The organism is Streptomyces sp. NPDC048473, from assembly GCF_043200155.1.
Taxonomy (GTDB): Bacteria; Actinomycetota; Actinomycetes; order Streptomycetales; family Streptomycetaceae; genus Streptomyces.
Genome location: NZ_JBICXE010000006.1, coordinates 57,474 through 171,277 on the forward strand (window position 1 = coordinate 57,474; position 113,804 = coordinate 171,277).

98 protein-coding genes, 1 tRNA gene and 4 pseudogenes (1 of these 103 only partly in view) are annotated in these 113,804 nt (G+C 70.6%); 60 read left to right on the forward strand and 43 right to left on the reverse strand.

Going from position 1 to position 113,804, the window contains the following annotated elements; all coding sequences use genetic code 11:
• The 6 genes from ACGFU7_RS12695 to ACGFU7_RS12720 form a co-directional block, all read left to right on the forward strand.
• Positions 1-373 carry the 3' portion of an ABC transporter substrate-binding protein gene (locus ACGFU7_RS12695; RefSeq protein ID WP_393695016.1) on the forward strand. The gene continues 602 nt to the left of window position 1, outside the view, so 373 of the gene's 975 nt are visible here — the last part of the coding sequence; its start codon lies beyond the left edge, outside the window; its stop codon occupies positions 371-373.
• Between the two features lie 19 nt (positions 374-392).
• Positions 393-1,460: an LLM class flavin-dependent oxidoreductase gene (locus ACGFU7_RS12700; RefSeq protein WP_393695018.1), complete on the forward strand. Its 1,068-nt coding sequence runs from the start codon at positions 393-395 to the stop codon at positions 1,458-1,460.
• Complete coding sequence (locus tag ACGFU7_RS12705; protein ID WP_393695020.1) at positions 1,457-2,758, forward strand: NtaA/DmoA family FMN-dependent monooxygenase; 1,302 nt, start codon at positions 1,457-1,459, stop codon at positions 2,756-2,758. The genes ACGFU7_RS12700 and ACGFU7_RS12705 overlap by 4 nt, the downstream gene beginning before the upstream one ends.
• Before the next feature lie 4 nt (positions 2,759-2,762).
• The gene (locus tag ACGFU7_RS12710) at positions 2,763-3,578 is read left to right on the forward strand and encodes a DUF1684 domain-containing protein (RefSeq protein ID WP_393695022.1); all 816 of its coding nucleotides are present in this window, start codon (positions 2,763-2,765) and stop codon (positions 3,576-3,578) included.
• 249 nt (positions 3,579-3,827) lie between these two features.
• The gene (locus ACGFU7_RS12715; protein WP_393695024.1) at positions 3,828-4,727 is read left to right on the forward strand and encodes a S1 family peptidase; all 900 of its coding nucleotides are present in this window, start codon (positions 3,828-3,830) and stop codon (positions 4,725-4,727) included.
• A 212-nt stretch (positions 4,728-4,939) separates the two neighbouring features.
• Positions 4,940-5,419, forward strand: a complete 480-nt coding sequence (locus ACGFU7_RS12720) for a hypothetical protein (protein ID WP_393695026.1) — start codon at positions 4,940-4,942, stop codon at positions 5,417-5,419.
• A 58-nt stretch (positions 5,420-5,477) separates the two neighbouring features.
• Here ACGFU7_RS12720 and ACGFU7_RS12725 read toward each other — a convergent pair whose 3' ends face one another.
• Positions 5,478-6,404, reverse strand: a complete 927-nt coding sequence (locus tag ACGFU7_RS12725) for a DUF4231 domain-containing protein (RefSeq protein ID WP_393695028.1) — start codon at positions 6,402-6,404, stop codon at positions 5,478-5,480.
• 226 nt (positions 6,405-6,630) lie between these two features.
• Between ACGFU7_RS12725 and fxsA the strand changes: the two genes are divergently transcribed.
• The 4 genes from fxsA to fxsT all read left to right on the forward strand — a co-directional run bounded on the left by fxsA (position 6,631) and on the right by fxsT (position 14,582).
• Complete coding sequence (gene fxsA, locus ACGFU7_RS12730) at positions 6,631-6,798, forward strand: FxSxx-COOH cyclophane-containing RiPP peptide (protein ID WP_383958863.1); 168 nt, start codon at positions 6,631-6,633, stop codon at positions 6,796-6,798.
• 64 nt (positions 6,799-6,862) lie between these two features.
• Positions 6,863-9,097, forward strand: a complete 2,235-nt coding sequence (fxsBH, locus tag ACGFU7_RS12735; protein ID WP_393695030.1) for a radical SAM/SPASM protein FxsBH, inactivated beta-hydroxylase extension form — start codon at positions 6,863-6,865, stop codon at positions 9,095-9,097.
• Positions 9,098-9,307: 210 nt separating this feature from the next.
• Entirely contained in the window at positions 9,308-10,663 is a 1,356-nt protein-coding gene (gene fsxC / locus ACGFU7_RS12740; RefSeq protein ID WP_393695599.1) for an FxsC protein, read from the forward strand.
• Positions 10,647-14,582, forward strand: coding sequence for an FxSxx-COOH system tetratricopeptide repeat protein (gene fxsT, locus ACGFU7_RS12745; RefSeq protein WP_393695032.1), 3,936 nt, complete (start codon positions 10,647-10,649; stop codon positions 14,580-14,582). Before fsxC ends, fxsT begins: the two co-directional genes overlap by 17 nt.
• A gap of 76 nt (positions 14,583-14,658) precedes the next feature.
• Here fxsT and ACGFU7_RS12750 read toward each other — a convergent pair whose 3' ends face one another.
• The gene (locus tag ACGFU7_RS12750) at positions 14,659-15,522 is read right to left on the reverse strand and encodes an alpha/beta fold hydrolase (protein ID WP_393695034.1); all 864 of its coding nucleotides are present in this window, start codon (positions 15,520-15,522) and stop codon (positions 14,659-14,661) included.
• Positions 15,523-15,806: 284 nt separating this feature from the next.
• Positions 15,807-16,844 carry a DUF3533 domain-containing protein gene (locus ACGFU7_RS12755; RefSeq protein WP_393695036.1) on the reverse strand — a complete coding sequence of 346 codons (1,038 nt, stop codon included), beginning with the start codon at positions 16,842-16,844 and terminating at the stop codon, positions 15,807-15,809.
• 179 nt (positions 16,845-17,023) lie between these two features.
• Here ACGFU7_RS12755 and ACGFU7_RS12760 point away from each other — a divergent pair, with 179 nt between their 5' ends.
• The 3 genes from ACGFU7_RS12760 (at position 17,024) to ACGFU7_RS12770 (ending at position 22,563) form a co-directional block, all read left to right on the forward strand.
• Positions 17,024-20,479 carry a DNA polymerase III subunit alpha gene (locus tag ACGFU7_RS12760; RefSeq protein WP_393695038.1) on the forward strand — a complete coding sequence of 1,152 codons (3,456 nt, stop codon included), beginning with the start codon at positions 17,024-17,026 and terminating at the stop codon, positions 20,477-20,479.
• Positions 20,476-21,483: a hypothetical protein gene (locus ACGFU7_RS12765; RefSeq protein ID WP_393695039.1), complete on the forward strand. Its 1,008-nt coding sequence runs from the start codon at positions 20,476-20,478 to the stop codon at positions 21,481-21,483. Before ACGFU7_RS12760 ends, ACGFU7_RS12765 begins: the two co-directional genes overlap by 4 nt.
• Before the next feature lie 192 nt (positions 21,484-21,675).
• Complete coding sequence (locus ACGFU7_RS12770; protein ID WP_393695040.1) at positions 21,676-22,563, forward strand: esterase/lipase family protein; 888 nt, start codon at positions 21,676-21,678, stop codon at positions 22,561-22,563.
• 19 nt (positions 22,564-22,582) lie between these two features.
• Here the strand turns inward: ACGFU7_RS12770 and ACGFU7_RS12775 are convergent, their stop codons facing one another.
• Positions 22,583-23,605 (reverse strand): lytic polysaccharide monooxygenase, encoded by a 1,023-nt coding sequence (locus ACGFU7_RS12775; protein WP_393695042.1) that lies wholly within the window; start codon positions 23,603-23,605, stop codon positions 22,583-22,585.
• Positions 23,606-23,763: 158 nt separating this feature from the next.
• Between ACGFU7_RS12775 and ACGFU7_RS12780 the strand changes: the two genes are divergently transcribed.
• Complete coding sequence (locus ACGFU7_RS12780) at positions 23,764-24,228, forward strand: GNAT family N-acetyltransferase (RefSeq protein WP_393695044.1); 465 nt, start codon at positions 23,764-23,766, stop codon at positions 24,226-24,228.
• A 35-nt stretch (positions 24,229-24,263) separates the two neighbouring features.
• A complete protein-coding gene (locus ACGFU7_RS12785; protein WP_393695046.1) occupies positions 24,264-25,811 on the forward strand; it encodes a trifunctional class I SAM-dependent methyltransferase/NUDIX hydrolase/VOC family protein in 1,548 nt (515 codons plus the stop codon).
• Positions 25,812-25,834: 23 nt separating this feature from the next.
• Here ACGFU7_RS12785 and htpG read toward each other — a convergent pair whose 3' ends face one another.
• Together htpG and ACGFU7_RS12795 are read right to left on the reverse strand one after the other, a co-directional pair.
• Positions 25,835-27,772 (reverse strand): molecular chaperone HtpG, encoded by a 1,938-nt coding sequence (htpG, locus tag ACGFU7_RS12790; protein ID WP_393695048.1) that lies wholly within the window; start codon positions 27,770-27,772, stop codon positions 25,835-25,837.
• An 89-nt stretch (positions 27,773-27,861) separates the two neighbouring features.
• On the reverse strand, positions 27,862-28,671 hold the full coding sequence (locus ACGFU7_RS12795) for a GntR family transcriptional regulator (RefSeq protein WP_393695050.1): 810 nt from the start codon (positions 28,669-28,671) through the stop codon (positions 27,862-27,864).
• A 226-nt stretch (positions 28,672-28,897) separates the two neighbouring features.
• Between ACGFU7_RS12795 and ACGFU7_RS12800 the strand changes: the two genes are divergently transcribed.
• The 3 genes from ACGFU7_RS12800 to ACGFU7_RS12810 are packed head-to-tail and all read left to right on the forward strand — an operon-like array spanning position 28,898 to position 32,837.
• Positions 28,898-29,668, forward strand: coding sequence for a tyrosine-protein phosphatase (locus ACGFU7_RS12800; RefSeq protein ID WP_393695052.1), 771 nt, complete (start codon positions 28,898-28,900; stop codon positions 29,666-29,668).
• A 39-nt stretch (positions 29,669-29,707) separates the two neighbouring features.
• Complete coding sequence (locus tag ACGFU7_RS12805) at positions 29,708-31,024, forward strand: MFS transporter (protein WP_393695054.1); 1,317 nt, start codon at positions 29,708-29,710, stop codon at positions 31,022-31,024.
• 28 nt (positions 31,025-31,052) lie between these two features.
• A complete protein-coding gene (locus tag ACGFU7_RS12810; RefSeq protein WP_393695056.1) occupies positions 31,053-32,837 on the forward strand; it encodes a glycoside hydrolase family 3 protein in 1,785 nt (594 codons plus the stop codon).
• Between the two features lie 78 nt (positions 32,838-32,915).
• Here the strand turns inward: ACGFU7_RS12810 and ACGFU7_RS12815 are convergent, their stop codons facing one another.
• Both ACGFU7_RS12815 and ACGFU7_RS12820 read right to left on the reverse strand, forming a co-directional pair.
• The gene (locus ACGFU7_RS12815; RefSeq protein ID WP_393695058.1) at positions 32,916-33,410 is read right to left on the reverse strand and encodes a DUF402 domain-containing protein; all 495 of its coding nucleotides are present in this window, start codon (positions 33,408-33,410) and stop codon (positions 32,916-32,918) included.
• The gene (locus tag ACGFU7_RS12820) at positions 33,391-34,311 is read right to left on the reverse strand and encodes a GNAT family N-acetyltransferase (RefSeq protein ID WP_393695059.1); all 921 of its coding nucleotides are present in this window, start codon (positions 34,309-34,311) and stop codon (positions 33,391-33,393) included. Before ACGFU7_RS12820 ends, ACGFU7_RS12815 begins: the two co-directional genes overlap by 20 nt.
• 69 nt (positions 34,312-34,380) lie before the next feature.
• Here ACGFU7_RS12820 and ACGFU7_RS12825 point away from each other — a divergent pair, with 69 nt between their 5' ends.
• Positions 34,381-34,758, forward strand: coding sequence for a GntR family transcriptional regulator (locus ACGFU7_RS12825; protein WP_266362696.1), 378 nt, complete (start codon positions 34,381-34,383; stop codon positions 34,756-34,758).
• 97 nt (positions 34,759-34,855) lie between these two features.
• Here the strand turns inward: ACGFU7_RS12825 and ACGFU7_RS12830 are convergent, their stop codons facing one another.
• Positions 34,856-35,959, reverse strand: a complete 1,104-nt coding sequence (locus tag ACGFU7_RS12830) for a DUF5925 domain-containing protein (protein WP_393695061.1) — start codon at positions 35,957-35,959, stop codon at positions 34,856-34,858.
• Positions 35,960-36,173: 214 nt separating this feature from the next.
• Between ACGFU7_RS12830 and ACGFU7_RS12835 the strand changes: the two genes are divergently transcribed.
• Together ACGFU7_RS12835 and ACGFU7_RS12840 are read left to right on the forward strand one after the other, a co-directional pair.
• Positions 36,174-36,983, forward strand: a complete 810-nt coding sequence (locus ACGFU7_RS12835; RefSeq protein ID WP_393695063.1) for an SGNH/GDSL hydrolase family protein — start codon at positions 36,174-36,176, stop codon at positions 36,981-36,983.
• 272 nt (positions 36,984-37,255) lie between these two features.
• The gene (locus ACGFU7_RS12840; RefSeq protein WP_393695065.1) at positions 37,256-37,519 is read left to right on the forward strand and encodes a hypothetical protein; all 264 of its coding nucleotides are present in this window, start codon (positions 37,256-37,258) and stop codon (positions 37,517-37,519) included.
• A 191-nt stretch (positions 37,520-37,710) separates the two neighbouring features.
• On the opposite strand, the pseudogene ACGFU7_RS12845 reads toward ACGFU7_RS12840, so the two are convergent.
• A pseudogene (locus ACGFU7_RS12845) lies at positions 37,711-38,154 on the reverse strand (acetoacetate decarboxylase family protein); the annotation flags it as partial.
• Between ACGFU7_RS12845 and ACGFU7_RS12850 the strand changes: the two are divergent.
• Together ACGFU7_RS12850 and ACGFU7_RS12855 are read left to right on the forward strand one after the other, a co-directional pair.
• Positions 38,108-38,398 carry an alpha/beta fold hydrolase gene (locus ACGFU7_RS12850; RefSeq protein ID WP_393695067.1) on the forward strand — a complete coding sequence of 97 codons (291 nt, stop codon included), beginning with the start codon at positions 38,108-38,110 and terminating at the stop codon, positions 38,396-38,398. The pseudogene ACGFU7_RS12845 and the gene ACGFU7_RS12850 sit on opposite strands and share 47 nt — an antisense overlap.
• A gap of 31 nt (positions 38,399-38,429) precedes the next feature.
• Complete coding sequence (locus ACGFU7_RS12855) at positions 38,430-39,038, forward strand: TetR/AcrR family transcriptional regulator (RefSeq protein WP_393695069.1); 609 nt, start codon at positions 38,430-38,432, stop codon at positions 39,036-39,038.
• A gap of 19 nt (positions 39,039-39,057) precedes the next feature.
• Here ACGFU7_RS12855 and ACGFU7_RS12860 read toward each other — a convergent pair whose 3' ends face one another.
• Positions 39,058-39,810: an ABC transporter permease gene (locus ACGFU7_RS12860; RefSeq protein WP_393695601.1), complete on the reverse strand. Its 753-nt coding sequence runs from the start codon at positions 39,808-39,810 to the stop codon at positions 39,058-39,060.
• A gap of 71 nt (positions 39,811-39,881) precedes the next feature.
• A complete protein-coding gene (locus ACGFU7_RS12865; protein WP_393695071.1) occupies positions 39,882-40,859 on the reverse strand; it encodes an ATP-binding cassette domain-containing protein in 978 nt (325 codons plus the stop codon).
• A 64-nt stretch (positions 40,860-40,923) separates the two neighbouring features.
• Here ACGFU7_RS12865 and ACGFU7_RS12870 point away from each other — a divergent pair, with 64 nt between their 5' ends.
• Entirely contained in the window at positions 40,924-41,631 is a 708-nt protein-coding gene (locus tag ACGFU7_RS12870) for a TetR/AcrR family transcriptional regulator (RefSeq protein ID WP_393695073.1), read from the forward strand.
• A 21-nt stretch (positions 41,632-41,652) separates the two neighbouring features.
• On the opposite strand, the gene ACGFU7_RS12875 is transcribed toward ACGFU7_RS12870, so the two are convergent.
• From ACGFU7_RS12875 to hmgA, 3 genes are all read right to left on the reverse strand, one after another.
• A complete protein-coding gene (locus ACGFU7_RS12875) occupies positions 41,653-42,879 on the reverse strand; it encodes a type ISP restriction/modification enzyme (protein ID WP_393695075.1) in 1,227 nt (408 codons plus the stop codon).
• Positions 42,880-42,940: 61 nt separating this feature from the next.
• Entirely contained in the window at positions 42,941-43,708 is a 768-nt protein-coding gene (locus ACGFU7_RS12880; RefSeq protein WP_393695077.1) for a GntR family transcriptional regulator, read from the reverse strand.
• A gap of 83 nt (positions 43,709-43,791) precedes the next feature.
• Positions 43,792-45,120: a homogentisate 1,2-dioxygenase gene (hmgA, locus tag ACGFU7_RS12885; protein WP_393695079.1), complete on the reverse strand. Its 1,329-nt coding sequence runs from the start codon at positions 45,118-45,120 to the stop codon at positions 43,792-43,794.
• Between the two features lie 122 nt (positions 45,121-45,242).
• Here hmgA and ACGFU7_RS12890 point away from each other — a divergent pair, with 122 nt between their 5' ends.
• From ACGFU7_RS12890 to ACGFU7_RS12930, 9 genes and pseudogenes are all read left to right on the forward strand, one after another.
• A complete protein-coding gene (locus tag ACGFU7_RS12890) occupies positions 45,243-47,366 on the forward strand; it encodes a right-handed parallel beta-helix repeat-containing protein (RefSeq protein WP_393695080.1) in 2,124 nt (707 codons plus the stop codon).
• Positions 47,367-47,419: 53 nt separating this feature from the next.
• Positions 47,420-48,223: a hypothetical protein gene (locus tag ACGFU7_RS12895; RefSeq protein ID WP_393695603.1), complete on the forward strand. Its 804-nt coding sequence runs from the start codon at positions 47,420-47,422 to the stop codon at positions 48,221-48,223.
• Positions 48,220-49,503: a hypothetical protein gene (locus tag ACGFU7_RS12900; protein WP_393695081.1), complete on the forward strand. Its 1,284-nt coding sequence runs from the start codon at positions 48,220-48,222 to the stop codon at positions 49,501-49,503. Before ACGFU7_RS12895 ends, ACGFU7_RS12900 begins: the two co-directional genes overlap by 4 nt.
• A gap of 57 nt (positions 49,504-49,560) precedes the next feature.
• Positions 49,561-50,181, forward strand: coding sequence for a TetR/AcrR family transcriptional regulator (locus ACGFU7_RS12905; RefSeq protein ID WP_393695082.1), 621 nt, complete (start codon positions 49,561-49,563; stop codon positions 50,179-50,181).
• 205 nt (positions 50,182-50,386) lie between these two features.
• On the forward strand, positions 50,387-52,684 hold the full coding sequence (locus ACGFU7_RS12910) for a molybdopterin-dependent oxidoreductase (RefSeq protein ID WP_393695083.1): 2,298 nt from the start codon (positions 50,387-50,389) through the stop codon (positions 52,682-52,684).
• A 134-nt stretch (positions 52,685-52,818) separates the two neighbouring features.
• Positions 52,819-54,249, forward strand: coding sequence for a CitMHS family transporter (locus ACGFU7_RS12915; protein ID WP_393695085.1), 1,431 nt, complete (start codon positions 52,819-52,821; stop codon positions 54,247-54,249).
• Between the two features lie 2 nt (positions 54,250-54,251).
• Positions 54,252-55,505 (forward strand): MFS transporter, encoded by a 1,254-nt coding sequence (locus ACGFU7_RS12920; RefSeq protein ID WP_393695087.1) that lies wholly within the window; start codon positions 54,252-54,254, stop codon positions 55,503-55,505.
• Between the two features lie 9 nt (positions 55,506-55,514).
• Positions 55,515-55,844: pseudogene (locus ACGFU7_RS12925) on the forward strand (hypothetical protein); the annotation flags it as partial.
• Positions 55,841-57,727, forward strand: a complete 1,887-nt coding sequence (locus ACGFU7_RS12930; protein WP_393695089.1) for an ABC transporter ATP-binding protein — start codon at positions 55,841-55,843, stop codon at positions 57,725-57,727. The pseudogene ACGFU7_RS12925 and the gene ACGFU7_RS12930, both read left to right, overlap by 4 nt.
• 22 nt (positions 57,728-57,749) lie before the next feature.
• On the opposite strand, the gene ACGFU7_RS12935 is transcribed toward ACGFU7_RS12930, so the two are convergent.
• Complete coding sequence (locus tag ACGFU7_RS12935; protein WP_393695091.1) at positions 57,750-59,480, reverse strand: hypothetical protein; 1,731 nt, start codon at positions 59,478-59,480, stop codon at positions 57,750-57,752.
• A gap of 26 nt (positions 59,481-59,506) precedes the next feature.
• Positions 59,507-59,632, reverse strand: coding sequence for a hypothetical protein (locus tag ACGFU7_RS12940; protein ID WP_393695093.1), 126 nt, complete (start codon positions 59,630-59,632; stop codon positions 59,507-59,509).
• A gap of 262 nt (positions 59,633-59,894) precedes the next feature.
• Here ACGFU7_RS12940 and ACGFU7_RS12945 point away from each other — a divergent pair, with 262 nt between their 5' ends.
• Positions 59,895-61,283 (forward strand): aldehyde dehydrogenase family protein, encoded by a 1,389-nt coding sequence (locus ACGFU7_RS12945; RefSeq protein ID WP_393695095.1) that lies wholly within the window; start codon positions 59,895-59,897, stop codon positions 61,281-61,283.
• A gap of 49 nt (positions 61,284-61,332) precedes the next feature.
• Positions 61,333-62,415, forward strand: a complete 1,083-nt coding sequence (locus ACGFU7_RS12950) for a Zn-dependent alcohol dehydrogenase (RefSeq protein ID WP_393695097.1) — start codon at positions 61,333-61,335, stop codon at positions 62,413-62,415.
• Between the two features lie 4 nt (positions 62,416-62,419).
• Here ACGFU7_RS12950 and ppk2 read toward each other — a convergent pair whose 3' ends face one another.
• From ppk2 to ACGFU7_RS12970, 4 genes are read right to left on the reverse strand one after another with little or no spacing between them, the layout of a single operon-like run.
• A complete protein-coding gene (gene ppk2 / locus ACGFU7_RS12955) occupies positions 62,420-63,463 on the reverse strand; it encodes a polyphosphate kinase 2 (RefSeq protein WP_393695099.1) in 1,044 nt (347 codons plus the stop codon).
• Positions 63,429-64,412 (reverse strand): DMT family transporter, encoded by a 984-nt coding sequence (locus ACGFU7_RS12960; RefSeq protein WP_393695101.1) that lies wholly within the window; start codon positions 64,410-64,412, stop codon positions 63,429-63,431. The genes ppk2 and ACGFU7_RS12960 overlap by 35 nt, the downstream gene beginning before the upstream one ends.
• 33 nt (positions 64,413-64,445) lie before the next feature.
• Positions 64,446-65,168: an ArsR/SmtB family transcription factor gene (locus ACGFU7_RS12965; RefSeq protein ID WP_393695102.1), complete on the reverse strand. Its 723-nt coding sequence runs from the start codon at positions 65,166-65,168 to the stop codon at positions 64,446-64,448.
• 15 nt (positions 65,169-65,183) lie between these two features.
• A complete protein-coding gene (locus ACGFU7_RS12970) occupies positions 65,184-65,858 on the reverse strand; it encodes a TetR/AcrR family transcriptional regulator (protein WP_393695104.1) in 675 nt (224 codons plus the stop codon).
• 66 nt (positions 65,859-65,924) lie between these two features.
• Between ACGFU7_RS12970 and ACGFU7_RS12975 the strand changes: the two genes are divergently transcribed.
• From ACGFU7_RS12975 to ACGFU7_RS12985, 3 genes are all read left to right on the forward strand, one after another.
• On the forward strand, positions 65,925-67,076 hold the full coding sequence (locus ACGFU7_RS12975; protein WP_393695106.1) for an acyl-CoA dehydrogenase family protein: 1,152 nt from the start codon (positions 65,925-65,927) through the stop codon (positions 67,074-67,076).
• 91 nt (positions 67,077-67,167) lie between these two features.
• The gene (locus tag ACGFU7_RS12980) at positions 67,168-67,458 is read left to right on the forward strand and encodes a YiaA/YiaB family inner membrane protein (protein WP_393695108.1); all 291 of its coding nucleotides are present in this window, start codon (positions 67,168-67,170) and stop codon (positions 67,456-67,458) included.
• A gap of 82 nt (positions 67,459-67,540) precedes the next feature.
• Positions 67,541-68,164: a TetR/AcrR family transcriptional regulator gene (locus ACGFU7_RS12985; protein ID WP_393695110.1), complete on the forward strand. Its 624-nt coding sequence runs from the start codon at positions 67,541-67,543 to the stop codon at positions 68,162-68,164.
• A gap of 85 nt (positions 68,165-68,249) precedes the next feature.
• Here the strand turns inward: ACGFU7_RS12985 and ACGFU7_RS12990 are convergent, their stop codons facing one another.
• Positions 68,250-68,711: a MaoC family dehydratase gene (locus tag ACGFU7_RS12990; RefSeq protein WP_393695112.1), complete on the reverse strand. Its 462-nt coding sequence runs from the start codon at positions 68,709-68,711 to the stop codon at positions 68,250-68,252.
• 134 nt (positions 68,712-68,845) lie between these two features.
• Here ACGFU7_RS12990 and soxR point away from each other — a divergent pair, with 134 nt between their 5' ends.
• The gene (soxR, locus tag ACGFU7_RS12995) at positions 68,846-69,319 is read left to right on the forward strand and encodes a redox-sensitive transcriptional activator SoxR (RefSeq protein WP_393695114.1); all 474 of its coding nucleotides are present in this window, start codon (positions 68,846-68,848) and stop codon (positions 69,317-69,319) included.
• 54 nt (positions 69,320-69,373) lie between these two features.
• Here the strand turns inward: soxR and ACGFU7_RS13000 are convergent, their stop codons facing one another.
• Entirely contained in the window at positions 69,374-69,985 is a 612-nt protein-coding gene (locus tag ACGFU7_RS13000; RefSeq protein ID WP_393695116.1) for a hypothetical protein, read from the reverse strand.
• Between the two features lie 226 nt (positions 69,986-70,211).
• On the opposite strand from ACGFU7_RS13000, the gene ACGFU7_RS13005 reads away from it, so the two are divergent.
• A complete protein-coding gene (locus tag ACGFU7_RS13005; protein ID WP_393695117.1) occupies positions 70,212-73,040 on the forward strand; it encodes a penicillin acylase family protein in 2,829 nt (942 codons plus the stop codon).
• Positions 73,041-73,121: 81 nt separating this feature from the next.
• On the opposite strand, the gene ACGFU7_RS13010 is transcribed toward ACGFU7_RS13005, so the two are convergent.
• Positions 73,122-74,399 (reverse strand): exo-beta-N-acetylmuramidase NamZ domain-containing protein, encoded by a 1,278-nt coding sequence (locus ACGFU7_RS13010; RefSeq protein WP_393695119.1) that lies wholly within the window; start codon positions 74,397-74,399, stop codon positions 73,122-73,124.
• A gap of 185 nt (positions 74,400-74,584) precedes the next feature.
• Here ACGFU7_RS13010 and ACGFU7_RS13015 point away from each other — a divergent pair, with 185 nt between their 5' ends.
• From ACGFU7_RS13015 to ACGFU7_RS13025, 3 genes are all read left to right on the forward strand, one after another.
• Positions 74,585-75,349: an SDR family oxidoreductase gene (locus ACGFU7_RS13015; protein WP_393695120.1), complete on the forward strand. Its 765-nt coding sequence runs from the start codon at positions 74,585-74,587 to the stop codon at positions 75,347-75,349.
• Positions 75,346-77,004: a class I adenylate-forming enzyme family protein gene (locus tag ACGFU7_RS13020; protein ID WP_393695122.1), complete on the forward strand. Its 1,659-nt coding sequence runs from the start codon at positions 75,346-75,348 to the stop codon at positions 77,002-77,004. Before ACGFU7_RS13015 ends, ACGFU7_RS13020 begins: the two co-directional genes overlap by 4 nt.
• A 71-nt stretch (positions 77,005-77,075) precedes the next feature.
• Positions 77,076-77,669 carry a TetR/AcrR family transcriptional regulator gene (locus ACGFU7_RS13025; RefSeq protein WP_393695124.1) on the forward strand — a complete coding sequence of 198 codons (594 nt, stop codon included), beginning with the start codon at positions 77,076-77,078 and terminating at the stop codon, positions 77,667-77,669.
• On the opposite strand, the gene ACGFU7_RS13030 is transcribed toward ACGFU7_RS13025, so the two are convergent.
• Positions 77,666-78,166 carry a LysR substrate-binding domain-containing protein gene (locus ACGFU7_RS13030; RefSeq protein WP_393695605.1) on the reverse strand — a complete coding sequence of 167 codons (501 nt, stop codon included), beginning with the start codon at positions 78,164-78,166 and terminating at the stop codon, positions 77,666-77,668. The genes ACGFU7_RS13025 and ACGFU7_RS13030 overlap by 4 nt on opposite strands.
• Positions 78,052-78,558: a LysR family transcriptional regulator gene (locus tag ACGFU7_RS13035; RefSeq protein WP_393695126.1), complete on the reverse strand. Its 507-nt coding sequence runs from the start codon at positions 78,556-78,558 to the stop codon at positions 78,052-78,054. Before ACGFU7_RS13035 ends, ACGFU7_RS13030 begins: the two co-directional genes overlap by 115 nt.
• A 74-nt stretch (positions 78,559-78,632) precedes the next feature.
• Here ACGFU7_RS13035 and ACGFU7_RS13040 point away from each other — a divergent pair, with 74 nt between their 5' ends.
• Positions 78,633-78,797: a hypothetical protein gene (locus ACGFU7_RS13040; protein ID WP_393695128.1), complete on the forward strand. Its 165-nt coding sequence runs from the start codon at positions 78,633-78,635 to the stop codon at positions 78,795-78,797.
• Positions 78,798-78,850: 53 nt separating this feature from the next.
• Positions 78,851-83,461 (forward strand): HEAT repeat domain-containing protein, encoded by a 4,611-nt coding sequence (locus ACGFU7_RS13045; protein ID WP_393695129.1) that lies wholly within the window; start codon positions 78,851-78,853, stop codon positions 83,459-83,461.
• A 109-nt stretch (positions 83,462-83,570) separates the two neighbouring features.
• On the opposite strand, the gene ACGFU7_RS13050 is transcribed toward ACGFU7_RS13045, so the two are convergent.
• Both ACGFU7_RS13050 and ACGFU7_RS13055 read right to left on the reverse strand, forming a co-directional pair.
• Entirely contained in the window at positions 83,571-84,785 is a 1,215-nt protein-coding gene (locus ACGFU7_RS13050; protein WP_393695131.1) for an acyl-CoA dehydrogenase family protein, read from the reverse strand.
• A gap of 8 nt (positions 84,786-84,793) precedes the next feature.
• Complete coding sequence (locus ACGFU7_RS13055; protein WP_393695133.1) at positions 84,794-85,816, reverse strand: phosphotransferase family protein; 1,023 nt, start codon at positions 85,814-85,816, stop codon at positions 84,794-84,796.
• 152 nt (positions 85,817-85,968) lie between these two features.
• Here ACGFU7_RS13055 and ACGFU7_RS13060 point away from each other — a divergent pair, with 152 nt between their 5' ends.
• Positions 85,969-87,258 carry an enolase C-terminal domain-like protein gene (locus ACGFU7_RS13060; RefSeq protein ID WP_393695135.1) on the forward strand — a complete coding sequence of 430 codons (1,290 nt, stop codon included), beginning with the start codon at positions 85,969-85,971 and terminating at the stop codon, positions 87,256-87,258.
• Positions 87,259-87,326: 68 nt separating this feature from the next.
• Positions 87,327-88,271 (forward strand): NADP-dependent oxidoreductase, encoded by a 945-nt coding sequence (locus ACGFU7_RS13065; RefSeq protein ID WP_393695137.1) that lies wholly within the window; start codon positions 87,327-87,329, stop codon positions 88,269-88,271.
• 20 nt (positions 88,272-88,291) lie between these two features.
• Here the strand turns inward: ACGFU7_RS13065 and ACGFU7_RS13070 are convergent, their stop codons facing one another.
• From ACGFU7_RS13070 to ACGFU7_RS13085, 4 genes are all read right to left on the reverse strand, one after another.
• On the reverse strand, positions 88,292-88,603 hold the full coding sequence (locus ACGFU7_RS13070) for a DUF202 domain-containing protein (RefSeq protein ID WP_393695139.1): 312 nt from the start codon (positions 88,601-88,603) through the stop codon (positions 88,292-88,294).
• Positions 88,600-88,995 carry a YidH family protein gene (locus ACGFU7_RS13075; RefSeq protein WP_393695141.1) on the reverse strand — a complete coding sequence of 132 codons (396 nt, stop codon included), beginning with the start codon at positions 88,993-88,995 and terminating at the stop codon, positions 88,600-88,602. Before ACGFU7_RS13075 ends, ACGFU7_RS13070 begins: the two co-directional genes overlap by 4 nt.
• Before the next feature lie 38 nt (positions 88,996-89,033).
• The gene (locus ACGFU7_RS13080; protein WP_393695143.1) at positions 89,034-89,555 is read right to left on the reverse strand and encodes an NUDIX domain-containing protein; all 522 of its coding nucleotides are present in this window, start codon (positions 89,553-89,555) and stop codon (positions 89,034-89,036) included.
• 83 nt (positions 89,556-89,638) lie between these two features.
• Positions 89,639-90,532 carry a DMT family transporter gene (locus ACGFU7_RS13085; protein WP_393695145.1) on the reverse strand — a complete coding sequence of 298 codons (894 nt, stop codon included), beginning with the start codon at positions 90,530-90,532 and terminating at the stop codon, positions 89,639-89,641.
• A gap of 204 nt (positions 90,533-90,736) precedes the next feature.
• Here ACGFU7_RS13085 and ACGFU7_RS13090 point away from each other — a divergent pair, with 204 nt between their 5' ends.
• The 4 genes and pseudogenes from ACGFU7_RS13090 to ACGFU7_RS13105 all read left to right on the forward strand — a co-directional run.
• Positions 90,737-92,395 (forward strand): FAD-binding dehydrogenase, encoded by a 1,659-nt coding sequence (locus ACGFU7_RS13090; RefSeq protein ID WP_393695147.1) that lies wholly within the window; start codon positions 90,737-90,739, stop codon positions 92,393-92,395.
• Between the two features lie 264 nt (positions 92,396-92,659).
• Complete coding sequence (locus ACGFU7_RS13095) at positions 92,660-92,968, forward strand: hypothetical protein (protein WP_393695149.1); 309 nt, start codon at positions 92,660-92,662, stop codon at positions 92,966-92,968.
• Positions 92,969-93,015: 47 nt separating this feature from the next.
• Entirely contained in the window at positions 93,016-93,306 is a 291-nt protein-coding gene (locus tag ACGFU7_RS13100) for a hypothetical protein (protein WP_393695151.1), read from the forward strand.
• Positions 93,307-93,489: 183 nt separating this feature from the next.
• A pseudogene (locus tag ACGFU7_RS13105) lies at positions 93,490-93,735 on the forward strand (ATP-binding protein); the annotation flags it as partial.
• A gap of 198 nt (positions 93,736-93,933) precedes the next feature.
• On the opposite strand, the gene ACGFU7_RS13110 reads toward ACGFU7_RS13105, so the two are convergent.
• A complete protein-coding gene (locus tag ACGFU7_RS13110; protein ID WP_393695153.1) occupies positions 93,934-94,500 on the reverse strand; it encodes a GNAT family N-acetyltransferase in 567 nt (188 codons plus the stop codon).
• 413 nt (positions 94,501-94,913) lie between these two features.
• Entirely contained in the window at positions 94,914-95,363 is a 450-nt protein-coding gene (locus tag ACGFU7_RS13115; protein ID WP_393695155.1) for an ASCH domain-containing protein, read from the reverse strand.
• A gap of 215 nt (positions 95,364-95,578) precedes the next feature.
• On the opposite strand from ACGFU7_RS13115, the gene ACGFU7_RS13120 reads away from it, so the two are divergent.
• A complete protein-coding gene (locus tag ACGFU7_RS13120; protein ID WP_393695607.1) occupies positions 95,579-96,244 on the forward strand; it encodes a molybdopterin-dependent oxidoreductase in 666 nt (221 codons plus the stop codon).
• On the forward strand, positions 96,186-96,872 hold the full coding sequence (locus ACGFU7_RS13125; protein ID WP_393695157.1) for a cytochrome b/b6 domain-containing protein: 687 nt from the start codon (positions 96,186-96,188) through the stop codon (positions 96,870-96,872). Before ACGFU7_RS13120 ends, ACGFU7_RS13125 begins: the two co-directional genes overlap by 59 nt.
• On the opposite strand, the gene ACGFU7_RS13130 is transcribed toward ACGFU7_RS13125, so the two are convergent.
• Together ACGFU7_RS13130 and ACGFU7_RS13135 are read right to left on the reverse strand one after the other, a co-directional pair.
• Complete coding sequence (locus ACGFU7_RS13130; protein ID WP_393695158.1) at positions 96,861-98,258, reverse strand: GntP family permease; 1,398 nt, start codon at positions 98,256-98,258, stop codon at positions 96,861-96,863. The genes ACGFU7_RS13125 and ACGFU7_RS13130 overlap by 12 nt on opposite strands.
• A gap of 11 nt (positions 98,259-98,269) precedes the next feature.
• Positions 98,270-98,779: a gluconokinase gene (locus tag ACGFU7_RS13135; RefSeq protein WP_393695160.1), complete on the reverse strand. Its 510-nt coding sequence runs from the start codon at positions 98,777-98,779 to the stop codon at positions 98,270-98,272.
• Between the two features lie 144 nt (positions 98,780-98,923).
• Here ACGFU7_RS13135 and ACGFU7_RS13140 point away from each other — a divergent pair, with 144 nt between their 5' ends.
• Positions 98,924-99,625: a FadR/GntR family transcriptional regulator gene (locus tag ACGFU7_RS13140; protein ID WP_393695162.1), complete on the forward strand. Its 702-nt coding sequence runs from the start codon at positions 98,924-98,926 to the stop codon at positions 99,623-99,625.
• A 42-nt stretch (positions 99,626-99,667) separates the two neighbouring features.
• On the opposite strand, the gene ACGFU7_RS13145 is transcribed toward ACGFU7_RS13140, so the two are convergent.
• The gene (locus ACGFU7_RS13145; protein ID WP_393695164.1) at positions 99,668-100,390 is read right to left on the reverse strand and encodes a TetR/AcrR family transcriptional regulator; all 723 of its coding nucleotides are present in this window, start codon (positions 100,388-100,390) and stop codon (positions 99,668-99,670) included.
• A gap of 99 nt (positions 100,391-100,489) precedes the next feature.
• On the opposite strand from ACGFU7_RS13145, the gene ACGFU7_RS13150 reads away from it, so the two are divergent.
• Entirely contained in the window at positions 100,490-102,013 is a 1,524-nt protein-coding gene (locus tag ACGFU7_RS13150) for an APC family permease (RefSeq protein WP_393695166.1), read from the forward strand.
• A 55-nt stretch (positions 102,014-102,068) separates the two neighbouring features.
• Positions 102,069-103,706 (forward strand): amidohydrolase, encoded by a 1,638-nt coding sequence (locus tag ACGFU7_RS13155; RefSeq protein WP_393695167.1) that lies wholly within the window; start codon positions 102,069-102,071, stop codon positions 103,704-103,706.
• A gap of 72 nt (positions 103,707-103,778) precedes the next feature.
• On the opposite strand, the gene phsA is transcribed toward ACGFU7_RS13155, so the two are convergent.
• Positions 103,779-105,563, reverse strand: a complete 1,785-nt coding sequence (gene phsA / locus ACGFU7_RS13160) for an O-aminophenol oxidase PhsA (RefSeq protein WP_393695169.1) — start codon at positions 105,561-105,563, stop codon at positions 103,779-103,781.
• 388 nt (positions 105,564-105,951) lie between these two features.
• Between phsA and ACGFU7_RS13165 the strand changes: the two genes are divergently transcribed.
• Both ACGFU7_RS13165 and ACGFU7_RS13170 read left to right on the forward strand, forming a co-directional pair.
• Positions 105,952-107,037: an S-(hydroxymethyl)mycothiol dehydrogenase gene (locus tag ACGFU7_RS13165; protein WP_393695171.1), complete on the forward strand. Its 1,086-nt coding sequence runs from the start codon at positions 105,952-105,954 to the stop codon at positions 107,035-107,037.
• Entirely contained in the window at positions 107,037-107,666 is a 630-nt protein-coding gene (locus tag ACGFU7_RS13170) for an MBL fold metallo-hydrolase (RefSeq protein ID WP_393695173.1), read from the forward strand. The genes ACGFU7_RS13165 and ACGFU7_RS13170 overlap by 1 nt, the downstream gene beginning before the upstream one ends.
• 15 nt (positions 107,667-107,681) lie before the next feature.
• Here ACGFU7_RS13170 and ACGFU7_RS13175 read toward each other — a convergent pair whose 3' ends face one another.
• From ACGFU7_RS13175 to ACGFU7_RS13195, 5 genes and pseudogenes are all read right to left on the reverse strand, one after another.
• Positions 107,682-108,617: a pseudouridine synthase gene (locus ACGFU7_RS13175; protein WP_393695175.1), complete on the reverse strand. Its 936-nt coding sequence runs from the start codon at positions 108,615-108,617 to the stop codon at positions 107,682-107,684.
• 117 nt (positions 108,618-108,734) lie between these two features.
• Positions 108,735-109,979: a hypothetical protein gene (locus tag ACGFU7_RS13180; RefSeq protein WP_393695177.1), complete on the reverse strand. Its 1,245-nt coding sequence runs from the start codon at positions 109,977-109,979 to the stop codon at positions 108,735-108,737.
• A complete protein-coding gene (locus tag ACGFU7_RS13185; protein ID WP_393695179.1) occupies positions 109,976-111,043 on the reverse strand; it encodes a hypothetical protein in 1,068 nt (355 codons plus the stop codon). The genes ACGFU7_RS13180 and ACGFU7_RS13185 overlap by 4 nt, the downstream gene beginning before the upstream one ends.
• 92 nt (positions 111,044-111,135) lie before the next feature.
• A pseudogene (locus ACGFU7_RS13190) lies at positions 111,136-111,456 on the reverse strand (beta-galactosidase); the annotation flags it as partial.
• A gap of 345 nt (positions 111,457-111,801) precedes the next feature.
• Positions 111,802-111,886: transfer RNA gene (locus ACGFU7_RS13195), tRNA-Leu, on the reverse strand.
• A 182-nt stretch (positions 111,887-112,068) separates the two neighbouring features.
• Here ACGFU7_RS13195 and ACGFU7_RS13200 point away from each other — a divergent pair.
• Both ACGFU7_RS13200 and chpH read left to right on the forward strand, forming a co-directional pair.
• Positions 112,069-113,394 (forward strand): M20/M25/M40 family metallo-hydrolase, encoded by a 1,326-nt coding sequence (locus ACGFU7_RS13200; RefSeq protein WP_393695181.1) that lies wholly within the window; start codon positions 112,069-112,071, stop codon positions 113,392-113,394.
• A 164-nt stretch (positions 113,395-113,558) separates the two neighbouring features.
• Positions 113,559-113,792 (forward strand): chaplin ChpH, encoded by a 234-nt coding sequence (chpH, locus tag ACGFU7_RS13205; protein WP_393695183.1) that lies wholly within the window; start codon positions 113,559-113,561, stop codon positions 113,790-113,792.
• Positions 113,793-113,804: the final 12 nt, after the last annotated feature.

The following is a 113,804-nucleotide window of genomic DNA, read 5'->3' on the forward strand; positions in this document are numbered from 1 at the left end:
GCAGAACGTCAAGGCCGGACGCAAGCCGGTGGACATCAAGTACTTCCAGAAGGACACCGACTACTACCTGGCCCTCCAGTCCGGCCGTATCGACGCCTACCTCGGCCCCAGCCCGTCCGCCAACTACCACGTCGCATCGGCCGGCCAGTCCGAGATCGTCGGCACGCTGTCGGGTGCGGGCGACGGGCTCCAGGGCAAGATCGCGGCCACCACGAAGAAGGGCAGCGGTCTGGTCGAGGCGTACGCGGCCGCCATCGACCACATCGTGCAGGACGGTTCGTACGCCAAGGTGCTGAAGCGTTGGGGGCTCTCCAACGAGGCCGTCGCGAAGTCCGAGATCAACCCGCCCGGCCTGCCCAAGCCCAAGAACTGAGCCCCGAGAGGTAACACCCATGGCTTCAACCGCACCTCTTCACCTGGCCGCCGAGATCGGCGGTCCGCCCCGCTACGACCCCGAGCACTACACCGGCCTCGCCCGGCTCGCCGAGCGCGGCGCCCTGGACTTCGTCACGCTCGGCGACTCGTTCGCCAGGCCCGGGCTCGACGCGCTCGCCGTGCTCACCCGGGTCGCGCCCGCCACCGACCGGATCGGTCTGGTGCCGACCGTCACCACCACCCACACCGAGCCGTTCCATGTGTCGTCCGCCGTGGCCACCCTGGACTGGGTGAGCCGCGGCCGGGCGGGCTGGAACATCGATGTGTCGACGACCGAGGCCGAGGCCCGGCTCTTCGGCCGGCGCCCGGCAGCGCCCGCCGACGAGCTGTGGCGCGAGGCCGGTGAGGCCGCCGACGTGAGCGCCCGGCTCTGGGACAGCTGGGAGGACGACGCCGAGATCCGGGACGTCGCCACCGGACGCTTCATCGACCGCGACAAGCTGCACTACGTCGACTTCGAGGGCGCCAACTTCACGGTCCGCGGCCCGGCCATCGTGCCCCGGCCCCCGCAGGGACACCCGGTCACCGTCGTCGACGCAGCGGGCGGCCCGGCCAGGGAGACCGCGGCCCGCCATGCCGATGTCGTCCTCGTACGGGCCACCGCCCCCGAGCGGGCCGCCGCGATCCGCACCGATCTTCGCCGGCGCGCCGCGGCGTACGGGCGCGACCCCGACACCCTTCGGGTCCTGGTCGCGCTCACCGTCGACCTCGGCGACGCCGAGACCGCCCCGGAACCGGGACTGGAGAGCGGACCCCCGCTCGCCGCCGGCGGCTCCTACTACCGGGGCGGCCCGGTCGACCTCGCAGAACTGATCACCCAGTGGCACCGCGGGGGAGCGGCGGACGGTTTCCACCTCACGCCCATCACCCCCGGGCGTGACCTCGAACGAATCGTCAACGGCACCGTGGCCCTGCTCCAGCACCGCAGCCTGTTCCGCACCTTCTACCCCGGCGGCACCCTGCGCGAGCACCTGGGGCTGGCCCGCCCCGCCAACCGGTACGCCCTCGAAGGGGGACGAGCATGAGCACCGCAACGAGGCAGCTGCATCTCGCGGCCCACTTCCCGGGTGTGAACAACACCACCGTCTGGGTGGACCCCCGTTCCAGGAGCCAGATCGACTTCTCCTCCTTCGAGCACCTCGCCCGCACGGCGGAACGCGGCAAGTTCGACTTCTTCTTCCTCGCCGAGGGGCTGAGGCTGCGCGAGCACAACGGCCGGATCCACGACCTGGACGTGGTCGGCCGCCCCGAATCCCTCACCGTGCTGGCCGCGCTGGCGGCCGTCACGGACCGGCTGGGCCTCGCCGCCACCGTCAACGCCACCTTCAACGAGCCGTACGAACTGGCCCGCCGCCTCGCCACCCTCGACCACCTCAGCGACGGCCGGGCCGCCTGGAACGTGGTCACCTCCTCGGACGCTTTCACCGGGGAGAACTTCCGGCGCGGCGGCTATCTCGACCGGGCCGACCGGTACACCCGCGCGGCCGAGTTCGTCGCCACCGCCCGCGAGCTGTGGGACACCTGGACCCCCGACGGCACCCCGCGTCCGTTCGCGCACCGGGGCCAGCACTTCGGCATCGAGGGCGAGTTCACCGTCCCGCGCTCCCCGCAGGGCCATCCGATCGTCATCCAGGCCGGGGACTCACCGGAGGGCCGCGAGTTCGCCGCGTCCGCCGCCGATGTCATCTTCACCCGGCACGGCACCCTGGAGGCCGGCCGTACCTTCTACGCCGATGTAAAGGCGCGGCTGGCGAAGTACGGCCGGGAACCCGACGAGCTGAAGATCATGCCCGGGGTCACCTTCGTGCTCGGCGACAGTGATGCCGAGGCCCAGGAGAGGGCGGCCGAGATCCGCCTCCAGCAGGTCTCCCCGCAGAACGCGCTGCTGGCCCTGGAACAGATCTGGGGCCGTGACCTCTCCTCGTACGACCCCGACGGACCGCTGCCCGAGATCGACCCGGACCCCGAGTCCTCGCTGGTCCAGGGCCGGGTCAGACACGGCGACCCGCTCGCGGTCGCGGCCCGCTGGCGTGCGCTGTCCGAGGAGAAGGGACTGTCCATCCGTCAGACCGTCATCGAGACGACCGGGCGGCAGTCCTTCATCGGCAGCCCGCAGACGGTCGCGGCGCAGCTGGCGGAGTTCGTGGCCGCCGACGCCGCCGACGGATTCATTCTCGTACCGCATCTCACGCCGGGCGGCCTGGACGACTTCGTCGACCGGGTCGTCCCGCTCCTCCAGGAGCGCGGTGTGTTCCGCTCCGAATACACCGGTCCCACACTGCGGTCGCATCTCGGGCTCGCCGAGCCGGTATGGAAAGGTTGATCGCATGAGCACGGACGCACAGCAGCCGCACGATTCCGGGCAGGCGGCACAGGACTGGAAGCACTGGCACGAGGAGCGCACCGCCACGGTCGCCGCACCGTACGGACCACTCTCCCTCACCGGCACCCACTGGCTCTCCGACTACCCGGAAGGTCACATTCCGGGGGTGCCCGGGCAGTGGCGGGAGGACGGCGAGGAGCTGGTGCTCAGCGCCGCCGCCGGCGACGGTCTGACCGTCGACGGCAAGCCCTTCACCGGCCAGGTCCGCCTCACCGCCGACCGCGGCCCGATCGACGAGTCCCGCGTCGCTCACGGCGGGCGGCGGCTGGTCGTGCTGAGCCGCGAAGGGCTCTGGGCGGTACGGGACTTCGACCCGGACTCCCCGGCGCGGCGCGACTTCCGGGCCATCGAGGCCACTTTGTACGACGCCCGCTGGGCGCTGCCGGGCACCTTCCGCCCGTACGACACCGCCCGTACGGTCCGGGTCGAGAACGCCGACGGAGTCGAGCGCGGTCTCGGACTCGCCGGCGAGATCGCCTTCGAGGCCGACGGCACGGAGCACACGCTGCAGGTCGCGGTCGAGCCCGACGGCTCGCTCTGGGCGGTCTTCGCAGATGCCACCAGTGGAAACAGCAGCTACCGCTTCCGGTTCCTGCGGCCCGCGGCTCCGTCCGAGGATGGCAGTGTGACGGTCGACCTCAACCGTGCGCTGCTGCCGCCCTGCGCCTTCGCGGACCACTTCATCTGCCCCTTCCCGCCGCCCGGCAACACCCTTCCCATCGCGGTCGAGGCGGGGGAGCGCAGCCGCGTCGACGGCTGACGTACCGCCATATCGCCCCGGGACCACGGCCCCGGCAGCCCGTGTGCTGCCGGGGCCGCCCGTGCGGCGCGACAAGTTCAGGCCAGAGGGCCCTCTTGCGCCAGAAGTTGACGCCTTGAATACTCCCGAGCAGCGCTTGTCAGGAGCACGGCATGTTCGCGCTGCGGACGTGCCGTGCGAACGACTGCGCCTCACGGGTCCGACCACCCCACAGGCGGGCCCCCGACTTCCCCTCGGGAGGAATGAAAAGTGAGGATCAAGCGCACCACCCCCCTCAGCGGTAACGCGAGACGCAACAGGGCTGTCGCCATCGCCGCAGGCCTTGTCGCCGTCGCCGCACTCGCCGTCCCCACCGCCCAGGCCAACACCAACACCACCTTCAGCGCCAACCAGCTCTCCGCCGCGAGCGACGCCGTGCTCGGCGCCGATGTGGCGGGGACCGCCTGGCGCACCGACCCGGCGACCAACACCCTGGTGGTCACCGCGGACAGCACGGTCTCGAAGGCCGAGATCAAGCAGATCAAGCAGTCCGCCGGAGCCAACGCCGGCGCCCTGCGGATCGAGCGCACCTCCGGAAAGCTCAGCAAACTGCTCTCCGGCGGCGACGCGATCTACGCCCCCGGCTGGCGCTGCTCCCTCGGCTTCAACGTCCGCAGCGGCAGCACCTATTACTTCCTGACCGCCGGTCACTGCACCGACGGCAACCCGCCCTGGTACACCAACTCCTCCAACTCGACCAGCATCGGCCCGACGGTCGGATCCAGCTTCCCGACCAACGACTATGGCCTGGTGCGCTACGACAACACCTCGCTCGCCCACGAGGGCACCGTCGGCAGCGTCGACATCACCAGCGCGGCCAATGCCACGGTCGGTATGTCGGTCACCCGCCGAGGCTCCACCACCGGCATCCACAGCGGCACCGTCACGGGCCTCAACGCCACGGTCAACTACGGCGGCGGGGACATCGTCTACGGCATGATCCAGACCAATGTCTGTGCGGAGCCCGGCGACTCCGGCGGTCCGCTCTACTCCGGCTCCAAGGCAATCGGTCTGACCTCCGGCGGCAGCGGCAACTGCTCCTCCGGCGGTACGACCTTCTTCCAGCCGGTCACCGAGGCACTCAGCGCGTACGGGGTCAGCGTCTACTGACGCCCCGGCACCCCGGTCCGGCCCTCGGGCAAGCAGTCGGCCGAGACGGAGCCCCCGCCCGAATCCTGGGCGGGGGCTCCCGTTCACCCCGCGGCTTTTGAGAGAATGTGGGGCAGGCCGGTCATGCAGGAGTAAACGGGGGCGGATGCTGTGCCTTCCGGAGGGATGCCCTCCGGGAACCCCCGGCAGACACCTCAGGGGGTTCCAGGTCCGTGAAACGCATCGGAGTGACCGGCCATCGCAGCATTCCGCAGGAAGCCCATGCCCATGTGCTGGCCGGGTTACGGGCGGCGCTCTGTGGCTTCGAAGGCTCACTGGAGGCCCTCTCCAGCCTGGCGGTGGGAGCGGACCAGCTCTTCGCCGACCTAGCCCTGGCCCACGGTGCGGATCTGACCGTGGTCATCCCCAGCGGCGACTATGAATCCTGCTTCGCCGACGTGGCCGAACTCGCCCGCTACCGGGCCCTCAAGGACCGGGCGGTCCGGGAGGTCCGGCTGGACTACCCGCACTCCACCGACGAGGCGTACTACGCGGCGGGCGCGTACATCGCCGACCACTGCGACCGGCTGCTCGCCGTGTGGGACGGAAGGCCGGCCCGAGGCTTCGGCGGCACGGGCGACATCGTGACGTACGCCCGCAGCCTGGGCCGCCCGGTCACCGTGATCTGGCGCGAGGGCGTGGAGCGCACCTGACCCGCTCCCGCGGCCGTCTTCGTATACGGCCGCGTGTGATCCCCTGACGGACTGTCCGTCACATCTGGTGCCGGGCAAGCCAGTCGGTGTGCTGCGGAGAAACAATGCGCTCGGTCTCGAAAACGGCCCGCGGCCACTGACGCTCGGTCAGCGTGGTCTCCATCGCCACCTGCATCGCCTCCAGATCCTGCTCCACCAGTGAGTGGGCCGAGATCAGGGGGTGGTGGCGACGCATCTCGCTCCACGCCAGACAGGCCGCCGCGGCGGTCGACAGTATCGCCGTCAGGGCGAAGGACTGGGTGACGGAGAATGTCCGCAACAGCGCGAACACCAGGGCCAGCGCCGTCAGTACGGCGATGGTGGTCGACCAGACGAGCGTGGCCCGCCGGGACACCTCCTGACGCCTGCGGTACCAACTGCGCTGCTCGATCAGCCGGTCCCGTACATACGTCTCCTTGCGCACGGTGAATGCCTTGTTCCGCAACTCGCGCATGGAGTCCGTCATCAGCCCGCCCGATTCCGCCGTCAGTTCGCGGGGGTCGGTCCACCCCACCTTCCGGAGCTCCTGAAGGCCCTCTTCGAGACGGTTCGCGAACACCGCCTCGGGGTGCTGGGTGCTGGTGTCGAAAGGCGAGCCGTGCACCGAGTAACGCCAGCACATCGACTTGATGAACTCTGCCGCCGAGCGGTTGAGTTGCCATTGCGACTTTGCTTTGCGCTGGGCGGTGAGGTACGTCGTGATCAGGACACCCACATAGGCCAACACGCCGATGGCGTCGGTGAGTTGAAACGTGTCAGCCATCTCCAGGCGCCAGGGCACCGCGGCCGGCATCGCGCCCACGACCAGTAGAATCAGCTGGACGCGGGTGGTGTTCACGGCCTCCCGCTGGCTTGCGATGGCGATCGTGTCCGTGTGATGGAAGAGCGCCGGCAGATCGGCGTTCCTGAACACCATGCTCTGCAGCGGTCCGGGGATCGCCGTCATGTTCACTCCCGTCTGCGGTTATGTCGTCACCTCAATGGTGGAATCGGTGGTTCCGTTCGATCCGGGACGGTCCCACGTGGCGCTCTTGTTCCAAGTGGGCGTCCTCAGTTGCCAACCGAGGTCATGAGAGTAAAGTCGTGCCGCCGGACACTGCAATGGTGCAGATACCGTTGCTGCATTCCTGTCTGGAACCATTCCATCGGAACAAATCCCCTCAAGGACGGCCGTGAAGACCTCTGAATCCTCCCTCTCCTTCGCCGTTGCGAAGAAGAACCGTGTGCCGCTCGCCGAGATCGATGTCCGCGGCGCTGCTGCTGCCCGGAAGCTCGGTCGCGTGCATGCCGCGTCAGCCGGTCGCCCCACCCAGGCATCGACCTTCAATTCGGCACTCTGAACCGACGCCTCGGCACTCCGAACCAATGGCCCGAGCACCCCTTCGGGCTGGCTAGACTGGTGGAATGACAGGACCCCTGGTCCCTTTCCGCGAAGTCGTTCTCAAGGTTCACAGCAGGTGTGATCTTGCCTGTGACCATTGCTATGTCTATGAACATGCAGATCAGAGCTGGCGAACCCAGCCGAAAACAATCTCTGATGATGTCATCTTCCGGACTGCTCAGCGCTTGGCCGAGCATGCCAAGACACATGCACTGCCCTCCGTGTCAGTGATCCTGCACGGAGGGGAGCCTCTACTGGCGGGCCCCGCCCGATTGCGGCGCGTCTGCGAAGAGCTCACCTCCGCCTTCGAAGGCATCGCGGAGCTCGACCTCCGTATCCACACCAACGGACTCCAGCTCAGCCCGCGCTATCTCGACCTCTTCGACGAGTTCGACGTCAAGGTCGGCATCTCCCTCGACGGCGACCGGGCCGCCAACGACCGGCACCGCCGCTACGCCGACGGACGCAGCAGCCACCCCCTGGTTCTCAAGGCCGTCGAGCTGCTCCGGCAGGAGCGCTACCGCCATCTCAACCTCGGGCTCCTGTGCACCGTCGACATCGAGAACGACCCGCGCGCGGTCCTCGACGCACTCACCGAGCTCGCCCCGCCGCTCATCGACTTCCTGCTTCCGCACGCCACCTGGGACGAGCCGCCGCCCCGCCCGGACGGATCACCCACCGCCTACGCCGACTGGCTCCTCGCGGTCTTCGACCGCTGGCAGGAGCAGGGGTGTCCGGTGCCGGTGAGGCTCTTCTCCTCGGTGCTGTCCACACTGAGCGGCGGCCCCAGCCTCACCGAGTCCCTGGGGCTCGCCCCCACCGACCTCGTCGTCGTCGAGACCGATGGCCAGCTGGAGCAGGTCGACTCGCTGAAGAGTGCCTACGAAGGCGCGGCGGCCACCGGCTTCGATGTCTTCACCCACACCTTCGACGAGGTCGCGGCCCACCCCGGGGTGCGGGCCCGTCAGCTCGGACTGGCCGGCGTCAGTGAGACCTGCCGCCGATGCCCGGTCGTACGTTCGTGCGGAGGCGGCCTCTACACCCACCGGTACCGCTCCACGGGGCCGTCCGGCGCATTCGACAACCCGTCCGTGTACTGCGCCGATCTGGCCGCCCTGGTGCGCGGCATCGAGGCGCGCACCGCGGCGGCCCTCGTCGCACCCGCGGTGGTCGAGCCCGTCGAGCTGCTCGCCGCCCAGCAGGACCTCACCCGCACCCTGCTCGCCCGGCTGAACGCCGACATCGGACGGCGCGGCGGCGAGTGGTGGGCGGCCGTGTGGGAACTGGCCGCCACCATCGACGGTTCCGAGGAAGGGGCCCGCGGTCTGGACGAGGTGCTGGCCCACCCCTACACCCGCAGCTGGCTGCTCCACGCGATGGAGCTGGTCCACGAGCGGCCCGGGGCCGTGCAGGTGGCGCGTCAAATGCCGGCGTATCTCGCGGCCGCTGTCGTACGGGCCGGCCTCGATCTGTCCGTACGGGTGACCTTCTCGGGCGGCAGGATCTTCCTGCCCGGCCTCGGCGAGTTGCGGATCACGGACGCGGGGGAGCACGGCACGGCACTGGTGCGGGCCACCGAGGACGGCTTCCTGGTCCGGCGGGAAGGGAGCGGCGCGGCCGAGCTGCGCGTCGTACGGCCTCAGGTGGCCGGTCCCGGCTGGCGGCCGTTGCGCCGGCTCGCGACGCCCGGTTCGACGCCCGGCCTGGTGCTCGACGACCTCGACCCGTACCGCGAATGCTTCGGCCTGCCCGCCGCGGACGCCCTCGACGACCGGGCCGCCGCCGGCCTGGAGGCCAGGATCGGCGAGGCGTGGACGCTGATCGAGACGAAGGCGCCCGGGCGCACCGGGGAGATGGCGGGCCGCCTCACCACCCTCACACCGCTGACCCGCCTGGCCCCGACGGAGCCCGCCGTCGGACGGCACGGATACGGCGCACTGGGGATCTCCCCGGACGGCAGTGCCGAGGAGCTGGCGTTCGCGCTGCTGCGGGGCTTCCGGCGGGCCGAATTGCGGGCGCTTTGCGATGTCACGGATCTTTACGCGGCAGACGGCTCCTGGGAACATCGGATGCCCTGGCAGGAAGAACCAGTTCCGTTTTCCCGGTTGCTGGCCGACACCTATGAGCGGATGGCGTTGGGGGCTTTCGAGCCGAGCTGCCTGGAGGGCGTACCGCAGGCCCTCGACACGCTGGAGGGTGCCGCCGAACTGACCGTCGGTGGAAAACGGCTGCTGGATCAGATGCGAAAAGAGATCTGAGGCTCGCATTCCGGTTTAGCCGGGGCCGTCCGTACGCACAGGACAACTGGGAGGAACAGACGCAGACCGAATTCGATCAAGGAACGATCGACTGAACCTGGGAACGTATGACTGAAAACTGGCGTTGAATGACCGAACGCCATGGGGGTGGAGCAACGTCCGCTCCGGAATGATGAATTCGCTCGCATTCACTTCACTCCTCGGGTGCGGGTGCTCACACAGGACGGGGGTCGTGTGCACGCAACAACGCAGCAGCGAGCGGCGGACCATCGGCCGTACTTCTTCTTGAGTTATGCACATACACCGGGGTACGGCGGTGGAACGGACCCCGATATGTGGGTCGAGCGGCTCTTCCAGGATCTCTGCGGCCATGTGATGGCCATGACCGATCTGCCCGCGGGCGCGCCCGCCGGGTTCATCGACCGCGAGATACGCTCCGGCGAGGGCTGGTCGGAACGGCTCGGTGAGGTGCTCGCCACCTGCCGGGTGTTCGTCCCGCTGTTCTCGCCGCGCTACTTCGCCAGCGAGATGTGCGGCAAGGAGTGGTACGCCTTCGCCCAGCGCGCCATTCACTACCGGGCCCGCTCCAACCAGTCGGCCGAGGCGATCGTTCCGGCGCTCTGGGTGCCGGTACCACCGAGCCAACTCCCCGGCCCCGCCGAACGATTACAGTTCAACCACCGCGACTTCGGGGACCGTTACGTCAGCGACGGACTCTACGGACTGATCAAACTCAGGCTCTTCGCCGAGGAATACGAGCGCGCGGTGTACGAACTCGCCAAACGCATCGTCAGCGTCGCGGACACCATCCGGATCGGCACCGGCCGTCCCGTCGACTACCGGCTGGCCCCCAGCGCCTTCGGCCCGCCGAACAGCACAGTCGGCGGCCCCCGCCCCATGCAGGTAACCATCGCCGCCCCCACCCGGCACGACCTGCCCGAGGGACGCAACGCCGAGTACTACGGCGACAACCCGCAGGACTGGAACCCCTACCACCCGGCCGCCGCCCGCCCCCTGGCCTATGTTGCCGAGGACCTGGTGCGCTCCCTCAACTACCAGGCCACCATCTCCTCCTTCGACGAGGAGTCCGGGCACCCGGAGGGCAAACAGCCGCCCAGCAGACCGGAGATCCTGCTCGTCGACCGCTGGGCCCTGCAGGACGAGGACCGGCGCCGGCGGCTCGCCGCCTTCGACGCCGAGAACCGCCCCTGGGTGACGATGGTCGTGCCGTGGAACCGCGAGGACCACGAGAGCAGGGCGGCCGAGGCCGAGCTGACCGAGAAGCTCGAACAGACCATGCCGACCAAGATGCGCCAGGGGCGGGCCTACTGCCGCGCCGCCGCCAAGGGCGTACCCAGCATGGAGGCATTCGGGCAGATCCTGCCGCAGGTGGTCGAGGTGGCGGCCCAGCAGTACCTGAGACATGCGGCGGTCTACCCACCCGCCTCCGGCGGCGGACACACCGAACGGACACGGTTGATGGGGCCGATGGCGCAGACGTACTACACCCCCGAGACACACGACCCTGCGACGGATGCGGAGGACACGGATGACGGCCAGTCGTGACGGGCGCATCGTCACTTTCTACTCGTACAAGGGCGGCACCGGGCGCACCATGGCCCTGGCCAACACCGCCTGGATACTCGCCGCCAACGGGAAACGGGTACTGGCCGTCGACTGGGACCTGGAGGCACCGGGGCTCCACCGGTTCTTCCACCCGTTCCTCGACCCGTCGACGCTCGGTGCCACCACCGGTGTCATCGATCTGATCACCGAGTACGCGTGGGCCGCGACCAGCCCCGTCCAGCGCGCCGACGACTGGCACCGCGACTACGCCCGTATCCAGCCGCACGCCGTATCCCTCACACCCGAGGCGCTCGGCTGGGAGTTCCCGCACGGCGGCACTCTCGACTTCGTCTCCGCCGGACGGCAGAACCGCGAATACTCCGCGACCGTCTCCACCTTCGACTGGGACAACTTCTACGACCGGCTCGGCGGCGGCCATTTCTTCGACGCCCTGCGCGACGACATGAAGGCCAACTACGACTACGTCCTCATCGACAGCCGGACCGGCCTCAGCGATATCGCCGACATCTGCACCGTCCACCTGCCCGACGTCCTCGTCGACTGCTTCACGCTCAGCGACCAGTCCATAGACGGCGCCGCCTCCGTCGCCCGGCAGATCTCCGAGCGCTACACCGGCCGCCCCATCTCCATCTTCCCCGTCCCGATGCGCATCGACGAGGGCGAGAAGGAGAAGGCCGATGCCGGACGGGCGCTGGCCCGGCTGAAGTTCGACAGGCTGCCGCGAGATCTGTCCGGTGATGAACTCACCGCCTACTGGGGCGCGGTGGAGATTCCGTACCGTCCCTACTACGCCTACGAGGAGACCCTCGCCACCTTCGGCGACGAGGCCGGCCTCACCAACTCACTGCTCTCCGCCTTCGAGCGGCTCACCTCTGTCGTCACCGACCAGCAGATCACCTCGATGCCACCGGTCGGCGAAGAGGTACGGCTGCGCATCCGTGACGCGTTCACCCGGCGCAGGCCCGCGCTGCCCGCCGATCTCTTCCTCAGCTATGTGGCGGAGAACCGGATGTGGGCCGACTGGATCGAATCCGTGCTCACCCGGGCCGGGTTCCGCGTCGTACCGCGCGATGTGTCCGCCGAGCGGCAGCCCCCGGAACCGGCGGCCGTCGCCGCGGAGAACGCGGCCCGTACCGTGGTGCTGCTCTCCAGCGCCTACCTCAAGTCGCAGCGTGCGGTGAGCCTCTGGGACCGGGCCGTGGCGGAGGACCCCGGCGGTGGCCGGCGCCATCTGCTGCCGCTCAGGGTCGGTGACGTACGACTGTCCGCGCCCTACATCGACCGCAACCCCGTCGATCTCTTCCGGCTCGACGAGGTGCATGCCACCGCCGCCCTGTTGCGCGCCCTGGACCGCCCCGTACAGCTCACCGACGGTGTGTCGCCCGGACCGCGCTTCCCGGGTACCGTCCCCAGGATCTGGAACGCACCGCCGCGCAACCCCGGCTTCACCGGCCGCTCCCTGGTCCTGGAGCGGATGCGCGACCAGCTCGGCGGCGGTATGGCCGTCGTGCTTCCGCAGCCGCAGACCCTGTACGGACTCGGCGGCGTCGGCAAGACCCAGGTCGCCCTGGAGTACGTACACCGCTTCATGGCCGACTACGACCTGGTCTGGTGGATATCGTCCGAGCAGACCGACGACGTGGTGGCCGGGCTCGCCGAACTCGCCGTCCGGCTCGGCGCCCAGGGCGGCGACGACATGGCGGCCGCCTCCCAGGAGGCCGTGGACCTGCTGCGGCGCGGCGTGCCTTCGGACCGCTGGCTGCTGGTCTTCGACAACGCCGACGACCCCGAACGGCTCAGGCGCTACTTCCCGCAGGGCGGCTCCGGACACATCCTGGTCACCTCCCGGAACCAGGCCTGGTCTCAGCACGGCGACGCACTGCCCGTCGACGTCTTCCTGCGCGAGGAGTCCATCGAACACCTTCAGCGCCGGGCCCCGGGGCTGAGCGACGAGGACGCCGCCCAGGTGGCCACCGCAGTCGGTGACCTGCCGCTCGCCGTCGAACAGGCGGCGGCCTGGATCGCGGAGACCGCCACCCCGATCGACGCCTATCTGGAACAACTGGCCCAGCAGGCCCCCGAGGTCCTGGCGCTCAACCAGCCGGCCGGCTACCCGGAGCCGGTCGCCGCGACGTGGAACATCTCCATCGAACGGCTCAAGGAGCGCTCGCCCGCCGCGGTGCGGCTGCTCCAGCTCTGCGCCTTCTTCGCCCCCGAGCCGATCTCGGGGAACCTCCTGTACAGCAAGGAGATGATCGAGGCGCTGAAGCCGTACGACGCCTCGCTCCAGGAGAAGCTGGTACTGGGCCGGGTCATCCGGGAGATCGGCCGGTTCGCCCTCGCCAAGGTCGACCAGGTCTCCAACTCCATCCAGGTGCACCGTCTCGTCCAGGCCGTCATCCGGGCACAGCTCAGCGAGGAGGAGCAGCAGGACGCCCGGCATGCCGTCCACCGCATTCTGGCGGGCGCCCGGCCCGATGACGACGAGCCGATCGACAACCCCTCGACCTGGCCGCAGTTCGCCACCATCTGGCCGCACCTCGGCCCGTCCGACGCCCGTAACTGCAAGGAGCCCGAGGCCCGCAGGCTGTTGATCGACCGGGTTCGCTATCTCTGGAAGCGAGGCGACTTCAGGACCGCCGCCAGCCTCGGCGAGGAGCTGCGCGCCATCTGGAAGGAGACGCTGGGGGAGCGGGACATCCAGTACCTCTACCTCTGCTTCCATCTCTCCAACATCTACCGCTCGCGCGGCCGTTATGTGGAGGCGAAGGAGCTCGACGAGATCACCCTGGCGACGCAGCGGGAAGTCCTGGGCCCGGAGCATCCGCACACGTACATGAGCACCAGCAGCCTGGCCACGGACCTCGGCACGCTCGGTGAGTACACCAGGGCGATCGAGCTGGCGACCGAAGCCACCGACGGGTTCAACCAGATCTTCCACGATTCGCACCCGAGGACCCTGGCAGCGGCCAACAACCTGGCGTTCACCCTGCGGTCCATCGGGCAGTACGCCAAGGCCAGGGAGATCGACCAGGACGTCCTCGACCGGCGGGTCGAGGTGCTCGGCGCGGAACACCCGTACAGTCTCTCCTCGGCCATGAACCTGGCCCGTGACCTGCGTGACGTCGGGCGGTACGAGGACTCCGTCGGTATCCTCAGCCGTACGTACGACAGTTACAAGGCCACGCTCGGCCGGGCTTTCCCCGGCACGCTGAGTGCGGCGAAGAGCCTGGCGGTGTCGCTGCGCAGGGCGGGCAGACTGGAGGACGCCCGCAGGCTCACGGTGGCCACCCGCGCCCGGTACCGGGCCAAGTACACCTCCGCCAACCCGGAGTGGCTGGCCTGTGACCTCAATCTGGCGGCCGACCTGTTCGCGGCGGGCGAGGCGACGGAGGCCAGGAGCACCGCACAGGAGGTCGTCGACCAGTACATGAAGGTGCCGGGGGAGAAACACCCGTACACCCTGGCCGCCCTGAACAACCTCGGCGTCTACCAGTTGGGGTCCGGCGCGGTGGAGGAGTCGGAGCTGGTCCTGACCCGGGTGGTCGCGTCGATGCGGGAGGTGTACGGGCACGAGCACCCCAACACCCTGTTCTGCGTGATGAATCTGGCCAACGCGACGTCCGAACGGGGCGATCTCGAACTCGTGCTGGAGACCGAGCGGAAGGTGGCGGGGCAGCTCAGGCACGTCCTCGGGGCGCACCATCCGGAGACCCTGGCCATGATGTCGAACATGGCGGTCACGCTCGATGCGATGGGGCGCAAGGACGAGGCGCTGCGGCTGAGGGCGGAGACGGTCGACGAGCTGTCGCGGCAGCTCGGTGACGACCATCCGATGACCCGGATCGCCCGGGACGAGCGCCGGTTCGAGCGCGAACTGGAACCGACGGCGGTATGAGCCGCGGGAGCGTCCGGCCGCCACCGGACGCTCCCTGTCTCTCGCTGCCTCTTCCTGTCCCTCCCGGGTCCGTTCCTCAGCAGGCAGCCGGCTCCAGCAGCCAGTTGAGGATCGGGGGCAAGGCGTGCAGCGCGTCGAAGTGCGCGGCCGCCGGTTCCACCACGACGGTGGAGTTCGGGATGCGCTCGGCCAGCCAGCGGGAGTGGCCCACCGGCGAGAACACATCCTTCTCGCCGTGCCACAGCATCACCGGACCCGTGATGTCCGCAGGGTCGAACCCCCATGGATGGCTGAACGCGATCGCGTCGTCGATCCATCCCCATGCTGAAGTGCGCAGCCCCTCACGGTAGTTGCGCAGCAGCATGGTGCGGACTCCGACGTCGTTGACCACCATCCGGTCGGAGTCGGTCAGCTCCCGGCGCAGGTCGTCGATGAGCCTGACCGGGTTCTTCCTGATCACCGCGGACCGCGAGATGAACGACTCCGCGAGCCCGTCCGGATCGGCCGCGGCGGTGGAGTACGCCAGCACATTGGAGGCGGCCATCCCGTCGAACCAGTCGAGGCCGTCGGCACCCCAGGGGGCCAGCCCGACCAGTGCGGCGGTACGGGTCACCCGCTCGGGCATCAGCGCGGCGCAGGCCAGGGCGTGCGGGGCGCCACCGGATCGGCCCACCACGGCGAACCGCTCAAGCCCGAGGTGGTCCGCGATGGCCCGCACGTCCTGGACGGCATCGGCGACACAGCGGCCCGGCAGCCGGTCGGATTCGCCGTACCCCGGCCGGTCGTAGGTGATCAGCTGTGTCTTGCGCTGGTACAGTACTATGCCGCGCGGAGCCGGACCGAGCCTGCTGCCGGGCATTCCGTGCAGCAGGAAGACCGGTCTGCCGCGTGGATCTCCCAGACGCTCCACCACCAGATCCCGCCCGTCCGTTGCGCGCATCCGACTACGCACTCCGCGCCTCCTCCGTATGGTGCGGGCACCGCGTGCCCGACTTTTCCCGCCCGATTCGATGATGGCCCATCAAAGCCGTTATCGGGACTGTGCGTTGGGAAACTGTGGGGGGCGCTCGGGGGCGCGGTCTCATGCGGCGTATTCGGGGAGCTCTCGATCCGGCCTGCGGGGCTCACCCGCACCATAGCGTCCCTCGCCCGGTTGGCCCCGGTGGTATCCGGCGGCAGCCAGACCGTTTCCTTCGGAGCGTGCTGCCGCCACGATCCGCTGGGTCAGGCGCCCGTCGAACCGGCGGACGCCGTGTCACCAGTGACATCATCCGGTTTGCGGCGCATGGCCATCAGGAGTGTGACGAGCGTGCCCGCCACCGCCCACGCGGACAGCACCAGCAGGGGTCCGGTGACCGCGTTGCCCTTGAAGTAGGCGATCGAGCGTGCCACCCAGGTGCCCGCCCCGGGCGGCAGCGCGGGGCCGATGGCTCGCCAGAAGTCCGGGAGCATCGGCAGCGGGAAGGCGCCGCCGGCGCTCGGGTTGCCCGCGATCACCACGATCAGGACGGCCAGGCCGATGCCGACGATGCCGGTGAGGGCCTGCAGGGCGAGGGTGAGCATGCCGACCGCGAAGACGGTCAGCGCCCCCAGCCCCGACAGGCCCCAGAAGCTTCCGGGCAGGGCGCCGAGGATCGGGCCGATGATGATCGCGCCGCCGATTCCGCCCACGATGGAGTACAGCGCCATGACGCCGGTCCGGATCACGGCGCGCTGCCGGTTGGCGGGCTTGGAGCCGGCGCTGATCGCCAGGATCGAGGCGCAGAGGTAGCCGCCCACGCACCAGCCCACGACCAGATAGAAGGACGAGAGCCCGTCGAAGTCCTGGTCGGAGGCGGGGGCCAGGTCCACGGACCGCACCGTGCGCTGCTGGGTCGGATCGACCTTCGTGATGATCTTTGTCAGGGCGTCGGCCAGCACGGTACCCCCGCCGGAGGCGACCAGCACGGTGTCGGTCGTGCTCCTGGGACTGACGATCAGGGCGCCGTCGATCTCGCGGTTCAGGATCTGCTCGCGGGCCGTGGCCGCGTCGGCGGCCGTACGGGGGTCCAGCGGGCCGCCCGGGAGATTCTTCAGCTCGGTGATCAGCTGTGCGGACATCTGCTGGGGCGCGACGACCCCGAAGGGTACGTCCGTCGGCTTCGGCTTGTGCAGGGCCCCGACGTAGGACGCGATGAACAGCAACTGCAGGCCGAGCACACCGATGACAAGCAGTGCGGCTCGTGGAGTGACGGCGTTCTTCACCTCGTCAGCGAAAGTCATGCCCCCACGGTCCGGGGCGTCGGCCGTTCGTGCAGGTGGGACTGGGCCGAATGGCTGACCGGGGCGGCGGTCCGGGGCCGGGTGCGTGTCCCGCGTCCCGAGTATCGTACGAATGTTCGAAACTTGGTCTATGGTGGAGAGCGAGGGGTGGTGAGTGCGGATCGGTCCAGGAGGTGCAGATGCCAGGGTTCACGCATCTGCATACCGTTTCCGGGTTCTCCCTGCGGTACGGGGCCTCGCACCCGGAGCGGCTGGCGGAGCGCGCCGCGGAGCGGGGGATGGACGCTCTCGCGCTGACCGATCGCGACACGCTCGCGGGTACGGTCCGCTTCGCCAAGGCATGCGAGAGGGCCGGGGTGCGGCCGCTCTTCGGGGTGGAGCTCGCGGTGGATCCTGTGGCGGCGGAGCATACGGGAGAGGACGGGCGTACGCATCGACTGCGCACCCCGGTCCGCGGTGGTGCCTTTGTCGATGAATCCGCACCCCGGGTCACTTTCCTCGCCCGGGACGGTGCGCAGGGCTGGGCGGAGCTGTGCCGTCTCGTCACCGCCGCCCACGCCCCCGCCGGTGCCGGACAGCCCCTGGTCGGCCGGTCCGAGCTGCCCGCCGAAGGGCTCACCGTGCTGCTCGGCCCCGCCTCCGACGTCGGCAGGGCGCTGGCCGCCGGCCGCCCGGACCGGGCCGCCGCGCTGTTCGCCCCCTGGCGGGAGATCTACGGCGACGACCTGCGCCTCGAAGCCGTCCACCACGGACGCGAAGGCACCGGACCCGGATCGCTGCGGCTCGCCGCCCGTACCGTCGGCTTCGCCGCCGAGCAGGGAGTGCGGGCCGTGCTGACCAATGCCGCCCGGTACGCCGACCCCGGGCAGGGCCCGGTCGCCGATGTGCTCGACGCGGCCCGCAGGCTGGTCCCCGTCGATCCCCGCCGCGCCCCGCTCGACAGCGGCGAGCGCTGGCTGAAGGACGCCCGCGCGATGGCGGAGACCGCTGAGCGGATCGCCTCCGCCGCCGGGCTCGGCCGGGACGGCGGAGCCCGGCTGCTCGCGGAGACCCGGCGCACCGCCGACGCCTGCGTCGTCGAGACCGAGGACGACCTCGGTCTCGGCACCGTCCACTTCCCCGAACCGCATCTCGTCGGCGCCGGGCGGCGCACCGCCCAGCGGGTGCTGGCCTCCCGCGCCGCCGCCGGAATGGTGCTGCGCGGCTACGACCGCAGGCGCGACTACTGGGAGCGGATGCACCAGGAGCTGGACATCATCGCCTACCACGGTTTCGCCTCCTATTTTCTGACGGTTGCTCAAGTCGTGCATGACGTAAGGGCGATGAACGTACGGGTCGCCGCCCGGGGCTCCGGCGCGGGCTCCCTGGTCAACCATCTCCTCGGGATCGCGCACGCCGACCCGGTCGAGCACGGGCTGCTGATGGAGCGCTTCCTCTCCAAGCGCCGCGCAGTGCTGCCCGACATCGACATCGACGTCGAGTCCGCCCGCCGGCTCGACGTCTACCGCACGATCATCGGGCGCTTCGGCACCGAGCGGGTCGCGACCGTCGCCATGCCCGAGACCTACCGGGTGCGCCACGCCATCCGGGACGTCGGCGCCGCGCTCTCCATGAACCCGGCCGAGACCGACCGGCTCGCCAAAGCCTTCCCGCACATCCGGGCCCGTGATGCCCGCGCGGCCATGGAGGAGCTGCCCGAACTGCGGGCCGTCGCAGCAGAGAAGGAGAAGTACGGGCGGCTCTGGGAGCTGGTGGAAGCGCTGGACGCCCTGCCGCGCGGCATCGCGATGCACCCGTGCGGGGTGCTTCTCTCGGACGCCTCCCTGCTGCGCCGGGTGCCCGTCATGCCCACCAGCGGGGAGGGCTTCCCGATGGTGCAGTTCGACAAGGAGGACGTGGAGGGTCTGGGGCTGCTCAAACTCGATGTGCTGGGCGTGCGGATGCAGTCGGCGATGGCGCACGCGGTCACGGAGGTCAAGAGGGCCTCGGGGCAGGACGTGGACCTGGACGCCGTACCGCAGGGCGACCCGGAGACGTACCGGCTGATCAGGAGTGCCGAGACGCTGGGCTGCTTCCAGATCGAGTCGCCGGGCCAGCGTGATCTGGTCGGCAGGCTCCAGCCCGCCACCTTCCACGATCTGGTGGTCGACATCTCGCTGTTCCGCCCCGGGCCGGTCGCCGCCGACATGGTGCGGCCGTTCATCGAGGCCCGGCACGGCCGGGCGCCCGTGCGCTATCCGCATCCCGATCTGGAAGGGCCGCTGCGCGAGACGTACGGGGTGGTCGTCTTCCATGAGCAGATCATCGAGATGGTCGACATCATGACCGGCTGCGGCCGGGACGAGGCCGACCGGGTGCGGCGCGGGCTCTCCGACCCCGGGTTGCAGGGCCGGATCAAGGTGTGGTTCGCGCAGCAGGCGGCGGCGAAGAAGTACGGCGCCGAAGTGATCGCCAGGGCCTGGGAGATCATCGAGGCGTTCGGCTCGTACGGCTTCTGCAAGGCGCACGCGGTCGCCTTCGCCGTGCCGACGTACCAGTCGGCGTGGCTCAAGGCGCACCACCCGGCGGCCTTCTACGCCGGGCTGCTCACCCATGACCCGGGGATGTACCCGAAGCGGCTGCTGCTCGCGGACGCGCGGCGGCGCGGGGTGCCGGTGTTGGGGCTGGATGTGAACCGGTCGGCGGCCGCCCATCGAATCGAACTGGTGTCCGATGATGAGAGGGAGAGTGAGGTCTGGGGGGTGCGGCTCGCGCTCTCGGACGTCCATGGCATCAGTGAGGCCGAGGTCGCCCGGATCGAGGCCGGGCAGCCCTACACCTCTCTGCTGGACTTCTGGCAGCGGGCCAGGCCGGGAAAGCCGGTCGCCGAACGGCTGGCCCAGGTCGGCGCGTTGGACGCGTTCGGCGCCAACCGGCGCGATCTGCTGCTGCATCTGTCCGAACTGCACCGCGCCCAGCGGGGCGCGGGCTCCGGCGGCGCCGGTGCGCAGCTCCCGCTCGGCGGCGGACACCGGACCGGCTCCATCGGGCTGCCCGACCTCAACGAGGCCGAACGCCTCAGTGCCGAGCTGGGCGTCCTGAGCATGGACGTCTCCCGCCATCTGATGGGTGATCATCATGCGTTCCTGAAGGAGCTCGGCGCGGTCTCCGCCAAGCGGCTGCGCGAGGCACGGCACGGGGAGACCGTGCTGGTCGCGGGTGCCAAGGCGGCCACCCAGACCCCGCCGGTCCGCTCCGGCCGCCGGGTCATCTTCACCACTCTGGACGACGGTACGGGCCTGGTCGACCTGGCTTTCTTCGACGACAGTCATGCCGCCTGCGCGCACACCGTCTTCCACTCCTGGCTGCTGCTGGTGCGCGGAGTGGTGCAGCGGCGCGGACCGCAGAGCCTGAGTGTGGTCGGTGCCGCGGCCTGGAATCTGGCGGAACTGGCCGAGCTGCGGCGTACCGGCGGACTCGACGCGGTCGCGGCCCGGCTGGCGGAGGCTTCTGTTCCTGAGAGCGCCGACAGCGGCCGTCGCATCCAGATGCCCACCGGGTACGAGATGAACCCCTGGTCCGACCTCCAGCCGCCCGGCGAAGGCAACGCCACCGGAAGGAAGTTGTGGCACCAGAGCCCGGGGAGCGCGGGATGAGCACTGCATACGATGCGCCGGGAATCCTGTATCTGCGGTTCCGCAAGATCGGCGGCGGCCTCCCGGACGGCGCCGGTTACGAGGGGCTGCTCGCCCTTCTCGGTGCGTTCACCCCGGTGGTCGAGGCGGTCCCGCCCGACGGGGCGCTCGCCGATGTGCGCGGCGCGCTGCGCTACTTCGGGCGGGACGTGAAGGGGCTGGCCTCGGTGATCCGGATCCGTGCGCTCGCCCTGCACGGGGTGGACTGCGCGATCGGGGCCGCGGAGAACCCGATGCTGGCCCGGATGGCGGCACGGCAGGCCGCGCCCGGAGCGACCTTCGTGGTGCCCGGGGGCGGGGGAGCGGAGTTCCTCGCGGCCAAGCCGGCCGCCGCGCTGGACGGCGTGGGGGCGGCGACGGCCCGCACCCTGTGCGGGTACGGGCTCGACTCCGCCGGCCGGATCGCGGCGGCCCCGCTCGGCACCCTGCAACGGATCACCGGCGTACGGACCGGGCGTGAACTGTGGGAGCGGGCGCGCGGCATCGACCGTACGACGGTCGTGCCGGGCGCTGCCGCCCGGTCGATCGCCGCCGAACGGTCCTTCCCGCGCGACGAGCTGGACCGGGAGCGGCAGCGCCGCGCGCTCATGTCGCTCACCGAGGAGCTGGGGGCCAGGATGCGCGGGGACGGGCAGGTGTGCCGGGGGCTCGCGGTCTCCGTGCGCTATGCCGACCGGACCGGATACGCGACGCTGACCCGCAGCCGTACGCTCCGGGAGCCCACCGCCCACTCCGCGGCGCTCACCGAACTCGCGTACCGGATCCATGACTCGTTCGCTCTGCAGCGGGCCCGGGTGCGAGGGATCGCGCTGCGCGCGGAGGGGCTGACGGACGGCGAACGAGCCACGCACCAGCTGTCGTTCGACCCGGTGGACGAACGGGCGCGCCGGATCGAGGCGGTGGCGGACCGGCTGCGGGCCAAGTTCGGCCCACGGGCCGTGATGCCGGGGCGGCTCGCGGCCTGACGCACTGTCGTGCAAGGCCGTGGACAAGGTGAGTGATGTGGCGTCAGTTTTTACCGACGCGTAACTTCCCCCGCTACCTTACTCGCGCGTAATTTGGCTTGAGTACACGGAAAGTCAGCACGGAAGACTTGTGGTCCGGGCCGCAGGGCGCATTGACATCGCAACTCCCTTGAGCCGCAAGGAGACCACACGATGCTGCCCTGGACACGTGCGCCGCGCACCCCACGTGCGCGGAGAACACTCGCCGCACTGCTCCTCGCCGTCGCAGCGCTCGCCGCCCCCACGGCGACCGCAACCGCAGCCACCCCCACCGCCGCCACCTCCCGTGGCTGGAACGACTACTCCTGCAAACCCTCCGCAGCCCACCCCCGCCCCGTCGTCCTGGTCCACGGAACCTTCGGGAACTCGGTCGACAACTGGCTCGTCCTCGCGCCCTACCTGGTCAACCGGGGCTACTGCGTCTACTCGCTCGACTACGGGCAACTGCCGGGCGTGCCGTTCTTCAACGGTCTCGGCCCGATCGACAAATCGGCCGGGCAGCTCGCCACCTTCGTCGACCAGGTGCTCGCCGCCACCGGAGCGCCCAAGGCCGACATCGTCGGCCACTCCCAGGGCGGCATGATGCCCAACTACTACCTGAAGTTCCTCGGCGGCGCCGCCAAGGTGAACGCCATGATCGGGCTCGCCCCCGACAACCACGGCACCACCCTCCTCGGCCTGACGAAGCTGCTGCCGTACTTCCCGGGCGCCGAGGACCTGCTGAACGCCAACACCCCCGGTCTCGCCGACCAGATGGCCGGATCCCCGTTCATCACCAAGCTCAATGCGGGCGGCGACACCGTGCCCGGGGTGCGGTACACGGTCATCGCGACCAAGTACGACGAGGTCGTGACCCCGTACCGCACGCAGTACCTGGACGGGCCGAGCGTACGCAATGTGCTCCTCCAGGACCTGTGCCCGGTCGACCTGTCCGAGCATGTGGCGATCGGGACCGTGGACCGGATCGCCTACCACGAGGTGGCGAACGCCCTGGACCCGGCGCACGCCACCCCGACCACCTGCGCCTCCGTCATCGGCTAGGCCAGGCCTGAAGCACCTCTCAACGTCCGCGTCGGGCCGCACCGCCGGCCCGGCGACGGACCGAGGCGAACAGGACGGCCGCGCCCAGGGCGAGCGCGGCCGCACCGCCGATCGTCAGGTACGGGGTACTGCCGTCGCCACCCGTCTCGGCCAGGCTCCCGCCCGCCGGGGCGGGTGCGGTGGCGCTGTCCGGCTCGGGCGCGTTCGCCTCGGACGGACCGGTCCCGGATCCGGCCGCCGGAGCCGCCTGGGTGACCTTCGCGCCCGTACCGGCGTCGTCGTCACCATGGCCGCCGTGCTCCACGGACGACTTGCCGGCGCCCCCGGCGATCTCCTGCTCGGTCGGCGCGGACGCGGAAGGCGCCGGGACCGCGCCGACCGAACCACTGCCGCTCGCACCGCCGAACACCACATCCGAGCAGGCGTAGAACGCCTCGGGGGAGTCCGAACGCTGCCAGACGGTGTAGATCAGCTGCCGCCCCGAACGCTTCGGCACGGTGCCGTCGAAGACGTACGAACCGCTCTCCAGCTTCGGTTCGGTGGCCGTGGCGAAGGGCTCGGCCTCCAGATCCGACCACTTCAGGGGCTGCGTCGGGTCGTAGCCGGCCTTGGTGAGATACAGCTCGAAGGAGCCCTTGTGCGGTGCGGTGGCCCGGAACCGGAAGGTGTGCGTGCCCGCCGCCATTTTCGTCGACGGCCAGTCGGCGCGCGGCAGATCGAGCCCCTTGAACTTGTCGTTGCCCGCGCTGCACAGCTTGCCGTCCGGGATCAACTGCCGGTGCTTTCCTGCCGCGTCGGCGATGTTGACACCGTTCCAGTCGTACAGCGCCTGCGTCCCGCCCGCCGCGACCGCAGCCACGCACGCCGCCGACTTCGGATGCTCGGGCCCTTCGGCGAAACAGGCGGAGACCCGGCTGACCGGCTCCGTCAGCGAGCCGTGGGCTGCGGCCGGAGCCGCGGCGAGACCGGTCAGCGCGAGCGGCGCCGCACTGAGCGCGACGATGGCGGAGGCCTTGCGGTGGGCGGTCCTGATGACGGCCATGGTGGCAGTTCTCCTTCGGCGGTCCACATCTGGGTGGGGGAGAAGCTAGCCGCTCCCGGACCCGAAAACGGCTGCTGAGAGGGGCGTTGGCGATCGTTATGACGGCCTTAAGGACCCGCTCAGCAGCGATTAAGAACAAACGGCCGTACGGTGCGTCCATGACCGCCGACACTTCCGACGAGATCCGCCTCGCCACCCCGGCAGACGTCCCCGCCGTGCGGGCCGTCACCGATGCCGCGTACCAGCACTACATCGCGCGCATCGGCGTCGTCCCCGCGCCCATGCGGGCGGACCATGCGGCGGATGTCGCCGCGAGCCGGGTGTACGTGACGGGGGACCAGGACGTCGTCGGCGTCCTGGTCCTCGTCCCGCACGACGACCACCTCTTCCTGGAGTCCATCGCCGTCCACCCGGACGCGGCCGGCCGGGGAGTCGGCCGGCGGCTGCTCGCCTTCGTGGACGCACACGCCCGCAGCCTCGGCCTCCCCGGGATCCGGCTCTACACCAACGCCCTGATGTGGGAGAACCGGAAGCTCTACCCGCGCTACGGATACGAGCTGGTCGAGCGGCGCGTGGACGGCGCGTACGACCGCTTCCACTACCGCAAGCGGCTGACCGGTTGATCGACTGCGTCAGTGGCGGATGGCACGATCGACTCATGACGACGATCGACTGGGATTCCGCAGCCGGCTCCTTCGACGAGGAGCCCGACCACGGGCTGCTCGACCCGGCGGTCCGGCACGCCTGGGCGCAGCGGCTGGAGAGCTGGCTGCCCGGCGAGCGCTCCGAGGTGCTCGACCTGGGGTGCGGCACCGGAAGCCTTGCGCTGCTCGTCGCCGGGCAGGGGCACCGGGTCACCGCCGTCGACAGGTCGCCGCGCATGGTGGAGCAGGCGCGGGCCAAGCTCGCCGGGACGGGTACCGGGGTGTTTCTCGGGGATGCGGCCCAACCACCGGTCGGCAAGCAGCAGTTCGATGTGATCATGGCCAGGCATGTTGTGTTCCTGCTGCCCGATCCGGCGGAGGTCCTGCGTCACTGGTTCACCCTGCTGCGGCCCGGCGGCCGGCTGATCCTGATCGAAGGCGTCTGGGGCGGCGTCGGCCTCTCCGCCGAGCGGCTGACCGGACTGCTCTCGGAGCTCACCGAACGCATCCACCACGAGCGGCTCTCCGGCGATCCGGCCCTGTGGGGCAAGCAGGTCGACGACGAGCGCTACGCCCTGGTGGCCCGCGCCGAACCGCCGCACCGGCATACCGAGGTCGTCGATGTGCATCTGATCCTCCGCCGCGGCCCGGACGTCCTGCTCGCCCGCCGGGCCAATACGGGGTACGCGGACGGGCTGTTCAACGGCCCGTCCGGACATGTGGAGGACGATGAGGACGTCCGCGAGGCGATGATCCGTGAGGCCGCCGAGGAGATCGGTGTCGAGCTCGGCCCGGACGAGCTGCGGGTCGCCCTGGTCATGCAGCACCGAGGCCCCGGCGGCAGTCCAAGGACCGGCTGGTTCTTCGAGGCGGAGTACGACCCCGGCCGCCCGCCGTACAACCGTGAGCCGGACAAGTGCTCCGAGCTGGCGTGGTTCCCGCTGGACGCCCTTCCGGACGACATCGTCGCCTACTGCCGGGCGGGACTCGACGGCTACCGCGCGGGGGAGCGCTTCCTGATCCACTGGCACGAGGACGGCGACACCGTGGCGTACCAGCCGCACGGCATCCGCCGCGCCGTCCCGCTGCCGGCCGGCGGGGCCCACACCGGCGGGGTGCACCACATCGAACTGTGGGTGCCCGATCTGCCGGCGGCCGAGCAGGGGTGGGGCTGGCTGCTCAGTGAGCTGGGTCATGTCCCGTACCAGCGCTGGGAACACGGGCGGAGCTGGCGGCGCGGCGACAGCTATGTGGTGGTCGAGCAGTCACCCGATCTGGCTGGGGGGACGCACGACCGCCGCCGCCCCGGGCTCAACCACCTGGCGTTCCACGTCCGGGACCGGGCCACCCTCGACGCACTGGTGGCCAGGGCCCCGGAGCATGGCTGGCGGCCGCTCTTCCCGGACCGCTACCCGCACGCGGGCGGGGACGGGCACATCGCCGCCTATCTGGAGGACGCGGCGGGATACGAGGTGGAGCTGGTCGCCGGAATCCAGCAAGCCCGCCCGGCACCGGAGGACCCGGCGCCGCACACCGATGTATGGGTGCGGCGCCGGGACTAGGGCTCAGGCGTTGCGGTTTTCACTCACAGGGTGCGCTCAAGGCGGTCGGCCATCAGTCTGACGAAGCGCGACGGGTCGCCCAGTTCGCCGCCCTCGGCCAGCAGCGCCAGGTCGTGGAGGAGCTCGGCCGTCTCCTCCAGGCCGGTGCCGGCGTCCTCACCGCGTTCGGCGTGTGCCCGGTTGAGGCCGCTGACCAGCGGGTGCTCCGGGTTGAGTTCGAGGATGCGCTTGACATGAGGGACGGGCTGGCCCATGGCGCGGTACATGTTCTCCAGGGCCGGCGTCACATCGTGCGTGTCCGAGACGATGCAGGCGGGCGAGACGGTGAGGCGCGAGGAGAGCCGTACCTCCTTGACGGTCTCGCTCAGCCGGTCCGTCATCCAGGCGAGCAGATCCGCGTACGCCTGCTGCCGGTTCTCGCGCTCGGTCGCGGCCTCCTTCTTCTCCTCCTCGGTGCCGAGGTCGACCTCGCCCTTGGCGACGGAACGCAGCTGCTTGCCGTCGAACCCGGGTTCCGCCTCGACCCACACCTCGTCGACGGGATCGGTCAGGAGCAGCACCTCGACGCCCTTGGCCCGGAACGCCTCCATGTGCGGGGAGTTCTCGATGGCCTGCCGGGACTCACCCGTGAGGAAGTAGATGTGCTCCTGGCCGTCCTTCATCCGCTCCACGTACTGCCGCAGAGTGGTCGGCTCGTCCTTGTCGTGGGTCGTGGCGAAGGAGGCGACACCGAGGATGGCGTCGCGGTTCTCGAAGTCGCTCAGCAGCCCCTCCTTGAGGACGCGGCCGAACTCCCGCCAGAACGTGGCGTAGCGCTCCGGGTCGGCGGACATCATGTCCTTGACCGTCGACAGCACCTTCTTCGCCAGACGCCGGTGCATCAACTGGATCTGGCGGTCCTGCTGGAGGATCTCGCGCGACACGTTGAGCGACAGGTCCTGCGCGTCGACGACGCCCTTGACGAAGCGCAGGTACGGCGGCATCAGCGCTTCGCAGTCGTCCATGATGAAGACGCGCTTCACATAGAGCTGGATGCCGCGCTTGTAGTCCTGCATGAACAGGTCCTGGGGCGCGTGCGACGGGATGAAGAGCAGCGCCTGGTACTCGAAAGTGCCCTCCGCCTGCAGCCGGATGGTTTCGAGCGGGGCGATCCAGTCGTGGCTGATGTGCTTGTACAGCTCGTGGTACTCGTCGTCCGTGACCTCGTCGCGCGAGCGCGCCCAGAGGGCCTTCATCGAGTTGAGGGTCTCGGGCTCGCGCGGGGCGTCGTCGGCCCCTTCCCCGGCGTCCGCGGCGTCTGCGGCCGCGGTCTCCGGGGCCATCCTGACGGGCCAGGTGATGAAGTCCGAGTACCGCTTGACGATCTCCCTGATCTTCCAGGGAGAGGCGTAGTCGTAGAGCCGGTCATCGGCGTCCTCCGGCTTGAGCCGGAGGGTGACCGCGGTGCCCTGGGGAGCGTCGTCGACGGTCTCGATCGTGTACGTGCCCTCGCCGGTCGACATCCAGCGGGTGCCCTGGCTCTCGCCGGCGCGCCGGGTCAGCAGCGTGACCTCGTCGGCCACCATGAAGCTGGAGTAGAACCCGACACCGAACTGGCCGATGAGCCCTTCGGCCGCGGCGCTGTCCTCGGCCTCCTTGAGTTCCCGCAGGAACTTCGCGGTGCCCGAGTTCGCGATGGTCCCGATGAGCTGGACCACTTCGTCGTGCGACATCCCGATGCCGTTGTCCCGCACGGTCAGCGTACGGGCCTGCTTGTCGGTCTCGATGTCGATGTGGAGGTCGGAAACGTCCGCGCCGAGCGAGTCGTCGCGGAGTGCCTCGAGCCGCAACTTGTCGAGCGCGTCGGAGGCGTTGGAGACGAGTTCGCGCAGGAACACGTCCTTGTTCGAGTAGATCGAGTGGATCATCATCTGCAGAAGCTGGCGCGCTTCCACCTGGAACTCGAACGTTTCAGTGGGCATAATCCGTGATTCCTTCTCAGGTCACCAGGTGGGGAACCGACCTGAGCACTGTAGATCAACTGGTCATCACGGGAACTGTGTTCCGACGGTCAGGGGTGTCCGTCGTGCGGCTCCGGTGGCAGGGCCGGACCGGACTCGCGGAAGTTCAGTACAAAGCGGGCGCGCTCTCCCTGGATGCGCCGACGGACATAGAGCACCGGTTCGCCGTCGGGGGTGCAGCTGACGCCTTCACGGACGAGCAGGGGGCTCCCGGCCGGTACGCCCAGGATGTCGGCGTCGCCGATGTCGGCCCCGATCGCGCTGAAGGCGCGCCAGTCGTACTCCAGGGTGATGCCGGCGCTGTCGGCCAGGGCGCGGACCAGGTTCTCCACCGGTCCGGGTGCCGCGAGTTCCCGGGGCAGCAGGGCGGTGGGCATCCAGTAACTGCTGATGCCCCAGGTCTCGGAGCCGATCGAGAACACGGTCTCCACCCGTGAGAGGACGCCGGTGGGCCGGCCCAGATGGCGGGCCGCCTCCTCGTCGACCGTGGCGGTTCCCGCGGGCAGGGCGCCGGTGATCGTCTCCTGGACGTCCATGCCCTGTCCGGCGGTGGACTCGGGCAGTGAGGCGTGCGTACTGCCCATGTCGAACCGCTGGCTGCGGGGGTCGACCGCGATCGACACCCGGGCGACGGGCGGGCGCACGAAGGTCCCGATGCCCCGGCGGATCTCGATGGCGGCGGCCCGCTCCAGCTCCGCGACGGCCTCGCGGACGGTCAGGCGGTTGACGCCGAACTCGGCACACATCTCGGGCTCGCTCGGCAGCCGGGAGCCAGCCGGGAACTCTCCGGCGTCGATGCGTTCCTGGATGAGGCGGGCCAACTGCAGATAGCGCGGACTGGTCCTTCGGTGGTTCGACACCCCTGGATAGTACGAACCTCCGCGAGCCGTCCGGGACGGGGATCCTGCCCCACCGACCTTCGCACCGCGGTGATTTCACCGATGTTCATCTGCCGGTCATTCGCAGGGCCGGACCGTCACACCTGAGACATCTACACATCTAGATGTCTCCTCCTGGTGTCCTCCCACGGGCGACGGCGGCGACAGCCGGACCACCATCCACCCCCGCATCACCTGTGAGGTCCCCGTGCCCCTGCTGAACTTCCGCGACCCCGCCCTGACGGCCGATTCCCACCGTAACCGGATATGTCCCGGGGCCCTCTTCCGCTCCGCCCGGCCGTTTCCCGCCGCAGATCAGGACACCGTCCGGGAACTGCGCGCACGGGACATCCGCACGATCGTGGACCTGCGCGGCGACTCCGAGCGGTCGGACGCGGACTGGGCCGCGGCCGAGGATGCGGGCATCCGGGTCCTGTGGGCTCCGCTGGACGCCACCGCCGAAGTGGCGGCGGTCGATCCCCGCTCGCTGCGGACCGCTGACGACCTCGGCCGCTTCTACCTCACCCTGGCCGAGGGCACGCCCCGGACGATCGCGGACGCGGTCACGGCAGCCGCGGCCCCCGGCGCGACCCTGGTGCACTGCGCCGCGGGCAAGGACCGCACCGGCCTGCTCATTGCCCTGCTGCTCGATCTGGTGGGCGTCCCGGTGGACGAGATCGCCGAGGACTATGCGCGTACGGCCGACGCCCTGCCCCGGATCTTCTCCGCCCTGGCCACCAGCGCGGGCCTGGGCACGCTCAACACGGCCCACGGCGACCGGCCGGTCCCGCCCGCTCTGCTGGAGGCGCCCGCCGAGGCGATCCGCGCCTTCGTGGACGGCATCCGCACCCGCCACGGCGGCACGGAACAGTTCCTGCACGGCTGCGGTGTCGACGCCGAGGTGATCGCCTCGTTCCGGGCCAAGGCCGCCCCCGCCCGGGAGTCCGCGCCCGTCCCCTCCGCCCCTTCCGGGCTCTGACACCCCGCCATCGAGCAACAGCCCCCAGGGACACACACCATGACCGAAACCCTGCCCAAGGCTCCCGCGACGGGCACGCCCGCGGCGGACACCCGGCCCACCGCGCCCCGCCGTCTTCTCGTGGCTCTGATCATCAGCGAACTGCTGATCACCTTCGCGCTCGCGACGCCCCTCGTGGCCACACTCGGCCTCAAGGTCCAGGAGATCGCACCCGACCGCAAGGAACAGGTACTCGCCACCGTCATGGCGGTGGGCTCCATCGCCGCCCTGCTGCTCAACCCGGTCTTCGGGCACCTCTCGGACCGCACCACGGGCCGCTTCGGCCGGCGCAGGCCATGGATCGCCGGAGGTCTCGTGGTGGGACTGCCCGCCGCCGCCGTGATGGCCACCGCCCACTCGACCACCCAGCTCGTCCTCGGCTGGCTCCTCGCCCAGGCCGCCTACAACGCCGCGCTCGCCGCGCTGTCCGCCGTGATCGCGGACCGGGTGCCGCCCCGGCAACAGGCCACCATGTCCGGGCTCTTCGGCGCCGCCGGATTCGCCGGGGTCGTGCCCGGACTCGTCCTCGTCGGACTGATTCCCGGCAGCACCACCGCCCTGTTCGTGATCCCGTCGACGGTCGGCGCCCTCGGTGCCGTACTCGCCTGGTACCTGCTGCGCGAGCCCGCGATCCCCGGCGGCGCGGGCCGCGCCGTGAAGGCGGTGAACCTGCGCAGCGTTCTCGGCAGCCTGCTGTTCGACCCGCGTACCTCTCCCGCCTTCACCGTGGTGTGGTGCCAGCGCTTCCTCCTCCAGTTCGCCAACGCGCTGATCGGCGCCTACGGGCTGTACTTCCTGATGGCCCGGCTGGACATGTCCGTCTCCCAGGCCGCCGCCCTGGTGTCGGCCACCGGACTGGTCTCGCTGGCCGGAAACGTGCTCGCCGCCACCTTCTTCGGCAAGGTCGCCTCGCGTACGGGCGCCTATCGGGTGCTGGTCGTCGCCTCCGGGACGCTGATGACCGCGGCCATGGTGATCAAGATGTTCTCCGCGTCCGTGTGGCCCGTCTATCTCGCCACCGCCGTGGCCGCGGTCGGACTGGGCGCCTTCTACGCCGTCGACCTCGCCCTGGTCCTGCGGGTGATGCCGGACGGCGGCGACTCCGCCCGCTACCTCGGGGTGTTCAACATCGCCAAGACGGTGCCCCAGGTCCTGGCCCCGGTGCTCGCCCCCGTGCTCCTCGCCCTCGGCAGCGACCCGGTCGGCGCCTCGCCGGACAAGAACTACTTCGCGCTCTTCCTCGGCGGTGCCGTCGCCGCACTGCTCGCCACCGCCCTGACCCCGCTGATCCGGCACCCGAGGCTCGTCCGTGACTGACCGCCCCTGCCCGACAGGAGATCCCTTCATGCCCGAACTCGCGCGCCACCACGACGGAACACTGTTCCGCGACCTCAACCACAACGGCACCATGGAACCGTACGAGGACCCGAGGCTTCCGGTGGAGGACCGGGTCGGCGATCTGCTGGCCCGGATGACCCTGGAGGAGAAGGCCGGTCTCCTGTGCCACAGCCGCATGCTCGCCGGCGACCACGGACCGTACCGCTCCGGCGCGGAGCTGATCGGCGAACGCCACATCAGCCACTTCGCCATGATGCGGGTGCCCTCACCCGGGGAGATGGCCCGCTGGAACAACCACGTCCAGGATCTCGCCGCGGCCACCCGGCTCGGGATACCGGTCACCCTCTCCTCCGACCCCCGGCACGGCGTCGTGTCCAACCCCGCCACCGCCCACACCGGCGGCGGGTTCAGTCCGGGCCCTGAACCGATCGGTCTCGCCGCGACCGACGACCCCGTCCTGGTCGAGGAGTTCGCCCGAGCCGTCGCCCGCGAACTGCGGGCCGTCGGGATCCGGCTGGCCCTGCACCCGATGGCCGATCTGGCCACCGAACCGCGCTGGGCCCGGATCAGCGGCACCTTCGGCGAGGACGCGGCCCGCACCGGACGGATGCTGACTGCCTACGTCCGCGGCATGCAGGGCGATTCCCTCGAATCCGGCGTCGCCTGTATGACCAAGCACTTCCCCGGGCACGGCCCCCAGGTGGGCGGGGAGGACTCGCACTTCGCCCACGGCAAGTGGCAGGCGTTCCCGGGCGGCAACCTCGACTACCACCTGCAGCCCTTCGAGGCGGCCCTCGACGCCGGCACCGCACAGATGATGACCTGCTACTCCATCCCCGGTGGCAGCGGACTGCCGGAGGTCGGCGCGAGCTTCAGCCGGGAGGCGATCACCGGCCTGCTGCGCGAACGCCTCGGCTTCGACGGTGTGGTGTGCAGCGACTTCAATGTCCTCACCGGCGTGGAGCTCCCGGGGCTGGGGGAACTGCCCCCGCGCAACTGGGGAGTGGAACACCTCTCCCTCACCGAACAACTGCTGACACTGCTGGACGCCGGAGTCGACCAGCTCGGCGGCGAGACCCGGCCCGGTCTGCTGGTCGAGGCGGTCCTGGGCGGATCGGTGACCGAGGACCGTATCGACGCTTCCGCCCGCCGCATCCTGCGGGACAAGTTCCGTCTCGGTCTCTTCGAGGACCCCTATGTGGACCCCGAGGCCGCCGAGGCACTCGTCGGCAGTCCCGCCACACGCGAGCTGGGCCGACGGGTGCAGCGCCGCTCGCTGGTCCGGCTCACCCCCCGCCGGGACACGCTGAACCGGATTCCGGCGTCGCCCGCCGTGTACGTGGAGAACGTGGACCCGGCCGTGGCGGCCCGCTACGGCAGGGTCGTCGACCGCCCGGAGGAGGCCGATCTCGCCGTCGTACGGCTCCAGGCCCCCTTTGAGCAGCGGGAGTCACCGCTGGAGCGGCACTTCCACTCCGGCTCGCTGGAGTTCCCACCGGAGGAACTCCAGCGGCTGGAGATGCTGTGCGCGGCGGTTCCCACCGCCATCGACGTCTTCCTCGACCGCCCCGCCGTCCTCACCGGACTCTCCGCCGGCGCCGCCCTGCTGACCGGCAGCTTCGGGGCGTACGACGATCTGGTGCTGGACGTCGTGTTCGGGCGCTCCGAGGCGGAGGGGGTGCTGCCCTTCGACCTGCCCTCCTCGATGAAGGAGGTCGAGGCTTCCTTCGGGGATGTCCCGTTCAGCATGCCGAACCCCCTGTTCCGCTGCGGCCATCGCGCCGGCGGCTGACGGGAGCGGTGGGTGGGGTTCCGGGCGGATGTCACGTACAGCGGTCCGCCCGGGGCCGGGAACGAATGCCTCCGCCAGTCAGGCCAGCAGCGTCGCGAGGCCCTCCGTGCGGGCCAGGTGTTCCAGCTCGTCCAGTGCCCGGCGGGCCGCCTGGGCCGCCGCCGGATCGCGGTCGGCGAGACCGCTCTCCTCGAACTCGTCCTCGTCCAGCCGGAGTACGGACGAGCCGTCCGCCGACACCCACAGATCGAGATCCAGATCCTCGACCAGAAGCTCCGTGTCCCGCAGCACGGCGGGACGGGTGATGTCGCAGTACCAGCCCTTGAGTTCGCCCGCGCCGGTACGGACCTCCTTCACGGCGAACCAGCGGTCGCGCCAGTAGTGCTCGGTGAACACATCGCCCGGCTCGAATCGTACGAAGCCGAAGTCCCGGACTCCCGGCGCCGCCCAGGGCGCACGCACCGTCACCCGGGTGCCGTCGTCGCGGACCACATCCGCCGGGTAGCGGATCTTGGTCCGCCCGGCCTTCACCAGGGCGACCACCAGCGCGGTCTCAGCCGAGCTTGCGGACATACCGAACCTCCGTTGCACAGATCTCGTAACCGAACCATCGATTGACCGCCAGCATCGGACCGTTGTCCGCGTCATTGCCGGTGTACGCGTCCGTGTACCCGGCGGCGCGCGCCCGGTGCAGCGAGTCGTTCTTCGCGAGCTTGGCCAGGCCCCGGTTGCGGTACGCCCGGCGGGTGCCGGTCATCCCCGACATGTAGCGGGTCCGGCCATCGGTCTGCGCCACGCTGAACGCCGCCACCTCCCCGTCGACCACCACGACGGAAGTCAGCTCATGGTCGAGTCCAGGACGGCGCCAGGTCTGATCGAGCCAGTCCTCGTAGTCGGACAGCTCGGCCGGGGTGTCGCTCGGCTCGTCGGCCGTGGTCTCGGCGTCCGCCTCGAAGAGCGGGCGCGGGTCGTCCGCGAAGTCCGCGGCGGTACGCAGCTCGGCGTCAGCCGGGAGCTGCTGACGGGGCGGCAGCGAGCCGCCCGCCAGATCGAGGTGGAGGAAGTGCGCCGAGCGGCTCGGCGCATAGCCGCGCTTCTCGGCGAAGGCGCGGTTCGACGGGGTGTCGAGCACCCAGGTGTAGAGCGCGAGCGCGCCCTCCCGCGCCAGATACTCCTCGGCCGTGCTCAGCAGCAATCCACCTGCCCCGTGCCCGGTGCGGTCCGGATGCGTGTACGGATTGCAGAACGCCTGGCCGGGTTCGGGGCTGTCGTGGACGAGACCGACCTGCGCAGTCCCGATGAGCTCCCCGTCCTCCTCGGCGACCAGCAGCCGGTAGCGCTTGCCGGGATGGGCGGAGGCCAGATCGAAGGCGACCTGCTCGGGAGTCGTCACCATGTAGGGCAGTGCGGCACGCCGGACCTGCACCCAGGCCGCCGCGTCGGCGGGCAGGAAGTCGCGAATGAGGACAGTCATGGGCCGGACGTTACGCGTGGGTCCGCACAGGCCGCCCCTGATTTTCCGGCGGTGGGGGACAATCAGCGCGTGACCCTGAAGATCGCCCTTGATCCGGACTCCGGTACCGCCCCGTACGAGCAACTGCGCACACAGATCTCCGAACTGGCCCGCTCCGGCGCGCTGCCCGTCGGTTTCAGACTTCCGACCGTACGCGGCTTCGCCGAGGAGCTCGGTCTCGCCGCAAACACCGTCGCCAAGGCGTACCGGGCGCTGGAGGCCGACGGGGTGATCGAGACCCGCGGCCGCAATGGCACGTTCATCGCCGCTGCCGGTGATGCGGCGGACCGTCATGCGGCGGCCGCGGCGCAGGAGTATGCGGAGCAGGCCCGGCGGCTGGGTCTGTCCCGGGCCGAGGCGCTGTCCCTGGCGGAGGACGCGGTGCGGGCGGCGTACGCGGCGCGGTGAGTTGGGGCCGGGCCCGTCCGGCGGCCGGTTTGTCCTCACACGCCGGACGGGCTCGAAAGATGTCCTCAATCGCCGGACGGGCCTGGTATTGCCGGGCTCAGAGATACAGGCCCGCGTCCGCACCGGAATCCTGCTTCGGCACCGACGCGGGACCGCTGCCGCGCCGCAGCGCGTACAGCTCGGCGAGCGTGGCGCCCTCGCGGCCCAGCCCCTTCTCCGTACCCAGCCAGGCCACCGCCTCCTTGCGGGTCAGTGAGCCCACTTCGATCCTGGCGAGGCAGCGGCCGGGCCTGACCACGGCCGGGTGGAGCCGCTCCAGGTCCTCGTTCGTGGTGACGCCCACCAGCACATTGCGGCCCTGGCCCAGCAGTCCGTCGGTGAGGTTCAGCAACCGGGACAGTGCCTGGCCCGCCGTGTGCTTGGCCTCGCCGCGGATCAACTCGTCGCAGTCCTCCAGGAGCAGCAGCCGCCAACGGCCCTTCGCCGTACCGTCGTCCTCACCGATCGCGATGTCCATCAGATAGCCGACGTCGTTGAAGAGCCGCTCCGGATCGAGCACGCAGTCGACCTGGCACCAGTCCCGCCACGAGCGCGCGAGCGTGCGCAGTGCGGACGTCTTGCCGGTGCCGGGAGGGCCGTGCAGCAGGAGCAGCCGGCCGGAGATGTCGTCGGGCGTGACCTTCATCAGCCGGTCCATGGCATCGGCCACCGGTGCCGTGTAGTTGTTGCGGACCTCGTCCCACGTGCCGGCGGCGATCTGTCGGGTGGTGCGGTACGGGCCGCGGCGCGGGGACACGTACCAGAAGCCCATCGTCACATTCTCGGGCTGCGGTTCCGGTTCGTCCTGGGCGCCGTCCGTCGCCTGGCCGAGGATCTTCTGCGCCAGCTCCGGGCTGGTCGCGGTGACCGTGACATCGGCGCCGCGGTTCCACCGCGAGATGAGCAGCGTCCAGCCGTCGCCCTCGGCGAGTGTGGCGCTGCGGTCGTCGTCGCGGGCGGCGCGCAGCACCTTGGCGGCCGGGGGCAGCAAGGTGGCCCCGGCCTTGACACGGTCGAGGGAGGAGCTGTGCGAGTACGGCTGCTCGCCCGTCGCGAAGCGGCCGAGGAACAGTGCGTCGACGACGTCGGACGGGGAATCGCTGTCGTCGACGGTGAGCCGGATCGGCAGAGCGGACTCAGGGTTGGCGGACATGGTGCCCATGATCCGGCAAGGGGGCACCCGGCGCACCCAGGTTTCGCCACCTTCCTCCCTGCTTCCGGCGGGTGAACCGCGGATATGACGCGACCTCAGGGGGGCGCGCAGGAGAACTCATTGGACCAACTTGGCATGGACACTTCCGGTGGGGGTGCGGGTACTGCTACCACGGACACGGCGGACCAGCGGAGATCCTGCCGGTCGGTCCAAGGGAGGTTCCATGAAAATGTCCAGACTCGTGGCGTTCTCGTCCTCGCTCCTGCTCGGTGCCGTACTCGCTCTGACCGGAGCGGCCACCGCCGGCGCCGCACAGTCTGTCCAGGCCGTCGACTACGTCGCCCTCGGCGACTCGTACTCCTCGGGTGTCGGATCCGGCAGTTACGACAGCTCCAGCGGTGACTGCAAGCGCAGCACCAAGGCCTACCCCGCACTCTGGGCCGCCGCCAACTCGCCCTCGTCCTTCGCCTTCACCGCTTGCTCGGGTGCCCGTACAGGTGATGTCAAGGCCGGTCAGCTCGGTCCCCTGAGCGCCTCGACCGACCTCGTCTCGATCTCCATCGGCGGCAATGACGCGGGCTTCTCCGATGTCATGACCACCTGTGTCCTCCAGTCGGAATCGACCTGCCTCAGCCGGATCGCCACGGCTCGCAGCTATGTCGACACCACCCTGCCGGGCAACCTCGACTCGGTGTACTCGGCGATCAGTGCCAAGGCGCCGTCCGCTCACGTCGTCGTCCTCGGCTACCCGCGCTTCTACAAGATCGGCGGCAGCTGTGTCGTCGGCCTGAGCGACAAGGTGCGCACCGCGATCAACGGAGCCGCCGACTACCTCAACGCGGCGACCGCCAAACGCGCCGCCGACCACGGCTTCACCTTCGCCGACGTCACGGGGAACTTCACCGGGCACGAGATCTGCTCCGGAAGTGTCTGGCTGCACAGCCTCAACTGGCTCGACATCGGTGAGTCGTACCACCCCACCGCGGCCGGACAGTCGGGCGGCTACCTGCCCGTCTTCAACTCGGCTGCCTGACCCCCCACCCAGTACGTGCGCCGGGCCCGTTCGGTCGTCTGACGGGTAGGAGGCCCCGTCCGCAGGGGTCTCCGTCCGGCACTCGGCCGGTCTGCTGCGGGCCAAACGCTTCCGTTCTGTCCAACTCGCCCTGGAATCGGGTGCATTCGGAGTCTATTCGTCAACCTCCGTATGTGTGTGCTCAATCCTGCGACCGGGATACACGAGTGTCGTCGCGGGGGGTTAGGGTTAACCTGCCCGGGCCGGGTGCCCTCGTACGGGTGGGGAGTGACATGGAACAGATAACGGTGCGCAGCAGGCCGCGTGTGCCTGCCATCACATGCGGGAGCAGTGCGACGAGTTCGCGCCTCGACCGCCATCTCGCGGTGCTCGGCGGCCCTGCCGTCCCGCAGCGGGAGTCCGCGGAGGCGACGCTGCTGATGCGCGAGCTCACCTCGCGCGATGCCGCCCACAGCCGTCGGAGCAAGAGTGCGCGGGTCTCGCTCTTCGCGCCGCTGCGGCGACTGCGACGCTCGCTCTTCGGCAGCCGCCACTGATTGATCCGACGGCCCGTCACGACCGCCCATCGGTCCACCACCCGGGCTCCCCGGCCAGGATCCGTCGCCCAGGCCCCCCGCTCGGGGCCGATCGGGCGATCACACCGTCCCGGCGCTGCGCTGCTGTCTGCTCTCCCGTCATCCCCGGGGCCCGCAGCAGCGCTTCGGTGTGTTCGTCGGATCCAGTTAGCCCTGCGGCCCGCCAGGGTCACCTCGATCTGCTGGATCGCTTCGCGGTACGGGCCGACGCTGCTGACTCCGTAGTTGTAGAAGACCGGAGCGGCCCGCGGGTGGTCGTCGAGCTCCAGGTGTTCGGGCAGCACTGCGGCGGCCCGCTGTCCGTCGGTTACGTACCGGAAGGCGAGCATGTCGGTCTGCGTCCAGGCGGGGCGTCCGTAGCCGTACGCCGGGCGACCCGGCGCAGCACGGCCGACTGGACTGTGTGCGCTTCTTCCGGCAGCCTCGGCGGCGCCGCCGAGGCGGGGCTGCTCGCCGACGGCGCGGCCAGGCTCCGGGCCGCGTACGCGGGCCGGATCGAGCCTTCGCTGATCGAGGAGAACGGTTCGCAGGCTGAGCGTTCCGGGTGCGTTGACGGCCACCCTCAACTGGTACCGCGCCCCCGAGGGCGTTCTCACCGCCCCGGCCGGCCGGATCCAGGTACCGACGCTCTGTCTCTGGGGGAGCGAGGACGGGGCGCTCGGGCGCGAAGCGGCCGAGTCGACCGGGGAGTGGGTGGACGGCCCGTACCGCTTCGAGGTGATCGAGGTGGCCGGCCACTGGCTGCCGGAGGAGGTGCCCGACGCGGTGATCCCGCCGATGCTGGACCATCTGGCCCGGTACGCGGACCGGAACGGGGGTGCGGAACGGGTGCCGGAATAGTTCGGCACCGAAGTACTCCTAGACTGTTCACATGCCCGAAAAGCGAGCCGCGCGCCTCAGCCCCGATGAACGAAGGGCCCAGCTGGTTGCCATCGGCCTGGACATGCTCACCGACCGGTCACTGGATGAGCTCTCCACGGACGAGGTGGCGCGCCGCGCCGGTATCTCGCGGGGGCTGCTCTTCCACTATTTCGACTCCAAGCGCGACTTCTACCGCGCCGTGGTGCGGCAGGAGTGCGACGACTTCGCCGCAGCCACGGAACCGGACTCCTCGCTGGAGCCCGTCCCCTGGCTGCGGTCGTTCATCACCGGTTTCGTGGCGTACGTACTGGAGCACCGCAGGGTGTATCTCGCCCTGGTCCGCGGTGCCGCCGGCAGTCACCCCGCGGTGGAGGACATCGTCGAGGGGACCAGGGGCACCCTCGCCCGGCGGGTGGAGGAGGGGCAGCGGCGGCTCGGGATGCCCGACTCGCCCCGGCTCTCGATCGCCACGCGGGCTTGGATGGCGTTCGCCGAGGAGGCCGTGACCAATTGGCCGCTGGACGAGCCGGACGCGCTGACGGAGCTCGGTGCCTTCCTGGAGGCCAGCTTCATCAGCCTGCTCGGCACCCTGGACCGGCCCGCCACGCTGCCCCGGTGAGCGCGGCGCGCGGTGGCGGTCACTCGCCGCCGCGCGCGTAACGCCGCACGGACAGTGGCACGAACACCGCGAGGAGCACCACCGACCAGGCGAGCGTCCCGGCCACCGGGTGGGCGACCGGCCAGGCCGCGTCGGCGGCCGGGGACGCGTTGCCGAACAGGTCGCGGGCGGCCGAGGCCATGGCGCTGATCGGGTTCCACTCCGCGACCGTCCGCAGCCAGCCCGGCAGATTGTCGGTCGGGATGTACGCACTCGACAGCAGCGGCAGGATGAAGGTGGCGCTGCCCAGCTGACCGGCGACCTCCTCGTTGCGGATCAGCAGGCCCAGCCAGCAGCCCATCCACGACGTGGCGAACCGGAGGAGCAACAGCAGCCCGAAGGCGCCCAGGGCGGCGAGCGGGCCACCCTCGATCCGCCAGCCGACCGCGAGTCCGGCCAGAATCAGCGGAATCATGCCGATGGCCGTGGTCAGCAGATCGGCGGCGGTCTGGCCGAACGGAACGGCGGGCCGGCTCATCGGCAGCGTAAGGAGCCGGTCCATCACCCCGCGCTGGCAGTCCTGCGAGGCCTGGAACATCCCGATCATGATGCCGTTGGCCGCCGTCGACGCCAGCAGACCCGGCACCAGGAACGCGCGGTACTCCTGGCCGGGCATGGCCAGGGCGCTGCCGAACACGTACCCGAAGAACAGCAGCATCGTGATCGGCATGGTCTGGGTCAGGATCATTACGCCCGGCGCTGCTTTGATCCGCTGCAGATGGCGGCCCAGCATGGCCAGGGCGTCGGCGATCGGGGTGCTTGTGCCGGGCGCGACGGTCTGCTCGTGGGCCAGTACGGTGCTGCTCATGCTGCCGTCTCCTTCAGGGGCGGGGAGGTGCGGCCGTCGCCGCGGCCGGTCAGGCGGAGGAAGACCTCGTCGAGCGTCGGCGGGCGCAGGCTCGCATCGATCAGCGGTACGCCGGCCGCGTCGAGTTCGCGGACGATACGGGGGAGGGTGAGCGTGGTGTCGGTCGCGACGGCGCCCACGGTGCGGCGCTCGTGGTCGAGTACCGGTTCGGTGCCGGTGAGCTGGTCGAGGACGCCTGCTGCCAGGACCAGCGCCGATTCATGGGAGACGACCACTTCGGCGTAGCTGCCGATGCGGGCCTTCAGCTCGGTGGGGGTGCCGCGGTGGGCGGCCCGGCCCTGGTCGATCAGCACGATGTCGTCGGCCAGCTGATCGGCCTCCTCCAGATACTGCGTGGTGAGCAGGACGGTGGTGCCCCGGCCGGCCAGATCCCGTACCGCCGCCCAGATCTGGTTGCGGCTGTGCGGGTCGAGTCCGGTGGTCGGCTCGTCCAGGAAGAGCACCCGCGGGCGGGTCAGCAGACTGGCGGCGAGGTCGAGGCGGCGGCGCATGCCGCCCGAGTAGGTGCGGGCCGGGCGGTCGGCGGCCTCCATCAGCTCGAAGCGTTCCAGGAGCTCGTCGGCGCGGGTGCGCGCGGCCTCGCCGCGGAACCGGAGCAGCTTGGCGAAGAGCCGCAGGTTCTGCCGGCCGGACAGCTCGCCGTCGACCGAGGCGTTCTGCCCGGTGACGCCGATCGCCGCGCGCACCGTCCCCGCCTCGCGCACCACATCGTGGCCCGCGACCCGGGCGCTTCCGCCGTCCGGGGCCGTCAACGTGGTGAGCACCCGGACGGCGGTGGTCTTGCCCGCGCCGTTCGGCCCCAGCACTCCGCAGACGGTGCCCTCCGCGACCGCGAGATCGAGTCCCCGCAGCGCGTGGACGTCGCCGTAGCGCTTCTCCAGTCCTTCACTAAGTACAGCGTACGTAGTTGTCATGCGGCCTACCGTACCGCACTACGTACGGTGTACGTAACTACGATGGTGGGAGAGGTGATGATCAATGGTGGGGCGACCCGCTGTACCCGAAGTGATCTGGGCGCGCCCCGAGCGTGCGGGCCGCGGCCCCAAGCCCGCGTTCAGCCGCGCCGACATCGCGGCAGCCGCCGTCCGTGTCGCCGATGCGGAGGGCTTCGACGCGGTGTCCATGCGGAAGGTGGCGGCGGAGCTCGGCTGCGGCACGATGTCGCTCTACAACTACGTGCCGCGCAAGGAGGACCTGTACGAGCTGATGCTCGACGCGGTCAGTGCCGAGTACGAGTTCCCGGAGCCGTCCGGCGACTGGCGTGCCGACCTCGTCGGGCTCGCCCGCCAGGCCCGCGCGATGATGCACCGCCACACCTGGGTGCCCCGGCTGATGTCACCCGTGTACGGCTTCAGCCCGAACTCCCTGCGGTATCTGGAGTACTCGCTCAGCTGCCTGGACGGGGTCGACGCGCGGTTCGGCGAGAAGATTGAGCTCATCGCCATGGTCAACGGTGTGGTCACCACCTTTACGGCCAACGAGATCGCCACGGCGGAGCGCAGCCGGTCGCTGCCCTGGTCCGAGGAGCAGGAGCACGCCGTGCGCACCGGCTATCTGATCAGCCAGATCGCGACCGGGAAGTATCCGCGGATGGCGGCGGGATTCGCCGAGGACCCCGGGCCGATCGATCTGGACGGGGTCTTCGACCGGGCGCTCGCCCGGGTGCTGGACTCCTTCGACCGGTAGCGCGTAGCCCCGGGCGCACCGTCACAGCAGCGCGAACTGCCCGTCGGGGCCCTCTTCCTGATGGTCGAGCACCGATGCGGGCCGCCGGGCCGTGGCCGGGACCGGCAGGACGCCTGCCGCGCGGAGGTCGTCGGCCGTGATCTGCGGGCCGTCGGCCAGGCCCTCCTGACGGGGCCGGAGTGCGTCGAGCAGGGCGAGCACGGTGATCAGTTCCAGCAGCTCCGAGGTCCACTCCTGGGGCCAGGCCCGGGGCCTGACCGCTTCCAGGCCGTCCATGTCCTGCGCTCCGGCCGCCGCCGTACGGCGCTCGAACCACAGCTCCAGCATCCGGACCCCGCCCACCCGGAACTCCCATGCCCCGGCCGGCACGGGCGAGATACGGCCCGTGCCCAGTGTCAGCGTCTCGTCGTCAGGGTCGTACTCCAAGGCGGTCGGTACGGGCGGAACCGCGGCCCGCACATAGGGGCGCCGCCCACCGGGCAGCCGCGGGCGCTCCCCACCCCGGGCGCCGCGCAGCTGCAGCCGCAGCAACTCCTGCCCCAGCTCCACCCCCGCCGACCAGCGCGCCGTGTCGGCGGGCAGCGGTACCACGCACCCGGCGGGGGAGTGGCGGGCCGCCGCGAGTGCCCACGCCAGCACGGACCGGTCGGTGACCGCATCCCCGTGGCGGGACCGCAGCAGCGCGAGCAGTCCGGGGGTCAGATTGGGTTCGAGACCGCCGGGGCGCCGGTACAGCGGCCGGATCCGGCCCGGCCGGCCGGCGGGGGAGTGACCGTCCGGCAGCAGCGCCGTCACGGAGAGGGCGGGGCCGGTGTCCTGGGGCACGTAACCGTGCTCGACGGCGAAGAGCTGGTGCCCGTCGGCGACCCGCCACAGCTCGGGGCGGGCGGCATCGATCAACCGGTGGTCGGGGAGCAGCCACTGCTCGTCGAACGGGCCGTGCAGGATCCGTACCGGCTCGGGGCACGGGCCGCTCTCCCGGGCGAACCGGCCGGTGCCGGTGGCCTGTCCGGGAAGTGCTGCCACCGGGGTCTGTGGAGTACGGAGGCGGGTGGGCCGGAACAGCCGCTCGCACTCGGCGGCCTCCGCCCGAACCAGCCGCTCCCAACGGGCCTTGAGCGAACCGGCATCCGGGGCGGTCACCCAGGAGCGCCCGGTCCGCAGAGGCCGTACGGACCATGGCATGAGGTCGTCGAGCAGCGGGATGTCGTCGTCCCCGCCGGCTCCGGCCGCCGCCCGTGCTGCCACCGTGTCGTCCTCCCCGTCGCCACGCCGCCTCCGGCATCGTAACGGCGCCGGAGGCGGGCCGTCAGTGCGCTTCCACGGTGACCGAGAAGGAGAACCGGTCGCCCCGGTAGCGAATCTGCGCCACATCCACCACCCGGCCGCTCTCGTCGTACGTCACGCCCGTGTAGAACAGGATCGGGCTCAGCAGCGGCACCTGGAGGAGTTCGGCGGTGGCCGGGTCGGCGAGGCGCGCCTCGACCGTGTCGGTGATGCGCGCGATCCGGACGCCGACCCGGTCGCGCAGCACCTTGGTCATCGGCCAGCGTTCGAGATCGGCCACATCGAGCCGGGCCGCGACCTCGGGATGCACTGCGTTCTCCGCCCAGTTGGTGGGCTCGTCGCTCTCCCCGTCGCGACGCAGCCGGCGGTAGCTGACGACTTCCGCGCAGTCGGGGAAGTACTCGGTGAGGTCTCCCGGCACGGCGACCGGACCATGGCCGAGGACCACGGCCCGCTCGCCCGACTGCTGGGCCACGATCGCATCGATCGAGCCCAGCAGCCGGACCGGTGACACCCGGCGGGCGCGCGGCTCGATGAAGGTGCCGCGCCGCCGGTGCCTGCTGATCAGCCCTTCCGTCTCCAGCTCCTTGAGCGCCTGGCGCATCGTCAGGACGCTGACGCCGTAGTGCGCGGCGAGCTGTTCCTCGGTCGGCAGCCGCGCCGATGCGTCCTTGGCGCGGCCCAGTATCGAGGCGCGCAACGACTGCGAGACCTGGTACCACAGCGGCAGTTTGCGGTTCAGGACCAGCGAATCGGGGGCGAAGGCATGCCCCTGGGACATCTTGGGCATCTGAGGCACCTGGGTCACCTGGTCTCTCCGTACTGCGACACAGCGGACGCGACGACGCGGGGGCCGAGGAGTGGCGTCGTTGCCTACGGCCTGAAGTTGCGGCTCAGACCCTGCCACACGTCGTCGTAGCCACGCTGCAGATGGCCGGCGCCCGCCGCCTGCCCGGTCGTCGTCACCGGCCAGCGGGTCTCGAACATGAAGGCGAGACCGTCGTCGATCTTCTGCGGCTTCAGCTCAGCCTCGCTCGCCCGGTCGAAGGTCTCCCGGTCCGGGCCGTGCGCCGACATCATGTTGTGGAGCGAGCCGCCGCCCGGGACGAAGCCGCCCTTGCCGGCCGTCTTCGCGTCGTAGGCGCCCTCGATCAGGCCCATGTACTCGCTCATCACATTGCGGTGGAAGTACGGCGGCCGGAAGGTGTCCTCGCCGACCAGCCAGCGCGGTGCGAAGACGACGAAGTCGACGCCGGCCAGACCGGGGGTGTCGGACGGCGACGTCAGCACCGTGAAGATCGACGGGTCGGGATGGTCGTAGCTGATCGAGCCGATGACATTGAAACGGTGCAGGTCGTAGACGTACGGAGTGTGGTTGCCGTGCCAGGCGACCACATCGAGCGGCGAGTGGTCATAGGTCGCGGACCAGAGGTTCCCGCAGAACTTGTTGACCACCTCCACCGGGCGGTCGTCGTCCTCGTACGCAGCGACGGGGGCGAGGAAGTCCCGGGCGTTCGCCAGGCCGTTGGCGCCGATCGGGCCGAGGTCGGGGAGGGCGAACGGCTGGCCGTAGTTCTCGCAGACATAGCCGCGGGCGGTGGCATCCAGCAGCTCCACGCGGAAACGGACGCCGCGCGGGATCAGTGCGATGTGCCCCGGTTCGGCGCGCAGCAGCCCCAGTTCGGTACGGAGCAGCAGGCCGCCCCGCTCCGGGACGATCAGCAGCTCGCCGTCCGAGTCGCTGAACACCCGGTCGGTCATGGAGGAGTCGGCGTGGTAGAGGTGCACGGCCATGCCGGTGCGCTGTGTCGCGTCGCCGTTGCCGCCGAGGGTCCACAGACCGGCCAGGAAGTCCGTCCCGGCCGCGGGCTCGGGGAGCGGATCCCAGCGCAGCCGGTTGGGGTCGGGCACGGATTCGGTGAACGGGGCGGTGCGGATCGCGCCGTTGTCGATGCGGGCGAACGGGGGATGAGCGGCCGACGGGCGGATCCGGTAGAGCCAGGAACGGCGGTTGTGCACCCGCGGTTCGGTGAAGGCCGAGCCGCTCAGCTGCTCCGCGTAGAGCCCGAGGGGCGCGCGCTGAGGCGAGTTGCGGCCGTGCGGCAGCGCCCCCGGCACCGCCTCCGAGCTGTGTTGATTACCGAAACCGGCGGAATGCTCAAGCCCTTCCGCCGTCTTCCTCGCCTGCTCGATGCCGCTCATGTGCGCTCCCGGTGCCGAAGGAATCCTATGGACAACCGTAGGAATCGGATCGAGGCGCGTCAACGGCATTCGTGGTGCACAGGGGGGTTCCAAAAGTTGAACAATGCTCTACTCTCCCGCACATGTCGTGGACACGAAGACTTCTGGTGATCCTGGCGGCGCTCGCCGTCGCCCTCCTCGCGGCTCCGGCCGCCCAGGCGCACGAGGAACGACCGGTCACCCTGCCCGACGGAACCGGCAGTGTCCCCGTGTACCGCACCGGCGAACCGGATCTGCTGGTCTGCAAGAGCGACCGGGCGGATTTCGAGCGCCGCATATCCGGCTTCCCGGACGGGCTGCGGGCCCGGAACTTGAAGCTGTTCGACCGGTGCCTGAAGTCCGGCTACCGCCATCTGCAACAGGCCGTCGACGCGGCCGGCAGGCCCGGCATGAACATCGCGATCCTGCCCGGCCTGTACGAGGAGGAGCCCTCACTGCCCAAGCCGGCGGGTCGGTGCGCCCGGCTGAAGGCGCCCAACTCCAAGCTCGGCTACCAGATCCTGTCCTACGCGCAGCAGACGCAATGCCCGCACAACCAGAACCTGGTGGCGATCCTCGGCAAGAAGAACCTCCAGATCGAGGGGACGGGCGCCGAGCGCACGGATGTCGTCATCGACGCCAAGTACCAGAAGCTCAACGCGATCCGCGCGGACGGCTCCGACGGCATCTACTTCAAGAACTTCACCGCCCAGCGCACCACCTTCAACTCGCTCTACGTCCTTGCCCAGGACGGCTTCGTCATCGACGACGTCCTCACCCGGTGGAACGACGAGTACGGCTTTTTGACCTTCGCCGGCGACCACGGGCTGTACAAGAACTGCGAGTCGTACGGAAACGGCGACTCCGGCATCTACCCCGGCAGCGCGTCGGACATCAACGACGCGTACGGCTACAAGGTCCCGCGCTACTCGATCGAGATCACCGGCTGCCGCAGCCACCACAACATGGTCGGTTACTCCGGCACCGCCGGCGACTCCGTCTATGTCCACGACAACGAGTTCGACCACAACATGGGCGGCGCCTCGATGGACAGCGCCTTCCCCGGCCACCCCGGGCTGCCGCAGAACCACGCCCGCTTCGAACGCAATCTGATCCACGACAACAACGCCGACTACTACCCGTACGTCGCCGACGGCACCTGCGCCAAGCCGCCCGTGGACCGGGGTTATGAGGACGGGGTCGTCTGCCCGCAGATCTCCATGCCGCCGGGCACCGGCATCATCACCGCGGGCGGCAACTGGAACCTGTACGAGAACAACTGGATCTACGGGCAGAAGCGCGCCGCCTTCTTCCTCACGGCGGTCCCCGCCTTCATCCGCGGCGAGAACGCGCTGTCCAAGCAGACCGACACCTCCCACCACAACCGGTACGCGGGCAACCACCTCGGTACGGACAAGGCGGGCAACTCCCGGCCCAACCGCACCGACGTGTGGTGGGACGGCCAGGGCGACGGCAACTGCTGGCAGTCGGACGCCGGTCCTTCCTCCCCGCGCGCCCTGCCCACCTGCGGATCCGAGCGCGGCGCCGTGTCCGGACGCACCGACCGGCTCGTCGGCGAACCGGTCAAACTCGCCCAACTGCTGGTCTGCGCCGACTACAACGTGCAGGCGCGACGGCTGCCGGCCGGCTGCGACTGGTACGGAGCACGCGGCATCGAGCGCATCGAGGTACAGGTGGCGCTGGCGGTCGCGGTGGTGCTCGCGCTGGTCGGCGGGGTGCTGTGGTGGCGCAGACTGCGTGGCAGCAGGGTGGCCACGGCGGTCACGGCGCTCGGCGCGATCGGCCTGGGGCTGGATGTGGCCGGATCGACCATGGGGCTGGCCTCCTCCTATGTGCCCGCGCTGGCACTGCTGCTGACCGGGGTGTGGTGGACCGGGACCGGGCTGGTGCTGCGGGGCGAACGGCCCTGGCTGGGCTGGACCACGGTGGTCCTGGGCGCGCTCACCCTGCTCGACGCGGTCGACAAGGCCGTGTTCATGATCCCGTGGATTCCGCTCAGCCCGGCCTGGGTGCGTGGACTGCTCGGCGTGATCTGGGTGGTGTGGGCCGTGGTGGCCGCGGCCCGGCACGGCGAACGGGGTGCGCAGGGCGAACGGGGTGCGCCGGAGGAGGGCCCTGCCTCGGGTACGGGCGTGGACGCGGTTGCCACCCCGGCACCAGCCCCGGCCCCGGCACCCGCCCCTGCCCCGGAAGGAGACGCATCGTGAAGCGTTCCCGTACGCAACTGCGGCCCGCCCGGCCGGGCGTCGCAGCCGTCACCATGCTCACCGCAGGCGCCCTCGTGTTCGGTGCGAGCGCCTGTGGCGGGCGGGCCACCACCCACCACAAACCCGGCACCAGCCATGAACAGGCCAGCGGCAGCGTCGGCCGGCTCCTCGCCGACGACGACGGCTCCGGCCACCGGCTGCGCCAGGTCGACGCCGAGGGCGCCCCCGCGGTGACGGTCGCCGTCCGGCCGGACTCCGAGGACGGCTGGAACGTCCATCTCTCCGTAAGGAACTTCCGGTTCACCCCGGACAGCGTGGGCGGCGCCGCTCTCCTCGGGCGCGGCCACGCCCGGCTGTTCCTCGACGGCCACCCCCTCGCCCGCGTCTACGGCTCCTGGTACCACCTCCCCGCCTCCCTCGTCCGCAGCGCCGGCGGCGGCACCGGCCTCACCGCCCGGCTCTACGCCGACGACCACACCGCCTGGGCGGTGAACTCCGCCCCGATCCAGGCCACCACCTCCCTCGCCACGGCCTCCGCCTCCGCCTCTGCACAGCCCACCGCCCCCGCGGCGCACCAACCAGAAACACCCCGGCCCGACACGACCCTGGAGATCGTCGTCTCCCACGGCAGGGTCCGCCCCACCCCCGGCCGCACCGAGATCAAGAAGGGCCGGATCATCGAACTACGGGTCCGCAGCGACCGCGCCGACACCCTCCACGTCCACGGCTACGACAAGGAGGCCCGGCTGCCCGCAGGAAAGACCGTCACCCTCTCCTTCACCGCCGACCGCACCGGGCTCTTCGAGGTCGAGACACATGAGTCCGACCTGCTCCTGACCCAGCTCGTCGTACGGTGAGCGTCCTCGCCCATGGCATCGGCGCCCAGCACGACCTTCCGCTGTCCCCCTTCTACGCCTTCGCCGGAGCCTTCGCCGCGCTCTTCGTCTCCTTTCTCGCGCTCGGCCTGCTCTGGTCCACCTCCCGATTCCGCGGCGACCGGGCAGGCCGCCCGCTCCCGGCCGCCGTCCAGCGCCTCGCCGACGCCCGCCCCACCCGTATCGCCGTGCGCATAATCGGGCTGGCCGCCGCCCTGTTCGTCACGCTCCACCTCCTCCTCGGTCCGCAGGACCCGGACCGCAACCCGGCCCCCGGCGCCGTCTACGTACTCCTCTGGGTCGGGCTCGTCCCCGCCTCACTCCTTCTCGGCCCCGTCTGGCGACTCCTCAACCCGCTGCGCACCGTCCACCTCCTTGTCTGCCGCGCACTCGGCCGTGACCCCTCCGCGGGCCACCCCCTTCCCGTACGCCTCGGGCTCTGGCCCGCCGCGGCCGGGCTGCTCGCCTTCACCTGGCTCGAACTCGTCGCCCCCGACCCCGCATCGACCACCGCCCTCCTCCTCTTCCTCTCCCTCTACGCCGCCGTCCACCTCGCAGGCGCCGCCCGCCACGGCGCCGGATGGTTCGACCGGGCAGATGCCTTCGAGGTCTACTCGGGGCTGCTCGCCAGGCTCTCCCCGCTCGGCCGCCGCCCCGCCGACCGCCGCCTCGTACTCCGCTCCCCGTTCAACGGACTCGACGCCACCCCGCAGACCCCCGGACTCGTCGCCACCGTCTGCGTCATGCTCGGCTCCACCGCCTACGACGGCTTCTCCGACGCCCCCTCCTGGATCACCACCGTCCAGACCTCATCCCTGGGCCGCACCACCACGGCCACGCTCGGACTCCTGGGCGCCGTCGTCCTCGTCGCCACCCTCTATGCCCTCTGCGCCGGCGCCGCCCGGTTGATCTCCGGTCAACTCCGCCACCCCCTCACCGCCTTCGCGCACTCACTCGTCCCGATCGCCCTCGGCTATCTCATCGCCCACTACTTCACGCTCTTTGTCACCGAAGGGCCACGCACAGTCATGGTGGCATCCGGCACTGACAATCCCGTCCCGCCCGAGCCGCCCCTGGGGCCGGGCGGCGTCGCCACGCTCCAGGTCGCCACGATCGTCCTCGGCCACGTACTCGGCGTCATCGCCGCCCACGACAGGTCCGTACGCCTCTTCCCGCCCGGCCGCGCCGTCGCGGGGCAACTCCCGCTGCTGGTCCTGATGATCACGTACACCATCGGCGGACTGTCCCTGCTCATTGCATGACGATCGCGCCGGTGCCGACCGGTCAACCGTCCGCCCGCAGAGGAGACCCACGGCATCATGGAGCCCGTGCCCCATGCGAACACGAACCTCCGCCGCGCCCCCGTGCAGCAGCGCAGCGCCGAACGCCTCGCCCGGATACTCGACGCCTGCGCCGAACTCCTCGACGAGACCGGCTACGAGCAGCTCTCCACCCGGGCCGTCGCCGTCCGGGCCGAGGTCCCCATCGGCTCCGTCTACCGGTTCTTCTCCAACAAGCGCGCGCTGACCGATGCGCTCGCCCGGCGCAACCTGGACAGCTACGCCGAACGCATCACCGCCCGCCTCGCCGCCATCCCGGCCGCCGACTGGCGCAGCGCCATCGATGCCGTCCTGGACGAATACCTGGCGATGAAGCGCTCCGTGGCCGGCTTCGCCCTCGTCGACTTCGGCGCTCCGGCCCCCGAGGACGACCCGGCCGGCGACGCCAACCACCGGGTCGCCGGCCGGCTCACCGAACTGCTCTCCGGGCACCTCGGCCGCGCCCCCGACGAGGATCTGCTCCGGACGATCCTGGTCTGTGTCGAGGCCGCCGACGCCCTCCTCCAACTCGCCTTCCGTGCCGACCCGTCGGGTGACCGGGCCATCGTCACCGAGACCCGCGTCCTGCTCCGGGCCTACCTCGCACAAGTCCTGGACTGACCGCGCGGGCCCCGTCCCACGGTCCGTCCCCCGAACCGCCCCGGGCCCCGTCCCACGGTCCGTCCCCCGAACCGCCCCGAGCCCCGTCCCACGGCCCCGGCAATATCGTCACGACAACACCTCCCCACCATGCGTACCGGTCGGTATGCTCGGCGTGCTTGCCCACGTACGCGCGCCACCGCTGTCGCCGCCCCGGGGAGGGCCCATGTCGCACGACCCCAGCAGCTCCCGCACCGCCCTGCGCATCTGCCCCCTCTGTGAGGCCACCTGCGGACTCACCCTCACCATCGAGGGAACCTCGATCACCGGCGCCCGGGGTGACCGGGACGATGTCTTCAGCCGCGGCTTCATCTGCCCCAAAGGCGCGTCCATAGGCGGGCTCGACGCCGACCCGGACCGGCTGCGCACCCCGCTCGTCCGCCGGGACGGCGTCCTGACGGAGGCGAGCTGGAGCGAGGCGTTCGACGCGATCGCCCGCGCCCTGCCCGCACTGGCCGACGAGCACGGGCAGCAGGCCGTCGGTGTCGTCCTCGGCAACCCGAACGTGCACACCATGGCCGGCGCGCTCTACCCGTCCGCCCTGCTCTCCGCCCTCCGTACGCGCGCCCTGTTCACCGCGAGCACCCTCGACCAGATGCCCAAGCACGTCTCCAGCGGACTGCTCTTCGGCGACCCGAACGCCATCCCGGTGCCCGACCTCGACCGCACCGACCATCTGCTCCTCCTCGGCGCCAACCCCCTCGAATCCAACGGCAGTCTCTGCACCGCCCCCGACTTCCCCGGCAAGCTCAAGGCGCTGCGCCGACGCGGCGGCACCCTCACCGTCGTCGACCCCCGCCGCACCCGCACCGCCCGCCTCGCCGACCGGCATGTCGCCATCCGCCCCGGCACCGACGCCCTCCTCCTCGCCGCACTCACCCACGTACTTTTCGAGGAGAAGCTCACCGACCCCGGCGCGCTCGCCGGCCATCTCGAAGGGATCGACGAAGCAGCGGAAGCGGTAAGGGAGTTCACGCCCGAGGCGGTCGCCGAAGCGTGCGACGTGGATGCCGCGACCATCCGTGCGATCGCCCGCGAACTCGCCGCAGCCCCCACCGCCGCCGTCTATGGGCGCATCGGCAGCTGCACCGTCGAACACGGCACCCTGGCCAGCTGGCTGGTCGACGTCCTCAACATTCTCACCGGCAACCTCGACCGCCCCGGCGGTGCGCTCTTCCCGCTCTCCGCCACCGCCCGCGCTCCCCGCCCCGCCGCCCCCGGCAAGGGCTTTGCCCTCGGGCGCTGGGCGAGCCGGGTCTCCGGACACCCCGAGGCCAAGGGTGAACTGCCCGTCTCCGCGCTGGCCGAGGAGATCGAGACGCCGGGGGAGGGCCGGATCCGCGCGCTGATCGTCCTCGCCGCCAACCCCGTACTGTCCGCACCCGACGGCGACCGACTCGACCGGGCCCTCGGCGGGCTCGACTTCATGGTCAGCGTGGACCCGTACCTCAACGAGACCTCATGCCACGCACACGTGGTGCTGCCCCCGCCGCCGCCCTCGCAGAGCGCCCACTTCGACTTCGCGTTCAACGCCTTCGCCGTGCACAACCAGGTCCGTTACACCCGCCCCGCCGTCCCCCTCGACGACGGTCTGCTCGACGAGAGCGAGATCCTCGCCCGGCTCGTCCTCGCCGTCTCCGGGATGCACGGCACAGACCCGTCCGCCGTCGATGCCCTGGTCATCGACCGGATGCTGACCAGGGCCGTCGCCGACCCGCACTCGCCCGTGCACGGCCGCACCCCCGACGGGCTCGCCGCCGCCCTCACCGGCCGCACCGGACCCGAACGCCGCCTCGACCTGATGCTCCGCCTCGGCCCGTACGGCGAAGGCTTCGGCACCGACCCCGACGGTCTCACCCTGGAGCGGCTGCTCGCCCACCCGCACGGTATCGATCTCGGCCCGCTCCGGCCCCGGATCCCCGAGGTCCTCACCACCCGCAGCGGACGCATCGAACTCCTCCCCGCACCGATAGCCGCCGATCTGCCGAGGCTCCGCCACGCCCTGGCCGACCGGCTCGGTCCCAACGCGCTTCTCCTCATCGGACGCCGCCATCTGCGCTCCAACAACAGCTGGATGCACAACATCGCCGAGCTGAGCGGCGGCTCGAACGTCTGCACCCTGCAGATCCACCCCGCCGACGCGGCCCGGCTCGGACTGACGGACGGCGGCCTGGCCACGGTCGCATCGGACGGCGGCTCACTCACCGCCCCGGTCGAGCTCACGGAGGGCGTACGCACCGGAGTGGTGAGCCTCCCGCACGGGTGGGGACACAACCGCCCCGGCACCCGGCTGTCCGTCGCCGCCGCCCGCCCCGGCGTCAACGTCAACCAGCTCCTGGACGGCACCCGGCTCGACCCGCTCTCCGGCACGGCCGTGCTCAACGGCATCCCGGTGACGGTGACACCCGCCGCGACGCCCGACACCGTGGCTCCGGGGGTGCCGTCGGTTGTGCCCCTCGCATGATCCACGCGTTGACCTGGGGTTTTGCTCGTATTGCTCGCATGTCAACATCTTGTTAACGCTGGGAGGCGCGCCCTAACGTCATCCGCACCGCCGACTCCGGTGGGAGTTCAAGGGTGAGCGAATAGGTATCCCATATGCTGACAATCCTCGGCTTTGCCATGATTGCGACCTTCCTGGTCCTGATCATGATGAAGAAGATGTCGCCGATCGCGGCGCTGGTCCTGATCCCCGCACTGTTCTGCGTCGCCGTCGGGAAGGGCGCGAAGCTCGGCGACTACGTCATCGAGGGCGTCGGCAATCTGGCCCCGACCGCCGCGATGCTGATGTTCGCCATCGTCTACTTCGGTGTGATGATCGACGTCGGCCTCTTCGACCCGATCGTGCGGGGCATCCTGCGCTTCTGCAAGGCCGACCCGATGCGGATCGTCATCGGTACGGCGGTGCTCGCGGCGATCGTCTCGCTCGACGGCGACGGCTCCACCACCTTCATGATCACCGTCTCGGCGATGTACCCGCTCTACAAGCGCCTCAAGATGAGCCTGGTCGTGATGACCGGTGTCGCCGCCACGGCGAACGGCGTCATGAACACCCTCCCCTGGGGCGGCCCCACCGCCCGCGCCGCCACCGCGCTCAAGCTGGACGCGGGCGACATCTTCGTCCCGATGATCCCGGCGCTCGGCGTCGGACTGGTCGCCGTCCTGCTCCTGGCCGTCGTGCTGGGCCGGCGCGAGCGCAAGCGGCTCGGCACGCTCACCCTCGACGAGGTGCTGGCCACCGAGACGGTCACGGAGTCGGAGACGGTTCTCGTCGGGGCGGGCGGCGGCAGCGACCGTACCCGCAAGAGCTCCGGCGGAACCGGAAGCGAAACCGGTACGGGCACAGGCGCGGACGGCGACGAAGCCGAAGCGGACGCGGACGAGGGCTTCAAGGGACTGGACCCGGACCGCGCCACCCTGCGCCCCAAGCTCTACTGGTTCAACGCGGGCATCACCGTCGCCCTGCTCACCGCGATGATCATGGAACTGATGCCGATCCCGGTGCTCTTCCTGCTCGGCGCGGCCCTCGTCCTCACCGTCAACTTCCCCCACATGCCCGACCAGCGGGCCCGTATCGCCGCCCACGCCGACAACGTCCTCAATGTCTCCGGCATGGTCTTCGCAGCCGCCGTCTTCACCGGCGTCCTCTCCGGCACCGGCATGGTCGACCACATGGCCGACTGGCTCGTCGGCGCGATCCCCGACGGCATGGGCCCGCACATGGCCATCGTCACCGGCATCCTGAGCATCCCGCTGACGTACTTCATGTCCAACGACGGCTTCTACTTCGGCGTCGTCCCCGTGCTCGCCGAAGCCGGTGCCGCCCACGGTGTCTCCCCGCTGGAGATCGCCCGCGCCTCCCTGGTCGGCCAGCCCCTGCACATGTCGTCCCCGCTGGTCCCGGCCGTCTACGTCCTCGTCGGCATGGCAAAGGTCGAGTTCGGCGACCACACCAGGTTCACCGTCAAGTGGGCCGCGCTCACCTCACTGGTGGTGCTCTGCGCCGGACTCCTCTTCGGCATCATCTGACCGTGACCCGTACACAAGAGCCCGGCAGGAGCTGGCTGCTGCGCCTCGTCATCGCCTTCGCCTTCGCGCAGGGGGCGGTGTCGATGGCGCGGCCCGCCGTCTCCTACCGGGCTCTCTCGCTCGGTGCGGACGAGCGCGCCATCGGTGTGATCACGGGGGTGTACGCGCTCCTGCCGCTCTTCGCCGCCGTCCCGCTCGGGCGCAGGACCGACCACGGCCGGTGCGCGCCCCTGCTGCCCATCGGCGTCGTTCTGATCGCGGGCGGCTGCGCCCTCAGCGGCAGGGCGGAATCGCTGACGGCGATGGCGGCCTGGAGCGGTGTGATGGGGCTCGGCCATCTCTGCTTCGTCATCGGCGCCCAGTCGATCGTCGCCCGGCAGTCCGCCCCGGCCGAACAGGACCGCAACTTCGGGCACTTCACCATCGGCGCCTCCCTCGGCCAGCTCATCGGCCCGGTCGCCGCCGGGTATGTGATCTCCGAGCGGGACGGTGCCATGGCCCGTACGAGCGCACTCGCCCTGATCGTCTCGGCGGCCGTCGCCACCGTCTCCTTCGTCTCGCTCTGGCGCATCGAGCACCGGTCCGCGCCCACGACCCGCCGCGCGGACCCGGCCACCAAGGTCCCCGTCGGCCGCATCCTGGGTGCCCGCGGGGTCCCGGCCGGGATCTTCATCAGCCTCGCCGTGCTCTCCGCGACCGACATCCTCACCGCGTATCTGCCCGTCGTCGGCGAGCACCGGGGGATCGCCCCCGCCACCATCGGGCTGCTGCTCAGCCTCCGCGCCGCCGCCACCATCGCCTGCCGCCTGGTGATGACCCCGATGCTCCGCGTCCTCGGCCGCACAGCGCTGCTCGCCACGACCTGTCTGCTGGCCGGAATGCTCTGCGCGGGCATCGCCCTGCCCGTACCCGTAGCGGCGCTGGCCGTGATGCTTGCCGTGCTCGGCTTCTGTCTCGGGGTCGGCCAGCCGCTGTCGATGACCACCGTCGTCCAGGCCGCCCCGCCCGAAGCCCGCTCCACCGCACTCGCCCTCCGGCTGACCGGAAACCGCCTGGGTCAGGTCGCGGCCCCCGCGTCCGCCGGTCTCATCGCCGGAGTGGCGGGCACCGCGGCGCCGTTCGTCATGCTCGGCGCGCTCCTGCTCGCGGCGGCAGGGCTGGGGGTACGCGGCGGGTGCGCCCGAAACGCCGAAGCGGCCCCGGCCGTGCCGGCGCCCCGGCCCCGACAGCGCCCCGTCGACCGCAACCGCACCTGACAATTCCTGCTCAAGGAGCGTGCCACCGGGCACATCAGCGGCCCCGTCGTCGCCCTCGACGAGCCCGGCCCGGACAGCGGCCCGAACGCCATGCACAGCCCGGACCGCCCCGCGATCACGGCCGCCGACCTCGTCGTCCGTACCGGCCCCGACATGCGGCTGCGTACCGGCGGACAGGTCCCGCTCCTGGTCGACCTCGCGCATCTGTATGTCTTCGACCACTACGGCCGCCGGATCTGCCCACTGCCGAAGGACATCCCGGGTCTCGACGTTCAGGAGCACCGATCGGACCCTGGCGTTGACCTCAAGTCCACTGGAGGTCGTACGTTCCTTCCATGAGCATGGAAGCCACCGCGTGGACGCAGCTCCACAACGTCATGAACGCACAAGCGGACCGACGCCCCTTCGACCGAGCCATCCTGCGGCGCATCGCCGCGTTCGCCCGTCCGCACCGGCGCCGGGTCGCCCTGTTCCTGATCCTGAGCGTGGCGACGGCGCTGCTCGCGGTCGCCACCCCCGTCCTCGCCGGCCGCGTCGTGAACGCGATCGTGGCCGGCGAGGACGGGGGCACCGTCACACGGCTGTCCCTGCTCATCGCCGTGATCGCCGTCGTGGAGGCGGCACTCGGTCTGGTCGGCCGCTGGCTCTCGGCGAACCTCGGCGAAGGGCTGATCCTCGATCTGCGCACCGCCGTCTTCGACCATGTGCAGCGCATGCCGATCGCGTTCTTCACCCGCACCCGCACCGGCGCGCTCGTCAGCCGCCTCAACAACGACGTCATCGGAGCCCAGCGCGCGTTCAGCAACACACTCTCCGGTGTCGTCAGCAACATCGTGACGCTGCTCCTCACCCTCGCCGTCATGCTCTCCATCTCCTGGCAGATCACCGCACTCGCGCTCGTGCTGCTGCCGGTGTTCGTGCTGCCCGCACGCCGCATGGGCACGCGGATGGCGAGGCTCCAGCGGGAAGCGGCGGCCCACAACGCCGCGATGGGGACCCGGATGACCGAGCGTTTCTCCGCGCCCGGTGCCACGCTGATCAAGCTCTTCGGCCGGCCCGCCGACGAGTCCGCCGAATTCGCCGCCAGAGCGGGCAGGGTGCGCGACATCGGGGTACGCACGGCCATGGCCCAGTCCGCGTTCATCACCGCCCTCACCCTCGTGTCCGCGCTGGCGCTCGCCCTGGTCTACGGGCTCGGCGGGTTCTACGCGCTGCGCGGGCAGCTGGACGCGGGCGCGGTCGTCGCCCTGGCCCTGCTGCTGACCCGGCTGTACGCGCCGCTCACCGCCCTCGCCGGGGCCCGCGTCGAGGTGATGAGCGCCCTCGTCAGCTTCGAGCGGGTCTTCGAGGTCCTCGACCTCAAGCCGCTCATCGACCAGAAGCCGGACGCACGGGCGGTCCCGGAAGGGCCGGTGTCCGTGGAATTCGACGACGTACGCTTCGCCTACCCGTCCGCCGACAAGGTCTCCCTCGCCTCGCTCGAAGACGTCGCGACCCTCGACACCCGCGGCGGCAGCGAAGTACTGCGCGGGGTCTCCTTCCGCGCCGAACCCGGCCGGACGGTGGCACTCGTCGGCTCGTCCGGCGCGGGCAAGTCGACCATCGCGCAACTGCTGCCGCGCCTGTACGACACGGACGAGGGTTCCGTACGCATCGGCGGCATCGACGTACGCGATCTGTCCGCCGACACCCTGCGCGACACCCTCGGCATGGTCACCCAGGACGGCCACCTCTTCCACGAGTCGGTCCGCGCCAACCTCCTGCTCGCCCGGCCGGAAGCCACCGAGGAGGACCTCTGGGACGCGCTGCGCCGCTCACGCCTGGACGGCCTGGTCGCCTCGCTGCCCGACGGGCTCGACACCGTCGTCGGCGAACGCGGCTACCGCCTCTCCGGCGGCGAACGCCAGCGGCTGACCATCGCCCGGCTGCTCCTGGCCCGCCAGCGCGTCGTCATCCTCGACGAGGCCACCGCCCACCTGGACAACACCTCCGAGGCGGCCGTCCAGGAGGCGCTCACCGAAGCGCTCGCCGGACGTACGGCAGTCGTGATCGCCCACCGGCTCTCCACCGTACGGGCGGCCGACCTCATCCTCGTCGTGGAGAACGGGCAGATCGTGGAGCGGGGCACCCACGAAGAACTCCTCGCGGCCGGCGGCCGGTACGAGGAGCTGTACCGCACCCAGTTCGAGCACCCCGGCACGGAGCCCGCGGAGCTCGGCTGACAACGGCCGCCCGGACCGACGGTCAGCCGGGGAATCGGGAACGGGCGGCGGCCCAGTCCGCCCCGGCGGCCTCGTCCACCGCGAACGCCCCTGCGGGATAAGGGAGTTCCCTCGCCAGGGCCGCCGCCCGCCCGAACTCCTCCTGTGCCGCCGCCTCCCGGCCCAGCGCCGCGAGCGCGGCCGCATGCACCGTACGGGAATCGGTCTCCGACAGCCGCTCGCCGACCCGCTCCGCGCGCACCGCCTCGGCCGCCGCCCGCCGCTTTGCCCGGTCCGGGTGCCCCGACAGCAGTTCCGCCCAGGCGAGCAGCGGGGTGGCTGACGGGTCGCTGTCGTCGGCCAGCAGGGTGAGGGCCTCCTGCGGGCGCCCCTCGCGCACCAGGCGCTCGGCCTCCGCCGTGCGCACCTCGTGCACGGCCTGCCGGTCGCGCTGCGCCTCGGCGGTCCGCCCGGCCCGCGCCAGCAGTTCGGCCGCGCCGGGCTCACCCGTTCTGATCCGGGCCCTGGCCAGCGCGGCCAGGGCGTACGGCGTGCACCAGGCAGGGCTCGGTTCTGCGTCCCGGACAGCCGCCTCGGCATGTTCCCGCGCCTCGGCGAACTCGCGCAGCAGCAGATGCAGTTCGGCCAGATTGACGCGCTCGAAGGCCACCGTCGTCGGATCGCCGGTGTGCTCGGCCAGGCTCAGTGCCTGCCGGCCGATGGAGACCGCTTCGCCGAGCAGGCCGGACCGGCGCGCATGCTCCCGCAGCACGGAGAGGATGGTGACCAGCAGCTCCTGATCCCCGTACGCCTCGGCATGCGGCAGTGCCAGATCGGCTGCCACGCGGGCCTGCGCGAACCGGCCCGCGAGGCCGAGCGCGGTCGCCTGGCTCCCCAGGGACCTGGCCGGCAGCCCCCGGCGTTCGCTGCCCCGCACGGCCTCGGCGGCCTCCTGCGCCCTGCGGGCCGAGGCGTGCGCGGACTCGTACCGGCCGCCCACGAACCGCACGACCGCTGCCGCCAGATGGTGCGTCGCGGTGGTGGGCGGCGGGGTGTGCGGGCCCGGCGGATAGGTACGCAGCAGTTCCTCGCCCTCGTCGGTGCCGCGATGCTTCGCCAGCACCTCGGTCAGCCGGGCCGCGGCCAGCACCTGGCCGTCCTCGTCGCCGCGCCGGACCATGTCCGCCAGCGCCTCGCGCAGTACGGTGGCCGCCTCCTGGTACCGGGCCATCCGGCGCAGGACGGCTCCCCGGTCGATCCGGGCCTGTGCCGCATCGGCGGCCAGCGCGTCGAGCCGGGCGGTCAGTTCGGCGTAGTAGCGGTCGGCGGTGTCATTGGCGCAGAGAGCCGCGGCGCGTTCGGCGGCCTGCCGCAGGTACCGGGTGGCCCGCGGGTCGTCGGCCCGGGTCAGATGCGAGGCCAGTGTGTCGACGGCATCCGGGCGCCGCCTCAGCACCGCCTCCGCGTACGCCGAGTGCAACTGCCGGCGGCGGGCGGCGGACAGCCCGTCGTAACAGGTCAGCCGCACCAGCGGGTGGCGGAACGCGAGGCCGGGCAGCGGCCGGCCGCCGACCACCACCGGCCGTTCCGCCACCACCGAGGCGGCGACCGCCGCGTCCACGGCATCCGTCGCCTCGGCGGACGAGAGCGGCGGATGCAGGCCGTGCTCCGCCACATCCAGGATCTCGCTCAGCGCGGCCCCGCCGCCCGCCACGGAGACAGCCTCGACGACCCGGCGTGCCGCAGGCCCGAGCCGCGCCAGGCGAGCGGTCACCAGCTGACGGACACCCTCCGGGGCGCTCAGCCCGGCGGTGTCCGCGCCATCCTGAGCGGAGCGGGGGCCGGGCCGATGAGCACGGCCGCCGCCGTGATCGCGGCCGCCGCCCACGCGGCGGATCTGCGCCGGGGGGATCGGGGCAGGTGCATGGAGTGCTCCTCCTGGACGGGTACGGGGGAGCCCGCTCCGTACCCGTAACTACGAGGGGAAGTACGGGGTGGGCGGGCTGGTCCCGGACGCTAGGAGGAGGCCGTTACTGGCGTATTACCGGCCAGGGCGGGCGGACTTCCGGCGCCTGGCGTGACACCGTGACGGGAGCCATGGGGAAGGCCCCTGGCGCCCAAAAACTAACAGCGCTAGTTTGGGGCGCGGACGACTACGCCGTAGCCACGGCACCCCGGGAGGAATGCGATGAAGGCCCACGACGGGATGTACATCGGCGGCGAGTGGCGGGCCGCCGCGGGCACGGACACGATCGCGGTGGTCGATCCGGCGGACGAACAGGTCATCGCCCATGTCCCGGCAGGCACCGCCGACGACGTCGACGCCGCCGTGTCCGCCGCGCGCGAGGCATTCCCCGCCTGGGCGGCGACCCCGCCCGCCGAGCGCGCCGCGAGGATCACCGCCCTGCGCGACGTCCTCGTCGCCCGCAAGGACGAGATCGCCGCGACGGTCACCGCCGAACTCGGCGCCCCGCTGCCGTTCTCGCGGATGGTGCACGCGGGCGTGCCGATCCTGGTGGCCGGCTCGTACGCCGGACTCGCCGCGTCGTACGCCTTCGAGGAGAAGGTCGGCAACTCCACCGTCTACGCCGAACCGGTCGGTGTCGTCGGCGCGATCACGCCGTGGAACTACCCGCTGCACCAGATCGTCGCCAAGGTCGCCCCCGCGCTCGCGGCCGGCTGCACGGTCGTCCTCAAGCCAGCCGAGGACACCCCGCTGACCGCCCAGCTCTTCGCGGAGGCCGTCCACGAAGCGGGCATCCCCGCGGGCGTGTTCAACCTGGTCACCGGCCTCGGCCCGGTCGCGGGACAGGCGCTGGCCGAGCACGAGGGCGTCGACCTGGTCTCCTTCACCGGCTCCACCGCTGTCGGCAAGCAGATCGGTGCCACGGCCGGCGCGGCCGTCAAGCGCGTCGCCCTCGAACTGGGCGGCAAGTCCGCCAATGTCATCCTGCCGAGCGCGGACCTCGCCAAGGCCGTCGGCGTCGGCATCGCAAACGTCATGGGCAACTCCGGCCAGACGTGCAGCGCCTGGACCCGCATGCTCGTGCACACCTCCCAGTACGACGAGGCGGTCGCGCTCGCCGCGGAGGCCGCCGCCAAGTACGGCGACCGCATCGGCCCCCTCGTCAACGCCAAGCAGCACACGCGGGTGCGCGGCTACATCGAGAAGGGCGTGGCGGAGGGCGCGCGCCTGGTCGCGGGTGGCCCCGAAGCCCCGCGCGAGCAGGGCTACTTCGTCAGCCCCACTGTGTTCGCCGACGTCACCCCGGAGATGACCATCGCCCAGGAGGAGATCTTCGGCCCCGTCGTCTCGATCATCCGCTACGAGGACGAGGACGACGCCCTGCGCATCGCCAACGGCACCGTGTACGGGCTCGCGGGAGCGGTCTGGGCGGGCGACGACGCCGAGGCGGTGGCGTTCGCGCGCCGGATGGACACCGGACAGGTCGACATCAACGGCGGCCGGTTCAACCCGCTCGCCCCGTTCGGCGGATACAAGCAGTCCGGCGTCGGCCGCGAGCTCGGTTCGCACGGGCTGGCCGAGTACCTCCAGACCAAGTCCCTGCAGTTCTGACCTTCCGCCCCTGCCCGATCCCTGCTGCCGACCGTCAAGGAGCCTGTTCGTGGTCCGCGCCGCCGTACTGCCCGCCGTCGGAGCTCCCCTGGAGATCACCGACATCGAACTCCCGGAGCCCGGCCCCGGCCGGATACGAGTCCGTCTCGCCGCCGCCGGCGTCTGCCACTCCGACCTCTCCCTGTCCAACGGCACCATGCGGGTGCCCGTCCCCGCCGTCCTCGGACATGAGGGCGCGGGCACCGTTGTCGCGGTCGGCGAGGGCGTCACCCATGTCGCGCCCGGCGACGGCGTCGTACTCAACTGGGCGCCGTCCTGCGGCAGTTGTCACCACTGCGGGATCGGCGAGGTCTGGCTCTGCGCCGACGCCCTGGCCGGTGCGGCCGGCATCCATGCCCGTGCCGCCGACGGCACCGAACTCCACCCCGGCCTGAACGTGGCGGCGTTCGCGCAGGAGACCGTCGTCGCCGCGAACTGTGTCCTGCCCGCCCCGGACGGCATCCCGCTCACCGACGCCGCCCTGCTCGGCTGTGCGGTCCTCACCGGATACGGCGCGGTCCACCACAGCGCCCAGGTCCGCCCCGGCGAGTCCGTCGTCGTGTTCGGCATCGGCGGTGTCGGCCTCGCCGTGCTCCAGTCCGCCCGGATCGCGGGCGCCTCGAAAATCATCGCCGTCGATGTGTCCCCCGAGAAGGAGGAACTGGCCCGGCAGGCGGGCGCCACCGACTACGTGATCGCCTCCGACACCACCCCGCGCGCGATCCGGGGGCTCACGGGCGGCCAGGGCGCCGACGTCGCGATCGAGTGCGTCGGACGGCCCGCCACCATCCGCGGCGCCTGGGACTCCACCCGCCGCGGCGGCCGCACCACGGTGGTCGGCATCGGCGGCAAGGACCAGCTGGTCTCCTTCAACGCCCTGGAGATCTTCCACTGGGGCCGCTCGCTGACGGGCTGTGTGTACGGGAACAGCGACCCGGCCCGCGACCTGCCGGTCCTCGCCGAGCACATCCTGGCGGGCAGGTTCGACCTCTCCATGATGGTCACTGAACGGATCGCGCTGGACGGCATCCCGGCGGCCTTCGACAACATGATCGCGGGCAAGGGCGGCCGCGCACTCGTCGTGTTCCAGTAGTCCGTCACGCCGTCAGTCCGTTACGTCGTCGGCCGCCCTCCGCCCGCCCCGTGGCGAGCAGCCGGGCTTCCATCTCGCCCCGCTCGAAGAGCCGGGAGGCCGGGCCGACGATCAGCGGGTCCGGATCGCCGACCACGTCCGTGTTCTTGTCCGGGTAGTCGAAGCGGTGCAGCACATGCCGGATCGCCTCCAGCCGGGCCCGCTTCTTGTCGTTGCTCTTCACCACGGTCCAGGGCGCGTCCGCCGTGTCCGTGTGGAAGAGCATCAGCTCCTTGGCCTCCGTGTACGCGTCCCACTTGTCGATCGAGGCGAGGTCGACCGGGCTCAGCTTCCACTGCCGTACCGGATCGATCTGCCGGATCATGAACCGGTTGCGCTGCTCGTTGCGCGAGACCGAGAACCAGAACTTCACCAGGTGGATGCCGTCCCGGGCGAGCATCCGCTCGAATCCCGGTGCCTGGTGCATGAATTCAAGGTATTCGCGGCTGGTGCAGAACCCCATCACCCGCTCCACACCCGCACGGTTGTACCAGGACCGGTCGAACAGCACGATCTCCCCGGCGGCCGGCAGATGAGCCGAGTACCGCTGGAAGTACCACTGGGTGCGCTCGCGTTCGGTGGGCTTCTCCAGCGCCACCACCCGCGCACCACGGGGATTGAGGTGCTCGGTGAAGCGTTTGATCGTGCCGCCCTTGCCCGCGGCGTCGCGCCCCTCGAAGAGGATGACGAGGCGTTCGTCGCGTTCCTTCACCCAGTGCTGGAGCTTGAGCAGCTCGATCTGCAGGGCGCGCTTGGACTTCTCGTACGCCTTCCGGCCGAGCTTGTTGTCGTACGGATAGTCCTCGCGCCAGGCGTCCCGGGCCCGGCCCTCGGGCGTCACCAGGACAGGATCGTCGTCACCGCTGTCGGTTACGCCGAAGCCGTCGAGCCCGGAGCCGCCGTAGCGGGCCGCCTCGGTGAGGGCGTCCAGCACGGCTTCCCGGGCCCCGGCCGACTTCTTCTCCGTCTTCTTCTTACGGCCGCTCGGTTCCTTGGCGCTCCGCGTCATGTCGGCGTCCCTCCACCGGCTGTGCCGGATTCTTCCGCGTCAGGCCAGTCTGCGGAGGCATCCGGGAGACCGCCACCCCGGCCAGACAGAGCAGACCTCCGCCGACGGTGAGCAGCGCGGGCACCTCGTCCAGCAGCAGCCAGGACATCAGCACCACCAGCGCGGGCACCGCGTAGGTGGTGGCACCCATCCGCCCCGCGGTGGTCCTGGCGAGTGCGTAGGCCCAGGTGGTGAAGGCCAGCGCGGTCGGGAAGAGGCCCAGATAGACCACGTTCAGGGTGGCGGACAGGGGTGCGTCGGCGGCGTCGGAGATCAGCGCACCGGAGAACGGCAGACAGGCGACGGTGCCGACCAGGCAGCCGAACGTGGTGATCTGCAGTGCGGAGCCGTGCCGCAGCGCAGGCTTCTGGCCGACCACCCCTGCCGCGTACGCCACCGCGGCCAGCAGACAGAGCGCCACGCCGAGCACCGACGCGTCCCCGTGCCCCGACATCGAGAGTCCGACCACGGCGGCGCCCGCGAACGACACGGCCATGCCCGCGATCAGCCTGCCGGGCAGCCCCTCGCCGAGCATCCGGGCACCGAGCAGTGCGATCAGGAGGGGACCGATGTTCACCACCATCGCGGCCGTGCCCGCGTCGACCTGCTGCTCGCCCCAGTTGAGCACCACCATGTAGAGGCCGAACCAGAGCAGACCCGACCATATGATCCCGGGCCAGGCGGCCCGCGGCGGCAGCCCCTCGCGCCGCAGCACCAGCAGCGTGCCCAGCGCCAGGGAGCCCGCGAGCAGCCGGCCGAGAGCGAGCGCACCGGGTGAGTAGGCATCCCCGGCGCTGCGGATGGAGACAAAGGCGGAGGCCCACAGCAGCACGGTGGTGCAGGCCGCGGCAGGGGACCGCCAGTCACGATGTGCCGCGGGTGTCGCCGCAGGGGCGGGTGTCGTCGTCATGGACCCGACCGTAGGGCCGCGACTGTTCGGCACCTACCGAATTGTTTCCGGCTCGATGCCGAGGTGTTCGTGGAGCGCCACTTCTCCGTCCGGGGTCGCTCTCACCGCACGCCCGGACCCGATCCGTACGCACCACCCGGCATCCAGCGCATGCCGGCACAGTGCTGCTCCCGCGACCCCTGCCAGGTGCGGCCTGCGCTCCGTCCAGTCCAGACAGCTCCGTACGAGCGGACGCCGCGATTTCGACTCCAGACCGATGCCCAGTGCGCCGAACCAGCCGAGCCCGTCGTCGGTGAGCGCGAAGCCGGTGTCCTGTTTCAGCAGTCCCCGTACGGTCATGGCATCGGTGATCGCGATGCCGATCCGGCCAGCGAGATGGTCGTAACAGGTGCGGCCGCGAGCGAGTGCGCTGCCGGCGCTCGCCGCGCTCAGGGTGCGCGGCCGCTCGGGCGCGGTGTCGGGGACGGCCTGGGCCGCCAGGTCCTCGACGAGGTGCGCGGTCCGTTCGTCGGCGAGCCGCAGATAGCGGTGGCGGCCCTGCCGCTCCTCGGCCAGCAGCCCGCCCGCGACGAGCTTGCCGAGGTGTTCGCTGGCGGTGGACGGAGCCACCGAGGCGTATCGGGCCAGCTCGCCCGCGGTCCAGGCGCGGCCGTCGAGCAGGGCCAGACAGAAGGCCGCGCGGGTCTCGTCGGCGAGGAGCGTGGCCAGGGCGGCGAGCCGCGGTGCGGCCGGGTCGGGGTGTGCCGTGCGTGCCATGTTTTCCAGGATGCGTCAGGAACGTTTCGGTGCCGGCCGAACAGTCCCGGCGGGCGCCAGTTGCTCGTACTGGAGCCAGAGGCCGTCGACCAGGGCCCGCAGCCCGGTTTCGAACGCGCCCTCGTCGACCTTCTGTCGGCGGTCGGCCAGCAGATGGGCCTGGCCGAGGTGCGGATAGTCCGCGGGGTCGTACGCCGTCTCGTCGTCGACGAAACCGCGGGCGAACGAACCGAGGGCCGAGCCGGTGATGAAGTAGCGCATCAGGGCCCCGATGTACGTCGCCTGGGCGGGCGGCCAGCCGGCCCTGACCATCGCACCGAAGACCGCGTCGGCGACCCGCAGACCGGCCGGGCGGCGGCCCGGGCCCTGGGCGAGCACCGGGACGATGTGCGGGTGCTCGGTGAGCGCCGCCCGGTAGGAGACGGCCCAGTCGTGCAGGGCGGCGCGCCAGTCGCGGGCGTCCGACTCGTCGAACATCGACAGATCCACCTGGGCGGACACGGCGTCCGCGACCGCGTCCAGGATCTCGTCCTTGTTGCGGAAGTGGTTGTAGAGCGAGGGTCCGCTGACCCCGAGTTCGGCGGCGAGCCGGCGGGTGGAGACGGCGTCGAGCCCCTCGGAGTCCACGAGTGCGCTCGCCGTCTCGACGATGCGGTCTCTGCTGAGGAGGGGCTTGCGCGGTCGGGCCATGCGGCACATAGTAGGGCCTGCAAGCGAAAAACTAGCAGTGCTAATTAAAAGTGGGAGAACCGAAGGATGAACCTGGAGCTCAGCGAGGAGCAGGAAGCCGTCCGGCGGCTCGCCAAGGACTTCGTCGCCCGCGAGATCGCCCCGCATGTCGTGGAGTGGGACCGGGCCGAGAGTGTCGACAAGTCGATCGTGAAGAAGCTGGGCTCCCTCGGCTTCCTCGGACTCACCGTCCCGGAGGAGTACGGCGGCTCGGGTGGCGACCACCTCGCGTACTGCCTGGTCACCGAGGAGCTCGGCCGCGGCGACTCCTCGGTCCGCGGCATCGTCTCCGTATCCCTCGGTCTGGTCACCAAGACGATCGCGGCCTGGGGCGACGAGGCGCAGAAGCGGCACTGGCTGCCGAAGCTCACCGCCGGCGAGGCGATCGGCTGCTTCGGCCTGACCGAGCCCGGCACCGGCTCGGACGCCGGGAACCTGACGACGAAGGCCGTCCGGGACGGCGACTCGTATGTCATCAACGGCAGCAAGATGTTCATCACCAATGGCACCTGGGCCGATGTGGTGCTGCTCTTCGCCCGCACCAACGACACCCCGGGCCACAAGGGCATATCCGCCTTCCTGGTCCCCACTGACACCCCTGGCCTCAGCCGTCGCACCATCCACGGCAAGCTCGGCCTGCGCGGCCAGGCCACCGCCGAGGTGGTCCTGGAGGACGTTCGCGTGCCCGCCTCGACGCTCATGGGCCCGGAGGGCAAGGGCTTCTCCATCGCGATGTCCGCCCTGGCCAAGGGACGGATGTCGGTCGCGGCCGGCTGCGTCGGCATCGCGCAGGCCGCCCTCGACGCCGCCGTGGGTTACGCGGGCGAGCGTGAGCAGTTCGGCAAGTCCATCGCGAGCTATCAGCTCGTCCAGGAACTCATCAGCGACATCTCCGTGGACGTCGACGCCGCCCGGCTGCTGACCTGGCGGGTGGCCGACCTCATCGACCGCGGCGAGGACTTCGCCACCGCCGCCTCCAAGGCGAAGCTCTTCGCCTCCGAGGCCGCCGTCCGCGCCGCCAACAACGCCCTCCAGGTCTTCGGCGGCTACGGCTACATCGACGAGTACCCGGTCGGCAAGCTGCTGCGCGACGCCCGGGTGATGACGTTGTACGAGGGCACCAGTCAGATCCAGAAGCTCATCATCGGCCGCGCGCTGACGGGGGTCTCCGCCTTCTGACCGCTTCGTCGTCGCTCGAACGGGAGTCTGAGTACCGGACTGAGTACGGGGACGGATGTGGCGCACACCACCTCGGCCGATGCTGGGCGCCATGAGTGAGACAGCATCGGTCAAGCAGCAGAGCACCGCGGCCTTCTACGGCCAGGCCGTCGCGTCCTTCGGGGTGGCGATGGCCGCGATGACTCTCGGTATCTATTTTCTGGACGCCGACGCCTGGGTCCGCGGATTCCTCGCGATCGGCGTCCTCTACCTCGTCACCTCCTGCTTCACCCTGGCCAAGGTCATCCGTGACCGTCAGGAAGCGGGACAGATCGTCAGCCGGGTCGACCAGGCCCGGCTGGAGAAGATCCTCGCCGAGCACGACCCCTTCCAGAAGCACTGACGATCTCGCCCGGACGGACACTAAGCGCTTGCTCAGGTTCGGGGTATGGTGTTCGTCCTGCTGACGAGAGGGGCGAGTGACGATGAGCACGGCGGAGGAGACCGACGGCGACAGTGCGCCGTGGGCCGAGGTGACGCCCGAGGCGGCCAGGCGGCTCCTCGTCGCTGCCGTCGAAGCCTTCGCCGAGCGCGGGTACCACGCCACCACCACCCGCGACATCGCCGGCCGGGCGGGGATGAGCCCCGCCGCGCTCTACATCCACTACAAGACGAAGGAAGAGCTGCTCCACCGGATCAGCAGGATCGGTCACGACCGCGCCCTGTTCGTCCTGGAGGCCGCCGCCGACGGCGGGGGCACGGCCGCCGAGCGGCTGGCCGAGGCCGTACGGTCCTTCGTCCGCTGGCACGCCGAACGGCACACCACGGCCCGCGTGGTCCAGTACGAACTCGACGCCCTCGGTGAGGAGCACCGCACCGAGATCATCGAGCTGCGCCGCAAGAGCGACGCGGTGGTGCGCCGGATCATCAGTGACGGCGTGCAGGCCGGGGAGTTCGACGTCCCCGACATCCCGGGCACCACGCTCGCGGTGCTCTCGCTCTGCATCGATGTGGCGCGCTGGTTCAACGCGCAGGGCAGCCGGACGCCGGACGAGGTCGGCGAGCTGTACGCCGACCTCGTGCTGCGCATGGTCGCTGCCAAGCGGTAGCGGTAGCGGTGGCGGTGGCGGGCCGTGCCCGCCAGAAGCAGCCGCGCCGTAAGAAGTGACGGCGCCGTAGGAAGTAGTGGCGCCGTCAGAAGTAGTAGCGCGACACCGACTCGGCCACGCACACCGGCTTGTCGCCGCCCTCGCGCTCGACCGTGACGAGGGCGGTGACCTGCACGCCGCCCCCGGCCTCCTCGACGCTCTTCAGGGCGGCCGTCGCGCGCAGTCGCGAGCCCACGGGCACGGTCGACGGGAAGCGGACCTTGTTCGTCCCGTAGTTGATGCCCATCTTCATGCCCTCGACCCGCATGATCTGCGGTACGAGCGCGGGCAGCAGCGAGAGCGTGAGGTAGCCGTGCGCGATCGTCGTGCCGAACGGCCCGGCCGCGGCCCGCTCCGGGTCCACATGGATCCACTGGTGGTCACCGGTGGCCTCGGCGAAGAGGTCGATCCTCTTCTGCCCGATCTCCAGCCACTCGCTGTGACCCAGCTGCTCGCCCACCCCGTCGCGCAGCTCCTGCGCGGACGTGAAGATCCTCGGCTCTGCCATGTCCCTGGTCCCTGCCCTTCCAGCTCTCGGCCATCCGGCGTCGCGCTCCTGTCTAAGCGCTTGCTCAGCATGGTTGGCGGGTGCGTTCCTGTCAACGACGGACCGGCCGGGCGCGGACACGTAGGGTTGGAGGGGTGCCCCAGATCCCACAGACGCTCCATGAACTCACGGTCGGCCAGCTCTCCGCACGCAGCGGCGCCGCTGTTTCGGCCCTGCACTTCTACGAGGCCAAGGGCCTGATCAGCAGCCGCCGCACCAGCGGCAACCAACGTCGCTACACCAGGGACGCGCTGCGCAGGGTCGCGTTCGTCCGTGCGGCGCAGCGGGTCGGAATCCCGCTCGCCACCATCCGGGACGCCCTCGCCGAACTCCCGGAGGAGCGCACCCCGAACCGTGACGACTGGGCGCGGCTCTCCGCGGCATGGCGTTTTGAACTGGACGAGCGCATCGAGCAGTTGGGGCGGCTGCGGGACCATCTCACCGACTGCATCGGCTGCGGCTGTCTGTCGCTGGAGAACTGTGTGCTCTCCAATCCGAACGACATCTCCGGTCAGCGGATCAGCGGCTCGCGCCTGATGCCGGAGCGCCCGTCGGCCGACTGCCCGTAGGGGCGGGGCCCGCCCGCTCGGGCTGCCGGGCGGGCCGGACGCTCTCGCCGTCTGTCACGCCGCCGACGCCAGATCCCGGCGCCGTACACTCCGGGCCTTGGCCAGCGCCCCCGGTGTGAGCACCGGCTGCGGCACCACGATCCCGCACCCCGTGCAGACCGGCCCCGACCACGGCTCGCACTCCAGGTCGTGCCGCCAGGCGATTTCCGCGCCCTCGCACACCGGGCAGGACGCGCCCGGTTCCGACTCCAGCGCGGCGATCAGCCGGCCGAGAACCTCGGCGAGCGGCGCCGAGGGGTGAACCGCCGGGTCCTCGCAGCGGGCGACCCCGTGGCCGCCCCAGGTGCGCCGGTGCCAGTCGTCGAACGCGCCCGGCCTGCGCAGTCCGTCGTGCTTCTCCCGCCTGCGGCGCTCGGCGAACCCCGCCTCGTACCCGAGCCAGACGGCCCGCGCCGCCTCCAGCTCGTCCAGTGCGCGCATCAGCCGCACCGGATCGGGGGACCGGTCCTCGGGCTCGATCCCGTGCCGGGCGCACAGATGATCCCAGGTCGCCCGGTGCCCGTAAGGGGCGAACCTCTCCAGGCACTTGCGCAGCGAATACCGCCGCAGCGCCAGGTCGCTCCGCGGGTCGCGGACCTGTCTCGCAAGACTCCGGAATCCGGCCACTGCACTGCCACCTCCGTCGCTCGTACTTCGGCGTCAGGGAATGGACGTACGGCTGCCCGTTTCGGATCCATCGAATCAAGGTGACGTCCACCATGCGAGATGACTCATCGTCATGGGGGCGCGTGTGGCGGCATGTGACGATTCGGAAAAGGTGACAGTTGTTCACCTTACCGGCGAGTCATACCGCCGGTAACCTCCGGCGCATCGGCCTCTCGGAGGAGCACGCATGCCCCCACGCACCGTCAAGTTCAGAGCCGCCACCGTCGCGGCGGTTCTCGCACTCGGCACCACCCTGCTGGCGGCCTCGCCGCAGTCCGGCGCCGCGGCAGCGGAACCCGCACCCGTCACCGACTACTGCCAGGGGCAGTGCGACGACATCCTGCCGCCCGGCGAGAACGGCAACGCCACCCTCGTCGACATCCTCGGCAACAAGGCGTTCGGTACGCACCCCGCCCACAGCGACGACCAGCTCGACCGCTACAACGGCCTGGTGGCCGGGCACACCGGTCTCACCGACCAGAAGCTGACCGACTTCTTCAACGACGCCTCGTTCGGCGTCCCCGGGGACCAGGTCGAGTCCGTCACCGCGCCGCGCGACGACGTCACCATCACCCGTGACAAGACGTCCGGTGTCCCGCACATCAAGGGCACCACCCGTTACGGCACCGAGTTCGGCGCCGGATTCGCGGCCGGGCAGGACCGGCTCTGGCTGATGGACCTCTTCCGGCACATCGGACGCGGCGAACTGACCTCGTTCGCCGGTGGCGCGCTCGCCAACCAGGGCCTGGAGCAGCAGTTCTGGCCGCAGGCCCCGTACGCGGAGGCCGATCTCGAAGCGCAGGTCGAGTACATCAGGACCCATGAGGGCGCCCGCGGCGAACAGGCCATGACGGATGCCCAGGCGTATGTCGACGGCATCAACGCGTACCGCGAGAAGTCCAAGAACGGCCGCTACTTCCCCGGTGAGTACGTTCTCACCGGCAAGATCGACGCCATCACCAACATCGGGGAGATCCAGCCGTTCAAGCTGACCGACCTGATCTCGATCGCCTCCGTGGTGGGCGGTCAGTTCGGTGGCGGTGGCGGCGGGGAAGTGCAGGCGGCGCTCTCGCTGCTGTCCGCCCAGCAGAAGTACGGCGTCGCCGAAGGCACCAAGGTCTGGGAGTCGTTCCGGCAGCGCAACGACCCCGAGGCCGTGCTGACGATCCATGACGGCACGTCGTTCCCGTACGCCGGAAAGCCCGCCACCGCCCGCGGCACCGCACTGCCCGATGCCGGGTCCGTCACGGCCGAGCCCTTGATCTACGACCGCACCGGATCCGCGGGCACGGACAGGAAGGCCCCGGTCAAGGCCCCGGCCACGCTCAAGAAGGCCCAGGGCATCTATGACGACGGCGTCATCCCTGAGGGCTCGCTGCCCGGTTCCGGCTCCGGCGCCCAGAAGCGCGGCATGTCCAACGCCCTGCTGGTCTCCGGCAAGAACACCGAGAGCGGCAACCCGATCGCCGTCTTCGGACCCCAGACCGGCTACTTCGCCCCGCAGCTGATGATGCTCCAGGAGCTCCAGGGCCCCGGCATCAGCGCCCGAGGCGTCTCCTTCGCCGGTGTCGGCATGTACATCCAGATGGGCCGCGGCCAGGACTACGCCTGGAGCGCCACCTCGGCCGGCCAGGACATCACCGACACCTACGCCATCGACCTGTGCGAGCCCGACGGCTCCACGCCCACCAAGGACTCCACGCACTACCTCTACCGCGGCACCTGCACCGCCATGGAGACCCTGGAGCGCACCAACTCCTGGAAGCCGACCGTCGCCGACTCCACGGCGGAGGGCTCCTACCGGATGCAGGTCCGACGTACCGATTACGGCATCGTCACCCACCGCGCCACCGTGGGCGGCAAACCCGTCGCGTACACCTCGCTGCGCACCACCTACCGCCACGAGGCCGACTCGATCATCGGCTTCCAGATGCTCAACGACCCGGCGTACGTCAAGGACGCCGCCTCGTTCCAGCGGGCGGCGAGCAATATCGACTACGCGTTCAACTGGTTCTACGCCGACTCCCGCACCGCCGCGTACTACAACAGCGGAATGAACCCGGTGCGCGCGGCGGGCGTCGACCCGGCGCTGCCCGTGAAGGCCGCGCAGGCCTACGAGTGGAAGGGGTACGACCCGGCCGCCAACACCGCCGCGTACACCCCGTTCGCCGAGCACCCGCACTCCAGCGGCCAGGACTACTACGTCTCCTGGAACAACAAGCAGGCCGAGGGGTACGCCTCCGCGGGCTTCGGCCTCAGCGCCGTGCACCGGGCCGATCTGCTGGACGACCGGGTGGCGAAGCTGGTCGAGGAGGGCGGCGTGACCCGTGCGTCCCTCACCCGGGCCATGGCTCAGGCCGCGGTCACCGATCTGCGCGGCGAGCAGCTGCTGCCCGAACTGCTGAAGGTGATCCGCTCCCAGCCGGTCACCGATCCGGAACTGAACAGCGCCGTCCAGCAGTTGGAGTCCTGGCGGGCGGCCGGTTCGCAGCGCAAGGAGAGCAGCCCCGGATCGCACGCGTACACCTATGCCGATGCGGTACGGATCATGGACGCGTGGTGGCCGAAGCTGGTCGAGGCCGAGTTCAAGCCGGGTCTCGGCGACGGTCTGTACGGGGCGCTGACCGCGAACCTCGCCACGGACGAGTCCCCGGCGGCCAGCCACGGACCGAGCGGGGCGCACAGCGGTTCGGCGTTCCAGTACGGCTGGTGGGGCTTCGTGGACAAGGACCTGCGCCGGGTCCTGGGGCAGCCGGTCAAGGGGCCGCTGGCCAAGGCGTACTGCGGGAACGGCGATCTGGGCAGCTGCCGTGACGCGCTGCTGGCGTCCCTGAAGCGGGCTGCGGCGGAGCCGGCCGCGGAGGTCTACCCGGGGGACGACAGCTGCAAGGCCGGCGAGCAGTGGTGCACGGACTCGATCATCCACCGGCCGCTCGGTGGGATCGCCCAGAAGTCCATCCACTGGCAGAACCGCCCGACGTACCAGCAGGTGGTGGAGTTCCCCGCCCACCGGTAGGGCATTTCCAGCCCGTCCGGCGTTTGAGGACGGAACCGGTTCGCCGGGCGGGCCCGAGCCCTCGGACCCGCCCGGCCCGTCTCACCGGTACTGGAGGTACTTCTTCCGGACGGCCCGGAACGCGGCGAGATCCGCCGCCCACGCCCCCACCACCTCATCCGCGTCCGCCCCCGCATCGATCATCGTGCGGACCCGCGTGTTGCCGGTGAGCTTGTCGATCCAGTTGTCCGAGCGCCACGCGAACCCGCTCCACGTCCGCTTCGCCGTCACCAGCAGCGCGATCCCCGTGCGTACCGGATCGAACACCTCACGGTCCTGGACGTGCAGCTGCACCCCGCCGGCCGTCTTCCCCTGGAACTTGGAGAACGTCGGCGCGAAGTACGCCTCGCGGAACGCGACCCCCGGCAGATCGAGCGCGTTCGCGGCCGCCGCCCACCGGTGGTCGATGCCCTCCGCGCCCAGCAGTTCGAACGGACGGGTCGTGCCGCGCCCCTCGGAGAGGTTCGTGCCCTCGAACAGGCACGTCCCCGAGTAGACCAGCGCCGTGTCCGGAGTCGGCATATTGGGGCTCGGCGGCACCCACGGCAGCCCGGTCGCGTCGAAGAAGTCCGAGCGCTTCCACCCCGACATCTTCACGATGTCCAGCTCGACCGGCCGCTCAGCCAGGAACTCCGCGTTGAAGAGCAGCGCGAGCTCGGTGACCGTCATGCCGTGCGCCTGCGAGATCTCCCGGCGGCCGACGAAGGTCGAGAACGCAGGGTCGAGCACCGGCCCGAGCGCCGCCCGCCCGGTCACCGGGTTCGGCCGGTCCAGGACGACGAACCGCTTGCCTGCGAGCGCCGCCGCCTCCATGCAGTCGTACAGCGTCCAGATGTATGTGTAGAAACGGGCGCCCGCATCCTGGATGTCGAAGACGATCGTGTCCACGCCGGACGCGGTGAAGACATCGGCGAGCGGCTGCCCGCTCTTCAAGTACGTGTCGTAGACCGGGAGTCCGGTCGCCGGGTCGTCGTACCGTCCCTCCGAACCGCCCGCCTGCGCGGTGCCGCGAAAACCGTGCTCGGGTCCGAAGACGGCGATCAGGTTCACCCGCTCGTCCGGGTGCATCACATCGACGATGTGGCGTACGTCGGAGGTGATCCCGGTCGGATTGGTGACGACCCCGACCTTCTGGCCCTTCAGCAGTGCGTAGCCGTCCGCCGCCAGCCGGTCGAAGCCGGTACGGACCCGGCCGTGACCGTTGCCCCGCCCCTGGCCGGGCGCGGGGGCGGCGGTCGCGACCCCGGTACCGGCGGCCGTCGCCGCGAGGGCTCCCACCGCACCGCCGGCTGCCAGCAAACCACGTCTGGACAGGCTCATTCAGCTACCTCCATGATCGCGACGTCTGTCATGGTCACGCACGCTAGCGCGCGTTCAGGCCATACGGAATGAGCCGGACGCGACGGTTGTGACAGGAGTGTCGCCCGAGTGGTGTCAACCCCTTCCACTACGACATACCGACTGGTTAGTCTGCTGGGGCAGTCGGCTGAGAGAGGCGGGACCCGATGAGTACGGTGCAGGGCGCGGGCGTAGTGATCACAGGGGCCGGAGGCGGCATCGGAGCCGCTCTGGCCCGCCGGTTCGCCGCGGAAGGCGCGCGGGTCGTGGTCAACGACCTCGACGAGGCCAGGATCAAGCCGCTGGCCGAGGAGATCGGCGGCACCGCCGTAGCCGGTGACGCCTCGCAGATCGTGGACGCCGCCCGCGACGCGCTGGACGGCACCGTCGACGTCTACTGCGCCAACGCGGGCCTCGCCTCGCCCGGCGACGTCTTCGCCGACGAGGACGTCTGGGCCGCCGCCTGGGACGTCAATGTGATGGCCCACGTCCGCGCGGCCAGGGCGCTGCTGCCGGACTGGCTGGAGCGCGGCAGCGGCCGCTTCGTCTCGACCGCCTCCGCCGCCGGACTGCTGACGATGATCGGCGCCGCGCCGTACAGCGTCACCAAGCACGGCGTCGTCGCCTTCGCCGAATGGCTCTCGCTGACCTACCGGCACCGCGGCATCAAGGTCCACGCGATCTGCCCGCAGGGCGTGCGTACGGACATGCTCACCGCCGCCGGATCGGCGGGTGAGCTCGTCCTCGCCCCCAGCGCCATCGAGCCCGAGGCGGTCGCCGACGCGCTCTTCGACGCCATGGCCGAGGACCGTTTCCTCGTACTGCCGCACCCCGAGGTCGCCGGTTACTACCGGGCCCGCACCAAGGACACCGACCACTGGCTCGGCAATATGAACCACCTCCAGCAGAAGTGGGAGGAGACCGGCGCATGACCGAGTCCATCTACGCAGCCAAGCCGTGGATCTCCCTGCTCAGCGAGGCCCAGCGGGCCCCCATCAGCCCGGCCGAGACCCTGGTCCACGCCTTCCGTGCCTCCGTCGCCCGCAGCCCCGGGCATCCCGCGCTCGCCTACTTCGACGGACGCCTGAGCTACCGCGAGACCGACGCGCTCTCCGACTCGGTGGCCGGCCACCTCGCCGCCAAGGGCCTCGGGCGCGGCGACCGCGTCGCGATCATGCTGCAGAACACCCCGCAGTTCGTGCTCGCACTGCTCGGCGCCTGGAAGGCCGGTGCCACCGTCGTCCCGCTCAACCCGATGTACAAGTCCGGGGAGGTCGGCCACGTACTGAAGGACGCCGAGGTCACCGCGCTGATCTGCGCGGACCGGGCCTGGGAGGCGTATCTGCGGGACACCGCGGCCGACGCCCCGACCGTACGGATCGCGCTCACCACCTGTGAGCTCGACCTCCAGACGCAGAACGACGCGCGCGTACTCGGCTTCGAGCGGCTGCCCGTGCCCGAGGATGCCGACGACCTGGTCGCCGTGGCCCGGCAGGGCCTGGGGGCCCCCGAGGGGCGCGAACTCACCTCCGCCGACGTGGCGTTGATCAGCTACACCTCCGGGACCAGCGGCACCCCCAAGGGTGCCATGAACTCCCACGGCAACATCATGGTCAACGCCGAGCGCCAGCGCTCCGGGCACCCCATTGCCGAGGGCTCCTCCTACTTCGCGCTCGCCCCGCTCTTCCACATCACCGGCATGGTGTGCCAGCTGGCCGCCTGTCTCACCAACGCGGGCACCCTCGTCCTTGCGTACCGCTTCCACCCGGGCGTCGTCCTCGAAGCCTTCGCCGAACACCGCCCCGCCTACACCGTGGGCCCGTCGACCGCCTTCATGGCACTGGCCGCCGACCCCGGCGTCACCCCCGAGCACTTCTCCTCCTTCCAGGTGATCTCCTCCGGCGGCGCACCGCTGCCGCCCGCGCTCGTCGAGAAGTTCCGGGCGGGCTTCGGCCCGTACATCCGCAACGGCTACGGCCTCACCGAGTGCACGGCCCCCTGCGCCTCCGTACCGCCGGAGCGCGAGGCCCCCGTCGACCCGGTCTCCGGAACCCTCTCCGTCGGCGTCCCCGGCCCCGACACGGTGGTCAGGATCCTCGACGAGAACGGCGACGAGGTGCCCTTCGGTGAGCAGGGCGAGATCGCGGTCCGCGGGCCGCAGGTCGTCTCCGGCTACTGGCGGCTGCCCGAGGCCACCGCCACCGCCTTCCCCGACGGCGAGCTGCGCACCGGCGACATCGGCTTCATGGACAGCGAAGGCTGGCTCTACGTCGTCGACCGCAAGAAGGACATGATCAACGCCTCCGGCTTCAAGGTCTGGCCGCGCGAGGTGGAGGACGTCCTCTACACCCACCCGGCGGTCCGGGAGGCGGCCGTCGTCGGTGTCCCCGACGCCTACCGCGGCGAGACCGTCCGTGCCTACGTCAGCCTGCGGCCGGGTACCACGGTCGAACCCGAGGAACTGGGTGCGTACTGCAAGGAACGGCTTGCCGCGTACAAGTACCCGCGCGAGGTCGAGATCCTGACGGAACTCCCGAAGACGGCGAGTGGGAAGATCCTCAGGCGGGAACTGCGTTCCCCCCGATAGACCGTTTCACGCACGGCGCGGATTCACGCACGGCGCGGATTCACGCACAGCTCGGAAGAAAGGTGGCGGCAATGGCCAAGGCGACGGACGGGGACACGGTCCCCGTCCCTCAGCGGCTGCTGGCCGCCGCCACCCGGCTCTTCGCAGAGCAGGGGTACGACCGCACCTCGGTCCAGGAGATCGTCGAGGCGGCGGGCGTCACCAAGGGCGCGCTCTACCACTACTTCGGCTCCAAGGAGGACCTCCTCCAGGAGGTCTACGCCCGGGTGCTCCGGCTCCAGCAGGAGCGCCTCGACGCCTTCGCCGGTGCCGATGCCCCGGTCGAAAAGCGGCTGCGCGACGCCGCCGCGGACGTGGTCGTCACGACCATCGAGAACCTCGACGACGCCTCGATCTTCTTCCGGTCCATGCACCACCTCAGCCCGGAGAAGAACAAGCAGGTACGGGTGGAGCGGCGCCGCTACCACGAGCGCTTCCGGGCCCTGGTGGAAGAGGGCCAGCAGAGCGGAGTGTTCTCCACGGCCACCCCGGCGGACCTGATCGTCGACTACCACTTCGGCTCGGTCCACCATCTGTCCACCTGGTACCGGCCCGACGGCCCGCTCAGCCAGCAGGAGGTCGCCGACCACCTGGCCGACCTGCTGCTGCGCGCCCTGCGTCCCTAGTCCCCGGCCGCCTGGGGAGCGCCGCCGGTCAGCCGGTCGAGGAGCGCCACCGCCGCCGGGTTGCGGGGGCGGGGCGCCCGCCCCGCGAGGACCACCGTCCGGCCGGGCTCCGGCCGGCGGATGCTCACACATGGCAGCCCCGCCTCCTCACCGATCCGCCGCGGCACGACAGCCACGCCGATCCCGGGCCGTACGAGATCGACGAGCAGCCGGATCCGGGTGACGTCGCAGGTGATCCGGCGCGCCGGCCCGCAGTGCGCGGCCGGCCTGCGCACCGCGGTCTCCGGACCGGTGCCCGCGTGGAAGTCCACGAACGGCTCGTCGGCGAGATCCCTGATAAGGGTGCGCCCGGCCGTCGCCGGCCGATGGCCCGGCGCGGTGATCAGCACCAGGTCCTCGTGCCAGGTCGCGAACCCGGCCATGCCGTCGTGGAGTTCGGCGGCGTCCGGCGCGAGAAAGGCGAGATCCAGCTCACCGGCCCGTACTCCCGCGACCAGTTCCGGCGTCGTCGCTTCGCGGAGCGAGATCTGCACCCCGGCCGGAGCCGGTGGTACGAGGCCGGCTCGGCCGCCAGATCCACGCAGGTCAGCGTCTGGATGGTGCCGATACGGACCCGGCCGGTCACCAGCCCCGACACGGCAGCCACCGCGTCCCGCGCGGCCTGGGTCCCGGCGAGCACCGATCTGGCCGACGGCAGCAGCGCGCGGCCCGCCTCGGTGAGGATCACACGTCGGCCGGTCCGGTCGAACAGCTCGGCACCCAGCTCCCGTTCGAGGTTGCGTACGGAGGTGCTCAGCGCGGACTGCACGATCAGCCCGGCACGGGCGGCGGCGGTGAAACTGCCGTGTGTGATCACCGCCATGAAGTGGCGGAGTCGGCGTATCTCCATCCATCAACGGTATCGATCGCAGCGGGCTGAACCATCTGTTGGGCCGGCGGCCGGTACGGGTCGAAGCTGGATGTATGACTCACATCCAGCCATCCACGCACATCCCCGTACTCTGGGCCGCGGCATACGGCCCGCGCCACACACCGGCCGTCCGCCTCGTCGCCCGGTGCCTGCTGCGTATGAGGGCCTTCGCCCGCGACCTGGCGCTGGCGGACCATGTGCCGTTCGGCGGCTATTGACGGGGGCGAATTTCCGTTGGTGGAGCCGGGAGAGCCCCGGTTAGCATCCGACGGTGAACACGCCGGCCGATGAACAGTTCCACGATGCCGTACGCCGGGCCGACGCCGGACGGCTGTCCGGGCTCCTGGACGCGCAGGACTGCCCACCGGCAGTCCTCGGACGTCTGATCCGGCACGAGGACCCCGCCCTGCGTCATCTGGGGCTGGTCCTGCTCACCGAGCGAGTGACAGCGGGCCGCACGTCCGACGACACGGAGACGGCCGAACTCGCCGGGCTGCTGCCCGTATCACTGATGGGGCCGCCGGAGGCGGATCTGCTCCTTGCGGGACTCTACGAGCGACTCGGCCCGCATCTGCGGGGCCGCCCCCGCCCGTCATGGCGCACGGCCGGGCTGCCGGTAAGGGTGAGGATCGCGTGGCTGCGCACCGAACTCCTCGACGAGCCGGCGGTGATCCGTGACGAAGCCCCGGGTGAACTCCTCTACCAGGCCGTACGGGAGACGAGCATCACCGGTGCGCACCGGCCGGCGCGACTTGTGGACGAACTGGCGGACAGCGGCGACCCCGTGCTGCAGGCCGAGGCGCTGCGGCTCGCCCGGCAGGGGCTGCACGCCGGACTGCTCGCTCCCGCGCTGGTCCGCGAGGACCTGACCGGCCTGCTCGGCGCCGACAGCGACCGGGTCGTCGCCGACGCGCTGGCTGAACTCACCGAGCCGTGGGCGGCGATGGAGCCGCTGCCGCCCGGGCGGCTCTCTGCGTTTCTCGCCGCCGATTCGGTGCGGACGAGGCCCGCGGTGGCGGATGCGGCACTCGGGGCCGCCGCCCGTCACGGCCACAAGGACCTGCTGCGGCAGGTCATCGACGATCCGCATCTTCCGCCGGGCCTTCGCCGACAGGGGATGGAACTGCTCGGCGATCTGGCGGACCGCGACGACATCGGTGAACTCACGGCCGTCGCCGCGCGCGATCCGCTGCTGTTCGGCGGGCCGGCGGTGACCTGCCTGCGCGGTCTGCACCGACGCGGGCACTTCGCGGACGGTCCGGACGTCCCGGCCGTCATCGGCCTGGCCCTGGCCGATCACTCGATTCCGCCCCGCGAGGTCGCGACGATCCTGTTCACCTGCCGGAAGGAGATGTTCCGGGTGCTGGTGGATGCGGCCGCCGACGATCCGGGCCGGCCGCGACGGCTCGCCCTGCTGGTGGCCCTGGCCGGGCAGGGAGCGGGCGAGCTGCCGATCGGGGACGCGATCACGCGCGTACTTCCTTCGGCTCCCGCCCCCGGTCCGTTCCTCGACGCGATCCGTGAGCTGCGCCATGCGGATGCCGAGGACGCCGTGATCGCTCTGCTGCCCTCGGCGCCCGCCGCGGCCCTGGACGCTCTGGAGGCCATCGGCGGGCAGCGGACGGTACTGGCCCTGCGAGAAGGGCTGGGCCTGACCGGGGATGCGATCGCGCCTCACCTGTACGCGGTACGGAACCGCGCCCTCGAACTGCTGTGGCAGTTGACCCGCGATCCTGCGCACCGGCGCGCCCTCCTCGCACGGCTCGATCCCGTCGACCTGCCGCAGCGCATCGCAGCGGATCTCGGTGGCCCGGACGAGCGGGAACTCGCCCTGCTGAGTTCCCATCTGGACCCGGACGAGCCGGTGGCTGCGCTGTGCCGTCTCGCGGCCCACGGCAATGCCGGCACACTGCCGGTCATCGCCGACCTGCTGCTGCGCATCGTGGCCGAGCAGGCGGCGTTGCAGGAGTGGGAACACGGACAGCCGGGCGGTGAGCCCGTGGTGCCCCGCGAGGTCCTGGACGCCGTGCACGCCCTGGGCCGTCGGCTCCACGAGCGGGGCGCGATCCGGCCGGTCTGCCTGCTCGACACAGCAGATGCGCAAGAGGCAGGCCACGCACTCGTCGCGACCATGGCACTGGATCTGCTGGACCGGCCCGGGCTGTCCGACCGTGAGCAGGCGATCCTGCTCGAACTGCTGCTCCGGGCCCCCTGGGCGGGCACCCGCGCCCGGGTGCACCGGCTGCTGCGCCACCGCGACCGGCACGTACGCAAACACGTCATCGCCCTGCTCGCCCGCGACGCCACGGGCGAGGACGCGCAGGCGCTGTCGGCGACCCTGATCGCGCTGACCACCGCCCGGGACATCCAGACCGTCCGGCAGGCCCTGCTCGCCCTGGGCCACGCACAGGCTCACTGGGCGTGCACCGCGATCGCCGCATGTCTCGACCATCCGAATATGAACATCAAGAAGACCGCCGCCGAGGCGCTGGTCCGCGCGGGCACACCGGCGGCGCTGCCGAAGCTGCTCTTTTGGCTCGGGCACCACGGCAACCCCGGACTGCGCGGCACGCTCGTCGAGGCCCTGCGCGCCGTCCTCGGCGACGCCTACGCGGCGACACTTCTCACCGCCGCCGAGCACAGCCGGGACGGCCGTACCCGCGAACTGCTGCTGGAGGGCCTCGACGGCGCCCTGACGGCGCGCTCGGTCCTGGCCCTGGACGACCAGGCGTCACCCGTAGCGGCCACCCTGCTCGCCCTGGTGGCGGACGGCCGGGTCGGCCTGGCCTCCGGGGACGTGAAGGATCTGGCCATACCGTCGGCCAGGCATGGCATCACCACATCGGCTGTCGCACAGCGGTCATCGGTGGACGGTGCGGCGGACCGTGACGTCAGGTCGTTGGCCGCCGGGGGCTGGAATCCCGCTGTCGCGCTGCGCGTCGCCGAGAGCGATGAGCAGCTTCACCCCGACCGGCTGACCGAGCTGCGACCGATGCTCGCCGACTGGCTCCGCCTGGCCGGCTCCCGGCCCGCGGTCCGGGACAGGGTGTTGCGGGTTGCGCTGCGCATCTGCCCCGCGCCCTGGGCGGCCGGTGAGCTGACGGCGTTCGCCCGGTCCACCCGGGTCCTGCTCGACGCGCTCGTCGATGCCCGGAACGAGGACCGGCACGACCTGATCGCGGTGCTCGAAGCGGTCGCGCCGATGCTGACGGCTGCCGCTGAACCGTCCGTCGCCGCCGCGGTACGGGCGCTGCGTCCCGCACCCGCGACGCCGAGCCGGTCCACGCTGACGCTGCTGCGCCGCCTCGGCGCGGTGCTGGTCCGCGCCGACCTCGACCAGGCACTCGCGGTCGCCCGGCTCGGCGCCGACCCCTGGAAGGCCGGGACCGCCGTGCTGAGGGAGGCGTTCGCAGCCCCGGAGCCCGCCGCGGCACCCCTACCCGCCGAGACCCGGGCATGGCGGGCCGCGCTGGACGACGCGGTGCGCGCACCGGGCACGCTGGAGGAGTTCCGCCGCCAGGACGACGGCACGGTCGGCTCGCGGGAGCGGCTGACCGCACTGATCGAGATCCACCACGGCGCGGACCCCGAGGTCCGGGCCGCCCTGCTGGACTGGATGACGCTTCTTCAGCCCCTTGACGTGTCGCCCTGGACCATCACCGAGACCGCCCAGGCCCCGATGCCGCTGCCCCGGCACGTACACATCGACGACCTCGACCAGCCCCGTTCGACGGCCCTGCGGGAGCGCCTGCTCGACATGCTGGGGTCAACTCATGCAGAGCGCAGGGAGACCGCCGCCCTGGCCCTGGCCAAGTGGCCCGAGCCCGAGGCCCGGCTGCCGGTGCTTCGCGCGTACCTCCGCGGGCACATCGACATACCCATCGGCGTGGACCTGGCCCGCGCACTGGGCACCCTCGACGAGAGGGAACTGCGGGGCGGCGACATCCTGCACGACAGGGCGGCTCGCGCGGCCTCGAAGCTCTCCCCGCGGTCACTGGAACCGCTGGTGCCGCTGCTTCTGGAGTGGTGGGAGCACGCCCCGCCCGCCGCCGGACCGGCAGTCGGCAACGCGTTGCGCAACTACCCCGCCGACGCGCTCGCCAGGGTCCTGGGCGACCGCCTCGCCGCCGGGGCCTGGGGCTTCCTCGACCTGCTCCTCGACCGCCGACTCCTGCGCACCCCCGCGCTGACGCACACGTGCCGGCGGCTGCGCGCCGAGGGACGCGACGATCTCGCGGACCGGCTCCTTCTCGTCGAGGGTCCGCTGCGCGGCCCGGACGCGGCACAGCAGGACGCGGCAGCGCTGGCGGCGCTCCGTGACCGCAGCCCGGCCGCGCCCGGCGGAGCTTCGCACCGCCCGTCCCGGCAGGAACTGCTGGACCTGGCCCGGACCGGCACCCCGGAACAGATATGCCGGGCGCTCACAGAACTGGCCGAGGCCCACTCCGGCCCGGACACGGATCAGGACCCCGGGCTGCGCGGCCTGATCGGTGAGTTGCTGAACCATGCCCGGGCCAAGGTCCGCCTGCGCGCCCACCGGACCTCACGGACGATGCTGGACCGGCGCACCTATCTGAGCCACACCATGCTCCTGCTGGACGACCCCCGGCCGGACGTGACGCGTGCGGCGATCCGCACGCTCTGCCACGCCGGCTGGGAGCCCGCGATCCCCGCCATGACGGGACTGCTCGCGCACCCGCATCCCGTCGTGCGCAGGACGGCGGCCGTGGGGCTCATCGAGATGGGCGAGGCGGCGATCCCCACCCTCCGCCAAGCCGCCGCCCACGCCCGCCCCGACAAGCGCTCCCTCTACACGTCCGTACTCGACCGAATCAGAAAATCAAGCCCGTCCGGCAACAATCCAGGCCCGTCCGGCGCTTGAGGTCAAGCGGTCACGAAGAGCCCGGCGCCGAAATCAAGCCCGTCCGGCGATTGAGGGCAAAACGGCAACCGGGCGGGCCCCGCACCCAACAACCCCGCCCGGCCACCGCCTACACGTACCGCTTGATCTCCCGCCGGGCCAGCGACCGCTGATGCACCTCGTCCGGCCCGTCCGCCAGCCGCAACGTCCGTGCCGCCGCCCACAGTTCCGCCAGCGGGAAGTCCTGGCTGACGCCACCCGCACCGTGCAGCTGCACCGCCCGGTCGAGGATGTCGACCACCGCACGCGGGGTGGCGATCTTGATGGACTGGATCTCCGTGTGCGCGCCCCGGTTGCCCACCGTGTCCATCAGCCACGCCGTCTTCAGCACCAGCAGCCGCAGCTGCTCCACCGTGACCCGCGCGTCCGCGATCCAGTTCTGTACGACGCCCTGCTGGGCGAGCGGCTTGCCGAAGGCAGTACGGGACACCGCCCGCTTGCACATCAGCTCGATCGCCCGCTCGGCCATGCCGATCAGCCGCATGCAGTGGTGGATGCGGCCCGGTCCCAGACGCGCCTGGGCGATGGCGAAGCCGCCGCCCTCCTCGCCGATCAGGTTCGCGGCGGGCACCCGCACATCGGTGAACACGATCTCGGCGTGACCGCCGTGGTAGTGGTCCTCGTAGCCGTACACCTGCATGGCGCGCTTCACTTCGAGACCGGGGGTGTCGCGCGGGACCAGGATCATCGACTGCTGGCGGCGGATGTCGGCGCCGTCAGGGTCGGTCTTGCCCATCACGATGAAGATCTGGCAGTCCGGGTTCATCGCTCCGGAGATGTACCACTTGCGGCCGTTGATGACGTAGTCATCGCCGTCCCGCACGATGCGCGTCTCGATGTTGGTCGCGTCCGACGAGGCCACCTCGGGCTCCGTCATCGCGAACGCCGAGCGGATCTCCCCGGCGAGCAGCGGCTCCAGCCACTGCTTCTTCTGCTCGTCCGTGGCGAACTGGAAGAGCACCTCCATGTTTCCGGTGTCCGGGGCCGCGCAGTTGAGTGCCGTCGGCGCCAAATGCGGTGAACGGCCGGTGATTTCGGCGAGCGGGGCGTACTGGAGATTGGTCAGCCCGGCACCGTACTCGGCATCGGGAAGGAAGAGGTTCCACAGCCCCTGCCGCCGCGCCTCGGCCTTCAGGTCCTCGACGATCTGCGGGGTGTCCCACGGGGAGGCCAGGAGCGCGCGCTGTTCGTCCGCGGTCTTCTCGGCCGGGTAGACGTGCTCGTCCATGAAGGTGAGCAGCTTGCTGCGCAGCTCTTCGGTACGGGCGTCGAATGCGAAGTCCATGGGGGTGATCAGCCTTCCTGGAGGGTGGTGAGGCCGTGCTCGATGAAGACGGGGACGAGATCGCCGATGCGGTCGAAGCCGGCGCCGACGGTCTGGCCCAGGGTGTAGCGGTAGTGGATGCCCTCCAGGATCACGGCGAGTTTGAACCAGGCGAACGCCGTGTACCAGGAGATGGCGGAGGTGTCCCGGCCCGAGCGTGCGGCGTAGCGCTCGATCAGTTCGGCGGGGGTGGGGTGGCCGGCCGCGCCGCTGGTGGTGGAGACCGGGGACTTCGTCAGGCCGAGGTCGGAGCTGTACATCACCAGCAGACCGAGGTCGGTCAGCGGGTCGCCGAGCGTCGACATCTCCCAGTCGAGGACGGCCTTGATCCCGTCGTCGGAGCCGATCAGGACGTTGTCCAGTCGGTAGTCGCCGTGCACGACGGTGGGCGCGGGGGAGACGGGCAGCTCACGGCCGAGCGCGGCATGCAGTTCGTCGATGCCGGGCAGCTCGCGGTTGCGGGAGGCGTCCAGCTGTTTGCCCCAGCGGCGCAGCTGCCGGTCGAGGAAGCCCTCGGGGCGCCCGAAGTCGCCGAGCCCGACGGACTCGGGATCCACGGCGTGCAGTTCCACGAGGGTGTCGACGAGACCGAGGACGGCCTCCCGGGTGCGCTCGGCGCCCAGTGGGGCGAGCTGCTCGGCCGTGCGGTACGGGGTGCCCTCGACGTACTCCATGACATAGAAGGGCGACCCGATCACCGAGTCGTCCTCGCAGAGCAGCACCGGTTCGGGCACCGGAACGGCTGTCGGGTGCAGGGCGCTGATCACCCGGTGCTCGCGCTTCATGTCGTGTGCGGTGGCCAGCACATGGCCCAGCGGGGGCCTGCGCACGACCCAGCGGCCGGTGCCGTCCGTGACGATGTACGTCAGATTCGACCGACCGCCCTCGATGAGCCGGGCTTCGAGCGGTCCGTTCACCAGACCTGGCCGCTCGCGGTCGAGATATCCGCGCAGCCGGTCGAGGTCGAGACCTGGCGGGTGGACTGGGCTCATCGTGCGCACCTCCGGGGTGAGAGACGGTCGGTGTTCATGATGCCGACCAGTCGGTATGTCGTCCAGTGAACTCCCGGAATCCGGTGGGTGGACTCTGCTCCTGCTTGGGCCGGAGCCTGGCATTCAGTCGCACCTCTGAATAGAGTTCATGTATGAAACCTGAGCTGCTGATCGACGAAATCCGGCTGACCCCGATCCTGATAGCCGACCCGCCCCTGCTCAACACCCAGGGCGTCCACCAGCCGTACACCCCACGGCTCATCGTGGAAGTCGTCACGGGCGGGGGAGTGACCGGTATCGGGGAGACATACGGGGACGGCAAGTACCTCGAACTCGCCCAGCCGCTCGCCACCGCTCTGATCGGGCGCCCGGTCAGCGATCTGAACGGCCTGTTCGCGCTGGCCGAGGAGGTGTGCGGCGATTCACGCGCGGCCGACGAGCGTGTCGACGCGGGCGGGCTGCGCGGTGTCCAGACCGCCGACAAGCTCCGGCTCTCCGTCGTCTCCGGCTTCGAGGTCGCCTGCCTGGACGCCCTGGGCAAGTCCCTCGGCCTCCCCGTGCACGCCCTGCTCGGCGGCAAGGTCCGCGACAGCGTCGAGTACAGCGCGTACCTCTTCTACCGCTGGGCCGCCCACCCCGAGGGCGGCGAACAGGACGACTGGGCCGCCGCCGTCGACCCGGCCGGAGTCGTCGCCCAGGCCCGGCGCTTCGCCCGCGAGCACGGGTTCTCCTCCTTCAAGCTCAAGGGCGGCGTCTTCGAACCCGACCAGGAGATCGCCGCGATCCGCGCACTGGCCGAGGAGTTCCCCGGGCAGCCGCTGCGTCTCGACCCCAACGGCGCATGGTCGGTCGGGACCTCGCTTTACGTCGCCGAGCAGCTGAAGGGCGTACTCGAATATCTGGAGGACCCGGCGAGCGGCACGGACCTGATGGCCGAGGTCGCCGCCGCCACCGACGTACCGCTCGCCACCAACATGTGCGTGACGACCCTCGCCGAGGTCCCGGAGGCCTTCGCCCGTGGCGCCGTCCAGGTGGTCCTCTCCGACCACCACTACTGGGGCGGACTGCACCGCACCCGTGAACTGGCCGGGATCTGCCGCACCTTCGGCGTCGGACTCTCCATGCACTCCAACACCCACCTCGGCATCAGCCTCGCCGCGATGACCCACGTCGCGGCCACGGTCCCCAACCTCGACTACGCCTGCGACAGCCACTACCCCTGGCAGACCGAGGACGTCATCACCACCCGCCATGTCTTCCGAGGTGGCCGGCTCACCGTCTCCGACGCACCCGGGCTCGGCGTCGAACTCGACCGCGAACGCCTGGCCGTACTGCACCGGCGCTGGCTCGACGACGACGGCACGATGCGCGAGCGCGACGACGCGGCCGCGATGCGCAAGGCCGAGCCGGGATGGCAGACACCCTCGATCCCGCGCTGGTGACGGACCCGTTCCCCGGAGCGGCCACGGCCTGAGTTGCGGGGGCTCCGGCCCGCACCGAGGGTCGGTACATGAAGGCGATCAGCTACAGCAGCTACGGCGGGGCCGACGCCCTGGAGTACGGGGAACGCCCCGACCCCAAGGTCGGCCCCGACACCGTCCTGGTGAAGGTGCGGGCCGCGGCGGTCAACCCGGTCGACTGGAAGGCCCGCGAGGGCTACCTCGACGCCGGTCTGGAGGCCGTGTTCCCGGTGATCCCCGGCTGGGACGTGTCCGGCGTCGTGGTGCAGCCCGGTGTCGCCGTCGACGAATTCACGGTCGGCGACGAGGTCATCGGCTATGTGCGGGAGGACTTTCTCTGCCGCGGTACGTTCGCCGAATATGTCGCCGCACCCGTGCGCACCCTCGCCCGCAAGCCGCTGAGCCTGAGCTTCGAGGAGGCCGCGGGCCTGCCGCTGGCCGGCCTCACCGCGTACCAGGTACTCCACCGCACTCTGAGGATCCAGGACGGCGAGACGGTCCTCGTCCACGCGGCGGCGGGCGGCGTGGGCTCGCTCGCCGTCCAGCTCGCCCGGCACGCGGGCGCCCGCGTCATCGGCACCGCGAGCGAACCCAACCACGACCATGTGCGGCAGCTCGGCGGGGAGCCGGTGGCCTACGGGGACGGCCTCGCCGACCGGCTGCGGGCACTGGCCCCGGACGGGATCGACGCCGCGTTCGACACCGTCGGCGGGGAGGCGCTCCGGGTCTCCGCCGATGTGCTGAAGCCCGGGGGCCGGCTGGCCTCCATCGCGGACGGCGAGGTCTTCTCGTACGGCGGCCACTACGCCTTCGTACGCCCGGACGCCAAGGATCTCGCCCACCTGGCCGAACTGGCCGAGCAGGGCATCGTCACCGTCCACGTTGACCGGGTCTTCCCCCTGGAACAGGCGGCGGACGCCTACCGGCTCAACGAGCAGGGACGCACCCGCGGAAAGATCGTCGTCACCGTCCCCTGGGACACCCCGGAGGTCTGAGGGCTGCCCCGTGCCGGGCCTCAGAACAGCATGGCCGCGGCGAACACCGCGAGCGCGACCGTGCACGCCCCCGCGGTCAGCGCGCCGCGCGCCGAGAGCGGCTGCGGCCGCGCGGTCCCCATCCCGAGCACCCGCCGGTGCGCCACAAGCAGGAAACCCAGCCAGGCCAGCGCGCTCAGTGCCACGGCGACGATCGCGGCCGGGCCCGCCCCGCTGTGCAGCGCCTGCTTGACCGCCAGCAGCGCCACCACCGTGCAGGACAGGGTCGTACGCCGCCACGCCAGCCTCGTCCGCTCGGGCTGCAGCCCGGGGTCGCGCCCGTCGGCCGTCACCGGCCCTCCCAGCCGAAGAGGACCACCACCACCATCGCCACGGCGACGACGGCGACCGCGAGACCGAGCAGCGTCGGGAACCGGGAGACCGGCAGGTCCTCCCCGCGCCGCATCGCCCGCTCGCACCGCACCCAGTGATTGATCGCCCGCAGCGCACACAGCACACCGGCCGCGAGCAGTGCCAGCGCCAGACCCGCACGGATGCCCCACGCCAGCTCCGGGAGGAACTGATCGACCGCGAAACCACCGCCGATCAGTGCGAGAGCCGTCCGGATCCAGGCGAGGAAGGTCCGCTCATTGGCGAGCGAGAACCGGTAGTCGGGGGTGTCGCCCTCTTCGCGGATTCGCCGCGGCGCGAACCACAGCCGCAGACTCTGTACGAATTCGTTCACGCGTGAACCCTAGACCGACAGGTAATCGGAGCCCCGGCTCAGGAGGCTGCCCCGCCCGCCCGGAAGGCGCGCAGCCGGTGATACGTCTCCAGGCCGTCCGGCACCCACGTCCAGTCGCCGAGCCGCTGCTCCAGCTCCGCATCGGTGAGAAAGGTGTGCCAGGCGACCTCCTCCACCTGCGGGTTCACCGGCAGCTCGCACCGTACTTGGTAGATGTAGCTCCACCAGGAGTGCTCCGCGCTCTCGTAGAGGAATTTGAACAGCGGCTCGGGGCGGGGGAGCCCGGAGACCCCCAGCTCCTCCTCGGCCTCCCGCAGCGCCGCCTCGTCGTACGACTCGCCTGCCCCGACCACCCCGCCGACGAACATGTCGTAGTGGGACGGGAAGACCAGCTTGGTGGGGGTCCTGCGGTGCACGAAGAGCCGGCCCCCGGCATCCCGGGCCTCGATGAAGACGCAGCGATGGCGAAGGCCCCGCTCGGTCGCCTCACCGCGCGGGGCCTGCCCCACGACCACGTCGTTCTCGTCGACGATGTCCAGGATCTCGTCAGAAGGAGTCATGCCCTCATCCAACATCAGGCCACCGGTCATCCAGCATCAGGCCACCGGGGCGGACGGCCCCCCTGTGACCGGGCAGACGCCGCTCAGTTCGGCTGGAGGCTCTTCTCCCGGCGACCGCCCACAGGCCCCTCCGGCATCGCCGGATGCAGTCCCAGCAGCACGATCCCGACGACGATCGCCGCGAGACCGGCCGCCTGCCAGGCCAGTGCGCCGGTGTCGGTACGCAGCTGGTCGCCGAGGAAGCCGACTCCGCAGGCGATCCCGGCCAGCGGCTGGGACGCGGTCAGCGGGGGCAGCGAGACCCGCAGCGGGCCCGTCTCGAACGCGCTCTGCACCAGGAGTAGACCCGTCACCCCCAGCACCGCGACCGCGTACGGCTGCCACGCCGTCGCCAGTACCGCCCAGCCGCCTTCGGACAGCCGCTGGCCGGTGACCCGGGTGAGGGCGTCCTGTAGTCCGTACAGCAGTCCGGCGGCCACCGCGAGCAGCGCCGGGGCGACGCCGGACTGCGAGCGCTTGGCGAAGGTGGTGAGCAGCAGAGCCGTGCCCGCGACCACGCCGATGACCAGCCAGTGCCGCAGTGGACTGGTCACCGCCTGGCCGCCCTGCGGCTGGCCCGCCAGCAGAAAGGCGGCGACTCCGCCGGCCAGCAGCCAGAGCCCGGACCAGCCCTGCCGGCCGAGCCGCTGCCCGGTGCGATGGCGCGACAGGGCCATCGCGAAGAGCAGATTGGTCGCGAGCAGGGGTTCGACGACGGACACCTCGCCCTTGCCCAGGGCCAGGGCGCCCAGCACCATGCCGCAGACCATCAGCCCGATCCCGGCCAGCCAGCTCGGCACCCGCATCAGGTCCAGCAGCAGCCGGGGGGAGAGATAGTCGCTCCTCGGGGCGTGCGAAGCGGCGGCCTGCTGCAGGACGAAGCCGAACCCCAGACAGCAGGCGGCACTCACGGCGAGCACGAGGACCAGCACCGACACGCTTCTACCTCAAGTCAGGCCAGAAGTGGGTGATTTGTTTCGACGATAGCGCCTGCGCCCTGCGGGTGCGGCCGGAGTGCCGCCGACCGGGCGGTTGACGCCGCGGCGGCCGGTGCAGAGGATCTGACGCACGAGTAACTTCCGGCGTCCGAGCCGGACCGTCACCGTGGCCGTGACCGGATCGCCCCGACAAGGATGGAACCCATGGCGTACGACGCTGATGTGATCGTTATCGGGGCAGGACTCGCCGGTCTGGTGGCCACCGCCGAGCTGGTCGACGCGGGCCGCTCGGTGATCCTGCTCGACCAGGAGCCCGAACAGTCGATCGGCGGCCAGGCGCACTGGTCCTTCGGCGGTCTCTTCCTCGTCGACTCGCCCGAGCAGCGCCGGATGCGGATCAAGGACAGCCATGAACTGGCCCTTCAGGACTGGCTCGGCACGGCGGGCTTCGACCGCAAGGAGGACCACTGGCCACGGAAGTGGGCCGAGGCGTACGTCGACTTCGCGGCAGGTGAGAAGCGCTCCTGGCTGCACGCCCAGGGACTGCGGCTCTTCCCCGTCGTCGGCTGGGCGGAGCGCGGCGGCTACGACGCGAACGGCCACGGCAATTCCGTACCCCGCTTCCACATCACCTGGGGCACCGGCCCCGGCATCGTCGCCCCCTTCGAGCGCCGGGTCCGCGCGGGAGTCGCCAAGGGCCTCGTACAGCTCAGGTTCCGCCACCGGGTCACCGGCCTCGGCCGCACCGCGGGCGCAGTCGACACGGTGACCGGCGAGGTCCTGGAGCCGAGCGCGGCCGCCCGGGGCACCGCGAGCGGCCGGGTGACCACCGGCACCTTCGAGCTGAAGGCCCAGGCGGTGATCGTCACCTCCGGCGGCATCGGCGGCAACCACGACCTCGTACGCAAGCAGTGGCCCCCGCGGCTCGGCACCCCGCCCGCGAAGATGCTCTCCGGCGTCCCCGCCCATGTCGACGGACTCATGCTCGGCATCACCGAGGAGGCGGGCGCCCACCACATCAACCGCGACCGGATGTGGCACTACACCGAGGGCATCGAGAACTGGAACCCGATCTGGGCCAAGCACGGCATCCGGATCCTGCCCGGACCGTCCTCGCTCTGGCTGGACGCCCGCGGCAAGCGGCTGCCCGTCCCGCTCTTCCCGGGCTTCGACACCCTCGGCACCCTCGAACACATCATGAAATCCGGCCACGACTACACCTGGTTCGTCCTCGACCGGAAGATCATCGGCAAGGAGTTCGCGCTCTCCGGCTCCGAGCAGAACCCCGACCTGACCGGAAAGTCGATCCGCGGCGTGATCGGCCGGGCCCGCGCGGACGTGCCGGCCCCGGTGAAGGCGTTCATGGACCACGGGGTGGACTTCGTCGTCGAGAAGGACCTCGGCGCACTGGTCCGCGGAATGAACGCGCTCACCGACGAGCCGCTGATCGACGAGGCCGAGCTGCGCCGCGAGATCACCGCACGCGACCGCGAGATCGCCAACCCCTTCACCAAGGACCTCCAGATCACCGCGATCCGCGGGGCCCGCGCCTATCTCGGCGACAAGCTGATCCGTACGGCTCCACCGCACCGCATCCTCGACCCCAAGGCCGGCCCGCTGATCGCCGTACGGCTCAACATCCTGACCCGCAAGTCGCTCGGCGGACTGGAAACGGACCTGTCCTCCCGGGTGCTGACCGAGGACGGCACGCCCCTGTCCGGTGTCTACGCGGCGGGGGAGGCAGCCGGATTCGGCGGCGGCGGGATGCATGGCTACCGCTCGCTGGAAGGGACCTTCCTCGGCGGCTGCATCTTCTCCGGCCGGGCGGCGGGCCGGGCGGCGGCGGAGGCGGTCGGCCAGTAGGGTGCCGATCCGTACGTGTGGCCGGCCGGGGAGATTTCGGCCGGCCACATGGTCGCCGTTCTCGCTGCCGGCGCAGCCGCTCTCTGAAATGTCATGGACATGGAAATTTCTTCCCCTTGGGTCTACCCGCATAGACCTCAGGGCGTCATCCTGTTCGCGTACCTCAACCGGCGCCCTCGTATGAGGGGAGAGCGCCACTGCCCACGCAAGGAACCAAGCCCCGCTCGCAGATCGGATCTCCCACGTGACAGGAGAGGATGAGCAATGAGGACCGTAACCAAGGCGCTGGTCGCCACGGCTTTTGCCGCCGTGCCGGCCCTGGGGGCGCCGGCGCAGGCGGTAGTGCCGCCCGAGCACGCGGTGATCGTGTGTCAGAGCGCGAGCTTCTACGCCAACTACGACAGCTCCTCCGGGCCCAGCGGACTGATCCGTGTCCTGGGCTACGGCAACAAGGTCGGCCACACCCGCGGAGCTCACCCCGTCTACAACGGCTGGGCCGCCACCTTCGACTTCGGCAAGGGCGACTGGGGCTACGTCCGCAACGAATGCCTCGGCGGCTACGGCTCCTGGTAACCCGGTCCCGGACGTCATACCCACGCCGATCTCCGGAAGGACTAGTCATGCCCACACTCCGCACCGTTCGAGCAGCCGCAGCCGTGGGAGCCCTGACCGCGGGCCTGCTCATGGCCGCTGGGCCGGCTGCCGAGGCTGCCAACGGCACCGTCGGCCGGCGCGAAACCGTATGTGCCCAGGACCTGTATGTGCGCACAGACCCCGGCGGGGCCTGGATGGGGACCCTCTACAAGGGACAGACCTTCACGGTGGAGAGCAAGCAGAGTGGCTGGGCGTACGGGTTCGCCTACGGCGACATCAACCGTCACGGCTGGGTACAGGACGGCTGGTTCTGCTGACTGTTCCTCACCGATGTGCATTCCCGGTGAGGAGTGGCCGAGCAGGTCCGCGACTGGCTTTGAACGTGAGGTGGGGGTTCTGGCACACATTCCGTGAGCGATCTCGAGTCCAGCCTCACCGGACCCCGGTGAAGCGTGGTCCGCGCAGTTCCCATGACGCGCGCGGCTTCTGCTGGGACCCAGCACATGGAGCTTGACCGCCGCGGCGCGGAATTGCTGTTCCAGATTCTGACCGAACGCGGGGAAAAGAACAGTGTCGCGATCGCCTCCGACGAATCGTTCAGCGGCTGGACCAAGACCTTCACCGACCCCCGGCTCTGCGCGGCCATTGTGGACCGCCCCACCTCCGACGGCGCCATCATCCAGACCGGCACTGAAACCTACCGCTTGGCCCACACCAAGGCCCAGGCCGAACGCGCAGCTGTCTGACCAGCCTGCCCCGGGGTACAGCTCCTTCGACGTCATCGAGGTCAGAAAGACGCGTGCCGCTCGTGGCGGACCGCCGCAGGGCTTCAGCACAGCCGGGGCCACACGGTCTTGTCGAGGATTCGAGTTGGCTTCACTTGAACCGGGGCGGGCGCCGGCAGCGAGCGGCCGGCCCGGATGTCGCGGCAGGCTGCCCTGTGGTCAGCGCACTGACGGGCATTGGTGAGCGGCCCAGTGTTCGTCGGCGGTGATGCCCATCAGCACGACGTCGTGGTAGCTGCCCGCGAAGAATTCGTGCTGCCGGAGCCGTCCTTCTTCGACAAAGCCGAACTTGCGGTAGAGGGCGAGCGAGGCGTCGTTGAATGCGTAGACCTCGACCTCGCACTTGTTGTACCGCCGTTCGGCGAACATGTAGGTGAGGATCAGCTCAGTGGCCTCCGTGGCGTAACCGTTGCCGCGATGATCGCGGGTGATCACGATCCCTGTCTTGAACCGTCCTGCGCGGGGGTCGGTCTGCCCAACCGTCACAGATCCTGCAAAGGCCTGATCGGCTACTGTCTCGACAACCAGCCGGAAGGCTTCGCCTCCTGGTGCACGCCCGGCACGCTCGGCGGTCCAGGACCGGAAACTCTCCCCCGAGCGCGGCGGCTCGACGAGATCCGCGTTGCGAACGTCGACGGTGTGCTGGGCAAGCGCGCGAAAGCCTTCCCAGTCGTCCGGTTCGACGCCCCGCAAGCGCACCTTCTCGCCCACCCACATGTCGCTCATGACGCCCCTGATGCCTCAGCCGATGTGCAGGCGCTGGTGGCCGTGCACTCCAAATACATCACGGTAGAGGCATACGTCGGCGAGGCGATGAGCAGGTGCTGCTTCGATGTCGTGAGCCTCGAAGATCCACTGACGTGACCTATGCACCTACGGTCCGCGGCGCAGGCGGATGCTACCGGCCTCGTTCTGCCGGTGCGGCACCACCGACCGGTCCGGTCACCGACGCGACGAATGCGGCGGCGGCAACCGTCGTGGCAAGGGTCTTCCCGCCACGGTGGCGTCGAGGTGCGAAATGAATCATGCGACGGTCCTACAGGCCGACGCATGCGCCGCGGAATGTCAAGCCGCCGGCCCAAGTGCGTCACGGCGCACATGTGCCATGACGCGTAACGGTGCCGGCCGCCCGGACCCGCCTACCGTTCCGCCGCGCCCACGACAGGGTCCAGCAGCTCGACGACCCGGAACCGTTCGGCGACGACCATGGTGTCGTCGTCGACGGTGAACCCCGGGGCGCCGAGCGCCTCCCGCATCTCCTGGCTGTGCCAGAACCTCTCGTGTCCCGCACGCCATTCGGCCACCGAGGTGTCGCCCTCGCCCTCGTCGATCGCATGCTGAAGATCGACGTCGCCCAGGCGCAGCACCCGTACCTCCGTCACCTCCAGCACCGCGGTCTCCCGGCCGTCCGAGTCGATCAGCGCGGACCGCTCACCCACCGGGGGCAGCTCCTCCTTCTCGGCCTCGTACTCCGCGAGCAGCCCGGTCGTCGACACCTTCACACCGGCGAGCACCGCCCCCACCAGCTGGTCGCGCAACGGTCCGGGGAAGGCGAGCAGAAAGGGCTTGAGAGGTTCACGGTTCGACATGGCGCCAAGTCTGACATGTGCCGTCGGGCGCGGCGCCGGGACGCGCACCCGGCCGGTGGCGTCAACTGTGCGCAGAATGAACAGAGTTGACATTGGGTGTGGGCGAGTGCCCGCGATCCCTGGTGGCCGGCGGCCGCAGATGCTCGAATGGTCGGGTGAACAGTCGCCCTCCCGACGCCGAAGGCACGCCCCTGGGCCGCCGTGTCGTCCTGGCCATGCTCGGTCTCGGCGCCGCCGGAGTCGTCGCGGCGCCCGTGCTGCAGCGCACGCTGGAATCCGGTCTCGGCGCGGTCGCCGACAAGGACCCCACCGGCCTGACCGGCCTGCTCCCCAACGGCGGCGGCTTCCGCTATTACTCCGTCGCCTCGTCCGTACCGGAGAAGAGCGCGGACGACTACCGGCTGACCGTCGACGGGCTGGTCGACCACCCGGCCACGTACACCCTGGACGCCCTGAAGGCGCTGCCGCAGACCCGTATGGTCCGCGATGTCCAGTGCGTCACCGGCTGGCGGGTGCCCCAGACCCCCTTCGAGGGGGTACGCCTCTCGGCGCTGCTGGACGCGGCGGGCGTACGGCCCGGGGCGAAGGCCGTCCGCTTCACCTGCTTCGACGGCACCTACAGTGAGAGCCTCACCCTCGCGCAGGCCCGCCGCGCCGATGTGCTGGTCGCGGTGCGCATGCAGGACCGGCCGCTGGCCCACTCCCACGGCGGGCCCGTCCGGCTGTATGTGGCCCCGATGTACTTCTACAAGTCGGCGAAATGGCTCTCCGGGATCACCGTCACCGACTCCGTACGACCCGGCTACTGGGAGGAGCTCGGCTATGACGTCGACGCCTGGGTCGGCCGGTCCAACGGCCGCGACGACGCCCCCACCACCTGACCCCGCGGAGCGTGTGCGGCGCTTCAGCGGTGCGGAGCGCTGGGTGCACCGCACCACGGCGACGCTGCTGCTGCTGTGCGTGGCGAGTGCGGCCTGTCTGTACGTACCCCAGCTCGCCGAGCTCGTCGGCCGCCGCCATCTCGTGGTCACCGTGCACGAGTGGTCCGGGGCGCTGACCCCCGTACCGTTCCTGGCCGGTCTGGCCTCACGGGCATTCCGGGCCGACCTGTCCCGGCTCAACCGCTTCGGGCCGCACGACCGTCAGTGGCTGCGGGCCGTGTACCGTCGCGACCACCGGCCGAAGGCCCGTCCGGCCGGAAAGTTCAACGCCGGGCAGAAGTTGTACGCGGCCTGGATCGCGGGCGCGGTGCTGGTGATGACCGGCACCGGGGCGCTGATGTGGTTCACCGGCCTCGCGCCGCTGATGTGGCGCACGAGCGCGACCTTCGTCCACGACTGGCTGGCGCTCGCGATCGGGATCGTGCTGGCCGGGCACATGGCAATGGCGCTCGCCGACCCGGAGGCACGCCGTGGCATGCGCACCGGGTCGGTCGAGCGCCATTGGGCACAGTCACAGCATGCGCTGTGGGGGGAAGACCGTGCGGGCGGCCGCTCGCTAGAGGACTAGCGACAGCAGCAGGATGAAGGCCAGCGAGACCACGGAGATGATGGTCTCCATCACCGACCAGGTCTTCACCGTCTGGCCGACGTTCATTCCGAAGTACTCCTTCACCAGCCAGAACCCGGCGTCATTGACATGGCTGAAGAAGAGCGAGCCCGCGCCGACGGCGAGGACCAGCAGGGCGGCGTGGGACGTCGACATGTCGGCGGCCAGCGGGGCGACCAGACCGGCCGCCGAGATGGTGGCCACGGTCGCCGAACCGGTCGCGAGCCGGATCGCTACGGCGATCAGCCAGCCCAGCAGCAGTGCCGGGATCGACCAGTCCTTGGAGAAGTCGAGGATCATCTGGCCCACACCGGCGTCGATGAGGGTCTGCTTGAAACCGCCGCCCGCACCCACGATCAGCAGCACACCCGCGATCGGGGCGAGGGACTTCTCGACGGTGGTGGCGAGCCGGCCCTTGGTGAAACCGGCTGCCCGGCCCAGCGTGAACATGCCGACTATGACGGCCGCGAGGAGTGCGATCAGCGGCGAGCCGATCACATCGGTGACCTGCTGGACACCCTGCTCCGGGTCGTCCACGACGATGTCGACCAATGCCTTGACCAGCATCAGCACGACGGGCAGCAGAATCGTCGCCAGGGTGGCGCTGAAGCTCGGACGACGGTCCAGCTCCTCCGAAGGACGCTGCGGAATCATCTTCTCCGGAGCCTTGATGTCCACCCAGCGCGCGGCGTAGCGGGAGAAGACCGGCCCCGCGATGATCACGGTCGGGATCGCGACCAGCACACCCAGCGCGAGCGTGACACCGAGGTTGGCGCCGAGGGCGTCGATCGCCACCAGCGGGCCGGGGTGCGGCGGAATCAGTCCGTGCATCACGGAGAGTCCGGCCAGCGCCGGGATACCGATCCGCATCAGGGAGTAGTTGCCGCGCTTGGCGACGAGCAGCACCACCGGGATCATCAGCACGATCCCGACCTCGAAGAACAGCGGCAGACCGATGATCGAGGCGATCAGGACCATCGCCCACGGCATGGTCCGCCCGCTCGCCTTGGCCAGGATGGTGTCGACGATCTGGTCCGCGCCGCCGGAGTCGGCGAGCAGCTTGCCCAGAATGGCGCCGAGCGCGATGAGGACACCGACACCCGCGACGGTCGAGCCGAGGCCGGCGGTGAAGCTGGCGATCGTCTTGGCCGGTGCGGCGCCGGCGAACGAGCCGAGCGCCAGCGAGCCGATGGTCAGCGCGAGGAACGCGTGCATCTTGAACTTGGTGATGAGCAGAACGATGACTGCGATGCCCGCCAGGACTGCGATGCCCAACTGCGCGTTGCCTGCCGAAGTGATCGGTTCGACGGCATCCGCTGCCAGCATCTCGACGCTGAGACTGGTCACGGTGGTGATCCTTAGCTATCGAGCCGGCGCAACGCGGCGACGGCTCGCTGGGTGATTTCTTCGGGGGTGCCGGACACATCGACCGAGACTCCGGCCTCGTCCTCCTGCAGCGGCTGCAGGGTGGCGAACTGCGAGTCGAGCAGTGCGGTGGGCATGAAGTGGCCCTTGCGTTCCGCCATGCGCTCCTCGATCAGAGCCCGGTCGCCGGTCAGATGGAGGAAGACAGCACCGGGGGCCTCGGCCCGCAGCCGGTCCCGGTAGATCCGCTTGAGCGCCGAGCTGCTCACCACCCCGCCGAGCCCCGCCCGGCCGTGCGCCCACTGACCGATCGCATCGAGCCAGGGCCACCGGTCGGAGTCGTCCAGCGGGGTACCGGCCGACATCTTGGCGATGTTCGCCGCGGGATGGAAGTCATCGCCCTCGGCGTACGGAACGCCGAGTCCGGCGGCGAGCAGGGGGCCGATCGTGGTCTTGCCGGTCCCTGCAACGCCCATCACCACGACGACGTGGGGGGTGCTCATTGGTGGTGCCTCGCTGTCTTCTTCGACGTCTTCCTCGACATCGGTCCGTCGCGCTACTGAAACCTATACGTACGACTTATTCAAGATGCTGTGACATAAACGTCGTACTTTTTGTTCCCGAAGGGTGCCCCGTAGGCTGTGCCCATGACCACACAGGGCCCTGGGCTGCATACACATGTGCTGGACACCCTGGGTCTGGAGATCGCCGCGGGGGAGCACCGGCCGGGACAGGTACTGCGTACCGACGAGCTGGCCCAGCGCTTCGACGTCTCGCGCACGGTCGTACGCGAAGTGGTCCGCGTCCTCGAATCCATGCACCTGGTCGAGTCCCGGCGCCGGGTCGGTGTGACCGTGCAGCCGACCGAGGCGTGGAATGTCTACGATCCGCAGGTCATCCGGTGGCGGCTGGCCGGCGCCGACCGCCCGCGCCAGCTGCGCTCCCTGACCGTGCTGCGTTCGGCGATCGAACCGGTCGCGGCCGGCCTCGCCGCCCGTAACGCCACCCCGGAGCAGTGCGCGGCCCTCACCGAGTGCGCGCTCGGCATGGTCGCCACCTCGCGCGGCCAGCAGCTGGAGGGCTATCTGGAGCACGACATCGCGTTCCACCGGATCGTGCTCAACTCCTCCGGCAACGAGATGTTCGCGCGGCTCGGTGACGTTGTCGCCGAGGTCCTGGCGGGCCGCACCCACCACCAGGTGATGTTCGAGGACCCCGACCCGGCCGCGGTCACCCTCCACGTCCGGCTCGCCGAAGCGGTGCGCGAGGGCGACGCGGTGGCGGCGGAACGGCTGACGAAGGAGATCGCGGTGGGCGCCCTGCACGAGCTGGACGTGCTCGCGCCCTGAGGTCCGTACCGCGGCACTGTCGCGCGTACCCCTGTTTCGTCCCTACGGCGCCGTCGTACGTACGTGCTGCAGCCTGGCCGCGGCCGCGGCCAGCACCATCTCCAGCGCCGCCGGATACCCGCTGCGGTCCATCTCCGCGACCAGCGCCCCCGCGGTCGCCGCGATGTTCGGATGGGTCTCGGCCGGAAGCCGGGCGTACGTCTGAGGCCAGGTCCGCACCTCCTGCGCACGGGCCTGCTCCGACAGCACCAGCGTGGACGCGTCCAGCGCCGCGAACGACAGCGTCTGGTCGACGAAGACGTGGTAGATCCGCACGGCCTCGGCATCCGGGAATCCCGCACCGCGCAACACCCCGAGAATCGCCTCCACCGACCGGATCTCATGTGTACGGCCGGTCACCCGGGTACAGGTCAGTGTCGCCGCCTGAGGATGCGCCAGATAGCCCGCGTGCATCCGCAGGCCGAGGGCGCGCAGATCGGCCCGCCAGTCACCCGTCGGCCGCCAGTTGCGCAACGTACGGCCGATCAACTCGTCGGCGACCGCCAGCAGTAGTTCGTCCGTGTCCCGGAAGTACCGGTAGAGCGCGCTCGGATCGCAGCCGAGAGCCGCACCGAGCCGGCGCACGGTGAGCGCTGCCGCCCCGTGCTCGCCGATCAGCCGCAGCGTCGTCTCCACGATCAGCTGCTCGGACAGCACCGTGCCCTGCTTGGTGGGACGCCTGCGGCGCCGCGCGCCCTCCGGCACCACCCGCTCGCTCGCGTTCATGGCGGCACCTTATGACAACAGCGTTGACGTGTGAACCCGCCGGAGAGTTCGATGTGCCGCCATCGGGGCCGAAAAGCGTCCCTCGGCGAAGGAGCCACCGTGACGGACTCACCCACCCCCTACGGCAGTGACCCACCGGCACCGGCGGCGCTGAAGAAGAGCCTCGGTGTCGTGGACGGCGTCGTCATCGCCGCATCCTCCACGGCCGCCACCACCAGCATCGGTATCGGGCTCGGCGTGACCGCGGGCGCCGTCGGCCTGCATCTGCCGATCATCATGCTGCTCGCGTTCCTGCCCATCCTGGGTATCGCCGGCGCGTACTCCCGGCTCAACAAGGTCGAGCCGAACATGGGCAGCGGCTATGTCTGGGTCGGCCGCTCCCTCAACCCCTGGCTCGGCTTCCTCGTCGGCTGGATCGGCATCGTCTCCACGGTTGTCTTCCTCGCCTACACCACGACCGTGACCGGCTCCGCCCTGCTCCAACTCGCGGGCGAGACAGGCCTGCACACCCTCGCCGGGCTCCACCTCGACCCGGACTCCACCGCCCAGTCGACCGCGCTGGGCATCGTCGTCCTGATCGCCGTCACCTTCACCGCGATCACCGGCATCCGATCCGCCGCCAACCTGCAGAAATACCTCCTCGTCTTCGAGTACGTCGTCCTGCTCGGCTTCTGCGGGTACGGACTCGTCGCCGGCCCGCACCCGTTCAGCCTGGACTGGATCAACCCGTTCACCATCCCCTCCGGACAGCAGCTCGCCGAGGGTCTTCTGATCTCGGTCTTCTGCTACTGGGGCTTCGAATCGTCGTTCAGCGTCACCGAAGAGATCCGCGACCCGCAGGACGCCTCCCGGGCCGGACTCATCACCCTCTTCACCATGCTCGGCCTCTTCCTGCTCGGCTCCTTCGCCTTCCAACGCGTCCTCTCGCTCGACGAGTTGACCGGACACGGCGCCCAGGGCCTCACCTACTTCGGCGACCGGCTCGCCGATCAGCCGCTCGCCGTACTTCCGCTGATCGCCCTCACCTTCTCCGCCGTCGCCTCCCTCCAGTCGGGCGTGATCCCCACCGTGCGGGGCATGTTCGCGATGGGCCGCGACCGCACGCTCGGCCCTCTCTGGACCAAGGTCAGCCCGCGGTACGGCACTCCGGCGGCCGGGACCGTCGCGGTCGGCTGTGTCGCCGCCGCCATCGCCGTCGTCTCGCTCGTCATCCCGAAGGTCGGCGACCTCATCCTGGCCTCCGTCAACGCGATCGGGGTCGTCGTCGCGATCTACTACGCGCTCACCGCGCTGGCCGCCGCCGCGCGCTTCCGCGGCGCACTGCGCGAGAGCCCGTCCGAGGCATTGCGCGCCGTGGTGCTCCCCGTGGCGAGCGCCGTCGTCCTGCTGGGCCTCGGCGGCTATCTCTGCTGGACCTTCTACACCTCCGCCGACCACTTCGAGATCAGCCCCGACAACGGCTGGTTCATGCTCTTCTGCCCGGCCGTCATGCTGCTGTCCGGCGTCGGTGCGGCAGCCTGGGCCAAGTGGGCAAGGAAATCCCCGTACTTCGTCACCGGCCGGTCCGCCGCCCCCGACCTCACCGACGGAGCCGGACGCGAAACCGTGCCCGGCCCGGCCTGACCGCACGTCACACCCTCAAGGAACACGCGCCACCCTCAAGGAAACGGAACCACCCATGCACCGCACCCCCGCCGATCTCGTCCTCACCGGCGGCCCCGTCCTCACCATGGACGCGGCCCGCAGCCGCGCCACCACCGTCGCCGTCACCGGCGGCCGCATCACCGCCGTCGGTCACGACGAGGTACGCGAACTGACCGGCCCGGGGACCGAAGTCGTCGACCTCGCAGGCCGGCTCCTCGTCCCCGGCTTCCAGGACGCCCACATCCACCCGGTCACCGCCGGCCTGGAACTCGCCCAGTGCAACCTCACCGACACCCACACGGCAGCGGACACCGTCGCCGCCGTCCGGGCCTACGCCGACACCCACCCCGACCGGGAGTGGATCACCGGCGGCGGCTGGTCCATGGACGCCTTCGACGGCGGCGCCCCCACCAGGGAGCAGCTCGACACCGTACTTCCCGACCGCCCCGCCTACCTGGTCAACCGCGACCACCACGGCGCCTGGGTCAACACCCGCGCCCTGACGCTCGCCGGCATCACCCGGGACACCCCGGACCCGGCCGACGGCCGCATCGAACGCGACGACCGCGGCGAACCCACCGGCCTCCTCCAGGAGGGCGCCATGGACCTGGTCGCCCGCCACGCCCCCCGCACCACCCCGGCCGACCGGCTGGCCGCCCTGCTCCGCGCCCAACGGCTGCTCCACTCCTACGGGATCACCGCCTGGCAGGACGCCATCATCGGCGACTTCGGCTCCATGGACGACCCGGCCGACGCCTATCTGACCGCCGCCCGCGACGGCTCGCTGACCGCACGGGTCGTCGGCGCCCTCTGGTGGGACCGCGAACGCGGCGCCGAACAGATTCCGGAACTCGTCGCGAGGCGGGATGAGTTGAACGCCGGACGCTTCCGGGCCGGCTCGGTGAAGATCATGCAGGACGGGGTCGCCGAAACCGGTACCGCCGCCCTGCTCGCCCCCTACCTCGACGGCTGCGGCTGCGCCACCGCCAACCGCGGCACCAGCTTCGTCGACCCCGTCGAGCTGCGCCGCCACGTCACCGAGCTGGACGCCCTCGGCTTCCAGGTCCACTTCCACGCGCTCGGCGACCGCGCCGTGCGCGAGGCGCTCGACGCCGTCGAAGCGGCCCGCGCCGCCAACGGCCGCACCGACACCCGGCCCCACCTCGCCCACCTCCAGATCGTCCACCCCGACGACATCCCCCGGTTCCGCGAACTCGGCGCGACAGCCAACATCCAGCCGCTCTGGGCCGCCCACGAACCGCAGATGGACGAGCTGACCATCCCCTTCCTCGGCGACGAACGCGCCGCACTGCAGTACCCGTTCGGCGCCCTGCTGCGCTCCGGCGCGACCGTCGCGGCGGGCAGCGACTGGCCGGTCAGCAGCGCCGATCCGCTGCACGGCATCCACACCGCCGTCAACCGGGTCACCCCCGAGGGCGAGGGGCCGGTCTTCCTCCCGGAGCAGCGCATCTCCCTGACCGCCGCCATCGCCGCGTACACGGCGGGCTCGGCGTATGTGAACCATCTGGACGACACCGGAAGCATCCGTCCCGGAGCCCTCGCCGACCTGGTGGTCCTGGACCGCGACCCGTACGCGGGCCCGCCCGAGGAGATCGGCGAGACCCGCGTCCTTCAGACGTACGTGGGCGGAAGGCGGGTCCACGAGGCCTGAGACATACGGCGGCCCCCGCGGAACGATCCCGCGGGGGCCGCCGACAAAGCCGGATCAGCCGGATGAGCCGGGTCAGCCGCTGTGCCCGTGGTGGCCACCGTGCCCGGCGCCGTGGTCGAACTTCATCGCCTCGGGCGGCATCACGACGAACGGCCGCATCATGCCCATGTCCTCGTGCTCCAGCAGATGGCAGTGGTACATGAACCGCCCGTACGCCCCGTCGAACTTTCCGAGCACCTTCACCAACTGCCCCTGAGGCACCCGGAAGACATCCTTCCAGCCCAGCTCGTTCGGCGCCGTCGGGATCTTGGTGCCGTGGTCGAACGCCACGGGGGAGCGGGTTCCGCCGACCGCCGGATCGAAGCCGTCCAGCGTGTACGCCTCCCGGCCCATCACCTGGAAGTCCGCCAGATGGATGTGCATCGGATGCGTCGGGGCGCCCAGATTGAGGAACGACCACTGCTCGTACGTGCTCTCGCCGACCGTGAACCCGAGCCCGTCGTTGAAGGTCCGCGAGATCCGCCGGTACGTGCGCACCGTGCCGTCCTCGCCCCGCACCTGGATGACACCGTCCGACGGCACCCGCACATCGGCGGCGTCCTCGACCTCCGCCATCTCCCAGATCTCCGGGTGGCCGCCGCCCCCGACCGTGCCCGGCGCCGTCAGCACGACGAGCCGGTGCCCGTGCTCGACCTGCCCGTGCTCGTACCGCCGGAAGGAACCGGACAGCACCTCGGGCAGCTCGAAACCGTCCCGCTGCCCCGTCCCCCGTACCCGGAACTCCATCACCTGCGGGAACGGCACACTCGCCGCCGGGTCGGGCACCCCTGCCGCGAGCCTGCCCCGGTTGACCAGGCGGACCCGGCGGCCCGCCAGCGCCGAGAAGTCGATCAGCAGATCCATCCGCTCGGCCGGGGCGATCGTCAGCTGCGGCAGCACCCCGTCGAAGTCGACCGGCACCGGCCGCGGCAACAGCCCGCCGTCGCTGCCGATCTGCCGGATCACGCCCGGGACCGGGTTGTTCTCGTCGTCGACCAGCACCAGATCGTAGATCCGGGCATTGGACGCGTTGACGAGCCGGAAGCGGTACCACGCGTCGTCCACATCGAGGTGCGGCCAGATGCGGCCATTGACCGTCGTGTACGGGCCGAGGAACGGGATGGACACCGCCTTTCCGGTCTCCGGATCGGCCTCGACGACCACCGTCGTCTTGTGCAGCAGCCGCCCGTTGAGCCGGCCGTCCTCGTCGGTGTCCAGGTTGCGGTCGGCGAGGATCAGCGGCACCTCCCGGTCGCCGGACGGCAGACCGAGCGCGTCCTCCTCGTCGTCCCTGATCAGATACGTGCCGACGAGCCCGGCGTACACATTCCACCGCGTGATGTTCATGGCGTGGTCGTGATACCACCACTGGGCGGCCTGATGGTCGTTCGGGTACTCCGACAGCTGCGCGTCGCCGAAGCCGACAGCGTTGTCCGCCCAGCCGTCGTTGCCGCCGCCGGTCTGTGCGCCGTGCAGATGAGTGACCGTCCAGGCGGGCAGGGCGGCGACATCCGCGTTCGGCTCGACACCGTCGCGTCCGGGCCGGTTGTGCGGGGCAGGCTCGCCCTGCTTCACCGGGCCGACCTCCACGGCGGTGACCGGGTATTCGCTTCCCCTGGGAATGCGGTTGGTCCAGGCGATCCTGATCCGCTCCCCGCGCCGCACCTCGATGGTCGGCCCCGGCACGGTGCCGTTGTACCCCCACATCAGGGTCGGCGGCAGCTGTGCGTGCAGCCGCACCCAGGTGGGTGACACGGCGATCTCGGTCTCGCGGAGCACGTCGCCGCTCTGCGGACGCAGCACCGGTGGGACAGGCAACGCATCGGTGTACGGCACGAGTCCGCCGGCCGGCTCCCCGAGCGCGGCCGCTTCGGGAGCGGGTCCCGGTCGGTCTGCTGGCCGATCTTCTCCGTGATCTCGGCAATTTCGGTCAAGGCACTTCCCCCGTGATCCGTAATTCCTCTGCTGTTGGACCATGGAATCCCTGCCCCCGCAGGTATCGGTCCCGTGGTCCCTCTGTATCAAAGGACCCCCTGGAACCCGGCGTAGTTCAGCGGTATGCATCATTTGACCGAAAGCGGTGCATCCCACCGGGTGGACGGCAGTCGTTTCCCGCCAACGCGGCGCGCCGTCGTGACACCCTCACGGGGCGTACGGTTGTTCGTGTTCGATCTTCACGAAATGACGGAAACAGGGAGACCGCGGTATGTCGCAGCAGGTGCAAGGAGTCATCGCACCGGGGAAGAACGAGCCGGTACGGGTCGAGACGATCGTGATCCCGGACCCGGGCCCCGGCGAGGCCGTGGTGAAGATCCAGGCGTGCGGCGTCTGCCACACAGATCTGCACTACAAGCAGGGCGGCATCAACGACGACTTCCCCTTCCTGCTCGGCCATGAGGCCTCGGGCGTGGTGGAGTCCGTCGGCGAGGGCGTCACGGACGTCGAGCCCGGCGACTTCGTCATCCTCAACTGGCGTGCCGTGTGCGGGCAGTGTCGTGCGTGTCTGCGCGGCCGTCCCTGGTACTGCTTCAACACCCACAACGCCAAGCAGAAGATGACGCTGCTCGACGGCACGGAGCTGTCGCCGGCGCTCGGCATCGGCGCGTTCGCCGAGAAGACCCTCGTCGCCGCCGGCCAGTGCACCAAGGTCGACCCGGAGGTCTCCCCGGCCGTCGCCGGGCTGCTCGGCTGCGGCGTGATGGCGGGCATCGGCGCTGCCATCAACACCGGGCAGGTCGGCCGCGGCGACTCGGTCGCCGTGATCGGCTGCGGCGGTGTCGGTGACGCGGCCATCGCGGGTGCGCGGCTGGCCGGTGCGGCGAAGATCATCGCCGTGGACATCGACGACCGCAAGCTGGAGACGGCGAAGACGATGGGTGCCACGCACACCGTCAACTCCCGCTCCACCGACCCGGTCGAGGCGATCCGTGGCCTGACCGGCGGTAACGGGGCGGATGTCGTCATCGAGGCGGTCGGCCGCCCGGAGACGTACAAGCAGGCCTTCTACGCCCGCGATCTCGCCGGCACCGTCGTCCTGGTAGGCGTCCCGACCCCGGAGATGCAGCTGGAACTGCCGCTCATCGACGTCTTCGGCCGCGGCGGCTCGCTCAAGTCCTCCTGGTACGGCGACTGCCTGCCCTCGCGCGACTTCCCGATGCTCATCGATCTGCACCAGCAGGGCCGGATCGACCTCGGCGCGTTCGTCACCGAGACCATCGGACTCGGCGACATCGAGCAGGCCTTCGCCCGGATGCACGACGGTGACGTGCTGCGTTCGGTGGTGGTCTTCTGATGGCCGCCCGCATCGACCACCTCGTCACCTCCGGCACCTTCGCCCTCGACGGCGGGGAGTGGGACGTCGACAACAACGTGTGGATCGTCGGCGACGACACCGAGGCGATCGTCATCGACGCCGCCCATGACGCCGCCGCCATCGAAGCCGCACTGAACGGCCGCACGCTGCGCGCCATCATCTGCACGCACGCGCACAACGACCACATCGACGCGGCCCCGGCCCTCGCCGATGCCACCGGCGCACCGGTCCTGCTGCACCCCGACGACCTGCCGTTGTGGAAGCAGACCCACCCGGACCGCGCCCCGGACGGCGAACTGGCCGACGGCCAGCAGCTGGAGATCGCCGGAACGACGCTCCGGGTCCTGCACACTCCCGGTCATGCCCCGGGCGCCGTCTGTCTGTACGCCCCCGAGCTGTCCACCGTCTTCACGGGTGACACGCTCTTCCAGGGCGGGCCCGGTGCCACCGGGCGGTCCTTCTCCCACTTCCCGACGATCGTCGCGTCGATCAGGGACCGGCTGCTCGCCCTGGATCCGGAGACCACCGTCCGTACCGGACACGGCGACTCCACGACCATCGGCGCGGAGGCCCCGCATCTGGACGAGTGGATCGCCCGCGGTCACTGAGCACGCCGCGGGGTCTCACCGGTCCGGCCACGCCGACAGCCGCAGCCCGCTCTCGAAGCGGCGCGGCTCGCCCGTGACCGGATCGGTGAACTCCAGCACCCGGGCGAGGAGCTGGAGCGGGTGCGACCAGTCGTCGGGCGCACCCTCCGGCCGGACCACCGGGTAGACCGGGTCGTGGACGAGCGGCAGCCCCAGGCTGTTCATATGGACCCGCAGCTGATGGGTGCGCCCGGTGGCCGGCAGCAGCCGGTAACGGCCCAGCCCCTCCCGGTGCTCCAGCAGCTCGATCCGGCTCTCGCTGTTCGGCTCGCCCGGCTCCTCGCGGGCGGCGATGACCCCGCGCTCCTTGACGATGCGGCTGCGTACGGTCCGCGGGAAGGCCGGCTCGGGGTCGTACGGCGCCACGGCCTCGTACTCCTTGAGCACCGAGCGGTCCCGGAACATCGTCTGGTACGCGCCCCGCTCCCCGGGCCGTACGACGAAGAGGACGAGACCCGCGGTCAGCCGGTCCAGCCGGTGCGCGGGCTGCAGCTCGGGCAGGTCCAGCTCACGGCGCAGCCGGGCCACCGCGGTCTCGGTGATATGCCGGCCGCGCGGTGTCGTCGCCAGGAAGTGCGGCTTGTCGGCGATGACGAGATGCTCGTCGCGGTGGACGACACCGACCGGGAACGGCACCGGCTCCTCCGGCGCGAAATCCCGGTGGAACCAGATGTACCGGCCGGCGGTGTACGGCTCGTCGGCGGTCACGGGGCCCTGTACGGAGACGAACCGGCCCTCGGCGAACATGGCGTCCACCCGCGCCGCCCCGATCGCACTCGCGAACCGCGCCAGCAGATGATCGCGGACCGTCGCCCACCGCCCGTCCGGATCCTCGGGGAGCCGGAGCCGGACCGGATCGATCCCGTCCCGCTGCGGCAGCGGCGCCGACGGGGGCTTCGCACGCCCCCTCATCGGGGTGCGCCGGCCGGTACAGCGGTGAGCATGGTGCGGGCTCCTCTTGTCTTCTGCCGGGGTGTCCGGACAGTATCGCCCGTTCCGTCCGCCCACCGGGGCCCTGCCCCCCCGCACTCAGGCGTTCGGCAGGGTCACCTTCTCCGGGCCGCACCCGATGCGCTCGGCCTCGGCGGCGACATAGCCGGGCAGCAGGTGACGCGTGAGGTCGAAGCCCTCGTCCGTCGGCTGATCCAGCTGCTCCACCATGAAGATCACGGGACCGGTCTGGCAGCTCGCCCGGTAGACGGCCCGGGATCCGTCGAGCCTGCCGAACCCCTTGGAGCCCTTGAGAGGCAGACCGGCCTTGTGTGTGTCCCCGGAGAAGATCTCGGTCAGCGCCGGGTCCGTCACCGTAGTCATCCGCACGACGGGGGTGTAGCTGCCACCGGACTCGCAGACCCGGGCGGGCCCGTCTTCGTCGCTGACGCGCGTCTGCCCCAGAGCTTTGCGGTACGCCGCAGGGACGGTGAGGCCCTTGACGCCGCAGAAGGCGTCGGGTTTCGTGTCCTGCCGGTCCACGAGGGCGGGCAGGGTGCGAGGTATCCGATAGGCGCCGGAGCAGCCGAATTCGCGGATGACGCCGTTGGCCGCCTCCACCACCGCGCGGGTCAGGGCGGCGCGGTCCTCCCGGTCGTACTCCGACCGGGTGTCGAGTCCGGCCTGTCCCATGCCGATGTCCACCACGGTGGGACCGGTGAACTCGTCCCGTCCCGTGCAACTCTGCGGCAGTGCCAGCCAGGCGCGCGAGGACGAGGTCATCCCGGGCAGCCCGTCGCCGAGCGACACCATGCCGGCCGCGAGGAACTCCTGCGGCCACTCGTGCGCGTCGGTGCCCCGGAGACCGTCCAGCTGGTGCACCCGCAGGGTCACCTGGCGGCGGGGATCGTCGTCCTTGTAACTGGTGATGCGGCACTGTCCGTACGACGGTTCCCGATCGCGCGGATTGGCCTGCAGGGACTGCTCCTCGACTTCGGTCCTGCGGTCACCGAAGAGATCCGACATGGTCGAGTCGCCGAGCGAGTCCCAGCAGGGGGCGGGACCGAGCAGCGGAAGCGTGTCCGTCGTCCAGGCCACCGCTCCGGCGCCGAGGAGGGCGCCGACCAGCCCGGCGGCGGTGACGGCGCGGGCGGTACGACTGCGGAACAGGCGGCGCAGAACGTGGGTGCGCACGGGGGCGGGCTCCTGCTCCGGGGACGGTCCCGGCTGAGGCACGTGCGCCGGCTCCGGCCCCTGCGCGTGCTCCTGAGGAACTGCGGTCTTCTCGCCGTCCATCGCCGCTGCCCTGTTCTCTTCGGTTTCTTCGGTCTCTTCGCCGTTCACGCGACCCCACCGGCCCCGCACCCGATGCGCTTGCTCACGGACTTGGTGAAGTTCGTGAACACGCGCCGGTCGTCGGGCAGCCCCGCACCCTTCAGCCCGGACTGGACGTTTCCGTAGAAAACCGTCTGCCGCCCCTTGCACTCGGTGCGTACGAGCCCGTTGCGGGCACCCTCGGGAAGCCCCTTGAACAGGGCGACCAGGCGTGGCTCGCCCGCCATCACGTACTGCGCCGCCGGCTCGTCGGGCATCCGCAGCGCGCGCCACACCACCGAACAGGTCTGGAGCCGCTCGCCGACCACCCCCACCTGCTCCCGGTACTGGGAGCTCCGGCCGAGTTCGAGGGTCACACCGGGTATCCGGCACAGCGGGCTCTGGGCGGTCTCGTCGTCCTCGGCGACCGTCACGATGGGCGACGTCATGCGCAGGGGTTTGTCCGGTGCGCAACCGGCCTTCCGCATACCGGTGTTGGCGGCATCCAGCAGCAGCCGGGTGACGTCGGACCGGCTGCCGATCGTGAACGGCATGGCCACCCTGCCCAGATGGCCGTCGCCGGTGCTCTCGCTCCGGATCGTCACCGCGGACGGCCTGCCGTCCACATCGCAGGTGCCGGGCAGGACCAGCATCGCCCGGTCGCCGGTGACCAGCCCGTCGAGCCCGTCGGGCAGTTGGGAGGCCGACCCGTCGAAGTACCGGGCTATCCAGGCACGGTGTTCCTCGACCCCGGTGGGAACCGGACCGTACTCGACCGTCACCTGCTCCTTGAACGTGAGCGGCTCGCCCGAGTCGTCGTCCGCAACCGTCGAGGTCACCGCGACCGTGCAGCCGGCGTGGTGACGGTCGGCCGAGGGCGGCGCGGACTCGGTGGCGCGCCGCTCGGAGCCGGACTTGTCGAGCCCGTCGTCACCGAGGAAGGCCGCACCGCTGTTCTGCTCCCACGCCCCCCAGCAGTAGCTGTCCCGGAACGGCCAACTGTCCGTCGCCCACAGCCCGATGCCGGAGACGAGCACTGCCCCGGCGACCGCCCCGGCGAGGAGCGCACCCCGCCGCCTGCGACTGCCGCCCATCACTTCCCCCTTGCGAAGTACGAAGATCGCGCAAGGCCCCGATGCTACGTCGTCCGCTTCCGGGAGCGGATCCGGGCCCCGGCCGCCGCGGATCAGCCCATCGCCGAGAACACGAACGAGAACTCCGCAGCCTCCGCATCGAGCCGGTACCCCGGCAGCACACCCGGTCCGCACGACTGTGAACCGATGCCCTGCACCGCATGGTCCAGATTGACCCGGACGGTCTCACCGGCCCGCAACTCCGGTACGAGCTCCGCCGCATCCAACTGCTCACTCGTCCACCGTCGCACGGTGAACCAGAACGGTTCACCGCCCTCGGCCCGTACCCCCGCCCCGCTGCCGTCCGTCAGCTCCGTCCACCGGACATCGGCCCGTGCGCCGTTCTCCTGCGGCCGGACGTACGGGGTTGTGAGCTGCTGTCGGTTTACTGAGCTGAGGTGACTCCTGCGCGGCGGCGCCCGGCGACAGCCGGACACGCCACTCCCCGTTCAGCGACATCCGCCCGGCATCCGACCCCGCGTACCAGGCTCGCGGCTCCAGCCCGCCCGATCCGGGCCCCATGTCCTCGTACCAGGGCAGGGCGGGCGTGTGTGTGCGGTTCATGGGACTCCTCGCTCGGCAATGCCCTCCGTGCTGCTGGACGTCAGCGAGGAATGAACCGTTTCAACAAGGGTTGCCCTCTGCTCCGGCCCATGCGCGACCGCGTGGGCACAACGCAGAATGCCGACCAGGATCGCTCCTGATCGGCATTCTCTCTGTGTCCGAGGGGGGACTTGAACCCCCACGCCCGATAAAGGGCACTAGCACCTCAAGCTAGCGCGTCTGCCATTCCGCCACCCGGACAAGGTGTCTGTCTCGCGGGCCCGGCCCGTTCCGACGTGGAAAACAATAGCAAACATTCGGGGGTGCTCGATCACGCCAGGGGGACTGTGAAGGGCGCATGACGAGGGGTGGGGGCCTTGGGTGTGCGGGCCCGGCGCGGGAGGATGAGGGGGAGCACCACAGCGACAGTGGAAGGAAGCAGTGTGAGCGAGACCAACGCGGCCCGGACCGTCTCGGGCGAGGACGAGGTCGTGGACCTCTGTCGTGAGCTGATCCGGATCGACACCAGTAACTACGGGGACCATTCGGGACCGGGGGAGCGGGTCGCCGCCGAGTACGTCGCGGAGAAGCTCGCCGAGGTCGGGCTGGAGCCGCAGATCTTTGAGTCCCACAAGGGCCGGGCCTCGACCGTGGCGCGGATCGAGGGCGAGGATCCGTCCAAGCCCGCGCTGCTGATCCACGGCCACACCGATGTGGTTCCGGCCAATGCTCACGACTGGACGCACCACCCGTTCTCGGGCGAGGTCGCGGACGGCTGCGTGTGGGGCCGTGGCGCGGTCGACATGAAGGACATGGACGCGATGACCCTCGCGGTCGTCCGCGACCGGATGCGCAGCGGCCGCAAGCCCCCGCGCGACATCGTGCTGGCCTTCCTCGCGGACGAGGAGGCGGGCGGTACGTACGGTGCGCGGTATCTCGTGGACAAGCACCCCGGCCTCTTCGAGGGTGTCACCGAGGCGATCGGCGAGGTCGGCGGCTTCTCCTTCACGGTGAACGAGAAGCTGCGGCTCTACCTCGTCGAGACGGCCGAGAAGGGCATGCACTGGATGCGGCTCACCGTGGACGGCACCGCCGGCCACGGCTCGATGACCAACAACGACAACGCGATCACCGAGCTCTGCGAGGCGGTCGGACGGCTGGGGCGGCACAAGTGGCCGGTCCGGGTGACCAAGACCGTACGGTCCTTCCTCGACGAGCTGTCCGATGCGCTCGGCACCCCGCTCGACCCGGAGGACATGGAGGCCACGCTGGCCAAGCTGGGCGGCATCGCCAAGATGATCGGCGCCACGCTCCGCAACTCCGCCGCTCCCACCATGCTCGGCGCCGGCTACAAGGTGAACGTGATCCCCGGCCAGGCCACCGCCCATGTCGACGGCCGCTTCCTGCCCGGCTTCGAGGATGAGTTCCTGACCGATCTGGACCGGATCCTCGGCCCGCGGGTGAAGCGCGAGGACGTGCACGGGGACAAGGCGCTGGAGACCAGTTTCGACGGTTCGCTCGTGGATGCGATGCAGATCGCCCTGAAGGCGGAGGACCCGATCGCGCGTGCTGTCCCTTACATGCTTTCCGGCGGTACCGACGCCAAGTCCTTCGACGACCTCGGTATCCGCTGCTTCGGGTTCGCCCCGCTGAAGCTGCCGCCGGAGCTCGACTTCGCAGGCATGTTCCACGGTGTTGACGAGCGTGTACCGGTGGACGGTCTGCAGTTCGGTGTGCGGGTGCTCGACCGTTTCATCGACAACTGCTGAGCCTCTGCCGCTTTTCCGCCGATTCTCCGCGTCAACAATCGCCAGCGTGTGCGTATTTGACCGGAACGAGTGAAAGGAACCATACGCTCGTAGCCCAATTACCTCTTCCTCGTTACAAGTGATGCGGTCCGCGGCTGGGACCGCATTGCCAACTAGGAGGAATAATGATCAAGAAGGTCGTCGCTGCTGCGGCTGTCACCGGTGGTCTGGTGCTCGCGGGTGCGGGCATGGCCGTCGCGGACTCCGGTGCCCAGGGCGCCGCTGTCGGCAGCCCCGGTGTGATCTCGGGCAACGTCATCCAGGTGCCCGTGCACGTGCCGGTGAACGTGTGTGGCAACACGATCTCCGTGATCGGGCTGCTGAACCCCGCCTTCGGCAACACCTGCGTCAACGCCTGACGTTGTGCGTCA

Excerpts from the sequence above, each read along its gene's own strand:
- ACGFU7_RS12700 (WP_393695018.1), top strand. The coding sequence starts at position 393 with ATGGCTTCAACCGCACCTCTTCACCTGGCCGCCGAGATCGGCGGTCCG.
- ACGFU7_RS12705 (WP_393695020.1), top strand. The coding sequence starts at position 1,457 with ATGAGCACCGCAACGAGGCAGCTGCATCTCGCGGCCCACTTCCCGGGT.
- ACGFU7_RS12710 (WP_393695022.1), top strand. The coding sequence starts at position 2,763 with ATGAGCACGGACGCACAGCAGCCGCACGATTCCGGGCAGGCGGCACAG.
- ACGFU7_RS12725 (WP_393695028.1), bottom strand. The coding sequence starts at position 6,404 with ATGACGGCGATCCCCGGACCGCTGCAGAGCATGGTGTTCAGGAACGCC.
- fxsBH (WP_393695030.1), top strand. The coding sequence starts at position 6,863 with ATGACAGGACCCCTGGTCCCTTTCCGCGAAGTCGTTCTCAAGGTTCAC.
- fxsT (WP_393695032.1), top strand. The coding sequence starts at position 10,647 with ATGACGGCCAGTCGTGACGGGCGCATCGTCACTTTCTACTCGTACAAG.
- ACGFU7_RS12750 (WP_393695034.1), bottom strand. The coding sequence starts at position 15,522 with ATGCGCGCAACGGACGGGCGGGATCTGGTGGTGGAGCGTCTGGGAGAT.
- ACGFU7_RS12755 (WP_393695036.1), bottom strand. The coding sequence starts at position 16,844 with ATGACTTTCGCTGACGAGGTGAAGAACGCCGTCACTCCACGAGCCGCA.
- ACGFU7_RS12760 (WP_393695038.1), top strand. The coding sequence starts at position 17,024 with ATGCCAGGGTTCACGCATCTGCATACCGTTTCCGGGTTCTCCCTGCGG.
- ACGFU7_RS12765 (WP_393695039.1), top strand. The coding sequence starts at position 20,476 with ATGAGCACTGCATACGATGCGCCGGGAATCCTGTATCTGCGGTTCCGC.
- ACGFU7_RS12770 (WP_393695040.1), top strand. The coding sequence starts at position 21,676 with ATGCTGCCCTGGACACGTGCGCCGCGCACCCCACGTGCGCGGAGAACA.
- ACGFU7_RS12775 (WP_393695042.1), bottom strand. The coding sequence starts at position 23,605 with ATGGCCGTCATCAGGACCGCCCACCGCAAGGCCTCCGCCATCGTCGCG.
- ACGFU7_RS12780 (WP_393695044.1), top strand. The coding sequence starts at position 23,764 with ATGACCGCCGACACTTCCGACGAGATCCGCCTCGCCACCCCGGCAGAC.
- ACGFU7_RS12785 (WP_393695046.1), top strand. The coding sequence starts at position 24,264 with ATGACGACGATCGACTGGGATTCCGCAGCCGGCTCCTTCGACGAGGAG.
- htpG (WP_393695048.1), bottom strand. The coding sequence starts at position 27,772 with ATGCCCACTGAAACGTTCGAGTTCCAGGTGGAAGCGCGCCAGCTTCTG.
- ACGFU7_RS12805 (WP_393695054.1), top strand. The coding sequence starts at position 29,708 with ATGACCGAAACCCTGCCCAAGGCTCCCGCGACGGGCACGCCCGCGGCG.
- ACGFU7_RS12810 (WP_393695056.1), top strand. The coding sequence starts at position 31,053 with ATGCCCGAACTCGCGCGCCACCACGACGGAACACTGTTCCGCGACCTC.
- ACGFU7_RS12815 (WP_393695058.1), bottom strand. The coding sequence starts at position 33,410 with ATGTCCGCAAGCTCGGCTGAGACCGCGCTGGTGGTCGCCCTGGTGAAG.
- ACGFU7_RS12820 (WP_393695059.1), bottom strand. The coding sequence starts at position 34,311 with ATGACTGTCCTCATTCGCGACTTCCTGCCCGCCGACGCGGCGGCCTGG.
- ACGFU7_RS12830 (WP_393695061.1), bottom strand. The coding sequence starts at position 35,959 with ATGGGCACCATGTCCGCCAACCCTGAGTCCGCTCTGCCGATCCGGCTC.
- ACGFU7_RS12835 (WP_393695063.1), top strand. The coding sequence starts at position 36,174 with ATGAAAATGTCCAGACTCGTGGCGTTCTCGTCCTCGCTCCTGCTCGGT.
- ACGFU7_RS12840 (WP_393695065.1), top strand. The coding sequence starts at position 37,256 with ATGGAACAGATAACGGTGCGCAGCAGGCCGCGTGTGCCTGCCATCACA.
- ACGFU7_RS12855 (WP_393695069.1), top strand. The coding sequence starts at position 38,430 with ATGCCCGAAAAGCGAGCCGCGCGCCTCAGCCCCGATGAACGAAGGGCC.
- ACGFU7_RS12860 (WP_393695601.1), bottom strand. The coding sequence starts at position 39,810 with ATGCTGGGCCGCCATCTGCAGCGGATCAAAGCAGCGCCGGGCGTAATG.
- ACGFU7_RS12865 (WP_393695071.1), bottom strand. The coding sequence starts at position 40,859 with ATGACAACTACGTACGCTGTACTTAGTGAAGGACTGGAGAAGCGCTAC.
- ACGFU7_RS12870 (WP_393695073.1), top strand. The coding sequence starts at position 40,924 with ATGGTGGGGCGACCCGCTGTACCCGAAGTGATCTGGGCGCGCCCCGAG.
- ACGFU7_RS12880 (WP_393695077.1), bottom strand. The coding sequence starts at position 43,708 with ATGCCCAAGATGTCCCAGGGGCATGCCTTCGCCCCCGATTCGCTGGTC.
- hmgA (WP_393695079.1), bottom strand. The coding sequence starts at position 45,120 with ATGAGCGGCATCGAGCAGGCGAGGAAGACGGCGGAAGGGCTTGAGCAT.
- ACGFU7_RS12890 (WP_393695080.1), top strand. The coding sequence starts at position 45,243 with ATGTCGTGGACACGAAGACTTCTGGTGATCCTGGCGGCGCTCGCCGTC.
- ACGFU7_RS12895 (WP_393695603.1), top strand. The coding sequence starts at position 47,420 with ATGCTCACCGCAGGCGCCCTCGTGTTCGGTGCGAGCGCCTGTGGCGGG.
- ACGFU7_RS12905 (WP_393695082.1), top strand. The coding sequence starts at position 49,561 with ATGGAGCCCGTGCCCCATGCGAACACGAACCTCCGCCGCGCCCCCGTG.
- ACGFU7_RS12910 (WP_393695083.1), top strand. The coding sequence starts at position 50,387 with ATGTCGCACGACCCCAGCAGCTCCCGCACCGCCCTGCGCATCTGCCCC.
- ACGFU7_RS12915 (WP_393695085.1), top strand. The coding sequence starts at position 52,819 with ATGCTGACAATCCTCGGCTTTGCCATGATTGCGACCTTCCTGGTCCTG.
- ACGFU7_RS12930 (WP_393695089.1), top strand. The coding sequence starts at position 55,841 with ATGAGCATGGAAGCCACCGCGTGGACGCAGCTCCACAACGTCATGAAC.
- ACGFU7_RS12940 (WP_393695093.1), bottom strand. The coding sequence starts at position 59,632 with ATGCACCTGCCCCGATCCCCCCGGCGCAGATCCGCCGCGTGGGCGGCG.
- ACGFU7_RS12945 (WP_393695095.1), top strand. The coding sequence starts at position 59,895 with ATGAAGGCCCACGACGGGATGTACATCGGCGGCGAGTGGCGGGCCGCC.
- ppk2 (WP_393695099.1), bottom strand. The coding sequence starts at position 63,463 with ATGACGCGGAGCGCCAAGGAACCGAGCGGCCGTAAGAAGAAGACGGAG.
- ACGFU7_RS12960 (WP_393695101.1), bottom strand. The coding sequence starts at position 64,412 with ATGACGACGACACCCGCCCCTGCGGCGACACCCGCGGCACATCGTGAC.
- ACGFU7_RS12965 (WP_393695102.1), bottom strand. The coding sequence starts at position 65,168 with ATGGCACGCACGGCACACCCCGACCCGGCCGCACCGCGGCTCGCCGCC.
- ACGFU7_RS12970 (WP_393695104.1), bottom strand. The coding sequence starts at position 65,858 with ATGGCCCGACCGCGCAAGCCCCTCCTCAGCAGAGACCGCATCGTCGAG.
- ACGFU7_RS12975 (WP_393695106.1), top strand. The coding sequence starts at position 65,925 with ATGAACCTGGAGCTCAGCGAGGAGCAGGAAGCCGTCCGGCGGCTCGCC.
- ACGFU7_RS12980 (WP_393695108.1), top strand. The coding sequence starts at position 67,168 with ATGAGTGAGACAGCATCGGTCAAGCAGCAGAGCACCGCGGCCTTCTAC.
- ACGFU7_RS12985 (WP_393695110.1), top strand. The coding sequence starts at position 67,541 with ATGAGCACGGCGGAGGAGACCGACGGCGACAGTGCGCCGTGGGCCGAG.
- ACGFU7_RS12990 (WP_393695112.1), bottom strand. The coding sequence starts at position 68,711 with ATGGCAGAGCCGAGGATCTTCACGTCCGCGCAGGAGCTGCGCGACGGG.
- ACGFU7_RS13005 (WP_393695117.1), top strand. The coding sequence starts at position 70,212 with ATGCCCCCACGCACCGTCAAGTTCAGAGCCGCCACCGTCGCGGCGGTT.
- ACGFU7_RS13010 (WP_393695119.1), bottom strand. The coding sequence starts at position 74,399 with ATGAGCCTGTCCAGACGTGGTTTGCTGGCAGCCGGCGGTGCGGTGGGA.
- ACGFU7_RS13015 (WP_393695120.1), top strand. The coding sequence starts at position 74,585 with ATGAGTACGGTGCAGGGCGCGGGCGTAGTGATCACAGGGGCCGGAGGC.
- ACGFU7_RS13020 (WP_393695122.1), top strand. The coding sequence starts at position 75,346 with ATGACCGAGTCCATCTACGCAGCCAAGCCGTGGATCTCCCTGCTCAGC.
- ACGFU7_RS13025 (WP_393695124.1), top strand. The coding sequence starts at position 77,076 with ATGGCCAAGGCGACGGACGGGGACACGGTCCCCGTCCCTCAGCGGCTG.
- ACGFU7_RS13035 (WP_393695126.1), bottom strand. The coding sequence starts at position 78,558 with ATGGAGATACGCCGACTCCGCCACTTCATGGCGGTGATCACACACGGC.
- ACGFU7_RS13040 (WP_393695128.1), top strand. The coding sequence starts at position 78,633 with ATGACTCACATCCAGCCATCCACGCACATCCCCGTACTCTGGGCCGCG.
- ACGFU7_RS13050 (WP_393695131.1), bottom strand. The coding sequence starts at position 84,785 with ATGGACTTCGCATTCGACGCCCGTACCGAAGAGCTGCGCAGCAAGCTG.
- ACGFU7_RS13055 (WP_393695133.1), bottom strand. The coding sequence starts at position 85,816 with ATGAGCCCAGTCCACCCGCCAGGTCTCGACCTCGACCGGCTGCGCGGA.
- ACGFU7_RS13060 (WP_393695135.1), top strand. The coding sequence starts at position 85,969 with ATGAAACCTGAGCTGCTGATCGACGAAATCCGGCTGACCCCGATCCTG.
- ACGFU7_RS13065 (WP_393695137.1), top strand. The coding sequence starts at position 87,327 with ATGAAGGCGATCAGCTACAGCAGCTACGGCGGGGCCGACGCCCTGGAG.
- ACGFU7_RS13080 (WP_393695143.1), bottom strand. The coding sequence starts at position 89,555 with ATGACTCCTTCTGACGAGATCCTGGACATCGTCGACGAGAACGACGTG.
- ACGFU7_RS13090 (WP_393695147.1), top strand. The coding sequence starts at position 90,737 with ATGGCGTACGACGCTGATGTGATCGTTATCGGGGCAGGACTCGCCGGT.
- ACGFU7_RS13095 (WP_393695149.1), top strand. The coding sequence starts at position 92,660 with ATGAGGACCGTAACCAAGGCGCTGGTCGCCACGGCTTTTGCCGCCGTG.
- ACGFU7_RS13100 (WP_393695151.1), top strand. The coding sequence starts at position 93,016 with ATGCCCACACTCCGCACCGTTCGAGCAGCCGCAGCCGTGGGAGCCCTG.
- ACGFU7_RS13110 (WP_393695153.1), bottom strand. The coding sequence starts at position 94,500 with ATGAGCGACATGTGGGTGGGCGAGAAGGTGCGCTTGCGGGGCGTCGAA.
- ACGFU7_RS13115 (WP_393695155.1), bottom strand. The coding sequence starts at position 95,363 with ATGTCGAACCGTGAACCTCTCAAGCCCTTTCTGCTCGCCTTCCCCGGA.
- ACGFU7_RS13120 (WP_393695607.1), top strand. The coding sequence starts at position 95,579 with ATGCTCGGTCTCGGCGCCGCCGGAGTCGTCGCGGCGCCCGTGCTGCAG.
- ACGFU7_RS13125 (WP_393695157.1), top strand. The coding sequence starts at position 96,186 with ATGACGTCGACGCCTGGGTCGGCCGGTCCAACGGCCGCGACGACGCCC.
- ACGFU7_RS13135 (WP_393695160.1), bottom strand. The coding sequence starts at position 98,779 with ATGAGCACCCCCCACGTCGTCGTGGTGATGGGCGTTGCAGGGACCGGC.
- ACGFU7_RS13140 (WP_393695162.1), top strand. The coding sequence starts at position 98,924 with ATGACCACACAGGGCCCTGGGCTGCATACACATGTGCTGGACACCCTG.
- ACGFU7_RS13145 (WP_393695164.1), bottom strand. The coding sequence starts at position 100,390 with ATGAACGCGAGCGAGCGGGTGGTGCCGGAGGGCGCGCGGCGCCGCAGG.
- ACGFU7_RS13155 (WP_393695167.1), top strand. The coding sequence starts at position 102,069 with ATGCACCGCACCCCCGCCGATCTCGTCCTCACCGGCGGCCCCGTCCTC.
- ACGFU7_RS13165 (WP_393695171.1), top strand. The coding sequence starts at position 105,952 with ATGTCGCAGCAGGTGCAAGGAGTCATCGCACCGGGGAAGAACGAGCCG.
- ACGFU7_RS13170 (WP_393695173.1), top strand. The coding sequence starts at position 107,037 with ATGGCCGCCCGCATCGACCACCTCGTCACCTCCGGCACCTTCGCCCTC.
- ACGFU7_RS13175 (WP_393695175.1), bottom strand. The coding sequence starts at position 108,617 with ATGAGGGGGCGTGCGAAGCCCCCGTCGGCGCCGCTGCCGCAGCGGGAC.
- ACGFU7_RS13185 (WP_393695179.1), bottom strand. The coding sequence starts at position 111,043 with ATGGGCGGCAGTCGCAGGCGGCGGGGTGCGCTCCTCGCCGGGGCGGTC.
- chpH (WP_393695183.1), top strand. The coding sequence starts at position 113,559 with ATGATCAAGAAGGTCGTCGCTGCTGCGGCTGTCACCGGTGGTCTGGTG.